87 protein-coding genes, 3 tRNA genes and 1 pseudogene (2 of these 91 running past the window's edge) are annotated in these 115,343 nt (G+C 34.5%); 56 read left to right on the top strand and 35 right to left on the bottom strand.

Going from position 1 to position 115,343, the window contains the following annotated elements; translation table 11 throughout:
• Together AAYQ19_RS11665 and fsa are read left to right on the top strand one after the other, a co-directional pair.
• Window positions 1–1,337: the 3' portion of a transketolase family protein gene (locus AAYQ19_RS11665; protein ID WP_343536454.1), read on the top strand. 718 nt of this gene lie to the left of the window's left edge; 1,337 of the gene's 2,055 nt are visible here — the last part of the coding sequence; its start codon lies beyond the left edge, outside the window; the stop codon is at window positions 1,335–1,337.
• A gap of 8 nt (window positions 1,338–1,345) precedes the next feature.
• Window positions 1,346–2,002 (top strand): fructose-6-phosphate aldolase, encoded by a 657-nt coding sequence (fsa, locus tag AAYQ19_RS11660; protein WP_343536453.1) that lies wholly within the window; start codon window positions 1,346–1,348, stop codon window positions 2,000–2,002.
• Between the two features lie 536 nt (window positions 2,003–2,538).
• On the opposite strand, the gene AAYQ19_RS11655 is transcribed toward fsa, so the two are convergent.
• Entirely contained in the window at window positions 2,539–3,228 is a 690-nt protein-coding gene (locus AAYQ19_RS11655; protein WP_343536452.1) for an NUDIX hydrolase, read from the bottom strand.
• A 559-nt stretch (window positions 3,229–3,787) separates the two neighbouring features.
• Here AAYQ19_RS11655 and AAYQ19_RS11650 point away from each other — a divergent pair.
• From AAYQ19_RS11650 to AAYQ19_RS11580, 15 genes are all read left to right on the top strand, one after another.
• A complete protein-coding gene (locus AAYQ19_RS11650) occupies window positions 3,788–6,832 on the top strand; it encodes a SusC/RagA family TonB-linked outer membrane protein (RefSeq protein WP_343536451.1) in 3,045 nt (1,014 codons plus the stop codon).
• Window positions 6,833–6,862: 30 nt separating this feature from the next.
• On the top strand, window positions 6,863–8,425 hold the full coding sequence (locus AAYQ19_RS11645) for a RagB/SusD family nutrient uptake outer membrane protein (RefSeq protein WP_343536449.1): 1,563 nt from the start codon (window positions 6,863–6,865) through the stop codon (window positions 8,423–8,425).
• Between the two features lie 134 nt (window positions 8,426–8,559).
• Window positions 8,560–9,570: an arabinan endo-1,5-alpha-L-arabinosidase gene (locus tag AAYQ19_RS11640; protein ID WP_343536448.1), complete on the top strand. Its 1,011-nt coding sequence runs from the start codon at window positions 8,560–8,562 to the stop codon at window positions 9,568–9,570.
• A gap of 57 nt (window positions 9,571–9,627) precedes the next feature.
• Window positions 9,628–11,175, top strand: coding sequence for an alpha-N-arabinofuranosidase (locus tag AAYQ19_RS11635; RefSeq protein WP_343536447.1), 1,548 nt, complete (start codon window positions 9,628–9,630; stop codon window positions 11,173–11,175).
• A gap of 11 nt (window positions 11,176–11,186) precedes the next feature.
• Window positions 11,187–12,809 carry an arabinan endo-1,5-alpha-L-arabinosidase gene (locus AAYQ19_RS11630; RefSeq protein WP_343536446.1) on the top strand — a complete coding sequence of 541 codons (1,623 nt, stop codon included), beginning with the start codon at window positions 11,187–11,189 and terminating at the stop codon, window positions 12,807–12,809.
• 53 nt (window positions 12,810–12,862) lie between these two features.
• Entirely contained in the window at window positions 12,863–13,822 is a 960-nt protein-coding gene (locus AAYQ19_RS11625; protein ID WP_343536445.1) for a glycoside hydrolase family 43 protein, read from the top strand.
• A gap of 171 nt (window positions 13,823–13,993) precedes the next feature.
• Window positions 13,994–14,914 carry an arabinan endo-1,5-alpha-L-arabinosidase gene (locus AAYQ19_RS11620; protein WP_343536444.1) on the top strand — a complete coding sequence of 307 codons (921 nt, stop codon included), beginning with the start codon at window positions 13,994–13,996 and terminating at the stop codon, window positions 14,912–14,914.
• A 14-nt stretch (window positions 14,915–14,928) separates the two neighbouring features.
• Window positions 14,929–16,911 carry a glycoside hydrolase family 127 protein gene (locus AAYQ19_RS11615; protein WP_343536442.1) on the top strand — a complete coding sequence of 661 codons (1,983 nt, stop codon included), beginning with the start codon at window positions 14,929–14,931 and terminating at the stop codon, window positions 16,909–16,911.
• A gap of 273 nt (window positions 16,912–17,184) precedes the next feature.
• Window positions 17,185–19,170: an alpha-L-arabinofuranosidase family protein gene (locus AAYQ19_RS11610; protein WP_343536440.1), complete on the top strand. Its 1,986-nt coding sequence runs from the start codon at window positions 17,185–17,187 to the stop codon at window positions 19,168–19,170.
• Between the two features lie 167 nt (window positions 19,171–19,337).
• Window positions 19,338–21,029 (top strand): ribulokinase, encoded by a 1,692-nt coding sequence (locus AAYQ19_RS11605; RefSeq protein WP_343536438.1) that lies wholly within the window; start codon window positions 19,338–19,340, stop codon window positions 21,027–21,029.
• Window positions 21,013–21,714, top strand: a complete 702-nt coding sequence (locus AAYQ19_RS11600) for an L-ribulose-5-phosphate 4-epimerase (RefSeq protein WP_213258554.1) — start codon at window positions 21,013–21,015, stop codon at window positions 21,712–21,714. Before AAYQ19_RS11605 ends, AAYQ19_RS11600 begins: the two co-directional genes overlap by 17 nt.
• A gap of 180 nt (window positions 21,715–21,894) precedes the next feature.
• Entirely contained in the window at window positions 21,895–23,403 is a 1,509-nt protein-coding gene (gene araA / locus AAYQ19_RS11595) for an L-arabinose isomerase (protein ID WP_343536437.1), read from the top strand.
• Between the two features lie 139 nt (window positions 23,404–23,542).
• Window positions 23,543–24,727 carry an aldose epimerase family protein gene (locus tag AAYQ19_RS11590; protein ID WP_343536436.1) on the top strand — a complete coding sequence of 395 codons (1,185 nt, stop codon included), beginning with the start codon at window positions 23,543–23,545 and terminating at the stop codon, window positions 24,725–24,727.
• A gap of 166 nt (window positions 24,728–24,893) precedes the next feature.
• Window positions 24,894–25,517 carry a hypothetical protein gene (locus AAYQ19_RS11585; protein WP_343536434.1) on the top strand — a complete coding sequence of 208 codons (624 nt, stop codon included), beginning with the start codon at window positions 24,894–24,896 and terminating at the stop codon, window positions 25,515–25,517.
• Window positions 25,518–25,528: 11 nt separating this feature from the next.
• The gene (locus AAYQ19_RS11580; protein ID WP_343536432.1) at window positions 25,529–26,005 is read left to right on the top strand and encodes an OsmC family protein; all 477 of its coding nucleotides are present in this window, start codon (window positions 25,529–25,531) and stop codon (window positions 26,003–26,005) included.
• Window positions 26,006–26,114: 109 nt separating this feature from the next.
• Here AAYQ19_RS11580 and AAYQ19_RS11575 read toward each other — a convergent pair.
• A tRNA-Leu gene (locus tag AAYQ19_RS11575) sits at window positions 26,115–26,194 on the bottom strand.
• 287 nt (window positions 26,195–26,481) lie between these two features.
• Between AAYQ19_RS11575 and AAYQ19_RS11570 the strand changes: the two genes are divergently transcribed.
• The 4 genes from AAYQ19_RS11570 to AAYQ19_RS11555 all read left to right on the top strand — a co-directional run bounded on the left by AAYQ19_RS11570 (window position 26,482) and on the right by AAYQ19_RS11555 (window position 29,831).
• Complete coding sequence (locus AAYQ19_RS11570; protein WP_343536430.1) at window positions 26,482–27,423, top strand: ribose-phosphate pyrophosphokinase; 942 nt, start codon at window positions 26,482–26,484, stop codon at window positions 27,421–27,423.
• 126 nt (window positions 27,424–27,549) lie between these two features.
• Window positions 27,550–28,161: a 50S ribosomal protein L25/general stress protein Ctc gene (locus AAYQ19_RS11565; protein ID WP_343536429.1), complete on the top strand. Its 612-nt coding sequence runs from the start codon at window positions 27,550–27,552 to the stop codon at window positions 28,159–28,161.
• A gap of 289 nt (window positions 28,162–28,450) precedes the next feature.
• Window positions 28,451–29,080, top strand: coding sequence for an aminoacyl-tRNA hydrolase (pth, locus tag AAYQ19_RS11560; protein ID WP_343536428.1), 630 nt, complete (start codon window positions 28,451–28,453; stop codon window positions 29,078–29,080).
• 139 nt (window positions 29,081–29,219) lie between these two features.
• A complete protein-coding gene (locus AAYQ19_RS11555) occupies window positions 29,220–29,831 on the top strand; it encodes a superoxide dismutase (protein ID WP_343536426.1) in 612 nt (203 codons plus the stop codon).
• A gap of 787 nt (window positions 29,832–30,618) precedes the next feature.
• Here AAYQ19_RS11555 and AAYQ19_RS11550 read toward each other — a convergent pair.
• Window positions 30,619–32,517, bottom strand: a complete 1,899-nt coding sequence (locus AAYQ19_RS11550; protein WP_343536425.1) for an amidophosphoribosyltransferase — start codon at window positions 32,515–32,517, stop codon at window positions 30,619–30,621.
• 80 nt (window positions 32,518–32,597) lie between these two features.
• Entirely contained in the window at window positions 32,598–33,521 is a 924-nt protein-coding gene (locus AAYQ19_RS11545) for a PfkB family carbohydrate kinase (protein WP_035646428.1), read from the bottom strand.
• A gap of 235 nt (window positions 33,522–33,756) precedes the next feature.
• Between AAYQ19_RS11545 and AAYQ19_RS11540 the strand changes: the two genes are divergently transcribed.
• A complete protein-coding gene (locus AAYQ19_RS11540) occupies window positions 33,757–34,326 on the top strand; it encodes a hypothetical protein (RefSeq protein WP_343536424.1) in 570 nt (189 codons plus the stop codon).
• A gap of 2 nt (window positions 34,327–34,328) precedes the next feature.
• Here the strand turns inward: AAYQ19_RS11540 and AAYQ19_RS11535 are convergent, their stop codons facing one another.
• Both AAYQ19_RS11535 and AAYQ19_RS11530 read right to left on the bottom strand, forming a co-directional pair.
• Window positions 34,329–34,724 (bottom strand): hypothetical protein, encoded by a 396-nt coding sequence (locus AAYQ19_RS11535; RefSeq protein ID WP_343536423.1) that lies wholly within the window; start codon window positions 34,722–34,724, stop codon window positions 34,329–34,331.
• The gene (locus AAYQ19_RS11530; RefSeq protein ID WP_343536421.1) at window positions 34,708–35,295 is read right to left on the bottom strand and encodes an RNA polymerase sigma factor; all 588 of its coding nucleotides are present in this window, start codon (window positions 35,293–35,295) and stop codon (window positions 34,708–34,710) included. Before AAYQ19_RS11530 ends, AAYQ19_RS11535 begins: the two co-directional genes overlap by 17 nt.
• Window positions 35,296–35,588: 293 nt before the next feature.
• Between AAYQ19_RS11530 and AAYQ19_RS11525 the strand changes: the two genes are divergently transcribed.
• The gene (locus AAYQ19_RS11525) at window positions 35,589–35,948 is read left to right on the top strand and encodes a DUF6249 domain-containing protein (protein ID WP_343536420.1); all 360 of its coding nucleotides are present in this window, start codon (window positions 35,589–35,591) and stop codon (window positions 35,946–35,948) included.
• A 54-nt stretch (window positions 35,949–36,002) separates the two neighbouring features.
• On the opposite strand, the gene rnhA is transcribed toward AAYQ19_RS11525, so the two are convergent.
• Complete coding sequence (gene rnhA / locus AAYQ19_RS11520) at window positions 36,003–36,482, bottom strand: ribonuclease HI (RefSeq protein WP_343536419.1); 480 nt, start codon at window positions 36,480–36,482, stop codon at window positions 36,003–36,005.
• A gap of 131 nt (window positions 36,483–36,613) precedes the next feature.
• Window positions 36,614–37,192: a phosphoribosylglycinamide formyltransferase gene (gene purN, locus AAYQ19_RS11515; protein WP_343536418.1), complete on the bottom strand. Its 579-nt coding sequence runs from the start codon at window positions 37,190–37,192 to the stop codon at window positions 36,614–36,616.
• 175 nt (window positions 37,193–37,367) lie between these two features.
• Here purN and AAYQ19_RS11510 point away from each other — a divergent pair, with 175 nt between their 5' ends.
• The 14 genes from AAYQ19_RS11510 to AAYQ19_RS11445 all read left to right on the top strand — a co-directional run bounded on the left by AAYQ19_RS11510 (window position 37,368) and on the right by AAYQ19_RS11445 (window position 53,355).
• Window positions 37,368–37,604 (top strand): acyl carrier protein, encoded by a 237-nt coding sequence (locus tag AAYQ19_RS11510; protein WP_007137004.1) that lies wholly within the window; start codon window positions 37,368–37,370, stop codon window positions 37,602–37,604.
• A gap of 236 nt (window positions 37,605–37,840) precedes the next feature.
• Window positions 37,841–39,094, top strand: a complete 1,254-nt coding sequence (fabF, locus tag AAYQ19_RS11505; protein ID WP_343536417.1) for a beta-ketoacyl-ACP synthase II — start codon at window positions 37,841–37,843, stop codon at window positions 39,092–39,094.
• A gap of 9 nt (window positions 39,095–39,103) precedes the next feature.
• Window positions 39,104–39,844 (top strand): ribonuclease III, encoded by a 741-nt coding sequence (gene rnc / locus AAYQ19_RS11500; protein WP_343536416.1) that lies wholly within the window; start codon window positions 39,104–39,106, stop codon window positions 39,842–39,844.
• Window positions 39,845–39,969: 125 nt separating this feature from the next.
• Window positions 39,970–40,458 carry an IPExxxVDY family protein gene (locus tag AAYQ19_RS11495; RefSeq protein ID WP_155101651.1) on the top strand — a complete coding sequence of 163 codons (489 nt, stop codon included), beginning with the start codon at window positions 39,970–39,972 and terminating at the stop codon, window positions 40,456–40,458.
• A 5-nt stretch (window positions 40,459–40,463) separates the two neighbouring features.
• On the top strand, window positions 40,464–41,897 hold the full coding sequence (gene pyk, locus AAYQ19_RS11490) for a pyruvate kinase (protein WP_343536412.1): 1,434 nt from the start codon (window positions 40,464–40,466) through the stop codon (window positions 41,895–41,897).
• A gap of 452 nt (window positions 41,898–42,349) precedes the next feature.
• Window positions 42,350–44,023, top strand: coding sequence for an arylsulfatase (locus AAYQ19_RS11485; RefSeq protein WP_343536411.1), 1,674 nt, complete (start codon window positions 42,350–42,352; stop codon window positions 44,021–44,023).
• Between the two features lie 60 nt (window positions 44,024–44,083).
• Entirely contained in the window at window positions 44,084–45,097 is a 1,014-nt protein-coding gene (locus AAYQ19_RS11480) for an HAD family hydrolase (RefSeq protein WP_343536410.1), read from the top strand.
• A 90-nt stretch (window positions 45,098–45,187) separates the two neighbouring features.
• Window positions 45,188–46,009, top strand: coding sequence for a hypothetical protein (locus AAYQ19_RS11475; protein ID WP_343536408.1), 822 nt, complete (start codon window positions 45,188–45,190; stop codon window positions 46,007–46,009).
• Window positions 46,010–46,033: 24 nt separating this feature from the next.
• Window positions 46,034–47,503 carry a DUF1254 domain-containing protein gene (locus AAYQ19_RS11470; RefSeq protein WP_343536406.1) on the top strand — a complete coding sequence of 490 codons (1,470 nt, stop codon included), beginning with the start codon at window positions 46,034–46,036 and terminating at the stop codon, window positions 47,501–47,503.
• Window positions 47,504–47,521: 18 nt separating this feature from the next.
• Window positions 47,522–48,922 carry a DUF2252 domain-containing protein gene (locus AAYQ19_RS11465; RefSeq protein ID WP_343536405.1) on the top strand — a complete coding sequence of 467 codons (1,401 nt, stop codon included), beginning with the start codon at window positions 47,522–47,524 and terminating at the stop codon, window positions 48,920–48,922.
• Window positions 48,923–49,163: 241 nt separating this feature from the next.
• The gene (locus AAYQ19_RS11460; RefSeq protein WP_343536403.1) at window positions 49,164–49,745 is read left to right on the top strand and encodes a DUF4136 domain-containing protein; all 582 of its coding nucleotides are present in this window, start codon (window positions 49,164–49,166) and stop codon (window positions 49,743–49,745) included.
• Between the two features lie 144 nt (window positions 49,746–49,889).
• Entirely contained in the window at window positions 49,890–51,074 is a 1,185-nt protein-coding gene (locus AAYQ19_RS11455) for a helix-turn-helix domain-containing protein (protein WP_343536402.1), read from the top strand.
• A 73-nt stretch (window positions 51,075–51,147) separates the two neighbouring features.
• Window positions 51,148–52,122: a SphA family protein gene (locus AAYQ19_RS11450; protein WP_343536401.1), complete on the top strand. Its 975-nt coding sequence runs from the start codon at window positions 51,148–51,150 to the stop codon at window positions 52,120–52,122.
• 72 nt (window positions 52,123–52,194) lie between these two features.
• A complete protein-coding gene (locus tag AAYQ19_RS11445; RefSeq protein ID WP_343536399.1) occupies window positions 52,195–53,355 on the top strand; it encodes a BamA/TamA family outer membrane protein in 1,161 nt (386 codons plus the stop codon).
• An 84-nt stretch (window positions 53,356–53,439) separates the two neighbouring features.
• Here the strand turns inward: AAYQ19_RS11445 and AAYQ19_RS11440 are convergent, their stop codons facing one another.
• Complete coding sequence (locus AAYQ19_RS11440) at window positions 53,440–54,300, bottom strand: CPBP family intramembrane glutamic endopeptidase (RefSeq protein ID WP_343536397.1); 861 nt, start codon at window positions 54,298–54,300, stop codon at window positions 53,440–53,442.
• Window positions 54,301–54,377: 77 nt separating this feature from the next.
• Window positions 54,378–55,175, bottom strand: a complete 798-nt coding sequence (locus AAYQ19_RS11435; protein ID WP_343536396.1) for an AraC family transcriptional regulator — start codon at window positions 55,173–55,175, stop codon at window positions 54,378–54,380.
• Between the two features lie 238 nt (window positions 55,176–55,413).
• Between AAYQ19_RS11435 and AAYQ19_RS11430 the strand changes: the two genes are divergently transcribed.
• The 3 genes from AAYQ19_RS11430 to AAYQ19_RS11420 all read left to right on the top strand — a co-directional run bounded on the left by AAYQ19_RS11430 (window position 55,414) and on the right by AAYQ19_RS11420 (window position 58,486).
• Window positions 55,414–56,610 (top strand): C1 family peptidase, encoded by a 1,197-nt coding sequence (locus AAYQ19_RS11430; RefSeq protein WP_343536395.1) that lies wholly within the window; start codon window positions 55,414–55,416, stop codon window positions 56,608–56,610.
• A gap of 197 nt (window positions 56,611–56,807) precedes the next feature.
• Window positions 56,808–57,644 (top strand): DNA damage-inducible protein D, encoded by an 837-nt coding sequence (gene dinD / locus AAYQ19_RS11425; protein ID WP_343536394.1) that lies wholly within the window; start codon window positions 56,808–56,810, stop codon window positions 57,642–57,644.
• A 146-nt stretch (window positions 57,645–57,790) separates the two neighbouring features.
• Window positions 57,791–58,486 (top strand): hypothetical protein, encoded by a 696-nt coding sequence (locus AAYQ19_RS11420; RefSeq protein WP_343536393.1) that lies wholly within the window; start codon window positions 57,791–57,793, stop codon window positions 58,484–58,486.
• A gap of 177 nt (window positions 58,487–58,663) precedes the next feature.
• On the opposite strand, the pseudogene AAYQ19_RS22055 reads toward AAYQ19_RS11420, so the two are convergent.
• The 4 genes and pseudogenes from AAYQ19_RS22055 to rseP all read right to left on the bottom strand — a co-directional run bounded on the left by AAYQ19_RS22055 (window position 58,664) and on the right by rseP (window position 60,605).
• Window positions 58,664–58,899 (bottom strand): annotated as a pseudogene (locus AAYQ19_RS22055) (TfoX/Sxy family protein).
• Window positions 58,900–58,995: 96 nt separating this feature from the next.
• Window positions 58,996–59,069 (bottom strand) — tRNA-Asn (locus tag AAYQ19_RS11410).
• A 38-nt stretch (window positions 59,070–59,107) separates the two neighbouring features.
• A tRNA-Asn gene (locus AAYQ19_RS11405) sits at window positions 59,108–59,181 on the bottom strand.
• Between the two features lie 86 nt (window positions 59,182–59,267).
• On the bottom strand, window positions 59,268–60,605 hold the full coding sequence (gene rseP, locus AAYQ19_RS11400; protein ID WP_343536390.1) for an RIP metalloprotease RseP: 1,338 nt from the start codon (window positions 60,603–60,605) through the stop codon (window positions 59,268–59,270).
• Window positions 60,606–60,805: 200 nt separating this feature from the next.
• Here rseP and AAYQ19_RS11395 point away from each other — a divergent pair, with 200 nt between their 5' ends.
• The 7 genes from AAYQ19_RS11395 (at window position 60,806) to hflX (ending at window position 71,280) form a co-directional block, all read left to right on the top strand.
• On the top strand, window positions 60,806–61,876 hold the full coding sequence (locus AAYQ19_RS11395) for an NADH:flavin oxidoreductase/NADH oxidase (protein ID WP_343536389.1): 1,071 nt from the start codon (window positions 60,806–60,808) through the stop codon (window positions 61,874–61,876).
• Window positions 61,877–62,012: 136 nt separating this feature from the next.
• Window positions 62,013–63,053 (top strand): Gfo/Idh/MocA family oxidoreductase, encoded by a 1,041-nt coding sequence (locus tag AAYQ19_RS11390; protein ID WP_343536388.1) that lies wholly within the window; start codon window positions 62,013–62,015, stop codon window positions 63,051–63,053.
• A gap of 274 nt (window positions 63,054–63,327) precedes the next feature.
• The gene (locus AAYQ19_RS11385; protein WP_343536387.1) at window positions 63,328–64,545 is read left to right on the top strand and encodes an MFS transporter; all 1,218 of its coding nucleotides are present in this window, start codon (window positions 63,328–63,330) and stop codon (window positions 64,543–64,545) included.
• 198 nt (window positions 64,546–64,743) lie between these two features.
• Window positions 64,744–67,560 (top strand): TonB-dependent receptor, encoded by a 2,817-nt coding sequence (locus AAYQ19_RS11380; protein ID WP_343536386.1) that lies wholly within the window; start codon window positions 64,744–64,746, stop codon window positions 67,558–67,560.
• A gap of 17 nt (window positions 67,561–67,577) precedes the next feature.
• Entirely contained in the window at window positions 67,578–68,918 is a 1,341-nt protein-coding gene (locus tag AAYQ19_RS11375) for a DUF5689 domain-containing protein (RefSeq protein WP_343536384.1), read from the top strand.
• 118 nt (window positions 68,919–69,036) lie between these two features.
• Entirely contained in the window at window positions 69,037–69,903 is an 867-nt protein-coding gene (locus AAYQ19_RS11370; RefSeq protein ID WP_343536382.1) for a hypothetical protein, read from the top strand.
• A 147-nt stretch (window positions 69,904–70,050) separates the two neighbouring features.
• Window positions 70,051–71,280 carry a GTPase HflX gene (gene hflX, locus AAYQ19_RS11365; protein WP_343536381.1) on the top strand — a complete coding sequence of 410 codons (1,230 nt, stop codon included), beginning with the start codon at window positions 70,051–70,053 and terminating at the stop codon, window positions 71,278–71,280.
• Window positions 71,281–71,482: 202 nt separating this feature from the next.
• Here hflX and AAYQ19_RS11360 read toward each other — a convergent pair whose 3' ends face one another.
• The 6 genes from AAYQ19_RS11360 to AAYQ19_RS11335 all read right to left on the bottom strand — a co-directional run bounded on the left by AAYQ19_RS11360 (window position 71,483) and on the right by AAYQ19_RS11335 (window position 75,590).
• Complete coding sequence (locus tag AAYQ19_RS11360; RefSeq protein ID WP_343536379.1) at window positions 71,483–72,433, bottom strand: DUF3078 domain-containing protein; 951 nt, start codon at window positions 72,431–72,433, stop codon at window positions 71,483–71,485.
• A 77-nt stretch (window positions 72,434–72,510) separates the two neighbouring features.
• Complete coding sequence (locus AAYQ19_RS11355) at window positions 72,511–73,020, bottom strand: DUF2480 family protein (protein WP_343536377.1); 510 nt, start codon at window positions 73,018–73,020, stop codon at window positions 72,511–72,513.
• Between the two features lie 81 nt (window positions 73,021–73,101).
• Window positions 73,102–73,425, bottom strand: a complete 324-nt coding sequence (locus tag AAYQ19_RS11350; protein ID WP_320569482.1) for an SUF system Fe-S cluster assembly protein — start codon at window positions 73,423–73,425, stop codon at window positions 73,102–73,104.
• An 86-nt stretch (window positions 73,426–73,511) separates the two neighbouring features.
• Entirely contained in the window at window positions 73,512–73,937 is a 426-nt protein-coding gene (locus tag AAYQ19_RS11345) for a SufE family protein (RefSeq protein WP_343536376.1), read from the bottom strand.
• A 2-nt stretch (window positions 73,938–73,939) separates the two neighbouring features.
• Window positions 73,940–74,365, bottom strand: coding sequence for a hypothetical protein (locus AAYQ19_RS11340; RefSeq protein ID WP_343536375.1), 426 nt, complete (start codon window positions 74,363–74,365; stop codon window positions 73,940–73,942).
• Window positions 74,366–74,375: 10 nt separating this feature from the next.
• Entirely contained in the window at window positions 74,376–75,590 is a 1,215-nt protein-coding gene (locus AAYQ19_RS11335) for an aminotransferase class V-fold PLP-dependent enzyme (protein WP_343536374.1), read from the bottom strand.
• A gap of 219 nt (window positions 75,591–75,809) precedes the next feature.
• On the opposite strand from AAYQ19_RS11335, the gene AAYQ19_RS11330 reads away from it, so the two are divergent.
• Entirely contained in the window at window positions 75,810–77,159 is a 1,350-nt protein-coding gene (locus AAYQ19_RS11330) for a serine hydrolase domain-containing protein (protein ID WP_343536373.1), read from the top strand.
• A gap of 109 nt (window positions 77,160–77,268) precedes the next feature.
• Here AAYQ19_RS11330 and sufD read toward each other — a convergent pair whose 3' ends face one another.
• From sufD to AAYQ19_RS11305, 5 genes are all read right to left on the bottom strand, one after another.
• Window positions 77,269–78,585, bottom strand: coding sequence for a Fe-S cluster assembly protein SufD (gene sufD, locus AAYQ19_RS11325; RefSeq protein ID WP_343536372.1), 1,317 nt, complete (start codon window positions 78,583–78,585; stop codon window positions 77,269–77,271).
• 65 nt (window positions 78,586–78,650) lie between these two features.
• A complete protein-coding gene (gene sufC / locus AAYQ19_RS11320) occupies window positions 78,651–79,397 on the bottom strand; it encodes a Fe-S cluster assembly ATPase SufC (RefSeq protein WP_057121683.1) in 747 nt (248 codons plus the stop codon).
• A gap of 11 nt (window positions 79,398–79,408) precedes the next feature.
• Window positions 79,409–79,897, bottom strand: a complete 489-nt coding sequence (locus AAYQ19_RS11315; RefSeq protein ID WP_343536371.1) for a flavodoxin family protein — start codon at window positions 79,895–79,897, stop codon at window positions 79,409–79,411.
• Window positions 79,898–79,904: 7 nt separating this feature from the next.
• Window positions 79,905–81,353, bottom strand: a complete 1,449-nt coding sequence (gene sufB / locus AAYQ19_RS11310; RefSeq protein WP_343536370.1) for a Fe-S cluster assembly protein SufB — start codon at window positions 81,351–81,353, stop codon at window positions 79,905–79,907.
• An 89-nt stretch (window positions 81,354–81,442) separates the two neighbouring features.
• Window positions 81,443–81,772, bottom strand: coding sequence for a HesB/IscA family protein (locus tag AAYQ19_RS11305; protein ID WP_026727150.1), 330 nt, complete (start codon window positions 81,770–81,772; stop codon window positions 81,443–81,445).
• A 366-nt stretch (window positions 81,773–82,138) separates the two neighbouring features.
• Here AAYQ19_RS11305 and AAYQ19_RS11300 point away from each other — a divergent pair, with 366 nt between their 5' ends.
• The 4 genes from AAYQ19_RS11300 to AAYQ19_RS11285 all read left to right on the top strand — a co-directional run bounded on the left by AAYQ19_RS11300 (window position 82,139) and on the right by AAYQ19_RS11285 (window position 87,061).
• Complete coding sequence (locus AAYQ19_RS11300) at window positions 82,139–83,059, top strand: DUF8428 domain-containing protein (protein WP_343536369.1); 921 nt, start codon at window positions 82,139–82,141, stop codon at window positions 83,057–83,059.
• Window positions 83,060–83,139: 80 nt separating this feature from the next.
• Entirely contained in the window at window positions 83,140–83,997 is an 858-nt protein-coding gene (locus AAYQ19_RS11295; RefSeq protein ID WP_343536368.1) for an MBL fold metallo-hydrolase, read from the top strand.
• A 274-nt stretch (window positions 83,998–84,271) separates the two neighbouring features.
• On the top strand, window positions 84,272–85,414 hold the full coding sequence (locus tag AAYQ19_RS11290) for a hypothetical protein (protein WP_343536367.1): 1,143 nt from the start codon (window positions 84,272–84,274) through the stop codon (window positions 85,412–85,414).
• A gap of 6 nt (window positions 85,415–85,420) precedes the next feature.
• Entirely contained in the window at window positions 85,421–87,061 is a 1,641-nt protein-coding gene (locus AAYQ19_RS11285) for a hypothetical protein (protein WP_343536366.1), read from the top strand.
• A gap of 61 nt (window positions 87,062–87,122) precedes the next feature.
• Here the strand turns inward: AAYQ19_RS11285 and AAYQ19_RS11280 are convergent, their stop codons facing one another.
• The 4 genes from AAYQ19_RS11280 to AAYQ19_RS11265 form a co-directional block, all read right to left on the bottom strand.
• On the bottom strand, window positions 87,123–88,142 hold the full coding sequence (locus AAYQ19_RS11280) for a DUF481 domain-containing protein (protein WP_343536365.1): 1,020 nt from the start codon (window positions 88,140–88,142) through the stop codon (window positions 87,123–87,125).
• A 133-nt stretch (window positions 88,143–88,275) separates the two neighbouring features.
• On the bottom strand, window positions 88,276–88,965 hold the full coding sequence (locus tag AAYQ19_RS11275; protein ID WP_343536364.1) for a fibronectin type III domain-containing protein: 690 nt from the start codon (window positions 88,963–88,965) through the stop codon (window positions 88,276–88,278).
• A 2-nt stretch (window positions 88,966–88,967) separates the two neighbouring features.
• On the bottom strand, window positions 88,968–92,465 hold the full coding sequence (locus tag AAYQ19_RS11270) for a leucine-rich repeat domain-containing protein (protein WP_343536363.1): 3,498 nt from the start codon (window positions 92,463–92,465) through the stop codon (window positions 88,968–88,970).
• 175 nt (window positions 92,466–92,640) lie between these two features.
• Window positions 92,641–97,950 carry a leucine-rich repeat domain-containing protein gene (locus AAYQ19_RS11265; RefSeq protein ID WP_343536362.1) on the bottom strand — a complete coding sequence of 1,770 codons (5,310 nt, stop codon included), beginning with the start codon at window positions 97,948–97,950 and terminating at the stop codon, window positions 92,641–92,643.
• Window positions 97,951–98,229: 279 nt separating this feature from the next.
• On the opposite strand from AAYQ19_RS11265, the gene AAYQ19_RS11260 reads away from it, so the two are divergent.
• Both AAYQ19_RS11260 and AAYQ19_RS11255 read left to right on the top strand, forming a co-directional pair.
• Window positions 98,230–99,864 carry a S8 family peptidase gene (locus AAYQ19_RS11260; RefSeq protein ID WP_343536361.1) on the top strand — a complete coding sequence of 545 codons (1,635 nt, stop codon included), beginning with the start codon at window positions 98,230–98,232 and terminating at the stop codon, window positions 99,862–99,864.
• 62 nt (window positions 99,865–99,926) lie between these two features.
• A complete protein-coding gene (locus AAYQ19_RS11255) occupies window positions 99,927–101,807 on the top strand; it encodes a M1 family metallopeptidase (protein WP_343536360.1) in 1,881 nt (626 codons plus the stop codon).
• 412 nt (window positions 101,808–102,219) lie between these two features.
• Here the strand turns inward: AAYQ19_RS11255 and AAYQ19_RS11250 are convergent, their stop codons facing one another.
• The gene (locus AAYQ19_RS11250) at window positions 102,220–103,158 is read right to left on the bottom strand and encodes an L-threonine 3-dehydrogenase (protein WP_343536359.1); all 939 of its coding nucleotides are present in this window, start codon (window positions 103,156–103,158) and stop codon (window positions 102,220–102,222) included.
• A 308-nt stretch (window positions 103,159–103,466) separates the two neighbouring features.
• Between AAYQ19_RS11250 and AAYQ19_RS11245 the strand changes: the two genes are divergently transcribed.
• Window positions 103,467–104,075, top strand: coding sequence for a hypothetical protein (locus tag AAYQ19_RS11245; protein ID WP_343536357.1), 609 nt, complete (start codon window positions 103,467–103,469; stop codon window positions 104,073–104,075).
• Window positions 104,068–107,433, top strand: coding sequence for a transcription-repair coupling factor (gene mfd, locus AAYQ19_RS11240; RefSeq protein WP_343536355.1), 3,366 nt, complete (start codon window positions 104,068–104,070; stop codon window positions 107,431–107,433). Before AAYQ19_RS11245 ends, mfd begins: the two co-directional genes overlap by 8 nt.
• Before the next feature lie 170 nt (window positions 107,434–107,603).
• Here the strand turns inward: mfd and AAYQ19_RS11235 are convergent, their stop codons facing one another.
• From AAYQ19_RS11235 to AAYQ19_RS11215, 5 genes are all read right to left on the bottom strand, one after another.
• Window positions 107,604–109,784, bottom strand: a complete 2,181-nt coding sequence (locus tag AAYQ19_RS11235; protein ID WP_343536353.1) for a glycoside hydrolase family 97 protein — start codon at window positions 109,782–109,784, stop codon at window positions 107,604–107,606.
• Between the two features lie 48 nt (window positions 109,785–109,832).
• On the bottom strand, window positions 109,833–111,215 hold the full coding sequence (locus AAYQ19_RS11230) for an alpha-amylase family glycosyl hydrolase (RefSeq protein WP_343536351.1): 1,383 nt from the start codon (window positions 111,213–111,215) through the stop codon (window positions 109,833–109,835).
• 108 nt (window positions 111,216–111,323) lie between these two features.
• On the bottom strand, window positions 111,324–112,403 hold the full coding sequence (locus AAYQ19_RS11225) for a SusE domain-containing protein (protein ID WP_343536350.1): 1,080 nt from the start codon (window positions 112,401–112,403) through the stop codon (window positions 111,324–111,326).
• Between the two features lie 14 nt (window positions 112,404–112,417).
• The gene (locus tag AAYQ19_RS11220; RefSeq protein ID WP_343536349.1) at window positions 112,418–113,926 is read right to left on the bottom strand and encodes a RagB/SusD family nutrient uptake outer membrane protein; all 1,509 of its coding nucleotides are present in this window, start codon (window positions 113,924–113,926) and stop codon (window positions 112,418–112,420) included.
• Window positions 113,927–113,934: 8 nt separating this feature from the next.
• Window positions 113,935–115,343 carry the final stretch of a SusC/RagA family TonB-linked outer membrane protein gene (locus AAYQ19_RS11215; protein WP_343536347.1) on the bottom strand. It continues 1,804 nt past the right edge of the window, so only the last 1,409 of its 3,213 coding nucleotides appear in the window; its start codon lies beyond the right edge, outside the window — the gene reads right to left on this strand; it ends in the stop codon at window positions 113,935–113,937.

Here is a 115,343-nt window from a genome sequence, read left to right as displayed (position 1 = left end):
GAACAATAATGGGCAAAGGTTGTGTTACGGTTGATGGAGCAATGTATGAAGGACAATGTGAATTGCATGGAAAACCAATCAGTGGCACAAAAGCAAATTTTGAAAAAACACTTTTAAATTTAGGCGCAAATCCAGAAGATGCTTTTGCGGTTTACAAAGATGTTGCTGATTTCTACAAAAATGTTTTGGCTGACAAAACAGCAAAAGCTGCGGAAAGTAAAGCAAAATTCTCAGCTTGGGAAAATCAAAATCCGGAACTGGCAAAAAAGGTAAAACAGTTTTTTAACGGTGATTTACCAAATTTAGATTTTGGCTCTATTGCTCAAAAAGCGAATGCAGCAACACGCGATGCTTCGGCAGCGGTTTTAGGATATTTGGCTGAAAATGTAGAGAATATGATCGTTTCTTCTGCCGATTTATCAAACAGTGACAAGACAGATGGTTTCTTGAAAAAATCATCAGTTTTACAAAAAGATAATTTCAAAGGAGGCTTTTTACAAGCCGGAGTTGCAGAGTTGACAATGGCTACAATTGCAAACGGAATCGCATTGCATGGTGGTGTTATTCCAGTTGTGGCTACGTTTTTTGTTTTTTCAGATTATATGAAACCTGCAATTCGTTTATCTGCAATTCAGGAACTTCCGGTAAAATATGTTTGGACGCATGATTCTTTCCGCGTAGGTGAAGACGGACCAACGCATCAGCCAATCGAGCAAGAAGCTCAGATTCGATTATTGGAAAAAATCAAAAATCATTCCGGTGATCAAAGTTTTGTTGCACTGCGCCCTGCAGATGCAATTGAAACTTCTGTAGCTTGGCAAATGGCACTTGAAAACAAGAAAACGCCAACCGGACTTATTCTTTCTAGACAAGATATTAAAGATCTTCCAACAAATGGAAATTCAAGATTTGAAGATGCTTTACAAGCTCAAAAAGGAGGTTATTTGGTAAAATCAGTAGCAAATCCGGATATTACTTTAATCGCAAATGGTTCTGAAGTAGCGACACTTATTGAAGCTGCAGGTGAATTGGAACAAACTATCAACATAAAAATTAATGTGGCTTCGATTATTTCTGAAGGGCTTTTCAGATCACAATCAAAACAATATCAAGAAAGTGTAATTCCGAATGACGGATTGGTATTTGGCCTTACAGCGGGACTTCCGGTAAATCTGGAAAATCTTGCTGGAAGAAACGGAAAAGTTTTTGGTTTGGAGCATTTTGGATACTCAGCGCCAGCATCAGTTTTAGATCAAAAATTCGGATTTACCAGCAAAAATGCCTGCGAGGAAATCATCAAATATTTAAAAGAAAATAATTATAACGTAGCAAAATAAAAGTCAAAATGAAATTTTTTATAGACACAGCAAATTTAAAAGATATTAAAGAAGCCAATGATTTAGGGGTTTTAGATGGTGTAACCACAAATCCGTCATTGATGGCAAAAGAAGGAATTACAGGAGCTCAGAATATTTTAGATCATTATGTGAAAATCTGCGAATTGGTAGATGGTGATGTAAGTGCTGAGGTAATTTCGACAGATTTTGAAGGAATGATTGCAGAAGGTGAAAAATTAGCGGCATTGCATCCTCAGATCGTGGTTAAAATTCCGATGATAAAAGATGGTGTAAAAGCAATCAAATATTTTTCGAGTAAAGGAATTAGAACCAATTGTACTTTGGTGTTTTCATCTGGTCAAGCTTTATTGGCGGCAAAAGCTGGAGCAACTTATGTTTCTCCGTTTATCGGGCGTTTGGATGACGTTTCGACTGACGGAATGAATCTTATTGAAGAAATCAGATTGATTTATGACAACTTCGGATTTGAAACTCAGATTCTTGCAGCTTCAGTTCGAAATGTAATGCACATTATCAATTGTGCAAAAATCGGATCTGATGTTATTACGGGACCATTAAGCGCGATTGAAGGTTTGTTGAAACATCCGTTGACTGATATTGGTTTAGCACAATTTTTAGCAGATTACCAAAAAGGGAATAGCTAAATTTTTTGCCCACAGATTTTACTGATAAAACGGATTCACACCGATGATTTGTTTTGTAAAAAAAAGCTCCCGCAGATTCGGCAGATTTTGCAGAAAAAAATCCCTTGAATCTGCTAAATCTGCGAGAGACTTAACTTATATCACGAGTTGTTTTTAATATAAAAAACCAGTGAAAACCTGTTTCATCCGTATAATCCGTGGGCCATTTAAAAAGAAAAATTTGTTTAGTTTTTTAATAGTAGTTTTATTGAAGTAAAAACCCTGAAAGTTTGTGGCTTTCAGGGTTTTGTTTTTTTTTAAGGCACGCTGATGACGCGGATCAAACGGATTGCTACAGATTGATTTGTTTAGCGGATTTAGCAGAAAAAAAATCCCTTAAATCTGCTGGATCTGCGAGAGATTTTTGAAGTTTTATCAAATAAAAAACCCTGAAAATAATTTTTTCAAGGCTTTGTTTTTTATAGCGATTTACAGATTTGGATTTAAAAATAATCAGTGTAAATCCGTTTTTATCCGCAAAATCCGTGGGCCAATCATTAAAGATTCAGAACAAAATCGTTGAGTAATTTTTCTTCATATTTCTCTTTGTTGAAAGTATACAGATAAGAACCTTTTCGAGAAGATCCCATATCTTTTTCGTCCAGTTTGTTCAAGATTTCCAACGAATTGATTTTGCTGATAAAATTTCTCTTGTCCAATTCTTTGCTCAAAATGGCTTCATACAATTCTAATAATTGACGCATAGTGAATTTTTCAGGAAGCAATTCGAATCCGATTGGTTTAATCGAAGTTCTGTAGCGCAACCTTCTGATGGCGTGTTCTACCATTTCATTGTGGTCAAAAATCAAATTTGGAGCGTCGGTTACGCTAAACCACTGTGCGTGGTAATTTTTGATCAGTTCTGCATTATGGTTTTCGATGTTAATCAAAGCATAATAAGAAACTGAAATCGTTCTTTCGACAGGGTCACGATCAATTTCAGAGTAGGCATAAAGCTGCTCCATGTAAATGTCGTTTAAACCTGTATATGTATTTAAAATTCTAATCGCGGCATTGTCCAGTACTTCGTCACGTTTTAAAAATCCTCCAATCAACGACCATTTGCCTTTTTCTGGCTCAAAGTCCCTTTTGATTAAAAGTATTTTCAATCCTTCATTGTCGAAACCAAAAATGATACAATCTACTGCTAATAATACTTTATCGGCAGAGCTATAACTGTTTAGCATAAAATCAATATTTTGATGGTAAATATATAAACTTCCTAATACGTTTCATAATTTATTAATGTAGATTTTACACTTAAAGCAAAAAATTATCAAAAAAAGAAGTTAAAAAAATGGAGGCGAATCTTAAATCTGACGATTGTTTTGTCATTTTCAAACGTTTTCGAAAAAAAATAAACTCTTTTTTTTGAAATAAAGGCAATTTCATATAAAAAAAGCGATCTCATAAACAAGATTTTATTTACAAATTAAATTTTTCTTAACCTTCAAATTATTCTAAAACAGCCTATTTATAAATTTTTTTCAAAAGCCATTTTTTTGCTTAAAAAGAAGCTTTTTGATAAAAAGTGTATATTTTACACAAATAACTTTCAAAAAAGACCTTTTTTTTGAAAAAAACACTGATTTATTAATGTATATTTTACACTTAATTTATGATATATATTTTTTTTCAGCGTTTTTTTTATGATATTAATTTGTTTTTGAGGTTTTTTTTTAGTTAAATTTACAAATGTAAAATTAACACTTATAATTATTACACTAACCAACTTAATTAAACAATATGATAACAAACCAACGATTATTTTTTTATTGCAACTTTTTGTTGCCAAAAAAAGAATGGATTTTAGCATTAGTAATGCTGCTTTTCTCTGTTAATCAAATGTCGGCTCAAGGCAAAACGATTAGCGGAGTTGTTACCTCGGCTCAGGACAAACTGCCTTTGCCGGGTGTTAATATTATGATAAAAGGAACCAAGACTGTTACCACCACCGGTTTTGATGGAGAGTATTCAATTAAAGCATCTCCAAATGATGTTTTAGTTTTTTCATTTATAGGATTTCAGAATAAAGAAATCACAATAGGAAATCAATCAAAAATTGACCTTGAATTAGGAGAGGATACAAATAAACTTAATGAAGTAGTTGTTGTAGGATACGGTACACAAAAGAAAGGAGATCTTACTGGTTCTATTGGTGTAGTTGATATGGAAGCTGCTAAGAAAACAGTAACTTACGATCCAGCTAAAATGCTTCAAGGACAAGTTGCGGGTGTAACTGTACAATCATCTGGAGAGCCAGGAGGATTTGTAAATGTGAAAATTAGAGGGATCAACTCGTTCACAAACAACAACCCTCTTTTTGTTATCGACGGTATGATTGTGGCTAGCCCTAATGATTTTGCTCCAGGAGATATTGAGTCGATGCAGGTTTTAAAAGATGCATCTGCAGCGGCTATTTATGGAGTTCAAGGAGCAAACGGGGTTGTAATTATTACAACTAAAAAAGGAAAAAGCGGCAAACTGGACATTAAATACAAGTCACTTGTAGGTTTTCAAAATGTAGCTAAAACTTGGGATGTAACAGATCGTGTGGGTTATCAAAAAATCACATCGGCGGCGGAATTAAATGCTGGATTAGGAATTGCGCCTGGAAATGATCCAAACAGCCCTTCTTACATTAAAAATGTAGATACAAATTGGCAAAAAGAAGCTTTTAAGACAGGTCTTGTTCAAAATCACTCGCTTACTTTTAGTGGAGGAGCTGAAACTTTAGGCTATAACTTAAATACTGATTATTTCAAGAATACAAGTTATTTGAATTCGCCTCAAGATTATGAAAGATATTCTATGAACTTGAATTTATATGGTAAAAAAGGAAAATTCAAATACGGTTCAAAAATTGGATATACAAAATCTGGTAAAGAAAACTTTAATGAATATAATGGAGGAGAATCTGCAATTGTGGATTTATTAGGAGCTGTTCCAACAATGCCGGTTTATGATCCAAACAGACTTGGAGGATACGGTGGAACTGACAACTTAACTCAGAGAGCGATTTCGATGAACGTAATCGGGTACAATAACTTGATTACAAATAATGGACAAAGAAGCCGTTTCATTGGAGACATTTGGGGAGAACTTGAAATTATCAAAGGCTTGAAATATAAATTAGATTTAAGCTACGATAGATTAGATTTTCAAAACAGAAAATTCATTCCGCCAAGTGATTTAGGATGGTACTATATTACTACAAATGATGAGGCTTCTTTAGATGTTGACAACGGAAACCAACAAAGAACATTCGTAAACAACTTATTGACTTACGAAATTACTTTGAACAAACACAAAATCGACGCTTTAGCTGGATGGATCCAAGAAAGAAATGATTATTATAGACATTGGTCAAGAGGTGTTGGATATACTCCAGGTGAAATCAGCCAAATTCAATATGCTGATGCTACAAGCGCTGGTGAATACAAAAACACGCTTACAAATATTTCATACTTAAGCCGTTTGAACTATTCTTATGATGATCGTTATTTTGTTACAGGAAACTTCAGACAAGATAAAACATCACTTTTCAGTGAAGATAACAATACAGCAAATTTCTATTCTTTCTCAGGAGCTTGGAAATTAAGCAACGAAAAATTCATCCACCTACCAGATTGGTTTAACACAATCAAATTAAGAGGAGGTTATGGAGAATTAGGAAACAATACACTTGGAGTTTATGCTTATTCACCAACGATCAATGCTTTTGCTGGATATGATTTCAATAATGCTTTAGCTCCTGGAACAACAGTAGTTAGTGCTATTGACCCGAATGTTCACTGGGAAAAAACAGCTACATCTAACGTTGCAGTTGAGCTTGGATTCTTAGATAATGATTTGCAAATTACTGCTGAGTACTATCAAAAAAAATCAACAGATTTATTGATTGGAGTTCCATTGCCATATTCAACTGGAGCATTCCCAGCAAGTATTACAACAAATGCAGGTGCTGTTAAAAATAGCGGTTTCGAATTTACAGCAACGTACAACAACAATCACCACGAATTTAAATACAATATTTCGGCAAACTTAGGAACCTTGAAAAATAAGGTTTTACAAATTGGTCTTGACGGAAATCCAATTTACGGAGCTGCTTCAAAAACAGAAGTGGGAAGATCTATCGGAGAACTTTATACATATCAAGTTGCTGGAATTTTCCAAAATGCAGCAGATTTAGCTTCATCACCAACTCAAACAAATGCAGGTGTTGGAGATCTTAAATTCGCTGATTTAAATGGTGACGGCCAGATAACAGATGCGGATAGAAAGTTTATGGGAGTTTCAATTCCAAAATACAGCTACGGAATCAATTTTGGTGCAAATTATAAAAATTGGGATTTCTCTATGTTCTGGCAAGGTTCAGGAGGAAACAAAGTATTCAACGGATTGTATCGTAATTTAATGACAGAGCAATATGGAAATCATAGTGTTGATGCATTAAACTACTGGACTCCAACAAATACAAATACAAACGTTCCTCGTCCAATTATTGGAGATCCAAACGGAAACGCAAGAGATTCTGACAGATTTATCGAAAGCGGTGATTATATCAAATTGCAGACATTGGAAATTGGATATTCAATTCCAATGCCAAAGGATTTGTTTATTCAAAGAGCGAAAGTATATGTAAATGGTCAAAACTTATGGATCATCAGCAAATACAGAGGTTACGATCCAGATTTTAATTACAATGACGGATTATTTTCTAGAGGATATGATGCTGGATCATTCCCAAACCCAAGAACAATTTCTATGGGTGTTGAAGTAACTTTTTAATCTATCCTAACCAATTAAAAACGAATTAAAATGAAATATAAAGTATTTAATTATATAACAGTTTTCTTTTCATTAGCGCTTGTAACTACAAGCTGCGTTGATAATGAAGACTTGAACCAAGTGGATCCTAACGTTGAAACTGCAGGTTCATTTTGGAAAACAGATCAAGATGCAATCGAAGGAGTAAATGCCGCTTATGGAAGTTTGCTTACAGATGGAACTTATATGAGAAGCACGCCACTGCTTTTGGATTTAAAAGGTGACGATACTCGCAGTAACAGCCCTTGGGGAGCGATGTACAATGTAGGTCGTTTCAACTCAAACCCAACAGATCCTGCAATTTATGGCTGGGCTTTTGAAACCTATTATCAAGGAATTTATCGTGCAAACCAAGTTTTGACAAATGTTCCAGAAATACAATTTGAGGATGCGGAACTTAAAAAAAGAATTTTAGGTCAGGCTTATTTTTTAAGAGGTTTATATTTCTTCCACGCGGTAAACATGTTTAAAAATGTTCCGTTGCCAACAGAAATTAAACTTTACACGCCACAAAAAACTCAGGAAGAAGGATGGGCGCAAGTTATCGCTGACTTTAAAGCGGCTGCTGAATTATTGCCAACTAGTTATGATGCTGTAACAGGTTTAGATAAAGGTCAAAAAGGGCGTGCTACAAAAGGTGCAGCTCTTGGATACTTAGGAAAAGCATATTTGTTTACTAAAGATTTTGCCAATGCAAAAACAACGTTCAAGCAAGTAATTGACTTAGGAGTTTACTCTTTAGTTTCAAACTATCGCGACAACTTTACAACAGCAAATGAAAACAATTCTGAGTCTCTTTTTGAAGTACAATTCAGTAGAGATGCTGGTGGAGTAGATTTAGGATGGGGCGGTGCACCAGCTTCAGGTTGGGGGAAAACATCGGCACGTGCTATTACATATGCACCAAGAGCATTTGGATGGACAGACGTTCAACCTTCATGGGCATTATTTAATGAATATCAACAAGAAAAAACAAAAACAGGAGCTGTTGATCCTCGTTTAGATGCGACGATTTTTTACAACAAACCAGGCGGAATGCAATTATACGGTAAAGATTTTGCCACTTTTTATGCAACAAGCCCAGCAGATTTAAATGATATTTTCTGCAGAAAATACCAAAATTCAGATGGCCAGTTTGCTGATGAATACGATTGGAGATCAGGAATCAATGAGCGTTTATTAAGATATGCAGATATTCTTTTAATGTATGCAGAATGTTTAAACGAAACAGGAGATACTCCAGGAGCTTACACTTATATTCAAATGGTAAGAAACAGAGTGAATTTGCCTGATTTAGCAACTGCAAAACCAGGATTGACTCAAGCACAAATGAGAGATCAGATTGGTCACGAAAGATTCTTAGAATTCCCTCTTGAAGGACACCGTTTTGACGACATTCGCCGTTGGGGATGGTTGCAAGACGCTACTAAATTGGCTTGGCTGAAAACAAGAGATGCAGAGTTCAATTCATACGCGGCAGGAAGAGAATATTTCCCAATTCCGCAGTTGGAAATGGATAACAATCCAGGTACAAAACAAAACGACAGTTATTAATATTTATTTTGAATTAGTTAGAATACCTAATATCATATGGCAGGTTGAAAAAAATCTGCCATGTGATATTCTCTTTAAAAGAGAATGAGATTATAGAGAGATTAAATTATTAACATTTACTAAAATTATTACAAATGAAAACAATAGCAAGTTTGGTTTTATTAGCATTATTATTAGGAAGTTGTCAAAATGAAGATACTATAATCCCTTCGAATGATGAGGCATCTGCAACAGTAGAAACTCAAAATTCTCAGGTAAAAAATTTAACAGCAAAAACGGTCAGCGGAAATGTTCCTTCGCATGATCCAAGCACAATAGTAAAAAGCGGTGTGAATTATTATGTTTTCACAACAGGAGATAATATTCCAATGACCTATTCAACAAATTTGACAAGCTGGACTTGGGGAACATCAGTGTTTTCTTCAACGCCAAGTTGGATTGCAGGATATGTACCGGGTTTTACAAAAACATTTTGGGCGCCAGATGTTGCGTGGTTTAACAATCGTTGGAACATGTATTATTCTTGTTCGACTTTTGGATCAGCGACTTCTGCCATTGGATTGGTAACTACACCAGCAATTTCTCAAAGCGCAGGAACAACCTGGACAGATAGAGGAGTTGTAGTTTCTTCTTCAACGGCGTCAGATGTAAATGCAATCGATCCTTCAATTTTAGTTGACGGAAGCAATGTTTACATGGCTTATGGTTCTTGGCATGCTGGTATTGGAGTCATCCAAATTAATCCTTCAACAGGAAAAACAACAGGAAGCAAAACCATTGTTGCAGGAGGAAACAGCGCATCTTGGGAAGCGCCTTGTTTGATAAAAGAAGGAAGTTATTACTATCTATTTGTAAACAGAGGTACTTGCTGTAACGGCGTAAATAGTACTTATTATATTGTTGTAGGTCGTTCAACAAGTCCTTTTGGTCCTTTTGTGGACAAAAACGGGGTATCTTTAAAAAGCGGTGGCGGTACAACGGTTTTGGCAACTCAAGGAAATTATATTGGTCCAGGACATTTATCAAGAATTACCGGAACCCAAAAAGGGTCTGTTCATTATTATGACGGAGCCGATAGCGGAAATCCAAAACTAGAAATTGTATATTTTACATGGTCATCAGGATGGCCTACACTTTCTTATTAATTTTAATATTTAGAGGAAAGCCTCAAAACTTTCCTCTTTATAAACTTATAAAACATTATGAAAAAAGCACTTTTAATCACATTTCTTATTACCCTTTGTAATCAGGTTAGTTTTGCCCAAAATCAAACCACAGTTGTAACCATAAAAAATAATGCTGATGCTCCAGTGATCAACAAAAACATTTACGGACATTTTGCTGAACACTTAGGACGCTGTATCTACGGCGGATTTTTTGTTGGAGATACTTCAAAAATACCAAACACAAACGGAGTTAGAAACGACATTATTACTGCTTTAAAAGATTTAAAAATTCCGAATTTAAGATGGCCGGGAGGTTGTTTTGCCGATACGTACCATTGGAAAGACGGAATTGGACCAAAAGAACAAAGACCAACAATTGTAAACAAATGGTGGGGTGGCGTTACAGAAGATAACAGTTTTGGAACACACGATTTCCTGAATATGTGTGAGCTTCTTGGGGCTGAACCGTATTTGTCTGGAAATGTTGGAAGCGGAACAGTTCAGGAATTAGCTGACTGGGTTCAGTACACCAATTTTGGAGGCAAAAGTCCAATGAGCGACTTGCGTCAAAAAAATGGAAGAAAAGAACCTTGGAAAGTTAAATTCTGGGGAATTGGAAATGAAGCTTGGGGTTGTGGAGGAAATATGACTGCTGAATACTACGCAGGTGAATACCGCAAATTTGCAACGTTCATGTCAGACTGGGAAAATACAGGCGGACTTACTCGTATTGCATCTGGTTCAAACAGCGCTGATTACAATTGGACAGAAGTCTTAATGAAAAACATTCCAATCAATATGTTGGGCGGTCTTGGAGTTCATCATTACGCTGTAATTGAATGGGCTAAAAAAGGCGATGACAGAGATTTTACTGAAGAAGGTTATTTCAAAACGATGAAATCGGCTTTGAAAATGGAAGAATTGGTTACAAAACATGCTGCTATTATGGATAAATATGATCCACAGAAAAAAGTAGCCATGATTGTTGATGAATGGGGTGGATGGTATGAAGTTGAAAAAGGAACAAATCCAGGATTTTTATATCAGCAAAATACAATGAGAGACGCAGTTTTGGCTGGAGCAACGCTGAATATTTTCAACAACCATGCAGACCGTGTTCGTATGGCAAACTTAGCACAATGTGTAAATGTTTTGCAAGCAGTTATTTTAACAGACAAAGCAAAAATGATTACAACGCCGACGTATCATGTAATGAAAATGTACAGCGTACACCAAGATGCAAAATTATTGCCTGTAAGTTTCCAATCGCCATTATACACATTTAATGGAGAAACGCTTCCTGCTGTATCAGTTTCAGCTTCAAAAGATAAAAGCGGTGCAGTCCATATTTCTTTAGTAAATGTTGATGCTAAAAACAAAAACAAAATTGAAATTGATGTAAACGATCTTGGAGTTAAAAATTTCACAGGAACAGTTATCACATCAGCTAAATTACAAGATTACAATTCATTCGATACGCCAAACAAAATTGTTCCAACAGTTTTTAAAGGTTTCGAAAACAAAAAAGGAAAACTTGAAATCACAATTCCTCCTTTCTCAGTTGTTGTTTTAGAAGGAAAATAAAAAGATAAAACATGAAAAAATCGAATTCCATTCTAAAAATGGGTTCTTTTATAGGAGCATTTTTAGGAGCGTTATTGGTGATTGGCTGTTCAAGCGATAGTCCAGATGCCCCTGTAACTCCTGATCCAGACCCGGTACCGCCCGTTGTGACAACACCTGCTTTTCCGGGGCCAACATACGCAGATAATTACACTTCGATCTCATCTTGGGGAAACAGAACACAATGGAATTTGGCTAACGTTCACGACCCAACTGTTGAAAAATCGGGAGAATATTATTATATGTACCAAACCGATGCTTCATATGGAAATGCGCACGATGGAAACGGGCATTTCTTTTACAGAAGATCAAAAGATTTAATCAATTGGGAATTCATGGGATCATCTATGACTACAGCTCCGGCTTGGGTTAAGGATTCTTTGAACAATAAAAGAGCAAGAATGAATCCGGCTCTTCCTCCAATTACAAATCCGAGTTACGGTTATTGGGCGCCTTGCGTTCGTAAAGTTGGAAACAAATTCAGAATGTATTACAGCATTGTGGTTACCAACCCAATTACAGGAACAGACACCAATACTTCTTGGTCAGAACGCGCTTTTATTGGTTTGGCCGAAACAGATGATTTGGCTTCAAATAATTGGGTAGACAAAGGGATGGTAGTTTGTTCTGAACCTGATGGCGTAAAAAGTTATGTTCGAAATGGAGCAAACGATTGGGATGCTTATTTTAAATTCAATGCCATCGATCCGAGTTTTATTCAAACTCCCGAAGGCGATCAATATTTAATTTATGGTTCTTGGCATACCGGAATTGCAGCTTTAAAACTAGATCCTGCAACAGGAAAACCATATCAATTAAAAACCATCGACGATTACGGAACTCGAATTGCAGGTCGCGGAAACATCAGTACAAACCGTTGGCAAGCACTTGAAGGACCAGAAATCATTTACAATCCAGACACACAATATTACTATTTGTTTTTGGCTTATGATGAATTGTCTGTTGCGTACAATACACGTGTCGCACGTTCAAAAAGCATTTTAGGGCCTTATTTAACCATCAGCGGAAGTAGTATTACAAATGGTGCAGAATGTTATCCAATGGTAACGCATCCATATCAATTTAAAAATCATACGGGCTGGGTTGGATTCTCGCATTGCGCTGTTTTCCAAAATCCAGATACAAAACAATGGTACTATGCTTCTCAGGCGCGTTTGCCTGAAGGTGTTGCAGGAATTGCAGTTTCAAATGCGGTTATGATGGGACATGTTCGTGCCATTCAATGGACAGAAGACGGATGGCCAGTTGTTGAGGCTGAGCGCTACGCAGGAGTTCCAGCAACGACAATTACCGAGGCAAGTTTTATTGGAACTTGGGAACAAATCACACTGAATTACCAATACAAAACCATGCAGAAAGCAGGAACAATTTATTTGACTGCCGACAAAAAAGTAAGCGGAGACGCGACAGGAACTTGGTCATACGACAGCACTAAAAAAGTCTTGACAGTTAATGGCGTAAAATGCAATGTTTCTGATGCTTGGGATTGGGAATTATCAACCAGAAAAGTGACCTTGAGTTATTCTGGATATACCGCTTCAGGATTGCCTGTTTGGGGTAAAAAAGTAAATTAAAAAATCAATAAGCCCTTTCTTGTTTAGGAAGGGCTTTTGCCAAATAAAATCTAATGAAAAACATATTTACAAGCCTTTCCATTTTATGCTTAATTCTGTCCTGCAATACGGCAACAAGTCAGACTGCGCCATTAAAATTGAACAATCCAATTATAAAAGATCAATACACAGGCGATCCTGCGGCATTGGTTTATAAGGATAAAGTGTATTTGTATGCAGGTCACGACGAGGCACCAAATGATTTTAATTTTTATAAGATGAACGAATGGGTGGTTTATTCTTCATCGGATATGAAAAAATGGGAATCGCATCCCGTGCCTTTAAAAGTAACCGATTTTAAATGGGCAAAAAGTGATGCTTGGGCTTCGCAGGTAATTGAGAGAAATGGAAAATTTTATTGGTTTGTAACAGTTGAACACGGAACAATTCCTGGAAAAGCAATTGGTGTTGCGGTTTCAGACAGTCCAATCGGGCCTTTTAAAGATGCTTTAGGAAAAGCTTTGATTACAAATGATATGACCAAATTTACCGATATAAGCTGGGATGATATCGATCCAACGGTTTATATCGATAATGACGGACAAGCGTATTTGTTTTGGGGAAATACCTCTTGTCATTATGCCAAACTAAAAGAAAATATGACTGAAATTGATGGAGAAATTCATCATATCGATCTGCCACATTACACCGAAGCACCTTGGATTCACAAACATAAAGATTGGTATTATTTGTCATACGCTTACGAATTTCCAGAGAAAATCGCTTATGCCATGAGCAAGTCAATTACGGGTCCATGGGAATTTAAAGGAATTTTGAACGAATTAGCTGGAAACAGTAACACGAATCACCAAGCAATAATTGATTTTAAAGGACAATCGTATTTCATCTATCACAACGGTGCATCGCAACCACATGGAGGAAGTTTCAGAAGATCGGTTTGCGTGGATAAATTATTTTACAATAAAGATGGAACAATGAAACGCGTCGTAATGACTTCTGAAGGAATACAATAGATATGTCAGTCTGAGCGAAGTCGAAGACACCGAAGTTTTCAACGGTTCTTTATATGATCTTATGAAAGTTTTCAGTTGAGGTCTAAACTTAAATTTACTTATATCACTTATATGATTTACAAAAATATAAAACACATAATTTCAGCCTTCTTGATGCTAACAGCGTCAGTTATGACAGCGCAAGAAATTGTAGTTCACGATCCCGTTGTGATCAAACAAAAAGACACGTATTATTTGTATTGCACTGGAAACGGAATCAGCGTTTTCAGTTCAAAAGATTTGAAAAAATGGGACAAACAACCTCAGGTTTTCGCAGCAAAACCAGTTTGGGCAGATGGCGTTGCGGCCGATTTTAAAAATCATATTTGGGCGCCAGATATTTCATTCCACAACAATGTTTATTATCTGTATTATTCGGTTTCGGCTTTCGCCAAAAACACTTCGGCGATTGGCGTTGCGACTAATACAACATTAGATCCAAATGATAAAAATTACAAATGGGTTGATCAAGGAATTGTCATTCAGTCGCAGCCAAACCGCGATATGTGGAATGCCATTGATCCGAATTTGGTTTTTGATGAAAACAATACGCCTTGGCTGGCTTTTGGTTCTTTTTGGGAAGGACTAAAAATGGTAAAATTAAATCCCGATTTAAAATCGATTGCACAGCCTCAAGAATGGCATACGATTTCTAAACGCAAAAGAAGTTTTGAACTAGCCGATTCTGACCCAGGAGACGCAGCATTGGAAGCTCCTTTTATTTTTAAGAAAAACGGTTATTACTACCAATTTCTTTCTTGGGATTTATGTTGCCGCGGAGAAAAAAGCACCTATAAAGTTGTCGTTGGAAGATCTAAAAATGCAACCGGACCTTATGTCGATAAAGATGGAAAATTGTTAACAGAAGGCGGAGGAAGCATAGTAGTTCAAGGCGACGAGAATTACTTTGGCGTGGGCCATAACAGCGCTTATACGTTTGATGGGAAAGATTATATTTTCTACCACGCTTATGAAAAAAAGACCAACGGAACACCAAGATTAGTAGTTAAAGAAATGCAATGGGATGCCAATTTGTGGCCCATTTTAAAATAGAATATCCAATTAAAATGAAGAAATACAATTTACCAATTTTAACGATTTTCATGTCGCTTTTGATTTTGGCTTCGTGTAAAGAAACCAAAAACAATTCGGTACAGCCAAGTGATAAAACCTCAGTTTTAAAAGCAGGTTATCAAATCGAGCCTGTGAACATTCAAAATGTAAAACTGACAGATTCTTTTTGGTTGCCAATTATCAAAAGAGTACAGGAAATCACTATTCAATATGCCATCCAAAAATGTAGTGAAGAAGGCCGTTTTGAGAATTTCTTGATTGCAGGAAAACAAAAAACTGGAACCGTTAGAGGAGAAATGCCTTTTGATGATACAGACGTTTACAAAATCATTGAAGGCGCTTCGAATACTTTGATCAGTGCTCCAAATCCTAAATTAGAAAAAGTTCTGGATTCACTTATTGCAATCGTAAAAATTGGCCAAGAAGCCGATGGATATTTGACGACTTGGAGAACTATAAATCCGGCAAAACCGCCAGCAACCTGGGTTCCAGTTATCGAAGGAAAGCGTTGGGAATCGCTTCAAATTAGTCATGAATGTTATAACGCAGGACATTTAATCGAAGCCGCTGTGGTACATTACGAAGCAACTGGAAAAAGAAATTTCCTTGACATTGCCATCAAAAATGCCGATTTGTTTGTGAAGACTTTTGGAGATGGTCCGGGTCAGGTAAAAGGAGTTCCGGGGCATCAGATTATTGAAACGGGTTTAATCAAATTGTATCAAATTACAGGAAAAGAAGATTATCTAAAATTGGCTAAATACTTTTTAGACAATCGCGGAAATCCAAACAATCATAAATTATATGGCGAATATGCACAAGATCATATGCCGGTAATTCAGCAAAATGAAGCTGTTGGTCATGCTGTTCGTGCGGTTTACATGTACGCTGGAATGACCGATATTGCTGCGATGACAAAAGATAAATCATATGAAAATGCCGTAAATAATTTGTGGAATAATATGGTGAACAAAAAAATGTACATCACGGGCGGAATTGGTTCAAGACATGACGGAGAAGCTTTTGGAGCCAATTACGAATTGCCAAACTTAACCGCTTACAACGAAACTTGCGCCGCAATTGGTGACGTGTATTGGAACCACAGACTGCATAGTTTATACGGAAAATCGGAATATTTTGATGTGATCGAAAGAACGATGTACAACGGATTAATTTCGGGGATTTCGCTTGACGGAAAACAATTCTTTTATCCAAACGCCTTAGAAGCCGATGGCGTTTATAAATCAAATAGAGGTTCTTGCACGCGCCAGGCTTGGTTTGATTGTTCTTGTTGTCCAACGAATTTGATTCGTTTTATTCCGTCAATTCCAGGATTAATTTATTCCAAAACAAATGATGTTTTATACGTAAATTTATATGCCTCAAATAATTCGGCTTTCAAATTAGGAAAAACAGATTTACAGATTTCGCAACAAACTTCTTATCCTTGGAATGGAAAAGTTGGAATCTCGGTTAATCCTAAAAAAGAAGGCCAATTTACGATCAAACTACGCGTTCCGGGCTGGGCTAGAAATGAAGTTTTGCCAGGGGATTTATACACTTACAAAAAAGCCTCAACTCAAAAAGCCTCAATTACAATAAATGGAGAAGCGGTAGCAATGCAGCAACAAGACGGCTATTTTACCATCAATAGAAATTGGAAAAAAGGCGACAAAATCGCACTTAATTTCCCAATGGAAGTTCAGGAAGTTGAGACGAATTCTAAAGTTGAAACGAATAAAAACAAAGTTTCTCTTGAGTACGGTCCAATCGTTTACGCTGTTGAAGAAATCGACAACAAAACCAATTTTGACAAAATAGATGTTTCGGCTTCAGATACTTTCAAAGTGAAAAAAGAGGCAAATCTTTTGCAAGGCGTTAATGTGATCGAAAATTCAAAATTCAAAGCCATTCCATATTATTCTTGGTCGAATCGTGGCGTAGGAAAAATGAAAGTTTGGTTGGATTATAAATAGAGACAATAGAAAATAGAAGAAAGAAGTAAGAGGCAAGATTTTATATTTTGAATGAAAAAATAAAATAAAATAAATCTGCTCAATCTGCGGAATCTGCGAGAAATAAAATTTGAACACATAGCTATGTGAATTTTAAAAAATGAAATGCCTTTTTTAGACAACGGATACTATGATTCTATGTGTTTAAATTAAAGCCAAAAGTGAAAAACAAAAATTAAAAACCCGTTTTATCCGCGTCATTCGCGTGCCAAAACACATTTAAATAAATAAAAAATGAAGTCCAATTTAATTACAAAAATTACCCTTTGCGGTTTATTGCTGAACGGCATTTATGCATCGGCACAAAAAAATAATCTTCAGGTTGATGTTGCAAAAACAGTAACCAAAATCGAACCTACAATGTACGGAGTGTTTTTTGAAGATATCAATTTTGCAGCCGATGGAGGTTTGTATGCCGAAATGATCAAAAACAGATCTTTCGAATTCCAGTTTCCAATGATGGGATGGAATGAGCCAAACAGCGACCGTCATAAATTAAACACACAATCAGGAATTGCAAATGTGATTCAGTATTCTCAAAAAGGGACAAATCATAATTATTGCAGAGTTACAATTAATGACGCAAACGGTTATGAGTTGATTAATGAAGGCTTTAGAGGAATGGGGCTTAAAAAAGATTTGAAATACAATTTATCTTTGAAAGCATCTAAAATTTCTGGAAATATTTCAAAAATTAAATTCCAATTTATTGATAAAAACAACAAAGTTTTGGGCGAAACTTCAATCGTTCCAACTTCTAAAGATTGGTCAAATTATACGGCTCAATTGACATCTTCTGCAACGGAAGCAAAAGGAAAATTGAAAATTACTTTTGAAGGAAATGGAGTGATCGATTTAGACAATATTTCGCTTTTTCCTGAGGATACTTGGAAAGGAAGAAAGAACGGAATGCGTGCCGATTTAGTACAATTATTATACGATTTAAAACCTGGATTTTTGCGTTTTCCTGGAGGATGCATTGTTGAAGGAAGAACTTTGGCAGAGCGTTACCAATGGAAAAAATCAGTTGGAAATGTTGAAGACAGAGAAACAGCGGTTAACCGTTGGAACATGGAATTCAAACACAGACCAGCACCAGATTATTTCCAGAGTTTTGGTTTAGGATTTTTTGAATATTTCCAGCTTGCTGAAGACATTGGAGCTTCTCCGCTTCCAATTTTAAGCTGTGGAATGGCGTGCCAATTTAACACTGGAGAATTAGTTCCGATGGACCAAATCGATCCGTATGTGCAGGATGCTTTGGATTTGATCGAATTTGCAAATGGCGATGCTACAACAGCTTGGGGTAAATTAAGATCAGATATGGGACATCCAAAACCATTCAATTTAAAACTTATCGGAGTTGGAAATGAGCAATGGGGACCAGATTATATTGAGCGTTTCAAAGTTTTCCAAAAAGCAATTAAAGCAAAATATCCAAACATTACGATTGTTTCTGGAACAGGACCATTCCCTGACGGAGATTATTTTGATTACGGCATGAAAGAACTTAAAAGCCTAAATGCTGAAATCGTTGACGAGCATTATTACAAAGATCCAGCTTGGTTCCGTAAAAATGTAACGCGTTATGACAATTATGACCGTAAAGGACCAAAAATTTTCGCAGGCGAATATGCAGCACAAAGTGTAGCAATTGCAAGTCCGGAGAATAAAAACAACTGGGAATGTGCGTTCTCTGAAGCAGCATTTATGACGGGAATGGAGCGTAATGCTGAGGTGGTGCATTTGACATCTTACGCACCTTTATTAGCGCACGTTGACGGTTGGCAGTGGACGCCAGATATGATTTGGTTCAACAATTTGCAGTCGTACGGAACTCCAAATTATTATGTGCAGAAATTATTCTCAAATAATAAAGGAACCGATTTGATTAACATTACAAAAGATGGAAAAGCAGTAATTGGTCAAAATGATTTGTTTGCATCGGCTGTAAAAGATGTAAATACAAAAGAAGTAATCTTGAAAATTGTAAATACATCGGCTTCATCTCAAAACGTTTCTATCGACTTAAAAGGAGCAAAATTGGAGGCAAAAGGAACGGCAGTTACATTGAAAGGAGATGGCATAAATGATGAGAATTCTTTTGAAGCGCCAACTAAAATTAGCCCAAAAGAAAGCGAATTTAAAGTAAGCGGAAGCAAAGTTCAGTATGATTTTGCGCCTTACTCTGTTACGGTTTTGAAAATTAAGATGAAATAATCGTAAGATAATAAGTGTAAATCACACGTTTATTGATTTTTTGGATTCAAAATACTTGATTTTGATGCATTATTTGTAAAAATCAAGAAGCCAGTTTTTATTAAGTGTTTTTTATACACTTATAAATTAATTATATTTATATTTGTCAACAACAAAACAAATTTAGAATGAAAAATTACGTAATAGGATTGGACTACGGAACAGATTCTGTTCGAGCGGTGCTAATAGACACTGAAAATGGGCAAGAGCTGGCATCGAACGTTTCTCATTATAAAAGATGGAAAAACAAGCAATATTGTGACGCCTCTATAAATCAATTTCGCCAACATCCTTTGGATCATATTGAAGGATTGGAAATCACGATTCAAAATGTTGTAAAAGAAAGTAAAGTGGATCCTTCATTGGTTCGCGGAATTTGTATCGACACAACTGGATCTTCTCCAGTTCCAGTTACAGCAGATGGAACGCCATTAGCATTGACAAAAGGTTTTGAAGAAAACCCAAATGCGATGATGGTTTTATGGAAAGACCACACTTCTATAAATGAAGCAAACGAAATCAACGAACTGGCAGTTAGCTGGGGCGGAGAAGACGTGACAAAATACGTTGGAGGAATTTATTCTTCGGAATGGTTTTGGGCAAAAATTCTTCACATTGCAAGACAAGACGAAGCGGTTAGAAATGCAGCACACACCTGGATGGAGCACTGCGATTTAATGACGTATTTGTTAATTGAAGATAAAGATTTAAAAACATTCAAAAGAAGCCGTTGCGCAGCTGGTCACAAAGCCATGTGGCACGCAGACTGGAACGGATTACCACCAGTTGAATTCTTAGAAAAATTACATCCGTATTTAGCGACTTTACGTGGCAATTTATATGATGAAACTTATACTTCAGATTTAGTTGCTGGAAAATTGAGCAAAGAATGGGCAGATCGTTTAGGACTTTCTACAGAAACTGTTGTAGCTGTTGGAACTTTCGACGCGCATTCTGGTGCAGTTGGAGCTAAAATCGAAGAGAATACTTTAGTTCGTGTTATGGGAACTTCAACTTGCGATATTCTAGTTGGTTCTTATGAAGAAGTGGGAACAAAAACGGTTCGTGGAATCTGCGGTCAAGTTGACGGATCTGTAATTCCAGGATTTATAGGTTTGGAAGCAGGACAATCTGCTTTTGGTGATTTATTGGCTTGGTACAAAGAATTGCTAATGTGGCCGACTGAACATTTATTAGCTTCTTCATCAACTTTAAATGATGCTCAAAAAGAACAATTAAGAGAAGAATTCAGCGATAAATTAATTGTTGAATTAACAAAAGAAGCAGAGAAAATTCCAGTTTCTGAAAGTCTTCCAATTGCTTTAGATTGGATTAACGGAAGAAGAACTCCAGATGCAAATCAAGAAGTGAAAAGCGCGATTTCAAATTTATCTTTAGGAACAAAAGCACCTCATATTTTCAAAGCTTTAGTAAACGCAATCTGTTTTGGAGCGAAGAAAATTGTAGACCGTTTTGAAGAAGAAGGTGTAAAAATCGACAGCGTTATCGGAATCGGTGGTGTTGCTCGTAAATCGCCTTTCATCATGCAGACTTTGGCTAACGTTTTAAACAAGCCAATTAAAGTGGCAGCTTCAGACCAAACTCCTGCTTTAGGTGCGGCAATTTATGCAGCAGTGGCAGCCGGAATTTATCCAAACGTTATTGAAGCAAGCCAAAAAATCGGAAGTGATTTTGACGGAGAATATTTCCCACAATTAGATCAAGTAGCAGCTTATAATAAATTGCTTGTGGGGTACGAACAATTAAGTGCTTTTGCAGATCCAACTATTAAAATTTCTCAAAATGAGTTCTCTTTATAAAGATTTAAAACAAGAATGTTACGAAGCCAACATGCAGTTGAATGCATTGAATTTGGTGGTCTATACTTTCGGAAATGTAAGCGCTGTTGACAGAAAAAATGGTGTTTTTGCCATTAAGCCAAGCGGTGTTCCTTACGAAGATTTAAAACCTGAAGATATCGTTATTGTCGATTTTGACAATAACGTTATTGAAGGGACAATGCGTCCGTCTTCAGACACAAAAACGCATGCATATTTGTATAAAAACTGGCCAAATATAGGCGGAGTGGCTCATACGCACGCAACGTATTCTGTGGCTTGGGCACAAGCGCAGCAAGATATTCCGATTTTCGGAACAACTCATGCAGATCACTTAACGGCTGACATTCCGTGTGCGCCCCCGATGGCAGATTCTTTAATTGAAGGAAACTACGAGCACAATACTGGAATTCAGATTTTGGATTGCTTCAAAGAAAAAAATCTTTCTTATGAAGAAGTAGAAATGATTTTAATTGGAAATCACGGTCCGTTTGCATGGGGAAAAAATGCGGCAAAAGCGGTTTACAACAGTAAAGTTTTAGAAGTGGTGGCAGAAATGGCTTATCTGACTTTACAAATAAACCCAAACGCACCAAGATTAAAAGATTCATTAATAAAGAAACATTACAACCGTAAACACGGAAAAGATTCGTACTACGGACAGTAAAAATTTTTGTTTCAGGTTTAAAGTTTCAAGTTGTTGGAACGTGAAACCTGAAACTTGAAACAAAATAATAAAAACAATATATAACAAAGATTTTCCGCATTTCAAACTTGACTCGAGAGCTCTGCTCGAATAGGCGAAGCAAACCTGAAACAAAGAAAACTTGAAACAAAATAAAAAACAATGATAGACATTTCTCAAAAAGAAGTATGGTTTGTAGTAGGAAGCCAAGAATTATACGGTGAAGAAACACTTAGAAAAGTAGCAGAACATTCTCAAATTATTGCAAAAGGATTAGACGCTTCATCTTCAATTCCGGTAAAAGTGGTTTACAAAGATGTGGTAAAATCGCCTTCACAAATTTTAGATGTATGTTTGGCGGCAAATTCTGAGAAAAACTGTATCGGAATTATTGCTTGGATGCATACTTTCTCACCAGCAAAAATGTGGATTGGTGGATTAAATATCCTTAAAAAACCGTTATGCCACTTACATACGCAATACAACGCTGAAATTCCGTGGGGAAGCATCGATATGGATTTCATGAACTTGAATCAATCGGCTCACGGAGATCGTGAATTTGGTTTCATTATGTCTCGCTTGCGTAAAAAACGTAAAGTAATTGTAGGTCACTGGGAAGACCAAAGAGTTCAAAAACAATTGGGAATCTGGTCAAGAGTTGTCTTAGGATGGGATGAACTTCAAAACTTGAAAGTAGCTCGTATTGGAGATAATATGCGTGAGGTTGCTGTTACAGAAGGTGATAAAGTTGAAGCTCAAATTCGTTTCGGAATGTCTGTAAACGGATACGATTCTTCAGACGTTACAAAACATATAGAAAAAGTAACAGACAAACAATTAGCTGATTTGTTAGCAGTTTATGAGTCTTCTTATAACTTAACGGATTCTTTAAAAGAAGGCGGAGCACAAAGAAGTTCATTAGTTGAAGCAGCAAAAATCGAATTAGGATTAAGAGCTTTCCTTGAAGAAGGAGGATTTGGCGCTTTTACAGATACATTTGAAAACCTTGGAGTTTGGAAACAATTACCAGGAATCGCAACACAAAGATTAATGGCCGATGGTTATGGTTTTGGTGGAGAAGGAGACTGGAAAACCGCTGCAATGGTAAGAGCTTTAAAAGTAATGTGTGTTGGTTTGGAAGGTGGAACTTCTTTCATGGAAGATTATACGTACCACTTCACACCACAAAAATCATATGTTTTAGGTTCTCACATGTTGGAAATTTGTCCATCTATTGCTGACGGGAAACCTTCTTGCGAAGTGCATCCATTAGGAATTGGAGGAAAAGAAGATCCAGCGCGTTTAGTATTCAATTCGCCTGCAGGTGATGCAATCAACGTTTCTTTGGTTGATATGGGAACTCGTTTCCGTTTAATTGTAAACGAAGTTGAAGCAGTTAAACCAATGGCAGAATTACCAAAACTTCCAGTTGCTCGCGTTCTTTGGGATTGTAAACCAAATTTAGAGGTTGCGGCAACAGCTTGGATTTTAGCTGGTGGAGCGCACCACACGGTTTACAGCCAGTCAATCACAACAGAATATATGGAAGATTTCGCAGACATCGCTGGAATCGAATTATTGGTAATTGATGAGAAAACAACTGTAAGAGAGTTTAAAGATAAAATTAATGCCAACGAAGCATATTTTCACTTATTCCAACACGGACTATAAGGCAGTAAAACGTAATTTGTTAGATGTGAAATGTGAAAAAAATTAAAAAGGTGATTTTTACATTTATAAAATGATTAAATTTCACATCTGACATTTTATATCTAACATCTAACTTTTACAAACCAAAAAAATATCATTTATGAATGCATTAAAACGTTGTGTTTTCGGAATCGGCCTTTTAAGTTTGGCTGCAGTTTCAGTTCAGTGTAAAGGCGATAAAAAAGCCGATACAGAAAAAGTTGCCACTGATGAAAAAGCATTAGTTACAATCGATAAATCAGAATACGGAACTACTGCCAAAGGCGAAAAAGTAGAGAGCTATAAACTGAAAAACCAAAATGGGATGGAAGTTGACATCATCACTTTTGGAGGAAGGATTACAGATTTGAAAGTGCCTAATAAAGCAGGTGTTTCTGAAAATGTAGTAATCGGATTCAGTAATTTGGCACAATACGAAAAAGAAAATCCATTTTTTGGAGCTTTAATCGGAAGATACGGAAACCGAATTGCAAAAGGTAAATTTTCGCTTGACGGAAAAGAATATCAATTGGCAATTAACAACGCTCCAAATGCTTTACACGGAGGTCCGCAAGGATATTTCAACGTGGTTTGGAAAGCCGATGAGGTTAAATCTGGTGAAACAGCTTCTTTAAAATTGTCTTACTTAAGTAAAGATATGGAAGAAGGTTATCCAGGAAACTTGAAAGTTATTGTAACGTATACATTGACAAATGACAATCAGTTAGAAGTGCTTTACGAAGCAACTACAGACAAAAAAACGGTTGTTAATTTAACACAGCATTCATACTTCAATTTATCTGGAGATTTTACAAAAACAATCTTAGATCACGAATTGACTTTAAATGCAGACAAATTAGTTCCAGTAGACGCGACCTTAATTCCGACAGGAAAATTAGATGATGTAGCGGGAACTCCTTTCGATTTCAGAACTCCAAAATTAATTGGAAAAGACATTAATGCTAAAAATGAGCAATTAGAAAGAGGAAAAGGTTACGATCACTGCTGGGTGTTGAACAATCCTGAAAAAGGAAAAACAATCATTGCAAAAGTATACCATGCAGCAAGCGGAAGAATTATGGAAATGACATCAGACGAACCTGGAATTCAGTTCTACTCTGGAAATTTCCTTGACGGAACGTTGCCAATGCCAAACGGAGGAACTTACGCGCACAGAACAGGATTGTGTCTAGAAACAGAACATTATCCAGATTCTCCAAACCAGAAAAACTTTCCAACAACGGTTTTAAACCCGGGAGAAAATTATAAAACGAAAACTACTTTTAAATTTTCGGTTCAAAAATAATCTTTAGAATTTGTTTAGTTAGTTCTAATTCTCTGAAAAACCTCGAAAGTGTCGGCTTTCGAGGTTTTTTGTTTTTATAAAGGAATAATTTTTTAATTTATTTCACTACTGTTAAAAGATTAACTTAGCAAGCTTAATTCATCTTAGGAAACTGAAAAATTGCAAAATGAAAAGAAAAATTATTTATATTTTATTCTCCATTTTATTTCTTCACAGCTGTCAAAATAAAGATAAAAGCCAGTCGGAAAACAATTCAATTGATAAATCAGATTCAGACAAAAAATCGGATTTATCGAATGATAGCAAGGAACAAATAGCATTAGTTAAAGACTTTATGAAATGGTATATTAAAAACATGGATATGCTGGGTAAATTTGATGTTATTGGTGGAGGACCAATGGATGAGAAAGAGAATGAGGAGGCAGAAAATTATTATGTAGATTTTAAAGAAGCCGAAAAATATATTTCGGAATTGAAAAAAAGTGGTTTTTTAACTGATAACCTTCTTAAAAATGAAGAAAAATTGTTTTTAGAAGCGGATCAATATTACAAAGAGAACCCAGAAAATGACGGACCTCCTTATGGTTTTGATTATGATCATTTCTTTCTTACTCAAGAAGCATTTGAGGAAGATCTACTGAATATTGATAAAAGTAAATATACTGTAAGTCAAAAGGATGAGTTTAATTCCGAGGTGAAGTTTGTTCTGCCTATATCTGGAGGTTATAAATATTCCTTAAAAAGGATAGGTGGCAAATGGTTTATTGAGAAAATAGAATCAGTACAATAATCAAATAATTTATGGGATTTAAACATCTATTCAAAGTCCAATTAGATTGGATTTTTAAACAAAACTCGGTTCAATCTTCCAAAAGATTCTACAGCAAAACCCATCAAATTCAAATTGAAGGAAAACCCGTTTTGGACATTTCCGCAGCAAAAGCCTTCAAAGGCGATCCAGAATTATACAATCCCGAAGATTTATTGTTAAGCAGTTTAGTTTCCTGCCACATGATGTCCTATTTATACGTCTGTTCTCAAAACGATATAGAAGTCATCAGTTATTCAGACAACGCTGAGGCAACATTAGAAGTAAATCCAGATGGAAGTGGGCGTTTTACAGAAGTTCGATTAAATCCAAAAGTCACGATTACAAATAAAGATAAAGTGGAGTTAGCTTTAGAGTTGCATTACAAAGCGAATCAATTGTGTTTTATTGCCAATTCATGCAATTTTCCAGTTTTGCATAATGCGAGTTGTGAGGTTTTCACCATATAAGTGATATAAGTTCATTTAAATAAAGAGCTTTAAACGCGCAGTTATATTTTCTTATATGGTTCAAAAAAAAACATAAAAAAACCTCTTCCGTTAAGAAGAGGTTTTTAAGTACCCGGAGCCGGAGTCGAACCGGCACGGTTTCCCACAGGTGTTTGAGACCAGCGCGTCTACCAATTCCGCCATCCGGGCTTAGCAGACGAAAAAACAATCAAAATTGATTATTTTAACGCAATAGAATGAAGTCGTAAACGATGTCATTCCTTTAACACGGTGCAAATGTAAAAAATAAAATTAAACATTCTAATAAAAATACTTAATTTTTTTACTTTCAGTGTCAATAAATTTTATAAATTTGCAGCTCGTTAAAACGACGCACACACAACTAACTACAACCGAGGTAAATACATCTAAAAGGCTAAAACAAAAAAAGTTTGGCTTATTTGACGGAAAGCTTCGGAATAAAACAACAAATTATAATGTCGCACCTAGAACCAGAAGCTAAAATTTTTGCTTGTTCACAAAGTGTTTATCTTGCAGAAAAAATTGCAGAGCAGTACGGAATTCCGTTAGGAAAAGTAACGATGTCAACGTATAGCGATGGAGAATTCCAGCCATCTTACGAAGAATCAATTAGAGGTTTACGAGTATTCATCGTATGTTCAACTTTCCCATCGGCAGATAATTTGATGGAATTGTTATTAATGATTGATGCTGCAAAACGCGCATCAGCAAGACATATTACAGCTGTTATGCCTTATTTTGGTTGGGCAAGACAGGATAGAAAAGATAAACCAAGAGTTCCAATTGGAGCTAAATTAGTAGCAAACCTACTAACAGCTGCAGGAGCAACAAGAATCATGACAATGGATCTGCATGCAGACCAAATTCAAGGATTCTTTGAAAAACCAGTAGATCATTTATTTGCATCTACAATCTTTTTGCCTTACGTGCAAAGTTTAAATTTAGAAAACTTAACTATTGCATCTCCAGACATGGGAGGTTCAAAAAGAGCATATGCTTACTCTAAGTTTTTAGAATCAGATGTAGTAATCTGTTACAAACAAAGAAAAGCAGCTAACGTTATCGACACTATGGAATTGATTGGTGAAGTAAAAGGTCGTAACGTAATCTTAGTTGACGACATGATCGATACAGGAGGAACTTTAGCGAAAGCGGCAGACCTTATGATCGAGAAAGGAGCACTAAGCGTTCGAGCAATTTGTACACACGCGATATTATCAGGCGGTGCGTATGAAAAAATCGAAAACTCGAAATTGACAGAATTAATCGTAACCGATTCTATTCCGTTAAAGAGAGAATCAAACAAAATTAGAGTAGTGAGTTGTGCACCTCTATTTGCAGAAGTTATGCACATGGTGCACCACAACAATTCAATTAGTGGAAAATTCATTATGTAAAAGCAATATGCTTTAGGCTTTAGGCCGTAAGCTTATTTGCTTTACATAAAAAAGCCTAAAGCGTATTGCTTAAAGCTTACAGCAAATTAGAATAATTTATTTATTAATAACTATATTTTTTTTACAATGAAATCGATTACAATTAAAGGATCAGAAAGAGAAAGCGTGGGCAAAGTAGCTACTAAAGCCTTACGTAATGCTGGAGCGGTTCCTTGCGTGTTATACGGAGGAAATCAAGCAGTACACTTCTCAGCAGACGCTGCAGCGTTCAAAAACTTGGTTTACACTCCAAACGCACACACAGTTGTGATTGAGCTTGGAAAAGGAAAATCATTCAATGCAATTTTGCAAGATATCCAAGTTCACCCAGTAACTGACAAAATTTTACACATCGACTTCTTCCAATTATTTGATGATAAAGAAATCACAATGGAAGTTCCTGTGAAAATCGTTGGTACATCTAAAGGTGTTCTTGCGGGAGGTGTTTTACGTTTGAACCAACGTAAATTAAAAGTTAAAGCTTTACCAGCAAATCTTCCTGATTTTGTTGAAGCTGACATCACTCCACTTGAAATGGGTAACAAATTATATGTTACTAAAGTTGGAAAACCAGAGTACAAAATTATGCACCCAGACAACACAGTTGTTTGTCAAGTGAGAATCTCTCGTGCTGCTATGAAAGCTGCTCAAGAGGCTGCAAAAGCTGCAAAAGCTCCTGCAAAAGGAAAGAAAAAATAATTTTTTTCACTCTATACAAAAAGCCCCAATCGAAAGATTGGGGCTTTTTTTTTGGAGGTTCTAAGATGCTGAGGTTCTAAGGTTCTAAGATTTTGAATTTCTTGGTAATTATCTTTGCGTAAAACCTTTGCGAACTTTTTTAAGGTTAAGATTTTAAGCGCAAATTTTTTTAATTTCTGTGAGATCTCTGCGTAAAACCTTAGCGTGCTTTGCGGTTAAACCATTACAGACAGGAAATTATCTAATTAACAAAATTGCCAAATTATCTAATTAAGTTTACTTTTGCCAAATGATAAAATGGATAACAAAACTGTTTTCATCAACACCAAAAGAAGAGAACGTAGAAGACATTATGAAAAAATACTTAATCGTAGGTTTAGGAAATATCGGAGCCGAATATGTAAACACAAGACATAATATAGGATTCAAAGTGCTTGACTTTTTAGCAAAAAAAGAAAGCTTGTCTTTTGAAACCGTAAAACTAGGAGCTTTGGCGGAATATAAATTTAAAGGAAGAACCTTTTTTCTTTTAAAGCCAAACACTTACATGAACCTGAGCGGAAAAGCTGTAAAATATTGGATGGATAAGGAAAATATTCCATTGGAGAATGTTTTAGTAATTACGGACGATTTAAATCTGTCATTTGGAACAATCCGAATCAAGCCAAAAGGAAGCGACGGAGGCCACAACGGACTTAAAAACATTAATTTGGTTTTAAATACACAAAATTATACGCGTTTCCGATTCGGAATCAGCGACCAATTCAAAAAAGGCCAGCAAGTCGATTATGTTTTAGGCGAATGGAACGATGAAGAAAATTCAAAATTGCCTGAAAGATTAGAAGTTTCATCTGAAATCATAAAATCTTTTGGAACCGCCGGTTTAGAAAATACAATGACTACTTTTAATGGAAAATAAAGATTTACAGTCGTTTGCATGATAAAAATGCAAATTATCAGTTAATTAAATTCAATTATAACGAAATAGTATTTTCAATTCCAAAGTTAAATGTCTAAATTTGGAATAAATTATTATAAACCATAAAAATTAGAATATCATGGCTTTTGAATTACCACAATTACCTTACGCATACGACGCGTTAGAACCACATATTGATGCACGTACAATGGAAATTCACCATTCAAAACATCATAACGCGTATACAACAAATCTTAATGCTGCTATTGCAGGAACAGATTTAGAAGGAAAAACAATCGAAAATATCTTAATCAACTTAGATAAATCAAACGCAGCTGTTCGTAACAATGGTGGAGGTTTTTACAACCACAATTTATTCTGGACAGTAATGTCTCCAAATGGAGGAGGATTACCAACTGGTGATTTGTTAGCTGCAATTGAATCTTCTTTCGGATCTTTCGAAGAGTTTAAAGCAAAATTTGCTAAAGCTGGAGCAACTCAATTTGGTTCAGGATGGGCTTGGTTAACAGTTCAAAAAGGTGGAAAATTAGAAGTTGTAGGTACTCCAAATCAAGATAATCCATTAATGCCAGAAGTTGCTGGTAACGGTGGAACTCCAATCTTAGGAATGGATGTTTGGGAGCACGCTTACTACTTAAACTACCAAAACAGAAGACCAGATTATATCGAAGCTTTCTTCAATGTAATCAATTGGACTGAAGTAGCAAGAAGATTTGCTTTAGACAAATAATAGTCTAAAAGAGTAAAGAATAAAGAGAAAAGACGGATGATTGAAAGATTGTCCGTCTTTTTTATTTTGTAGTAGTCTTGCTTCTGTTATCTTTCTTCTCGTTTCTAAAAAAATAAAAAAGGCGGAATCTCTTCCGCCTTTTTTGCCCCAAATCTACCATAAACTTAACCTACTAATGTTATGGTTCGGTAAATGTATGGTGGCTATTCGTAGTAAAAAAACTTTTTAGATGAAAGGCAAATATTTTCGATAAAATGAATGGATTTGCAGTTGGAAGGGGTGGAAAGGAGTGATTAGTAACTAGTGAAAAGTAAATTGTGAAAAGTGACTTGGAAAATTTAAAGGGAAAGGAGAAGGTGGAGTTTTTTTCTTTTCTCTTTCTTCTTTTTTCTCTACTCTTTTTCTTGGCTCCATTCTCTAAAAAAAAGAAAATAAAAAAGGCGGAATCTCTTCCGCCTTTTTTGCCCCAAATCTACCATAAACTTAACCTACTAATGTTATGGTTCAGTAAATGTATGGCGACTATATGTAGTAAAAAAATTTTTTAGATGAATGGTCGATATTTTCGACGAAGTGATTCTAATAAGTTGTTTTGTAAATACTTATCTGAATAAAATAAAAAAGGTGGAATTGCTTCCACCCTTTTTGCCCCAAATCTACCATAAACTTAACCTACTAATGTTATGGTTTCCCAAAAGTATTATAGCTTTTCATTTTCACCAAAGAAATAGGATGAACGGCAAAAAAAATCGATGAAATGCACAAATTAACTTTTCATTAATAGTTTTTAGTATGCTCTAGCGTCTTTTCCTTCGTAAAAATTCATGAATGCACGATTCACAACTCGGTTACCTCCAGGAGTTGGATAATCTCCTGTAAAGTACCAATCTCCTAAATTTTTAGGACATGCAACGTGAAGATCATCTACAGTTTGGAAAATAATCTTTACTTCGGCATTAATTTCTGGAGAGCTTAACATTTCGGCTATTTTTTCTGAAATTTCTTCTTGAGTAAATTGGCTGTAAATTTCAGTTACATAATTTACAACATCTTTATCGGCGAAATTTTCTTGTGCTTTACATTTTGCATAAACTTCATCTACAATATGGTAAAGGTTTCTTTCTTTTAATAAAGCAAGTGCTGCTCTAAACGCAACTAAACCTTCTAATTTTGCCATATCAATTCCGTAACAATCAGGATAACGAATTTGCGGTGCAGATGAAACGATAACAATACGTTTTGGTTTCAAGCGATCCATCATTTTGATGATGCTCATTTTTAATGTAGTACCACGAACAATACTGTCGTCAATAATGACTAAGTTGTCTTCTGGTTTGATTACACCATAAGTAACATCGTAAACGTGAGCAACCAAATCATCACGACTGCTGTCTTCAGTAATAAAAGTTCTAAGTTTAGCATCTTTGATTGCCACTTTTTCTGTACGTATTTTTACAGCTAAAAGTTCCTGAAGCGTTTCTGCAGTTAGTGTATTTCTATTTTCTAGAATATAATTGTTTTTTCTCTGATTTAAGAAATCCTGTGCAGCTTCAACTAAACCATAAAATGAAGTTTCAGCAGTATTAGGAATATAAGAGAAAACGGTGTTGTCTGTATCGCTGTCAATAGCTTTAAGAACTGCAGGTAAAATTAATTTACCTAAATCTTTGCGCTCTTGATAGATTTCAGCATCACTTCCTCTTGAGAAATAAATTCTTTCGAATGAACAAGCTTTCTTAACAGTTGGCTCTAAGATTTGTTTCATAGAAACATTTCCATTCTTCTTGATAATCAAAGCATTTCCTGGATCAATTTCCTGAACGCTTTCGAAAGGAACATTGAAAACAGTTTGAATAACTGGTCTTTCAGAAGCTACAACTACTACTTCGTCATCTTGGTAGAAGTAAGCTGGACGAATTCCTGCCGGATCTCTGAAAACAAATGCATCACCATGACCTAATAAACCAGCCATAGCATAACCTCCGTCTAAATTTTTAGCTGAACGAGCTAATATTTTAGCAATATCCAAACGCTCAGCAATTACTGGAGAAGCATCTCTTTTTGAATAGCCTTCAGCTTTACAATCTTGGTACAATTGCATTACTTCTTTATCTAAGAAGTGACCAATTTTTTCCATTACTGTAACCGTATCAGCCATTTCTTTTGGATGCTGACCCAATTCAACTAGATTTTCGAAAAGTTCTTTAACATTTGTCATGTTAAAGTTTCCAGCCAAAATCAAGTTACGGTGCATCCAGTTGCTTTGACGCAAAAATGGGTGAACGCTTTCGATGCTGTTTTTTCCAAAAGTCCCGTAACGAACGTGACCTAAGAACAACTCCCCGATATATGGAATTTTTTCTTTTAATTCTTTAATGTCGCCTCCAAGTTCTGGATGTGCTTTTAATTCTTCGCTAATTCTTTCATTAATCTGTTTGAAAACATCCTGAATTGGCTGTGCGTGATTAGAACGAACTCTACTAATGTAACGTTGTCCTGGATCAACATCTAATTTTATGCTTGCAAAACCAGCTCCGTCTTGACCACGGTTGTGCTGTTTTTCCATCATTAAATACATTTTCTGAATTCCGTAGAATGCCGTTCCGTATTTTTCTTTATAATATTCAAGCGGTTTAAGTAGTCTAACTAAAGCTATCCCACATTCGTGTTTTAAAGCGTCGCTCATTGTTTTTTGTATTTGTGTTGTTGTAAGTTGTGTGTATTAACGTAATAAAAAAAGCCCCGTGTTATCGAGGCTTTTGCGCATTATATTTCTATGTCAAACTGAGTTAACGACTTAAATTGCTGTAATCGAATCGCCACCTCGGCCTTGCTTAATGTTTCCATCCTTTCAGTTCCAAATTTCTCCACACAGAATGAAGCTAAATTTGAACCATAAATAATTGCATTTTTCATGTTGCCAAACGAAATGTTTTCGCTTTGCGCAATAAATCCAGAAAAACCACCTGCAAAAGTGTCTCCTGCTCCTGTTGGATCAAAAACTTCTTCTAATGGTAAAGCTGGTGCAAAGAATACTTCTCTATTGTGGAATAAAAGTGCTCCGTGTTCTCCTTTTTTGATCACCACATATTTTGGTCCCATATCTTGGATTTTCGCAGCCGCTTTTACTAATGAATATTCACCAGAAAGTTGTCTTGCTTCTTCGTCATTGATTGTAATAACATCTACACGTTTGATAACGTCTAGTAATTCTGGAAGAGCGCAGTCCATCCAAAAGTTCATTGTATCTAAAACAACTAATTTTGGTTTTTTCTCCATTTGGTCTAAAACACTGCTTTGTACTAATGGGTGTAAGTTTCCTAACATTACCACATCAGCATCTTTGTAGTTTTGAGGAACTTTTGGCTGAAAATCTGCCAAAACATTCAATTCAGTAACAAGAGTGTCTCTAGAATTTAGGTCGTTGTGGTATAAACCGCTCCAGAAAAAGGTTTTTCCGCCTTTTACAATTTCGATACCAGAAATATCGATATTTTTTGAAGTCAATAAATCTAAATGTTCTTGAGGAAAATCGTCGCCAACTACAGAAACAATGGCTGATTGCAAGTTAAAAAATGACGCTGATAATCCGATGTAGGTTGCAGCACCACCTAATATTTTATCTGTTTTTCCGAAAGGAGTTTCAATCGCGTCGAAAGCAACTGTTCCAACAATCAATAGTTTATTCATTTTATGAATTTCGAATTAGGGTGCAAAGATACTCTATAAGTTACAATATTGCAACGGTTTAGGTTCTCAAAATTTTCTTAAAAAAAAGACATCGATTTCGGAGTAAAATTCCTGTAAATGAGCTTTTTAAAAATGAATTTTGGAAGAGCTTAAAATAGGTTTTCTGGATTTGAAATGCAACTTATAGTTCTAAAAATGTTTTTCATTAGATTTGTTTAAATATGAAATCTCAACTATGAAGAAAATCATTCTTTTATTACTGTTTTGCGTTTTGTTTTCTTGTGAAAGAAAAGAACCTAATTTTTCTAAGGAAATGATTGAGAAATTATCTTATATGCAGGAAGATTCAGAAGGAGGGTTGTTGCCTTCTCAATATCTTAGGTTGGAGTTGTATTTAGTAACAAAGGATGAAAGAATTCTTCGCTGTAATAATCATGATTTATTCTTTTCCTATAAAAAATATTACTCAAATAAATTTGAATCATTCGAAGAGTTTTTAAATGCAGTTCTAAATGAAGATTTCTTTCTGAAGAATAAAAATCTAAAGAATTTTAATTCCTTTTATAGTTTTAAATTAAATCCCAAGTTAAAAAAGGAATATTATGATTTAGGATTTGAAAATTTTTTAAAGAAATATTCTAAAGGCCCAATTAGAAAAGGAGAATTGGAGTTTAATAAATCTGACTTAAAAAATGATGAATATTTTACGATAGCCTATTATCTATATGTAAACCAATATGATATAAGCCAAGATTGTTATCTTGGAAAAGATTACATTTATAAAAGAGAAGACTACTTTAAATAAATCTACAGCTGATACTTCTTATCAAAATAATTTTTCAAAACCCCAATCTGAATTAGCATCATAATAGGAACAATCAAAAAGGCATATAATATGTTTTTTGAAATATGAATTCCTGAAAAGATTGCAGAGATTTTATCAGTATATGATTTGTCGATTTCAAAATTATTTTCTGCCCCCGCAAAAAGAAAATTGTAAACAATCAAAAGAATGACAGCAGCGCCAATAAAAATCCAAGTTGTTGTTGAAATTAAAGGTCTGTAAGGCTTGATTTTTGCTTTTTCGGCAACAAGAATTTGCGACATCAAGTTTGAAGTAAAGTCGGCAGATGGCGATTGCAAAGCGTTTTCGGCCATCATTTTATCAATAAGGTTTTCTAAGTTTTTATCGCTCTCTTTCATAATACTCAACTATTTCGGGTTCTAACTGCGTTTTTAAAATGGTGGCTAATTTTTGTCGGCTTCTAAATAATTTTACTTTGACATTATTAGCATTTATATTCATGATTTTGCCAATTTCTTCTAAACTCTGATCTTCAAAATAAAAGAGCGTAAGCAAAAAATTATCGTCACTTGGTAACAAATTTAAGCATTTTTGAATCGCCTGCTTTCGTTCTGTGTCAACTAAAGCGCTCAACGCATTGTCCATTGTTTTAATTAAATGTGACGAAAATTCATCAATGGAAATATTATTATCTTCTTTTTTGTTTTTCTTTAAACGATCTAAACACGTATTATAGGATATTTTATAAATCCAAGTTGAGAATTTTGAATCGCCTTTAAACTTGCTCAACGAATTAAATGTTTTTATAAAAGTGTCCTGCGCGGCTTCTTCGGCTTCTTCTCTGTTTTTGACCATTTTGAGCGACAATGTAAAGATCATATCCTTATAACGGTCGACCAGCACGGCAAACAAATTGGTTTCGCCCTGCAGGATTCTGTCGATATAATGCTGATCATTTAACGTACTCATATTATATAAGACGATAGGTCTTTTGTTTAGGTTACAACAAAATGAAAAAAAATCAAAATTTAAATTTCAAATTCCAATTGAGATGGAAATTCCAAAAAATAAATTCCAAATTCCAATTGGCGGAATAATATATAGGAGAGCTTTGTCAAAGTTTCTGAGTAATAAAATTAATTGATTATCAGCAGTTTTTGGAATTTGGAATTTAAATTTTGAATTTTTTTAAAAAAACTTGTAACCTCAATTTAAAAGGTGTCGTCCTATGGAGTATCAATCAATTATAAAAACATAAAATCATGGGACCACAAGTATTAGTACCTCTTAGCCTTTTTGCAATGATCTTCGGGATCGTTTATCTAATTTATTCAACAAGAAACAGAGAACGTTTAGCTCTTATAGAAAAAGGTGTTGATGCCAGTATCTTTTTAAAAGGAGAGGGCAAAGGCGTTCCAGCTTGGAAAATATTTGTTATAAATACCGCTTTTCTTTTAATCGGAATTGGACTTGGAATGTTTATAGCTTTATTCATTACAACATATACAGCAATGAATTCTGATGTTGTTTATCCAGCAACTATCATTACAATGTCTGGAATTGGATTGTTGGTAGGATTTGGCGCAGCCAAAGACTTAGACAAAGTACAAGAAGAAAAATAAGACAGAGAAAAAAATGGAATAACGTATCAGATTAGTTCTGATACGTTATTTTTTTTATAGCAATTTAGAATCGGTGTTTTCGTAATACGAATCAATAGAAAGTTTCGGTTGCATTGATGCCATTACGGCCAATTGATCGCAACGCTCGTTTTGCGGATGATTATTGTGGCCTTTGATCCATTTAAAATCAACTTGATGTTTTCGGTATGTAATCAAAAAACGTTTCCACAAATCAGCATTTTTTCTTCCGGCAAAACCTTTTTTCTCCCAACCCAGAACCCATTTTTTTTCAACAGAATCGACAACATATTTAGAATCAGAAACAACCAACACTTTCATGTTTGGCTTTTTCAGTTTTTCTAAACCGACAATTACAGCCAAAAGTTCCATTCTATTATTAGTAGTTAAACGGAAACCTTCGTAGAATTCTTTTTTATGTGGCGTACCAACTAATTCCATTACGACTCCGTAACCGCCATTTCCCGGATTTCCTTTGGCAGCGCCGTCTGTATATATATGTACTTCGTGAGACATTTTTTAATTTTCTTTACCATATAAGTTATATAAGTTCATTTAAATATATTGACTTATATTTCTTAGGCTATTATTTAGATAATAAGTTTTAAAACTCTGGCCTTATAATTATCTTATATGGCTTATATGGTTTAAATTTTATAATTTGAATCTTCTAAGATTTTCTGGATTATTTCAGGAAAATGTTTTTGTTCCAATTCGTGAATCTTTTCTGCAACAGTTTCTGGAGTATCTTCATCGGTTAAGGCAACATTTGCTTGAAAGATAATAGCGCCTTCATCATAGTTTTCATTTACATAATGAATAGAAATTCCGGTTTCTTTTTCCTTATTATTAACGATTGCTCTGTGTATGTGCATTCCGTACATTCCTTTGCCTCCATAATTAGGTAAAAGTGCTGGGTGTATGTTGATTATCTTATTTGGATATTTCTCAATTATGTTTTCTGGAAATTTCAATAAGAAACCAGCTAAGATTATCAAATCTGGGTCGATTTCTTGTACTTTTTGTAATACATTTCTTTCTAAAAGTTCGTTTTTTGAGAAGATTTCGACAGGAATTTGATGATTTTTTGCTCTTTCAATCACTTTTGCTGAAGCATTATTTGTAAAGACCGAAACGACCTTTGCAATTTCGGTGTTCGAAAAATATTTTATAATGTTCTCTGCGTTAGTTCCTGATCCTGAGGCGAAAACGATAATTTTTTTCATAAAGTTGTGTGTTTTGAGAATGCAAAAAACGGAATAAAAATCGAAAATAAATAGCTTTAAAACGGCTTTCTTGAAATTAATTTTATAAATTAGTGTCACATTTATAAACTAAATAGTTGTTTTAAAATAAAGTTTTTTATTTTTGCCAACAAATTAAATTCTAAAATTAAAGATTATGTCAGACATTGCATCAAGAGTAAAAGCGATTATCGTAGACAAATTAGGTGTTGACGAAAACGAAGTTGTAACAGAAGCAAGCTTCACTAATGATTTAGGAGCTGACTCATTAGACACTGTTGAGCTTATTATGGAATTCGAAAAAGAATTTGATATTCAAATTCCAGACGATCAAGCAGAAAACATTGCTACTGTAGGTCAAGCTATTTCTTATATCGAGGAAGCAAAAAAATAATAATACCACACCCGATTTCTAAAAATCCCAATTTTTGAAATTCCAAATTCCAGTTGGAATTTGATTTTTGATTTTTGAAATTTTTAAGAGTCGGGTGTTATTATTTTTTTTAAAATTAAAATTCGATTGATTTTCAATCAATAAGATATATTTATATTGTAATGCCCATGGCTCTTAAGTAACATTATGTTAAGAAAGCGTGGGTTTTATTTGTTTAAAGTACAAAATACATATTTATGGCATTAAGGCGAGTTGTTGTAACAGGATTAGGTGCACTTACTCCTATTGGGAATAATATCCAGGAATATTGGAATGCACTTGTGAATGGAGTAAGCGGAGCCGCTCCTATCACATATTATGATACAGAGAAGCATAAAACGAAATTTGCCTGCGAAGTGAAAAACTTCAATATTGAAGATTACATGGATCGCAAGGAATCTCGTAGACTAGATAAATTTGCTCAATATGCAATTGCTGCCAGTGATGAAGCTATTAAAGATGCTGGAATCACAAATGATAACGTAAACAAACAAAGAGTTGGTGTTATCTGGGGAGCTGGTATTGGCGGTTTAGAAACTTTTCAAGAAGAAGTAATGTACTATGCGAAAGGCGATGGAACTCCAAAATTCAATCCGTTTTTTATTCCAAAAATGATTGCTGATATTGCTCCTGCACATATTTCTATGCGTAATGGCTATATGGGACCAAATTATACTACAGTTTCTGCATGTGCATCATCTGCAAATGCATTAATTGATGCTTTCAACTACATTCGTTTAGGAATGTGTGATGTTATCGTATCTGGAGGATCTGAAGCAGCTGTTACCATTGCAGGTATGGGAGGTTTTAGTTCAATGCACGCTTTGTCTACAAGAAATGAAAGTCCAGAAACAGCTTCAAGACCTTTTGATGCAACCAGAGATGGTTTTGTTTTAGGTGAAGGAGCAGGAGCTTTGGTTCTTGAAGATTATGAGCATGCAAAAGCAAGAGGTGCAAAAATCTATTGCGAAATTGGTGGTGGCGGAATGTCATCTGATGCTTACCACTTAACAGCGCCGCATCCAGAAGGAATTGGAGTTATTGCCGTAATGGAAAATACTTTAAGAGATGCTGGAATGACGCCTGATCAAGTGGATCACATCAACACTCACGGAACTTCGACGCCTCTTGGAGATGTTGCTGAGTTAAAAGCAATTAGTGCAGTTTTTGGTGATCATGCTAAAAATATCAATATCAATTCAACAAAATCAATGACAGGACACTTGCTTGGTGCTGCTGGAGCTATTGAGGCAATTGCTTCAATCTTGGCTATGCAACACGGAATTGTTCCTCCAACGATTAATCATAGTGTTGTGGACGAAAAAATTGATCCATCTTTGAATCTAACCTTAAACAAACCTCAAAAAAGAGAGGTAAATGTTGCAATGAGCAATACTTTTGGTTTTGGTGGACACAATGCTTGTGTATTGTTTAAAAAATTCGTTGACTAATTTTCGTATATGAATATTATCAAAAAAATATTTTCGAAATCCCGTTCTCTTGAAGACGGGATTTTTTTTGACACTATTCAGAAAATTCTTGGTTTTTCGCCTGTCAATATTGAATTTTATAGAAAAGCATTTACACATCGATCATCAAACAAGTTGGATGAACACGGTCAGCCAATAAATTACGAGCGATTGGAATTTTTGGGTGATGCCATGTTAAGTGCTGTAATTGCTGCACATTTATTTAATAAAGCGCCAAACGGAGACGAAGGATATTTGACAAAAATGCGTTCTAAAATCGTGAGTCGCGAACATTTGAATGAGCTCGGAAAAGATTTGAATTTGGTTCGCTTTGTAGAAAGCAAAGTGCCAATTCAGCATTTTGGAGAAAACATTCATGGCAATATTTTCGAATCATTAGTTGGTGCGATTTATTTGGACAAAGGATATTCTTTCTGCGAGCGTTTTATTCAAAAAAGAGTAATTACGCCTTATGTTGATATTGCTCGACTTGAAGGAAAAGTAATTAGTTATAAAAGTTTGGTTATCGAATGGTGTCAGAAAGAAAAGAGAGTCTTTCATTATGACATTTTTGAGGATAACGGTATTGATGGTCAACGCTTATTTGGTGTAAAACTAAGTATAGACAATAAAGTAATCGCAAGAGCGCGAGCAACTTCAAAAAAGAAGGCAGAAGAGAAAGCATCGCAAAGAGCTTATTTTGCATTTCAGGAGAAAATAGACAAGAAATAGCTACAAATTTGCTGTAACTATCTTAAAGCTATAACGTTTTCGTTTATAAATTAACAAAAACAACCACGTCATAACTATTGATGCTCCGTTAGAAATAGTATATTTACAACTTGATTTTTCATGACATGGCTATTCATAGATTGGATTTAGACGAATTTGACGAAATTGATTATTATTTAATGGCAATTCATACTTCATTAGAAGATTATAGATTGGCCTATTTCATCAATAAGATCCTTCCGATAAACTTAAGTAAGAGCAAAAACGAGATTCATGCTCAGACTAAAGAAGGAGAGGCAAATTTTTCTAGGTTTTATTATTATGATTCCGAAAAAGCAGTTTCATGGAATTTAATTCAGAATAAAAATGAAATCATTTCAGTGAGTACAGATGATTTCCAGAATTTGTTTTCTAATGAAACAAGTGAGGTTTCAACAACAATTCATTTACTTCCTGAATTCAAAAAAGTAGATTTTTTCCTGAAAATAGAGAATAGCGAGGAAACTCTAAATTTTTCAGAAATTCAACAACAATTAAATACCATAGAGAGTGTTGCGGCTATTTATGCTGTCGATACAAATAAAATAAAATCAAAAAACAATCTAATTTTTTAAAAAAAATGTTAACAAACAAGAAAACCAAAATTGTTGCTACACTTGGTCCCGCATGTAGTACAAGAGAGATTATCAAGGATATGATCGAGGCAGGGGTTAATGTGTTTAGAATCAATTTTTCGCATGCAGATTACGAAGGAGTAAAAGAAAAAATCGATATCATTAGAGGATTAAACGAAGAGTTTGGTTATACAACAGCAATCCTTGGAGATTTGCAAGGACCAAAACTTAGAGTTGGTGTAATGGAAGAAGGAACAGTAGTTCACGACGGAGATGAAATCACTTTTACTACAGCTGAGGATATCATTGGAACATCAAAAAGAGTGTTCATGAAATATCAAAATTTCCCAAATGATGTTAATCCAGGAGAGCGTATTTTGCTTGATGACGGTAAACTTATTTTTGAAATTGTTTCTACAGATAAAAAAACAGAGGTTGTTGCTAGAGTTATTCAAGGTGGAGAATTAAAATCTAAAAAAGGAGTTAATCTTCCAAACACTAAAATTTCTTTACCAGCTTTAACTGAAAAAGATATTGCTGATGCGATTTTCGCGATTGAGCAAAAAGTAGACTGGATTGCACTTTCATTTGTGAAAACACCTCGTGATTTACAGGATTTACAAGAATTAATCGCTAAGCATTCTGAATACAAAATTCCAATCGTTGCTAAAATTGAAATGCCAGAAGCTCTTGAGAACATGGATAAAATTGTAGCATATTGCGACGGTTTAATGGTTGCGCGTGGAGATCTTGGTGTTGAGCTTCCTGCTCACGAAGTGCCATTGGTGCAAAAAGATTTGATCAGAAGAGCAAAAACGGCTAGAATTCCGGTTATCGTTGCTACACAAATGATGGAGACAATGATTACAAGTTTGACTCCAACAAGAGCTGAAGTAAACGACGTTGCAAACTCTGTAATGGACGGTGCTGATGCTGTAATGTTGTCTGGAGAAACTGCAACAGGGAACTACCCAGTGCAAGTAATTCAAAAAATGGCGCAAATTTGCGAAGCTGTAGAAAACTCTCCGCTTATTCAAGTGCCTCAAAATACACCACAAATCAAAACAAAACGTTTTGTTACTAAAACAGTTTGTCACCAAGCAGCTTTATTAGCAAATGAAATTAGTGCAAAAGCAATTTGTACTTTAACAAACAGTGGTTATACAGCTTTCCAAATTTCAGCTTGGAGACCATCTTCTGCTCATATTTTAGTATTTACTTCAAACAGAAGAATCTTAACACAATTGAATTTGTTATGGGGAGTTAAATCTTTCTTTTATGATAATGAAGAAAGTACAGATGATACTGTAACTGATGTAAACAAAATTGCAGTTGATAAAGGATATGCAACAAAAGGTGATTATTTAATCAATCTTGCTGCAATGCCTATTAAAGACAAAGGAATGGTTAACACCATGAGAGTTTCTGAAATAGAATAATTCTTTTAAAATATAATTACTAAAAGCCATTCGAAAGAGTGGCTTTTTTTATGCTTTTATTTTTTACCCCTTTTTCAATATTTATATATAGTAAAAGAGAAATTTCCTCAATTAAAAAATAGTCCAAGAATAAATCATAATCGATAGTCTTTGTTTAATGCTTTTTCTTAAATGCTAAAACAAAGGGTTAAAATGTTCATTTTTTAACGTTTCATTTTATAAAATGAAACAAGCTCACGCGGTAAAAACGCAAATGAGCCGTTTTTTATTAGTTAATTTTGAGTTGCTTAAGAAAAAATTAAGAAAATTCTTGTTTGAGATTCCTGTGCAATTCTAGTAGAATGTGAAATAAGATTTTTATAATTTTTTGTTTAAGTAAATCAGTTACCAAAGTCATCGACTTTTTAAGCATACCATTTTAATAAAACTAATTATTAACGAATTTTATTACCATGAAACATTTTAAGTTTTACTACAAGATTAATAATGCGATGATACTATTTGCATTACTATGTTCGACTTTATCACTTTCAGCGCAGAGTAAAAAACCAAATATTTTAGTTCTTTGGGGCGATGATATTGGAATCACTAATATTAGTGCTTATAGTGATGGACTTATGGGATATACTACTCCTAACATTGATCGCTTGGCTAATGAAGGAATGCGTTTCTTGCACTATTATGGAGAACAAAGCTGTACCGCAGGGCGCGCTGCCTTTTTAACAGGTCAGCACGGTATTCGTACTGGACTTACTAAGGTAGGTTTTCCTGGAGCACCAATGGGAATGAGTCAATTAGACCCTTCAATTGGAGGAATCATGAAAAGCCTTGGTTATGCAACAGGGCAATTTGGTAAAAACCACGTTGGAGATCGTAATGAAAGTTTGCCAACAGTAAATGGTTTTGATGAATTTTATGGAAACCTTTATCACTTAAATGCTGAAGAGGAACCAGAATTGCCAGATTATCCAAAAGATCCAGAATATTTGAAAAAATTCGGACCAAGAGGGGTTTTAAAATGTACAGCAACAAATGTTGATGACCCAACAACTGATCCTCGTTTTGGAAGAGTAGGGAAACAAAAAATTGAAGATACAGGAGCGCTTACTAAAAAAAGAATGGAAACTGTAGATGATGAAACTTCAGCAGCAGCAATCGATTTTATTAAAAGACAAAATGCAGCTGGAAAACCATTTTTCTGCTGGTTCAATGCAACTCGTATGCACCTTCGTACACACGTTAGAAAAGAACATAGAGGAAGATATACTCATGGAGACAGCGAATATATTGATGGTATGATTGAGCACGATGAAACAATCGGAAGTATTTTAAAAGCTCTTGATGATTTAGGAATTGCAGACAATACTATCGTAGTTTATTCTACAGATAATGGTCCTCATATGAATACTTGGCCTGATGCCGCTATGACATCATTCCGTTCAGAAAAAAATACAAACTGGGAAGGAGCTTTCCGCGTGCCTTGTATCGTGAGATGGCCAGGTCATATCAAACCAGGTACTATTACAACGGAATTAATGAGCCACAATGACTGGATTCCAACTTTTGCTTCTATTGCAGGAGAACCAGATATAGTTAATAAACTTTTGAAAGGTTACAATGCAAACGGCAAAAGCTACAAAGTGCATTTAGATGGTTTTGATCAAACGGATTTGCTAAAAGGAGGAAAAAGCCATAGAGATAAATTTTTCTATTCTGATGATGATGGATTATTAGTAGGTCTTCGTGAAGGAGATTATAAATATGTTTTTGCAGAACAGCGTTTAGCAGGAACGATGGGAGTTTGGGCAGAGCCTTTTACAGAACTTCGTATGCAAAAAGTTTTCAATCTTTTCCAGGATCCATATGAGAGAGCTGATTTTACTTCAAATACCTATTGGGATTGGTTAGTAAACCACGTGGGTGCAATTTATGGTGCAATGAATGATGTATTTGTCTTTGCAGAAACATTTAGAGAATATCCTCCTCGTTCATTCCCACCAAGTTTTAATCCGACTACAATTCTTAAACAAACACTGCAAAGTATTAAAACGGAGCAGTATGTTGAAAAGAATATCTTGCCTAAAGTAAAAGAAGAAGAGGCGGCAGCTTCAAAAAAGAAAAAATAAATCATAAATAAAGAGATTCAGATTGAAGAGTCTGGATCTCTTTTTTAAAATGCAGAAACCATGAGAAAAAATATATACTTTTTGTCTCTAGTAGTTTTGTTTTTCCTTTCCTGTAAAAAATCTGATACGTTAACTTCTCCAACAACAGATAATAAAACAACAGAAACTACTGCAGGCGGCGATCCTTTGCCGAGCTGGAATGACGGCGCTTTAAAGAGCGATATAATTGCCTACGTAGAAAAGGTGACCAAAGAAGGAAGTCCAGATTTTATTCCGCAACAAGATCGAATTGCAACATTTGACAATGACGGAACTTTATGGGCCGAAAAACCTTATGTACAAGAGCTTTTTGCTTTTTATAAAGTTCAAAAAATGGTCGAAGCAAATCCTGAACTGGCTAAAAAACAACCTTTTAAAGCTGTAGTAGAAAAAGACAAAACTTTCTTTGAAAAAGGCGGAGACAAAGCACTTATAGAATTAGTTGCAGCTACTCACACTGGAATGACTGAAGACGAATTTGAAGCTTCGGTGGCAGATTTTTTTAAAGATGCGAAATATCCTGGAAAGAATGTTCCAGTAAAACAAATTCGTTATCAGCCTCAATTAGAGTTGCTGGATTATCTTCGTGCAAACGGATTTAAAACGTATATCGTTACAGGCGGCACTATAGAAGTTGTGCGAAGCATATCTCAAGACTTTTATGGAATTCCAAAAGATCAAGTAGTTGGGACTTCTTTCAAATATAAATATGATGGAGCCAAAAATGTAGTACAACGTGAAGCAGCTCTAGATCATTTTAATGACAAAGAGGGAAAACCTGTCGGGATTCAATTGCATATTGGGCAACGCCCTGTTTTTGCATGCGGAAACGAAGGCGGAGCTGGAGATATTGCCATGCTGACGTATTCGCAAGGAAATAAATATCCATCATTTCAATTGCTAGTCAATCATAACGATTCTATAAGGGAATATAGTTATCAAGAAAAAGATAATGCGTCATTGAATGCTGCCGCAAAAAATAAGTGGCACGTTATCAGCATGAAAGATGATTGGAAAAAAATTTTTCCAAATTAGTAGCAAAAAAATATAAGACAAATTAAAACATTGTAGTATTTTTGCTACAAATTATAAAAATAAAGTCGATTAACAGCAAACAAAAATGTAATGAAATATTTAAAATTTTATATAAAATGTTGGTTGCTTATCCCCTTTCTTCTTATAAATTTTACGCTTTTTGCCCAAGAAGAAACGGCAAAGCCAGGAGCTAGCCCACAAGAACTTGCAGATAAGTTGGCAAATCCAGTTGCAAACCTAATTAGCGTGCCACTTCAGAATAATTTAAATTATGGAATTGGGCCATATAATGGTGTAAAATATACCATCAACGTACAGCCTGTTATTCCTTTTAAATTGAGTGATAATCTAAATTTAATTAGCCGATGGATTGTTCCCATTGTTGATCAAAGAAATATTACAGGACTTAATACGCACGAGTTTGGTTTAAGCGATGCTACGGTAACCGCTTTTTTTGCTCCTAAAAGCGAAAAATTAATTTACGGAATTGGTCCCGCTTTTTTAGTGCCAATTGCAACAGAAACCTATTTAGGAACAGAAAAATTTGGAATAGGGCCAAGTGTCTTGCTGATGCATCAAGGAAAAGGTCTTTCGGTTGGTTTTATAGCCAATCAAATTTGGTCAGTGGCTGGAAATAGTGATCGTTCAGATGTTAATCAGTTTTATACTCAAATATTTCTTTCGCATAGTTACAAAAGTGGAGCATCTTGGGGTGTAAATGCCGAGATTACTCAAAATTGGGAAGGCAATACGACTTTGATTTCTTTGAATCCTACTATGGGCGGAATTACAAAATTTGGAAAACAAGTGGTTCAATTTTCTGTACAGCCATTGATTCCTGTTGTGGGACATCAATCTATAAGACCAGATTGGGGATTGAGAGCTGTAATTGCTTTTGTGTTTCCAGAATAATTTCCTCTCAAATAAAAATAAAATATGAAAAAAGTAATTCTAGTATTGTTGATTATTACATTCATTTCATGTAATTCAAATAAAAAAGATGATGTCGTTTCGGCTAATGAATCGGTAAAAGATACAACAAAATCTGTTGTTTCCGGACCAGTTCCGAATGTTATAATGACTAAAGAATATGTCTATCAGATGGGGAAACAGATGTATTTCTGGGGCTGGCCATTGGTCAATATGCATAATCGAGTATTGGTAATGCGTAAAGTTCCTGAACCAGGTTTAAATGGAGGAGCTGTTCCCGTTGCGCCAGTAAATCATTTGTGTATGACTTCTGATTACATTACTCCTGCGGAACGTTATGTTGCTTGTCCAAATCAAGATGTAGTTTACGGATTTGGAATTATGCAGCTTAATGAAAGCCCTGTCGTGGTTCAAGTTCCTGATTTTGGAGACCGCTTTTGGGTGGTTCAATTAGGAAACCAAAGAACAGACGGAATTGCAAAACTTGGTGCAATGTATGGCAGCAAAAAAGGATTTTATTTAATTGTAGGGCCAGGCTGGAACGGAAAAGTTCCTGACGGAATTACAGAAGTTTTTCATAGTGATACTAATCTTGCATTTGTAATTCCGAGAGCTTTTTTAAACAATACTCCAGAAGATAGAAAAGCGATTCAGCCCGTTATTAATCAGTTGATGGCGTATCCGTTAAACGAATATGATGGAAAAGTAAAAACAAAAGAATGGGCAAAAATACCTTCTTTCCCTGATCCAAATAAAAGTGAAGGAGGAAAAGAAGTTGCGTTTGTTATTCCTGAAAAGTTCTTTGCAGAATTGCCAAGTATTTTACAAGAAGTTCCTGCCTTTAAAGGAGAAGAAAGTATGTACGCATCGTTTAATTCAGTTTTAGATGCTGTAAAAAAAGACAGCACTTTAATGCCTGTTTTGACCAAAGCAGCAATTGATGCCGAAAAAGAATTGATTGAACCTTTTCGTCAATTTAAAAATGTTGGAGTTCCTGTTGGAAATTATTGGAACACAACCAAAAATGGAGCCGCTTTTGGAACGGATTATTTAAGCAGAACAAGTGCAGCAAGAGCAAATATATTTGTGAATCAACCACAGGAAACGATTTATTATAATCAAGATTTAGATGGCAAAGGTGCTGAATTGAACGGTAAATCAAATTACACTATTACTTTTCCAAAAGATTTAATTCCAAAAGTAAAAGGTTTTTGGTCGCTTACGGTCTATGATCATAATCATTTCTTTTTTATAAATGATGCTAAAATATATTCCCTTGGAACAAAAAATAAAAATTTGAAATACAATCAAGATGGATCGCTTACGCTGTATTTTCAAAATGAAAAACCTTCAGGCGATAAAGCCAATAATTGGCTTCCTGTTCCAAAAGATAAATTTGGATTGCTTTTAAGATCGTACTGGCCAGAAGAAAGCATGCTTAAAGGTTACACACCACCACCTTTGGTAAAAGGATAAACTTTAAGAATAAGGGTTATGAGCGGGGAATCTAAACATACAGATGAAAGTCATTTCGATCCGAAAGCTTCGAAAGCTGAACGATATACAAGAGGTACAATGATCAGAAAAAAAACGCCTCTTGCATCGCATCAAGAATGGAAGTCTTTTAGTAATAGAAAAAATCCTGTCGATATTCTGATTCAAACCAGTGTAGGGAGAGTCGAAAGTCTGCTTCCAATTCGATATCGTCGTATGATGGAATCTCCTTTTTCATTTTATCGAGGCGCAGCAGCAATTATGGCGGCTGATTTAGCGCATACCCCGATTTCAGGAATTAATCTGCAGCTTTGCGGCGATTGCCATTTGATGAATTTTGGTGGATTTGCAACGCCTGAACGCAAATTGGTCTTTGATATTAATGATTTTGATGAGACTTTTCCTGGGCCATGGGAATGGGATATCAAAAGACTGGCAACAAGTTTTGTCATTGCTGGAAGATGGAGAAAATTTTCGAATAAAAATAGCAAAGAATTTGCTTGGCATGTTGCCGATAGTTATAAACGACATATGCTCGAGTACAGCAAATTATCTGCATTGCAAATTTGGTACGCCGATCTTGATTTTGCAGAATTAGTTGAAATGGGACATGACAAAGAGCTGAAAGAGTTTCATCAAAAACGAATTAAAAAAGCATCTGAATATACGGCACACGAAAAAGAGTTTGCAAAAATGACTTATCTGGACGGAAATAGAGCTCGTATTAAAGATGATCCGCCTTTGGTTTTTCATCCAACAGGAGAATTAGAAAAATTGATTTTTAAAGAAGGGAAAGCTATTCACAATCGATATATCGAATCACTTTCAGAAGAAAAACAAGTTTTGCTAAGCAGATACGCTTTGCATGATGTAGCAATAAAGGTGGTAGGTGTGGGAAGTGTCGGAACGCTTTGTGGGATCAGTTTGCTGATGTCGGCTACTGGAGAGCCAATTTTTTTGCAATTTAAAGAAGCAAGAAAAAGTGTTTTAGAGCCTTTTGTAAAAGTAAAAGGAAAATACAGTCATCAAGGAGAACGTATAGTTATTGGACAAAAACTGATGCAATCTGCTTCTGATATGTTTCTAGGATGGACAAATGACGAGAACAATAAGTTCTTTTATATCCGCCAGCTTCGCGACGCAAAAATAAAGCCGATTTTAGAAGTTATGAAGCCTAAAAATATGGACGAATATGCAAAAGCATGTGGATGGGCACTCGCACGAGCACATGCACGTTCAGGAGATCCGTCGATTTTATCGGGCTATATTGGCGATACAGATGATTTTGCCGATGCAATTTCTGAGTTTTCAGTTTTATATGCAGACCAAAATGAGTCAGATTATAATGCGATGTTGGAAGCCATTAAACATGGAAAATTACCTATTTCAGAAGAAATATAATTTTCTATAGCAGAAGAAAAGGCAGTCGAAGGTAAAGGAAAATAAAAAAGTAAGATTTTTTGCAATAATGAATGTTAATTAAAGAAAATAATATATCTTTAGAGTATGCTAAGGTCTTGTTTAATAGTTGTTTGTATTAATTTAACAATTATTTTACATTGCTTTCTCGCCCCAAAGATTTTACATCATTTTAATACATTCGAGTTAAACTAATTTAATTATTAATTTAAATATCAGAACAATGAATATTAAAAGAACAAATCTTCGTATAATTCCGTTAGTTTTATTGGGATTATTTTACAGCTGTTCACCTACTGTAAAAGTCACCACCGATTATGATCATGCTGCAAATTTCAGTGAATACAAAACCTTTACAGTATATGATCTGAGAGCTCAAGAAGGTCAAGTAAATCAATTAAATGTAGATCGTGTTGCAAAGGCTATTCGTGCTGAAATGACTGCCAAAGGATTTGTAGAATCTACAAATAATCCGGATTTAAAAGTAAATGCGGTTTCCATACTAAAAAACAAAACTCAAGTTACTGCCGATACTAATTTTTATGGTTACGGAGGTATGTATCGCCCATACGGATATTGGGGCGGTGGCGCTATGATGGGCGGTGGTACCACAACATTTAATACGTACGATTATGTTGATGGCTCGCTTGTAATTGATATTGTTTCTACTAAAACGCAAAAATTAGTTTGGCAAGGAATTGGAAATGCTCAAATTGACAGCAAACCAGACAATCCAGAAGAATTTATTGCAGGTGCAATTAAGAAAATCTTAGAAGGCTTTCCCCCAGGTCTCGCTAAAAAATAACTTATAAATTTATCGCTATAAAGAGCCACAATACTTATCTGGAAACAACCAGATAAGTATAGCTTTATCTGTTATGGTACATTACTTTCTTTTAAAATTTATTTTTTAAGAGAAAGGGCAATTATTAATTTAAACAAATAATATATGCTGGATATAGTACTCTCTCTTTTCTTTTTTATGGCTACAATGGTAGGTTTTGCAACATCATTTATGGTGCTGTTTTCTAAAAAAAACTACTCTAAGAGTTTCTTTTTAGGACTGTTTTTGTTTAGCCTAGCTGTTGTCAGTGTATATAATTTTTATTTGTCGGCAAATGTGCTTAATTTTTTTCCTGATTTCTTCATGATCGCGAAATCTTTTATGTTTTTGGTGGCGCCTTGTGCTTTTCTGTATATTCGAAATTTATTGTTTACAGACCGTGTTTTTCAAAAATACGATTGGCTGCATTTTATGCCTTTCCTTGTTTATTTTGGTTTGACTTTTTGTGTTTGGATTGGGAATTTTGCTCATTTTCCGTTAGCACAAAGTATTTCGGATAAAATTAAAAGTCCATTTTCAATGTTGAGTTTGTCCATTTGGCTTGGTTATGCATTTTGCCAAACCATGATGGTTTTGAATTACGATTTAGAAAAATTTCAAAAAAATCATTTTAACAGAATAAAAATTATAAACTGGATACGCGTTTATAATTTGTTGATATTGTTTATGTTTTCAGCGCTTTTTGTGCATTATTTTTTAGTTAGCAGTGTTTACACTATTGATTTGTCTTGTTATGTTTTGATTTCATTTGTGCTGATTTTTACAGTGGGTTGGCTTTATTTTAAACCTCATATTTTTTATGACTCAAGCACAAGTGAGATGAACGATAATTTTCAAATTGTTGAAGACAAACTCTTGCTAATACAAGAAAATGAAACAAAAAATGTGTTGCCAATTGTAAAAGATCTGACAGCCGAAAAGAAACAACAATATGTGCAACAATTGGAAGAAATTTTTGCTTCAAAAGAACTTTTTCTCAAAAAAGATTTGGTCATCAGAGATATTGCCGATGAAACAGGAATATCGGTGCATCATCTTTCCAATTTAATTAATTCTGAATTTGGACTTCATTTTCAAGATTATGTGAACTTGAAAAGAATCGAATATTTCAAAGAAAAAATTAACGACCCAGAGTGGAAAGATCTTTCTCTTGAAGGAATGGCTTGGGGTTCTGGTTTTAAATCTAGAACAACTTGCTTTAGAGCTTTTATCAAACATACAGGAAAATCGCCTTCAGAATATTTTAAAGTGATCAGAATGAATCCTGAAAAACGCGTTCAAATTATCTGAAACCACATTCAAACTGATAAAATTAGTTTATAGACATGATTGTCAAGCCTCATTAATTTAAATTATTAAAACAATGAAAATCGAATCAAATCAATATAGACAAATCAAGCAATCAGTTATCGTATTTTCTCTCATAATGATGTGTTTTTCAGTAAATGCACAGCTTAAAGGAGGTCATATTCTTGGCGCTATGGGATTACAGTCTGGAACTCAAGCGCCAGAAAATACACTAAGCGTTTATGTGCCAAATTACATTTATACTGCCTCAACGTTGCGTGATGCAAATGGTGATAAAGCGCTTACCAATCCTGATTTAACCATGTATTTGGTTGGTGCAGGAGGATCATATGTAAGTGACTTTAAAATTTTAGGAGCCAATTATGGCGCCGCGATTTTGCTTGCTTTTGCATCAAATACAATTCAAGGAAACAATGCCAATGTTAATAATTCACTGGCATTTACTGATATGTATATTGTTCCCGTACAATTAGGCTGGCATAATAAAAGAGCCGATTTTGTTTTTAGCTATCAATTATATCTTCCAACAGGAAAATTCACTGCTGGTGCACCAGACAATAGTGGTTTAGGAATGTTCATGAACGAGTTTTCAGCAGGAACAACGTTGTACTTTAATGATAAAAAAACGTTCCATTTCTCCACTTTGGCTTCTTATGAAATTAATGGAAAAAAGAAAGATACAGATATTAAAACCGGAGATATTTTAAGTTTTGAAGGAGGTTTAGGAAGAACATTTTATCAAATGAATGCTGAAAAAACTGCACCTATCGGAATTTTTAATGCGGGTTTGATTTACTATCTGCAATATAAAGTAAGCCATGATAAAATTCCTGTTCCAGTTATTGGAGTTGTTGAGGGTGAAAAAGATAGTGTTGGAGGTATTGGAGCCGAAGTCAACTATTTGCATCTTGGTTGTAAAACCGAGGTTGGATTTCGTTGGATTGCGGAGGTAGATGCCATAAACAGATTTCAAGGAAATACTTTTTTTATAACTCTTGCGCATGTATTTAGCTTTGAGAAGAAGAAATAATCCTGAAAACATAGCCGTATTTCTGATTCTTAGATAAAACTTGATTTTAAGTAAAACAGAAAAAATCTTTATATGAAAAACAAAAAAACACCACGAAAAATAATTCTGTTTTCACTTTGCTTTTTACTATCATTTAATATTTTAAGTGCGCAGAAACACCAAGTAGTTTTTAAAGATTCTCTAGATGGCGCTTTCGATTTAAGCGATTTTCTGATTTACGCCAACGGTTTCTTAGTAGTGCCCACCATTGTCACAGAACCTGCCCTAGGCGGATTTGGAGGGGCTGTTGCACCAATTTTCCTTAAAAAACGTGCACCTGTTATTGAAGAAGATGGAACTAAACGTCTTGTAAATCCAGATATAACAGGAGGATTAGGAATGTACACGGCAAATAAAAGCTGGATGGCAGGTGCTTTTCGTTCGGCAACACTTGTAAAACCTAAGATATTATATCGTGTATTTGCAGCTTATGGCGACATGAACTTATCATTTTACGCTAATAATAGACCAAATCTAGACGATCAGGAATTTAAGCTCAATTTTAAATCGACGATATTTTATACACAATGGCTCAAACAGTTTAAAAATGCAAAATGGAGCGCAGGACCGCAATATCTGTTTTTAAATTCCGAAATAAACCTGCCTGATCTTGATCTTCCGCCACCATTTGTAGATCCAAAAGATGTTAAAAGTACCATAAGCCAGTTGGGAGCAGCGCTACAATTTGACGGACGCGATAATATTTTCACGCCCGACAAAGGAGTAAGGGTTCAGTCTGATTTTTTCTGGTCAGATAAAATGCTTGGAAGCGATTACCAAGCTTGGCGAATAAATTTATCGGCAATTGGATATTATCCGTTGGCGAAAACTTTAATAGGTGGGCTCAGGATTGAAGGGGAGCAGGCGTTGGGGAGTCCGCCTTTTTATTTAAAGCCAGGAATCAATATGCGCGGAATTCCGGCAGCACGATATATGGGAAACACCAGTATTGTTAGCGAGTTAGAATTTCGATGGGACCTTTACAGGCGATGGAGCTTGATGGGTTATGGAGGTCTCGCAAGTGCTTTTGACGATTGGGATCAAGCTTTTGCAAAACCAGTTGTATATAGTTATGGTACAGGTTTTAGATACTTAATTGCTAGAAAATTCAAGCTCCGCATGGGAATTGATGTTGCCAAAGGGCCTGAAGAATGGGCTTATTATATTGTTTTTGGAAGCAATTGGTTGAGATGATTTTATAGTCTCAGTTTTCGATCTCAGTTTTCAGTCTTGATGAGAACTTTGTCAAAGTTTCAAACTTTGACAAAGTTGTATTTATTATTTTTTCCAATAAGGTTTTACGATTTTATTTTGTCTCGCATTTAAAACAAAAAGAATAATGGTTGCAATCAAACAAATTAGAATGGCTTGAATACTGCCTTCAGGACCAAATTCACCTCCTGTAATAAATGTTGGGCCTTGTATTTTAGCTTCTAATAAACTGTTTGTTTTTTCGTTACCAGAGGTAATAGCACCAAAAATTCCGGATTGAGTAAAATTCCATGCAAAATGTAAAGCGATTGGTAGCCATAAATTACGATTGTAAATAAAAATAGCACCAAATAAAAATCCTGCTGTAGTTATGCATAAGCTGGAAAGAATCGTACTATGTGCATTCCCAAGATGCAAAATTCCAAACAACAACGATGAAATAGTAAGTGCAATATAGCTTCCCAGCTTTTCTTCGATAATTCTGAATATAATGCCACGTACTAATATCTCCTCGATAATGGCCACGGTAAACATAATGGCAAACGGAATTAGAATAGATGAAATTGGGTTAACTGCAACAATACTATAAGCTCCGCTGAGGTAAATTACTAAAATGGTTAATGATTGTAATATAAAACCAAGTAAGGCACCAAATGCAATATTTTTTAGTATTCCTTTTGAAGCAAATTCTGTAATGCTTCGATTTTCAATTTTTTTAAAGAAAACAATATAACTCAAAATGCAAGATGAAGAAACCAAAAGTCCTTTAAGCAGATTTCTGAAATTTTTATCAAGAGGAGTTATTGCTAGTAATTTTGACGCAATTTGCTGACCTATTATTACAACAGCCATAAAAACTACTAAAGCCAAAATAGCTTTGAGTATTGAAGAGTTTGATATTTTTTGTTTTACGGTAAGAGTTTCCATTTGAATTTGCTTTTAGTATTAATTTGAAGCAAATGTAAACCGACATAAAAACAAAAAATAGAATGAAATTTGCCTCTTTATAATTTTTGAAACTGCTTAGGCAAAAAACCGGTTTGGTTTTTAAAAGTTCGGATGAAATGGCTCTGATCGGCAAAACCACATTGAAGACTAATTTCCGTGAGATTGCTTTCGTGCGATTGTATCAGCGAAAGCGAACGGTTAATTTTGATTCGGCGCATATATTCGCCCAAAGTACATCCAAAGTATTTCGGAAAATGTTTTGAAATGGTAATAGGGTTGAGATTTAAAACCTGAGCAAGATCCGACAAATTCGGATTTTCATTCCAGCAATCATTCAATAATTCATTGAGGCTTTTTACCCAAAACGGACTTTTTTCAAATCGTTCTAAATGTTCATTGGTATTCGATAATTGAGAAAAGAGCATTTTCACATTGTCATTCGTAAAAACATCTGCAGTTTGTGTTTCTTTAAAAATTTTCAGAATCAAAAATTTGGCAAGCGAACTGTTTTGGACTGCTTTTTCGATCGCCGCTTCATTCAGCTGAAGTTCTTTTAATAGAGTAGCATCAATTTCAATATTGATATTTCGGGAAGGAAAAAGAGTGTTTTGATTTAAATGCAGTTCGTCGCTGTGATAAAACAATAAAGAACCAGGGCCAACTGTTTCGCTGAAATTTTTTCTTTTTTCTGTTGTCCCGCCTTTTAGGAAAAGCGTAATATGAGCATTGTTGTGCGAATGCCAGCCTTCATAAACCTTATTTTGGTATTCAGTTTCTACAACTGCAATTCCCTGCTGGGTATTGAAGATGTTTTTTGTATTGCCTAAATATGTTTCTTTTTCCAGTTCGTACATTTGCTGTTATAGTGGCATTTTGCAGAACTAAAATACTATTTATTTGTGTACTAAAAACTTAAAAAAATAGAATTTCAGAAAAAATGTCTATTGCATAATTTGTAAGGTTTTGATGCTTAATAAAAACATTGTATAAAAATTAACGGAAAAATAATAGTTTTTTTAACTGATATTTAATTGATTTGTAACAAAAATAAAATTAGACGACTCATAAGTCAACTTATTTAAATCTTTGATTATGTATAAAAATACAATGAAATCAGTGTTTGCGGCGTCAGTATTTTTGGCTGGAACAGCAGGCTGTTTTGCGCAGGATATTTTAGTAAATTCACTAAAATTAAACGCTAGCGACAAAAGTAAAGAGAACTTCAAATTTACAGAAGTAATTAATTTAGGAACAACATCAGTAAAAGCTCAGGGATCTTCTGGAACTTGCTGGAGCTACTCAACAAACTCATTTTTAGAGTCAGAAATGATTCGTTTAGGAAAACAGCCGGTAGAATTGTCTCAAATTTATTCTGCGCGAAATGTATATGTTGAAAAAGGAATCAACTATGTTCGTATGCATGGTGCAATTACGCTTGGCGATGGTGGAGCTTTGCATGATGTAATTAATATGTATAAAAAATACGGAACTGTTCCAAGAGAAGTTTATACAGGATTAAACTATGGAACAGACAAAAATAAATTTGCTGAAATGGCAGCGCTAATCGAAGGAGTGCTTTCGGCAGTGGTTAAAAACCCAAATGGTGAATTGACGCCAAACTGGCAAAAAGCTTATGCAGCGGTTATTGATTCGTATTTAGGAAAAGTGCCAGAAAATTTTACATACAAAGGAAAAAGCTATACACCACAATCTTTTGCTAAAGAAGTAGTGGGAATTAATCCAGATGATTATGTAGAAATGTCATCTTTCACCAATACGCCTTACTACCAAAAAACAACTATGATGGTGCCAGACAACTGGTCATTAGATCAAGTTTACAACGTAAAATTGAACGATATGACAGATGTTATTGACAATGCTTTGAAAAAAGGATATACAGTAGCTTGGGCAACAGATGTTAGCGAGAAAAGCTTTAGCTGGAAAAATGGTGTAGCTTATGTTCCAACAAAAAAATTCGACGACATGACAGCTGAAGAAAAAGCAGACATGTTCAACGGACCAAAAGCAGAAGCAGAAATTACTCCAGAAATGCGTCAAGCGGCGTTTGATAACTACACTACAACAGACGACCACGGAATGCACATTATTGGTTTAGCAAAAGACCAAACTGGTAAAGAATATTATATCGTAAAAAATTCTTGGGGAGAAACAAATGACTACAAAGGTTTCTTGTTTGTAACCAAGAATTTCGTAAAATATAAAACTACTGCATTGCTAGTAAACAAAGGTGGAATTCCTGCTGAAATTGCTAAGAAGTTAGGGGTTTAATTTGATTCCGATTTAAAATAGAAAAAGCGCTGCAAGTAATTGTGGCGCTTTTTTTTTTGAGCAAATTTTTCAATATTTTAGAGGGTTAATTATGTATATGACGTATATTTGGGGTTATTTAAAATAAGATTTTTCCTTAATTTTTGTTTGCGAAATTTAAAGAAAATACAAGTTTGATAAATTATAAAATAACAAGTATGAAAAGTCAAGAAATTATAGATCTTTTTATTCAATTTGAAGAAGTAGCCTCAAATGTAGAGGGAGTTGAATGCTGGAGCGCTAGAGAATTACAAAGATTGTTAGGATATAGCAAATGGGAAAATTTTGAAAAGGTAATAAGAAAAGCAAAAGATGCTTGTGTAAATGCAGGAGAGGATGCGGAGGATCACTTTCCTGAAGTCGGGAAGGTGATAGAGGCCGGAAAAGGAGCTCAACATTTCATTGATGACATAGCACTTACTCGCTATGCATGTTATTTAATTGCTCAAAATGGAGATAGTCGTAAGGAGAAAATTGCTTTTGCTCAAAATTATTTTGCGGTTCAAACTCGAAGAGCTGAAGTGGTTGAACAGCGTTTACTTGAATATGAGAGAGTAAAAGCAAGGGAAAAACTTACACAAACTGAAAAACAGCTTTCGGGAATATTGTTTGAACGTGGAGTAGATAACAAAGGTTTTGGACTTATACGTTCAAAAGGAGACCAAGCATTGTTTCGGTTGTCGACGTCACAACTTAAGAAAAAAATGAGAATTCCGGATAATAGGCCGGTTGCTGATTTTTTACCCACGATAAGTATCAAAGCTAAAGACTTAGCCGCAGAAATGACAGGTTTAAATGTTCAAAGTAAAGATTTAACAGGGCAAAATAAGATTGAAAATGAGCATATTGAAAATAATAAAGCCGTAAGAAATATGCTTACACAAAGAGGGATTATACCTGAAAATCTTTCTCCGGCTGAAGATGTTAAAAAAATACAGCGCAAGTTAGAGAGCGATGACAAAAAAATATTAAAAGATGCTAAAAAGAGAAAGTAGATTTTAAGTTTTTGCGGATACAAAAACTCAAAAACCGTATTTAAACGGCTTTTACGGTTGTTTGTGGGTTAAATAAACATAAAAAGATAACTATAACTACCTTTATACTAGATTTTTATAATTGACAGCAACTTAATCCAATTATCATGAAAAATTATGCAGAAATTTTTGTGACGATTATTTGTGTTGTTCCCTTTAGCTGTTTTGCGCAGCTTGCAGCCTCAAAAACTCCTGTCATTGCGGCGGCCGGAAAAACACAAATACAAACAGACAAGAAAGCAGCAGATGACGGTCTTGTTATAGAAGCTTACTACGTTGAAGAAACGATTAATATGACTTTTGGCAGAAGAGTAACAAAATATGAAGTTTCAAAACTAGATATGGTTAATACATACGATTTGGGGCCAAATAACACTAGAACTGTAACTCCAATTTACAGAAAACCTAAATTAAAACAAGCGGAAGTACCCTTAATGGCAAAAGTGGTAATCGATATTCCTGACGAAAAAGTAGAGCCGGTAAAAGTAGCAGTAGCCCGCCCAGCAGAAACTGCAAAATACATTGACATTGATATTTCGAAAACGTATACCAAAGTGGTCGATAAAGGTTATAAAGACATTGATATGCTTAAAAAAGTAGCCGACAAATCTTATTTTGAAGACGACATGGAAGCAGCGGCGAAATATTATGCTGAATTGATTGAAGTAGGCAAAAATCTAGATTCAATCTATTATTATCGCTACGCCGAATCATTAAAAGCCATCAACCAAACTGAAAAAGCTAATGAAATGATGCTTTTATTTGAAAGCAAAAATCCAACAACTCGTGTAGCAAAAAAATAAAAAAGAGAATGAAAGGATGAACTTTACATTTATTATATAAACAAAAAAAAGAGATATGATATTAAGCTTTATATAGACAAAGCTTTGTGAACTCATGCGCAACTATTAAGTCTCATATACTCTTAGCGACCTCTGCGTAAATCTTTGCGCTTAAAGAATCGTCTTTAATGTTGAATTTTATCTAAGTCTTTGTTCGAAAATTTTCAATTCTTCTTTTCTGACCTTGTCAATGTCATGCCACCTAATATCTTGAATTGCCCCTTCTAATGCGCAGAGCATATTAATGCATGCGCTAGGATCAATTGTTTTTAATTTAAGAAAAGCTTTTCAGCGCCTATACTTTTGAGTTCTTCAGGGGTCTTAATGTCAGCTTCAATCAATTTATCTCCTAATGCTTTTCCGATATTAATCATTTGAGACAATTTGCTCTCCATAATTATCAAGTTTCTAATATTAAGTTTTGTGCAAAAAAAAATACCACTTACAATTTGTAAGTGGTATTTGTTAAGCTCCCCCTCTTGGGCTCGAACCAAGGACCCTCTGATTAACAGTCAGATGCTCTAACCAACTGAGCTAAGGAGGAATCACCTTAAAGGTAAATATGTTTGCTAAAAAAAGTTGCTCCCCCTCTTGGGCTCGAACCAAGGACCCTCTGATTAACAGTCAGATGCTCTAACCAACTGAGCTAAGGAGGAAAGTGTTGCTCTTTTTAGCGAGTGCAAATATAATTCATTTTTTAGTTTCTCAAAAATATTTTCACTCTTTTTATTAAATTTTTTTTCTACTTCGTAATTGCCTTATAAATATCGTTTCCGTTTGCGAACAAAAGTAATGTTATAAGTAGTACGAAGCCAACCATTTGGGCGTTTTCAAGGAATTTATCGCTAGGTTTTTTGCCACTAATAATTTCGTATAATAAAAACATTACGTGACCACCATCAAGCGCCGGAATTGGCAATAAATTCATAACTCCAAGCATAATTGACAAAATAGCGGTAATATTCCAGAAAACTTCCCAGCTCCAATGAGGTGGAAAAATCTTGTAAATCGCACCAAAACCACCTACTTGTTTGTAAGCTTTTGTTTGTGGATTAAAAATCATTTTTAACTGTTTTCCGTAACCTACTAATCTATCTTTTCCTTTTTCAAGTCCAGCAGGAATTGATTCAAAGAAATTATATTTTTTTTCGGTAATCTTATAATATCCTAAGTCAGCTAGTAATTCATCATCTAATTGTCCTACAGCAATTCCTAGTTTCCCTTCTTTTGTAACAGTAAGATTGATTTGCATTTCTTTTTTCTTTCTGATAATAACAGCAGGAACCGTTTTTCCTTTGTTGTTTTCAAGAACTACTTTTGCCTGATCATAATATCTTGTTTCTTGATTGTTAAGCGAAAGAAGGATATCGCCTGACTTTAAGTTTTTATTTGGAGACTTAGCATCGACAGCATCAATGTAAAACGGAATTCTCATTGACGCAGGAAGCTCTTTTTCTTCTTTTCTTTGATCAGCAAAATCAATAGGCATATTTATACTCTGTTGAATACCATTTCTTGATATCACAACTTTTTTTGCCATAATAAGTTCTAAAGGCAAATTAGCATCTATTTTTTCCAAAGGCTCACCATCAATTGAGATGATCTTGTCTCCTGTTTTAAAACCTGCGTTAAGCATTGCTTTACTTTCAAACCAAAGACCGTCTTTTAAATCCTTATTTGCTATATAAGTATCACCATAAACAAAAGCCATTCCTATATATATAATAAAAGCCAATATAAAGTTTACTGTAACCCCACCAAGCATAATGATCAAACGCTGCCAAGCTGGTTTAGAGCGAAACTCCCACGGTTGAGGTGGCAAAGCCATTTGCTCTTTATCCATACTTTCGTCGATCATTCCAGAGATCTTCACATAACCTCCAAGCGGCAACCATCCGATTCCGTATTCTGTTTCGCCAATTTTCTTTTTAAATAGAGAATATTTAACATCAAAAAATAAATAGAATTTTTCGACTCTTGTTTTGAATAGTTTAGCAGGGATAAAATGCCCTAATTCGTGAAGAATAATAAGTAAAGATAAACTCAATAGAAATTGAGAGAGTTTGATAACTATATCCATTTTAAAATTTTAGTTCGTATTTAACGCACAAAAGTAACGTTTTCTTATTTAATATATGACCGCAATATAATACTTAAGCTTTTAAATGTTTGTTAATTAATAAACATTTAGATTTCTCCTTTTATAAGGAAGCCGTAACTTTACTTTTTGAACGGCTGCTGTCTTTAATAGGTAGCCTAAATCCATTAAAAGTTACAATTATGGCTTCACAATTATTTTCTCCATTACCATTAAAAAACATCACTTTAAAAAATAGAATCGTCATTTCGCCTATGTGCCAATATTCGGCTGAGGACGGATTTGCAAATGATTGGCATCTCGTTCATTTAGGAAGTAGAGCAAGCGGAGGCGCGGGATTAATCATTCAGGAAGCAACCGCTGTTTCTCCAGAAGCTCGAATTTCGCCTGCTGATCTTGGAATTTGGAAAGATGAACATATTGAAAAACTGAAACAAATCAACCAATTTATTGTTTCTCAAAATTCAATTCCGGGAATTCAATTGGCGCACGCAGGAAGAAAAGCGTCGGTTTCGGCTCCTTGGCTTGGAAATAAAAAATTAGATTTCGCTCAAGGCGGATGGCAGACTGTTGCGCCAAGTGCAATCGCATATCATGATACAGAACCGTTTCTTCCCGAAGCTTTAGATAAAAACGCAATACAAAAAGTAATTTCCGATTTTAAATCGGCTACAAAAAGAGTGGTTGAAGCCGGATATCAAGTTCTGGAAATTCACGCGGCACACGGTTATTTATTGCATCAATTCTTATCGCCTTTGACAAATGTTAGAACTGATGAATATGGAGGAAGTTTTGAAAACAGAATCCGATTTACATTAGAAATTGTTGACGCCGTTCAAGCAGAATGGCCAGAAAACCTTCCATTATTTGTTCGAATTTCAGCAACAGATTGGGCAGAAAACGGATGGAATCCAGAAGAATCTGTACAGCTTTCAAAAATTTTAAAAGAAAAAGGTGTAGATTTAATCGATGTTTCTTCAGGCGGATTGGTTTCGCATCAAAACATAAAAATCGGACCGGGTTATCAAGTTGCTTTTGCAGAAAAAGTAAAGCAGGAAGCCCATATTTTAACTGGTGCAGTTGGTTTAATTACGGATGCAAAACAGGCCGAAGAAATTTTGGAAAAAGGTCAAGCCGACTTAATTTTGTTCGCCAGAGAGTCATTAAGAAACCCAAATTTGCCTTTGGATTTCGCCAAAGATTTAAACGACGATATTCATTGGCCAAAACAATACGAAAGAGCTAAACTATAAATTTATTGGCCACGGATTTTACAGATTTTACGGATTTTTTTTGGGCGCTACAAATTGCACAAATTAGCACAAATCAGTGTGTGTAAAATTTTTAATTCGTGAAAATTCGTGAAATTCGTGGCAAAAGAACATAACAATGAAAAAAATAAAAACAGCATTATTATCATACGGAATGTCGGGGAAAGTTTTTCACGCTCCGTTTTTGGATATTCATCCAGGATTTGAATTATTAGGATCTTGGGAACGAAGCAAAAAACTCATTCAGGAAGATTATCCAGAAGTGAAAAGCTATGCTTCAATAGATGATTTATTGGCTGATGATGTCGATTTGGTGATCGTAAACACGCCAGTTGGAACGCACTATGAATATGCGAAAAAAGTACTTTTGGCAGGAAAACATGCTGTGGTCGAAAAAGCTTTTACCACAACAGTTGCTGAAGCCGAAGAGTTGACACAAATTGCAAAAGACAAAGGGTTGAAATTAGCCGTTTTTCAAAACAGAAGATGGGACAGCGATTTTAAAACGATTCAAAAAGTAATCAATGATGGTGTTTTGGGCGAATTGGTCGAAGCCGAATTCCATTTTGACCGATATAATCCCGTTTTGAGTCCGAAAGCACATAAAGAAACTGTCAATGATGGTGCGGGAATCCTGAAAGATTTGGGTCCGCATTTAATTGATCAGGCAGTTTGTTTGTTTGGTTCGCCAAAATCGGTTTTTGCAGATATTCGATATACTAGAGAAAACTCATTGGTAGATGATTGGATCGATTTATTATTGATTTATGAAGTTTTCAGAGTGCGATTGAAAGCCGGATTTTTTGTTAGAGAAGCTAATCCCGCATTTACCATTCATGGTAAAAAAGGCTCGTTCTTAAAACCTCGTGGCGATGTTCAAGAAGACGAATTGAAACTCGGAAAAAAGCCAAATTTAGAATCTTGGGGAACAGAACCTGAAAACCTGCAAGGCCTTTTACATACCGAAATTGACGGAAAAGTAATTCGTGAAAAAGTGCCAACATTGCAAGGAAATTATTTTTCGTTTTTTGATGGCGTTTACAATTCCATTACAAACAACACAACCGAACCTGTTACAGGACAAGACGGCGTAAAAGTGATGCAGGTTATTGAAGCCGCAATTGCAAGTAATGCGCAACGAACGGTAATTAATTTGTAGCGAAAACTGGCCCACCGATTTCACCGATTAAAACGGGTTTGCACTGGTTTTTTAAAAATAAAATCAAAGGAAATATAGTAGAGACGCACCGCAGTGCGTCTTTTTTTTACGCCCAAAATAAAAAAACAATTAATCAGTGAAAATCCGCATAATCCGTGGGCAAAAAGAACCTTTTTATAAACAATAACGTTGTAAATAAAGCAACATTTTTGATCTTAAAAGAAATCCGCTGTTTTTTTGTACTTTTATGTGATAATCCCAAAATGCATCGATTTTGATAAATTTCAATCCACTAGAACTATTCCAGACAAAAGGAAAAATCAAGAAAGTTTTTAGAGAAGCAAAAGCTTCTTATTTGAACCGAATTCGTTTTGCCGTTGGAATGTTTTATTTCGGAATGGGATTAAGTTTTGCCACTTGGGCAAGCCGAATTCCGGATATCAAAACCGCGCTACATTTAACCGAAGGCGATTTAGGATCCATACTTTTTGCACTTCCAATGGGGCAATTGATCATCATGCCATTTTCGGGCAAAATGGTAACCAAGTTTGGAAGTCACCGCATTTTGATTTTCTCCTTAATTATGTACGTTTTATGTCTCGTTAATTTGGGGCTAGCAACTACTGCATTGCAATTGTCGTTAGGATTGTTTTTATTTGGCTTGTTTGGAAATTTAGCCAATATTGCCGTAAACACACAAGGCGTTTATACCGAGGTTCTTTTTAGAAAAACCATTATGTCATCGTTTCACGGAATGTGGAGCTTTGCAGGTTTTACTGGAGCTTTGGTGGGTTTAGGAATGCTGGCTTTAAACCTATCTCCATTGCATCATTTTTTAATAGTAGCGGGAGTAGTGTTGCTTATGATTGTTTTTAATTTTAAATTTTTGGTCAAAGCCAAAGAAAAAATCAAAAACAAAGGCGAGAAGAAAAAACTATTTACAAAACCAGACAGTGCCTTGATTTGGCTTGGCGTTATTGGATTTTGCAGTATGGCCAGCGAAGGAGTTATGTTTGACTGGAGTGGGGTTTATTTTAAAGATATTGTAAAAGCTCCTGGACCATTAGTTGTTTTAGGATATACTTCATTTATGATTATGATGGCCAGCGGAAGATTTCTTGGCGACGGCCTTATCAATAAATTCGGACGTGAACGTGTCATGCAGATTAGCGGTATCATGATTTCTGGCGGACTTTTCACTGCCGTTTTTCTGCCTTATTTAATTCCGTGTACCATTGCTTTTATGGCGGTGGGTCTTGGCGTTGCAACAATTGTTCCTACTGTTTACAGTTTGGCAGGAAAAAACCCGACTGTACCACCAGGAGAGGCCTTAACGATTGTTTCGAGTGTTAGTTTTCTTGGCTTTTTAATGGGACCTCCTGTTATTGGACATATTGCCCAAAATTTCGGACTTCAATTCTCTTTTGCCTTTATCGGAATATTTGGCGTGCTGATTGCTTTTATGGTTTCTAAAATTAGAACTTCGGATTAAGTTTCTCTAAAAGTTTAATAAGCAAAGTAAATTTTTAGCGGATTTTTTATTTTCTATTTAAAATTTGCAAGAATTTTTTTCTACTTTTGTTTTTTGAAACCCCTGCAAATAGGGCTAGATTCTCTTTTCCAAAAACCAATTTTATCTTTTGAATAAGGATTTCAATCCTGAAATTATTTCAAAGTAAATTGGATTTTAATGATTAAAAAATACGTAGCAGTTTTTATTTTATTGGTTTTTAACAGTGCTTTTGCTCAGGAAACAGTTTTTCGTGGAATTGTTGTAGATGCCAAAACGCAAAACCCACTTTCGAATGTTGTCGTTAGCATTCAAAATACAGCAATAACGAAACTTAGTTCAAGAACAGGGCAATTTGAACTGCATTCACCCACCGAAGGAGAACAATTGCTTTTGATTCGCAATCAAGGATGCAAAGATTTATTGCTAAAAATTCACTCAAAATTTGGGCAGATTGTTTATCTCGGAACGCTTCAATTAGAAGATTTGTATTCTGATGAAACACCTGCTGCATTAATTACACTTTTAGATACAGATTTGTCTGATGACAGTGGTTCTTCAGATATGACTTCAGGACTTTTACAATCGGCTAAAGATGCTTTTATGCAAGCCTCGGCTTTTAATTGGGGACAAGCCCGATTCAAAGTTCGAGGATTAGACAGTGAAAACGGAACCATGATGCTTAACGGCATGATGATGAATAAAATTTACGATGGAAGGCCACAGTGGAATAATTGGGGCGGACTTAATAATGTACTCCGAAATCAAGAATTTTCAGTCGGAGCGGCAATTTCCAATTATACTTTTGGAGGTGTTTTGGGAACACAGCAAATCGCAACACGAGCTTCATTGTTTCGAAAAGGAACACAACTCGCTTTTTCAGGAAGCAATACAACTTATATAGGACGCGCAATTGGCACCTGTGCTTCGGGAATGGATATATCGGGTTGGGCTTTTGTAGTTTCTGCTGGAAAACGTTGGGCAAACGAAGGTTATTTTGATGGTACTAATTTCAATGCAGACTCTTTTTTTATGAGTGTTGAAAAGAAATTAAGTAATAAACATTCACTCAATTTTACCGGATTTTACACGCCAAATTCAAGAGGGAAAAATTCGCCAAATACAAATGAAGCAACCATTTTAATGGGCGAAAAATACAATTCGTATTGGGGGTTTCAGAATGGCGAAAAGCGAAACGCGAGAGTGAAAAACATCGAAGAACCATTGTTGATGCTTAACCATTATTTTAAAATTGATGAAAAAACCAATCTGAATTCTGGTATAATGTATCAATTTGGAAAAATTGGAAACAGCAATATTGATTATCAAAATGCGAATAGTTCGGATCCAGTTTATTATCGAAAAATGCCGAGTTATTTTAGCTCGCTTTATGCAAAAGATCATGGAGAATTTTCAGGATCTTTTACTCCCGATTATGAAAATGCTGAAAAAAGCAAAGAGATATTTCTGGCGAGTCCGCAAATTGACTGGAGTGCAATGTATTTGGCAAATCAGAAACCGACTGAAAATGGTTATGAACCTGCCCAAAGCCATTATGCTCTTTATGAAGACCGAACTGACGATAAAACATTTGCCTTAAATTCTACTTTAAATACTCAGATCAACTTAAACATTTCCTTTGATGGAGGATTTGTTTATAGAAATTTAAAATCGCATAATTTTCAGTACTTATTAGATCTTTTGGGAGGAAATTATTTTTTGGATATTGATCCTTTTTATAAGGGAAATTTATCACAATCCGATTTATTGCATCCCAATCGGTTAGTTGAAAAAGGAGATATTTATGGTTACAATTATAATTTTTTAGCCAATACTTTTGATGTTTTTACGCAGTTTAAATTTACTTACAACAAGACTGAATTCTTTTTTGGACAATCGTATTCCATGTCAAATTATCAAAGAGAAGGGTTGTATCAAAACGGACTTTATCCAACAAATTCATTAGGAAAAAGCGAGAACGTGATTTTCGAAAATTTTGGATTTAAAGGCGGATTCACCTATAAAATTTCAGGAAAACAATGGTTGTTTTTTAATGGATCGCATCTTACTCGGGCGCCCTCGCTTCGAAATACTTTTTCAAATTCAAGATTAAATAATTCTGTTGTTGATGGGGTTGAGAGCGAGAATGTTAGTAGTGCCGAGGCAAATTATGTATATCGTTCGCCTAAACTTAAAATGCGCTTGACGGCATATTACACTTCAATAAAAAACACCTCAAAAACTTCTTTTTTCTATGCCGAAGGAATTTTTGATAAAGGAGCAGGATATGATCCTACTGATGCATTTGTGAGTCAAACTTTGACAAAATTAGACAAGAAAAATAAAGGCGCAGAAATAAGTTGTGAATATCAAATATCAGCAACTCTAAAAACAGTTTTTGCTGCTTCTTACGGAAATTTTGTTTACACAAGTAATCCTGATGTAACAATTACTAACGATGCAAATCTTGCCAAGGAAGGTTCTCAAACAACTTTCGATTTTGGAAAAGCTTATCTTAAAAATTATAAACAAGCTGGAACGCCTCAGCAAGCATATTCACTGGGATTAGAATATCGAGATCCTAAGTTTTGGTGGTTGAGTACCAACATTAATTATTTGACAGACAATTATATTGACGTTTCTCCAATTTCAAGAACATCACAGTTTTATATTAATCCGGTAAATGGATTTCCTTTTCCTGAAGCAACATCTGAACGCGGAAATGAATTGCTGAAACAAGAAAAATTCAGTCCAATTACATTGCTAAATATCAGCGGAGGGAAGTCTTGGCGCATTTATAAAAAATATATTGGACTTTTTGCCAGTGTCAATAATGTATTGAATTTAATGTATAAAACGGGTGGTTTTGAACAAGCTCGAAATGCTAATTTTCGAGCTTTAAATCAAGATGTTTCAAGCGGAACGCCATCATTTGGATCCAAATATTATTACGGTTATGGCCGAACTTATTTCTTAAATCTAACAATCGGATTTTAAATTGAAATTTATTTCTTATGAAAAAAACAATTCTATTTTCAACTTTATCATTGGTTTTTTTCAGTTGCAGCACTGAAGTCGAAATGCCAAAATTAGAATGCACACAACCTGATTTTATAGTAAATAAAACAGTAGAGAAAGTATATGAACTTTCAAACCCAACAGCGAAAGAATATGCATATGATGATATTATAGAAGCTTATGTTGTTTCAAGTGATGAAGAAGGGAATTTTTTTAAAACCATTTCTTTTCAAACAAAGTCTAACGAGAAAAGCCCCGCAATAGGATTTAGTGTTCCGCTCGATGCTTCAAATTCATATATAGATTACCGAGTAGGAAATAAAGTTTATGTGAAACTTAAAAACCAGTTTACAGATTTATATAATGGTGGATTACGAATTGGGAGCTTATATGTGAGCGGTTCAGGTGATCCTACTATTGGTAGAATTTCACAAAATGAATTTCGAAACGTATTAAATGCATCGTGCACAATAATTGATGAAAATCAGTTGCTTCAATCGCTTTCTATTGAAAATGTTTTAGATGATTCGAAATTAAATACTTTGATTGAGCTTACTGATGTTGAATTTACTGAAGATGCTTTAGGCCGTCATTATTTTGAAGAAAGTAATAATGTGGGAGGCTCTACAAATTGGAATTTAAGAGACAAAACAGGAAATCAAATCATTTTCAGAACTAGTAGTTATGCCAAATTTGCAGATCATTTTGTGCCAGAAGGAAATGGAAAAGTCCGCGGAATTTTAACCAAATTTGGATCAGATTATCAATTTATGGTTCGGTTGGAAAGCGATATTGAAATGAATGGAAAAAGAAATACTCCATTTTTTGCTGAAGATTTCCAGTCGGTTAAAAATAACGTCAATTTTACGCTTCCAGGTTGGAGCAATATTGTTGAAAAGGCTACAAAACTTTGGAAAAGTATGGTGTATTCAGGAAATGGATATGCAGAATTTAATACTACAAGCACAACCGCTACCGAAAATATTGCTTGGTTGATTTCACCAAAAATTAATTTAACAGGATATAAAAATGCTGTTCTTTCATTTAGAAGCGCACAGCATGATTTAAAACTGGACTCGCCTTTAAATACTTTAGAAGTTTATGTTTCAACCAATTTTGATGGTACAAGCGTGACCAAAGCAAAATGGACAAAATTAGACGCAAAAATTCCTTCGCTTGCCACTCCAGCTCGTCAATTTATAAGTTCGGGAGGAATTAATTTATCTGGATATTCAGGAAATATCAATATTGCTTTTAAATATATCGGTTCGGGAAAAGATAAGACTTTGAACGGGGCTTTTATGGTTGATGATGTGAAGTTGTTTGGTGAAAAATAAGAGGTTTTCTTTTGGGTTTTGGGAAGAAAAACTAGTGGCGACTGTTTTTTGAGATTTTAGCTATTAGAATTTGTCAGAATTTTGTATTTTGGTCATCCCAAATTGAAACAAGAACAAAATGAAAACCTACTTTATCGCCATCTTGATGATGGTATTTCCATGCTTGATCCACAGCCAAGATCAGGCCGATGCTGTTAAATTAAAGCAAATCAACATTGTGAAAACAAATTACCAGAACTCAAAAGATGGTGAAATTGTAAACAAAACAATGGTTTTTAAAGACGGTAAACTTCAAACTATCACTACTTCAGATGTTATTCAGCACTTTTTTTACAACAAAAACGGTTTGTTGGATATGACGGTAAAAGACAAAGTAGGAAGCGACTGGAAAGAAGTTATAAACTACACTTATGATGCCAATAATAACATCACGAAATTTGTAAAAAAATATCAAGAAGGGCCTGATTACATTACAAAAGTGGTCACTTTTTTCTATGAAGGTTCAAGGATAAAAGTAACAACTAAAAAGAGTACAAATCACCAAAATTTAGTTGACGATATCGAATATATTGTAGAAAACGGAATTATTGTAAGACGTACTTCGCGCGATAGAAATAAACAAATCATTGGTAAAATTGAATACGTTTATGTAAACGATAACGTATCAAAACATAAGGGTTTGGTTGGAGATAAAATCTCAAAATCATTTACGTATGATGATAAAAAATCAGCGGACCAATTGATTGTTCAAAGCCTTTTTGGAGATAACTACAAGGTAATTGTTCCAATGATTTCGTATCATGAAGAAGAATTTGCTTTTGAATCGATTTCATATAATAATGAAATGAATTTCAGTCCATCTTCTACAGTTTTGGTTGCTGTGAGCAGAAAATATAAATACAACAAATTGAATTTCCCGATTTCGTGCTCTCAGATTGAAGAAAACGGAATTGTAAAAACAGAAAAGACATTTATTTACGAATAAATCATTTTTGATAAATCTTGGAGCCATTTATAAATTAGGTTTATTGCCTGATTTATAAATGGTTTATTTTTTGAATTGAATTTAAAATTGAAATTCTATAATTGCAGGTAGCTTACAAATGATTAAATTTGTGGCTTATTTTAAGATATGTTAGAGAAAGAAGTTATAAATTTTGAGAAAACGGCCATTGTGGGTATTGTGACTCAAAATCAAAGTGAGGAAAAACTTAACGAATATTTGGACGAATTAGAGTTTTTGACTTTTACCGCTGGTGGTGAAGTTATAAAACGCTTTTCGCAAAAAATGGAACGCCCGAATCCGAAGACTTTTGTGGGAACGGGGAAAATTGACGAAATCAATCTTTTCGTAAAAGAAAACGCAATATCGACTGTTATTTTTGATGACGAATTAACACCTTCGCAACAAAAAAATATTTCACGAATTATTGACTGCAAAATTCTGGACAGAACCAATTTGATTCTGGATATTTTTGCACAAAGAGCTGAAACTTCATACGCAAGAACGCAGGTAGAATTGGCGCAATGTCAATATTTATTGCCAAGACTTTCTGGTTTATGGACGCACCTTGAGCGTCAAAAAGGGGGTATTGGTATGCGTGGTCCTGGTGAAACCGAGATTGAAACCGATAGACGTATTGTTCGTGACCGAATTTCGTTATTGAAAGAGAAAATCAAAACGATCGACAAACAAATGAGTATTCAAAGAAGCAATCGTGGCGCTATGGTGCGCGTGGCTTTAGTTGGATATACAAACGTTGGGAAATCGACTTTAATGAATGCGATTGGTAAAAGTGATGTTTTTGTTGAGAATAAATTATTTGCAACTTTAGATACAACGGTTCGAAAAGTGGTGATTAAAAACTTGCCATTTTTGCTTTCAGATACGGTTGGGTTTATTCGAAAATTGCCTACTCAATTGGTTGATTCATTTAAAAGTACGCTTGATGAGGTTCGTGAAGCCGATTTGCTTTTGCATGTTGTAGATATTTCGCATCCTGATTTTGAAGATCATATTGAATCTGTAAATCAGACTTTGCAGGAAATTAAAAGTAATGATAAGCCAACGATTATGGTTTTTAATAAAATCGATGCTTATAAACACTTGACAATTGACGAAGATGATTTAATTACCGAAAGAACAAGAAAACACTGGACGCTTGATGAATGGAAACAAACATGGATGAGCAATGTGGGTCAGGATAAAGCTTTGTTTATTTCGGCAACTAGAAAAGAAAATTTTGAGGAATTTAGAGAAATGGTTTACGAAGCGGTTCGTCAGATTCATATCACGAGATTTCCGTACAATAAATTTTTGTATCCAGATTATAAGGATGCAATTGAAAAGGAAGAAGAATAAAACAGAAAGCGCTCCAATTGGAGCGCTTTCTGTTTTATTTTGGACTATTGGTCTATTCCTCGCAATGACTAAAAGAAGCCTATTGTTTGAATTTAGCCCCGATGGAGGCGGTATCCTTGCTGGCCCGAGAGGGCAACAGCGAGATATAGCCGAGAGCGGGAAACCATGCTTGCTAAAATGCCTTTTGTGTTGCTTCTGATGATTAGAATCCGAAGTTAATTCCTAAACCAAATACTTCTCTGGTTTGAAATCCTTGAAAAGCATTGTCATCATAAATTGTTTGGAAGGAGAAATTTGCCGATAGAAATTTATTGACTTTCATCACGATGTTTAACGAATAATTGATATCGACGTTTTGTGGATCTTCTAAATAATTTGAATACAAATTAAGCGTGTTTTCGGCAGTTACATTGGTCATGATGGCCAGTTTGTAATATACCGAAGCATAAAAACCGAGTTCGTAACGCATGCTTTTGCCGGAGTCGACACCAAAATAATAGCCGTCAGGATAAGGCAAGCCAGTTGCCGGATCGATGGCTGTGGTGTAAGCACTGTCTACAAATGTGAATTTTGAGGTTAATGGTGCAAAATTTATTTTGAGATTTTCATCTTTTGACCAATAAATACCTGGACCGGTTGTTAAATATCCCGGAGACATGAATTTAGTGTTTTCGGTTCTGATTTCTTTTCCGTTTGCATCTTGTCCGTAAATGTATCCGGTTGTGAATTGTGTCCTAAAGTTTAGGAAATAAGAGTAATACCATTCTCCAAATGCTCTTTTCCCGACAACAGAATTGAATTCGAAACGGTCATCGGTTTTCTTTTCGAAATCGGCATTTTTGGTTTGCAGTAAGCCGTAATAAGCTAGAACTTTATTATCCCAAGTTATGTCGTCTTTTTTGTAATTGAAATCATAATTGATTCCGAGTGTTCCTGAGAAGCTGTCTTCACCTCCAGCAATCCAGTTATTGAAACTTGATTGGTTTAATAAAAGTGATACGGTTCCTTTTGCTTTCCAGCCTTCTTTTTCAATTGTATCATTGATTTTTTTGACGGCTTTTTCGGTATTTTGCGCTAGTTCTTTTTCTGTATTTTGGGCTTGTACAAAAGTAAGATTCGCTAAAACGAAGAGTAATAATAGGATCTTTCTCATGGTGTTTAGTTTAAGTGTATAGCCAAATATACTAAAAACCAATGAGATGTGAAGGTGCGACCGTCTGTTATTGAAGGTTATTTCTTAGATTCTTTGTATAAAGGTACTGCAGAACATGCTTCGCCATACATAATGCTTCGTGCAAAGGGCTGTAAATATGTTGTAGCTAAAATATACGCACGCATTGGCACTGGTTTTTTAGAACAGCCTTTTACAATTACGGGTTTACTTTTGTAAACAGAATAATCTAATTTGCTTAGAATTTCTTCGTACAAACTTGCATCCAGATCTTCGATAGTTCCGTTGACCACTTTTTTTGCAAAAGGAGCCAAATGTACGCTTACTAAAATTAATGCCCAAGCAGGAATAATAGCGTCTGTACTGCAATGTACCGCAACATATTGATCTTGGTATTGCGACCAATCGTGATTTTTAAGATGCTCTCTAAAGTCTTTTTCTTTCAATAAAAATCCTTCCAAAAGCCATTGCGAAATGTCAATTTGAGTTCGCATTCCTTTTGGATAATAATCCTCAAGATCAAAAACTTCTAAAGCACTATTGGCAACTTTATTGATGATTTCTTCCATGTGAAAAGTGGTTTCAAGTTTCAGGTTTCAGGTTTCAAGTTGTTTAACCTGAAACCTGAAACTTTAAACCTGAAACAAATATTAAAGCATTCCTAATTCTAACTTTGCTTCTTCGCTCATTAAATCTTTGCTCCAAGGCGGATCGAAAGTAATTTCAACGTCTACATCTTTGATGTTTTCAATTGATTTTACTTTTTCTTCTACTTCTCTTGGCAAACTTTCTGCAACCGGGCAGTTTGGAGAAGTAAGGGTCATTAAGATTTTTACTTCGTAATCTGTGTTTACCATTACATCGTAAATTAATCCTAATTCGTAAATATCTACAGGAATCTCAGGGTCGTAAATACCTTTTAAAACTCTTACGATTGATTCTCCTAATTCGTTTGTGTCAATTTCTTGTTCCATTTTTATTTGTTGTTTTTGCCACGAATTTCACAAATTTCCCGAATTAAAAATTAGTGCTAATTCGTGTAATTTGTGGCAGAGAAAATTTAATTTTTGTTTTTTGCATCAAAAGCCAAAGCATACATTTTGATGTTTTTGATCATCGAAACTAAACCATTGGCGCGTGTTGCTGATAAATGTTCTTTTAAACCGATTTCGTCAATAAATTGTGTGTCAGCGTTTATAATATCTGATGCTTTTTGATTCGAGAAAGCACGAATTAAAATCGCGATTATTCCTTTTGTCAAAATCGCATCGCTATCTGCTGTGAAAACAATTTTATCATCTTGTTGTTCACCTTGCAACCAAACTTTTGACTGACAGCCTTTGATCAAATTATCGTCGGTTTTGTATTCTTCTTTGATTAACGGAAGACTTTTTCCTAGTTCGATGATGTATTCATAACGTTGCATCCAATCATCAAACATTGAAAATTCGTCAATTATTTCGTCTTGAATTTCTTTTATAGTCATAATTATTCTTTAGCAAAATCAGTAAGCAAATTGACTAATTTTTCAATTTCCTTTGGCGGGAAACCATTGTCGAAACCTTTTGTTTCGTAGGTTTTCTGATTTTGAGTTATTTTTAAATTTCCAATTGCGGCACCGTCATAAAAACGTTTTTCTGTTGGTGCTTTCAAATTCGGAATATTTTCTAGTTTTATTTTTGAAAACTCAGCTACAATTTGTTTCCATTTTGCATCGTCGATTTTCTTTTCAACAGCTTCTGCATTTCTGCCATTAGTCACTGAAACAGTTTTATTCTCAACAATTATCTTTTTAAAAACTCCTCTCGAAACTGCAGAATATTCCATTTTTGTCGTGGTCATATCAGCTAATTTTTGACTTGAACAGCTCGTTGCGATGAAGATGGTAAAGAATAAAAAAGATAAAAGTCTCATAAAAGTGTTTTTAGCTTAACATGGTTTGTGCTTTTTTCACAGCATCAACCATGGCGTCAATTTCCTCTTTTGTATTGTAGAAAGAAAATGAAGCACGAATTGTTCCCGGAATACAGAAGAAATTCATAATTGGCTGAGCGCAATGATGTCCTGTTCTAACTGCAATTCCTAATTTATCGATGATAGAACCAACATCATATGGATGGATTCCATCAATATTAAACGAAACTACAGAAGCTTTATTTTTTCCAGTTCCGTAGATTCTGATGCCTTCAATTTCAGATAAACGTTTTGTAGCGTGCTCTAAAAGTTCGTGCTCGTATGCTTGAATATTTTCAAAACCAATTTCGTTTAAATAATCAATTGCAGTTCCTAGTACGATTCCGCCTGCGATATTTGGAGTTCCAGCCTCAAATTTATGAGGAAGATCAGCGTAGGTTGTTTTCTCGAAAGTAACTTCTTTGATCATTTCTCCACCACCTTGATACGGAGGAAGTTTGTTCAACCAAGCTTCTTTTCCGTACAAAATTCCAGTTCCAGTTGGACCGCACATTTTATGTCCTGAGAAAGCGTAAAAATCACAATCTAATTCCTGAACATCTGGTTTTAAATGCGGAACCGCCTGCGCACCATCAATTAAAACGGCAGAACCTACAGCGTGAGCTTTGTCAATAATATATTTGATTGGGTTAATGATTCCCAACGCATTTGAAATATGATTTACAGTAACGATTTTCGTTTTGTCTGAAAGCAATTTGTCAAATTCTTCCATGATCAATTCTCCATTATCATTGATCGGAATAACTTTTAAAATCGCTCCCGTTTTCTCGCATAACATTTGCCAAGGCACAATGTTACTGTGGTGTTCTAAAGAAGAAACAACTACTTCATCGCCGGGTTTTAAAATTGAAGCAAATCCGTTTGCAACTAAATTAATTCCGTGTGTAGTTCCTGAAGTAAAAAGTACTTCGTGAGCATGTTTTGCATTGATATGCTCTTTTACTTTTCCACGCGCAACCTCGTAAGCGTCAGTTGCTAACTGGCTCAAAGTGTGAACGCCACGGTGAATGTTAGCGTTGATTTCGTTATAATATTTTACTTCAGCATCAATTACAACTTGTGGTTTTTGCGAAGTAGCTCCGTTGTCGAAATATACTAATGGCTTTCCGTTTACAGTTTGAGAAAGTATCGGGAAATCAGCTCTTATTTTTTGAATATCTAGCATGTCTTATTTAGAAAAAATCTATTTACAAAAGTACTAAAACTAAATTTGTTTATACAGAAATTCTATAATTTCCTTTTATGATGCCATTGATTGAAGGCGTAAATGCTGATTCCGTAAAAATCAATTCGGTTTTCTGAATTATCTGAAACAGTTTTCTAATTTGACACTTAAAATCGTGAACATAAATTATTTATATTGCAGTAAAAATATCTAATCATTATGAAAAAATTTCTAAAAGTATTCCTTCTTGTATTGGTTCTTGCTTTTTTGTACTTCGGATTTACGACGTATCCGAAACTTGATTTGATTTCTGGTTTTTCTGCCAAAAGTGTTGCTTCGGGGCATTTTTTGGATAATCGTCCGTTGGATTTAATTCAGAAAACCGACAATGATATCGACATGATTGATTTGGCTAAAAATTCAATTGATGATGCCGGAAAGTTTGCAGTTGCTTCAGTTTATGGATTGAAAGAAAGAAAAGCGATTTACCGTGAAGGTTTAGGAGCCACTTTGATTGATGATAATTTTGATGTTTCAAAACCATATTTGCTTCCAAAAAGAACGAAATTAGAAAATAATCTTCCTTTTCCATATGGGAATAATGAGCCAAAAGACACGGCTTTCTCAAATGTTGATTATTCAAAATTGAAATCGGCTGTTGAAAATGCGTTTGATAAAAATGGAGGAAAAAAGAAAAGAACTCGTGCAGTTGTCGTTTTATATAAAGACAAACTGATTTTTGAGAAATACGATACAGGATTCAATAAAGACAGTAAAATTTTAGGCTGGTCAATGACGAAAAGTATTACAAGTTCGGCTTTTGGAGTTTTGGCAAAACAAGGAAAAATTGATATTTACAAACCCGCTCCAGTTGCAGAATGGAAAAACGATGAACGCAAAAATATTACGCTAAACGATTTGCTTCATATGAATTCAGGTTTAGAATGGGAAGAGAATTACAGTACAATTTGTGATGCTACAAAAATGCTTTTTCAGGCAGAAGATATGGGGAAAGTACAATTGGAAAAACCAGCGCAATTCAAACCAAACACACATTGGAATTATTCTTCCGGAACAACCAATTTATTATCTCTAATTCTTAGAAGACAATTTAAAACACAACAAGAATATCTTGATTTTTGGTATAGCGCTGTAATCGACAAAATCGGAATGAACTCGATGATTGTAGAACAAGATATGAGTGGCACTTTTGTTGGTTCGTCTTACGGATGGGCAACACCGCGCGACTGGTCAAAATTCGGATTATTGTATCTTCATAAAGGAAATTGGAATGGCGAACAAATCCTTGACGAAAGCTGGGTAAAATACACGGCAACTCCAACCAATACTTCTGAAGGAAAATACGGCGCTCAGTTTTGGTTAAACGCAGGCGGAAAATTCCCAGATGTTCCTCGTGATATGTTTTATTGCAGTGGTTACCAAGGTCAAATGGTGGCGATTATTCCATCAAAAGATATGGTGATTGTGAGAATGGGAGTGAGGGAAGAAGAACCTGGATTTGATTTTAATGGGTTTTTGAAAGAGGTTATTGCTTCTGTTGGGAAATAAAATTATTTAACCGCAAAGAGCGCAAGGTATAAAAGCGCAAAGTTCGCAAAGTTTAAAACTAAACCTTGCGAACTTTGCGTAACCTTTGTGTCTTTGCGGTAAAACCCGACTACAAATCAAACCCTAAATTCACTCCTAATTTATTAGCAATAATTTTAGTAATTCTTTGTTTTAATTCTGGTATTTTAATGCTTTCGATAACGGCATTTGAGAATGCGTACATCAATAAAGCTTTAGCTTCTTTTTTCGGGATTCCGCGAGACTGCATGTAGAACATTGCTGTTTCATCAAGCTGTCCAACAGTACATCCGTGAGAACATTTTACATCATCAGCAAAAATTTCTAATTGTGGTTTTGCGTTGATTGTAGCTTTGTCGCTTAATAAAATGTTGTTGCTTTTTTGGAAAGCATTTGTTTTCTGAGCTTCTTTTTCAACTAAAACTTTTCCGTTGAAAACTCCTGCTGAACGATCAGAGAAAATTCCTTTATAATCTTGGAAACTTTCGCAGTTTGGTTGCGCATGGTTTACCAAAGTATAATGGTCAACGTGTTGTTTGTCATTCAAGATAGAAATTCCATTAAGCGTACTTGTCAGTCTTTCTCCGAAGTGGTAAAAGTTTAAGTTGTTGCGCGTAAGGTTTCCTCCAAATGAAAATGTGTGAACATAAGCGTGACTCTCTTGTTGTTGAGAAACGTAAGTGTTGTCAATTAAGTTTGCCTCGCTGTTGTCGTTTTGAATTTTGTAATAATCAACAATCGCACGTTTTTGAGCGAAAATCTCCGTAACAGAATTTGTTAAAACTGGATTTTCATTCAAACTTTGGTGACGCTCGATAATTTGAACATGTGAATTTTCACCCACAATAACCAAATTTCTTGGTTGAACCATTAAAGCAGCTTCATTTCCAGTTGAGAAATACATAATTTCAATTGGTTTATCAGCAACTTTTTTCTTCGGAATATTGATAAACGCACCTTCCATTGCAAAAGCAGTATTCAATGAAGTCAAACTATCATCTTTACTTGCTATTTGATTAAAGTAGGTATCAATAACCATTTTATATTTTGGTTTGGTCAATGCTGAAGACATCAAGCAAACATCGATTCCGTCGTGCGTCGTAGAAGACAAATGCGAACTGAAAACACCATCAATAAAAACTAATTTATAAGTGTCAATTTCGTGTAAAAAGTATTTTTTTACCTGATTGAATTCGATTGCACTTTCCTGCTTTGGAAAAACCGTAAAGTCATTTTTTAAGATGGCATTTAACGATGTGTATTTCCAAGCTTCTTCCTTTTTGGTTGGGAAACCTTTATTTTCGAAGTTTTTTATAGCATTTGTACGGATGTCATGCAAATCTGAATGCACATCAACACGCTCTTCAAAAGCCATAAAAGACGATACTAATTTTTCTTTTAAATCCATTTCTTTAGTTATAAGTTATGAGTTATAAGTTATGAGTTTGGTAAACTGTAAACTGTAACTGTAAACTAGTTTTCTGCCTTGATCCAGTCGTATCCTTTTTCTTCTAATTCGTAAGCCAATTCTTTTCCTCCTGATTTTACAATTCTACCGTTGTAAAGAACGTGAACGAAATCTGGAACGATATAATCTAACAAACGTTGGTAGTGCGTAATAACGATAATGGCGTTTTTCTCGCTTTTTAATTTGTTTACACCATTAGCCACAATTCTTAAAGCATCGATATCAAGTCCAGAATCGGTTTCGTCTAGGATTGCTAATTTTGGCTCTAACATTGCCATTTGGAAAATCTCGTTTCTTTTTTTCTCTCCTCCAGAAAAACCTTCATTTAAAGAACGAGATAAAAATTTACGATCGATTTCTAACAATTCAGATTTCTCACGAATCACTTTTAGCATTTCGTTTGCAGGCATTTCTTCCTGACCGTTTGCTTTACGAGTTTCGTTGATAGCAGTTTTCATAAAGTTAGTTACACTAACTCCAGGAATTTCTACTGGGTATTGAAAAGAAAGGAAAACACCTTTGTGTGCTCTTTCTTCTGGAGCTAAATCAGCAAGATCTTCTCCGTCAAGAATTACCTCTCCGTCTGTAACTTCATAATTTTCGTTTCCTGCAATAACAGCAGAAAGTGTACTTTTTCCAGAACCGTTTGGTCCCATTATCGCGTGAACTTCTCCAGCTTTAACTTCTATATTAATTCCCTTAAGGATTTCTTTATCACCAATCGCGGCGTGAAGGTTTTTTATTGATAACATTGTTTTTTATTTTATATAAATGTCAATTCTATTTTTGTTTGTTGGTTTAAGATGTCTGCATTATAATGCGCGTGTCCTAAATATTCCATGCCTAAATAATCGGCTGATTTTTGGAACGGAATGTAAAAACTCTCTTCGATTTCATTATCGTGTGAATTTGTAATTACTCCGATTTTCTTTCCTCTTAGTTTTCTTCCGGTTTCTTTCTCAATTCGGATTAAATCTGAAATCCTGTCAAAAAAGACCTTCATAATGCCGCTCATATTATACCAATAAACGGGCGTTGCAAAAATTAAAGTGTCGTACTTTTCGATAATTCCTCTTATCAAGGGCAAAAAATCATCGCCTATATTTTTGCTTTCGTAATCATAATAGGAAATAGTGTAATCACTTAAATTAATTACATCTATGTTGTGTTCTTTCGAAATTTCATCCACAATTTTTGTTGTGTTTCCGTTTTTTCTGGAAGAACCTAAAATGATGACTTTTTTGTTTTCCATCTTTAAATTATCCTACAGAACCTTCTAAAGAAATCTCTAATAATTTTTGAGCTTCAACAGCAAATTCCATTGGAAGTTTGTTCAATACATCTTTACTGAAACCGTTTACAATTAAGGCAATCGCTTTTTCAGTCGGGATACCTCTTTGGTTGCAGTAGAAAACCTGATCTTCTCCAATTTTACTTGTAGTTGCTTCGTGCTCGATTTTTGCTGATGGATTTTTACTTTCGATATAAGGGAAAGTATGCGCACCACAATTGTTACCCATTAATAACGAGTCACATTGCGAAAAGTTTCTTGCATTCTCTGCTCTTGGAGAGATTTGCACTAAACCACGGTAGCTATTTTGTGATTTTCCAGCCGAGATACCTTTAGAAATAATAGTCGATTTAGTGTTTTTACCTAAATGGATCATTTTTGTTCCAGTATCTGCTTGTTGGAAATTATTGGTAACAGCAATAGAATAAAATTCTCCTACTGAATTATCTCCTTTAAGTACACAAGAAGGATATTTCCAAGTTACAGCAGAACCTGTTTCAACTTGTGTCCAAGAAATTTTAGCGTTAGTTTCGCATAAACCTCTTTTCGTTACAAAGTTGTAAACTCCACCTTTTCCTTCTTTGTTTCCAGGGAACCAGTTTTGAACTGTAGAATATTTAATTTCAGCATCGTCCAAAGCGATTAACTCAACTACAGCAGCGTGTAATTGGTTTTCGTCACGGCTTGGCGCTGTACATCCTTCAAGGTAAGAAACGTAGCTTCCTTCGTCAGCAATAACTAAAGTTCTTTCGAATTGTCCAGTTCCTGCTTGGTTGATTCTGAAATACGTTGAAAGTTCCATTGGGCATTTTACGCCTTTTGGAATATAACAGAAACTTCCGTCAGAGAAAACAGCTGAATTTAATGCAGCATAAAAGTTATCTTTCTGAGGAACAACAGTACCTAAATATTTTTTTACTAATTCTGGATGCTCTTTAATTGCTTCAGAAATCGGACAGAAAATAATTCCTTTTTCTGCCAAAGTCTTTTTGAAAGTCGTAGCAACAGAAACAGAATCGACTACAATATCCATAGCGATATTGTTCATCTTTTTTTGTTCATCTACAGAGATTCCTAGCTTTTTGTACATCTCTAATAATTCTGGATCTACATCATCCAAAGTTTTATTAGGATCTACAGTTTTTGGAGCTGAATAATATGAAATCGCCTGAAAGTCTGGTTTTTCATAATGAACGTTTGCCCATTCTGGCTCGATCATTTCTTTCCAAGCACGGAAAGCCTCGATGCGCCATTCGGTCATCCATTCAGGTTCTTCTTTTTTAAGCGAAATAGCTCTTACAATCTCTTCGTTTAAGCCAATAGGAAAAGTCTCAGATTCTATATTGGTATAAAATCCGTACTCATATTCTTTAGTTTCCAGTTCGATTTTTAAATCGTCTTCGGTGTATTTGCTCATTATATATTTAATGTTGTCTTAAAATTGTAAAGTCCAAAGTTGGAAAGTCATCAAGAAGTCTTTAAGACTTTATGACTTTCGGCTTTTGACTAAAGCGAAAATGATTCTCCGCATCCACAAGTTCTGCTTGCGTTTGGATTATTGAAAACAAATCCTTTTCCGTTCAATCCGCCAGAGAATTCTAAAATTGTTCCGGCTAAATAAAGGAATGATTTTTTTTCAACCGCAATTTGTATATCGTTATCTACGAATATTTTATCGTCATCTCCTTTGGTTTTGTCAAATTTTAAATCATAAGACAAACCAGAGCATCCACCGCTTTTCACTCCAACACGTACGTAGTCGTGAGCGGCATCAAAACCATCATCAGTCATCAGGTCGATGATTTTCTTTTTGGCTGTATCAGAAACTTTTATCATTGTTTTTATGGTATTTATCTTTTTCAACATTCCTTTAATATTCATTAAAAAGTAATTAAATTATTACATTTTAAAGTGCTGTCTGTCAATGTTGAAATGAAATTGTCCGCAAAGATACGACTTAAAAACCTTTTTCCATAACGGTTCACATTATTATAACAAATGTTAAAATAGATAGAAGTTATTTTGATGTTTAAAATTGTCGGAAAGTCCCGCTATTTGTTGAGAAATAAAAAGAAACTTACAAAATCGGTATTTGTTTTGCTGCCAAATTATTAAGAGTTCCCAAAAAGCGTTAAAATACCGTATTTTTACCTATTTGTAATTTTAAATTTATGGTACTTTTGCAATAAATTATGATAAATCATGAAAAAAAATTACAAAGATAGCTGGATCAAAGCACTTTTTGCAATTATTTTTATTTTTGGCATTGGAGCCACATATTTGATTTTTAGTAGCGAGACAAATGCGATTGAAGAGAAGCCTAAAAGCAGTAGGCTTGAAATAATCGAGCCGGTTTCAGAATCTATGGATCAGGAGAATATATTGGACTCTTTGAATAATTTGAAGCTGGCTTATGATGTTGCCATTTATGAAAAAACTGCACTTTCTGAGGAGTTGGAACTTGAAAAGAAGAACATTGAAAATTTGATGGAAATCATCAAGGCATCAAAAAATCCTTCGGCAGAACAAATTAAAATTTACCGCAAACAGCTTTCGGATCTAAAAATATCATTGGACGCGAAAGTAAAAGAGGTTAAAAAACTGAAATCTCAGAATAAAAACTTGCTTACCGAAATCGAAAGCCAGAATGTTGTCATGTATAAGCAAAAAGCTGAAAATGACACCCTGATTTCGAAACAGAAAAAATTGGAATCGACTTTGAAAGATGCTGCGAAACTTTCGTTAAGCAATTTTAAAGTAACGGCCATTAATGAAAAGAGTTCGGGCAAAGAACAGGAGACAACCAAAGCAAAAAACACCAAAAAACTAAAAATAAGCTTTTCTGTAAACGGAAGTTCTGCTTCAAAAAATGGAAAGAAAGTGTATTATATCCAGGTTTTAGATCAAAAAAACACTGTCTTGGGTGAAAATAAATTGATCGAATTTGGTAATGATAAAGCTTTAGTTTACAGTTTTTTGGTTGCATGCGATTATCAAGGGAAAACAGCCAATGTTTATGGCGTTTTAAATGATGATCTGAATACATTTAAGAAAGGAACTTATTTTGTCAATTTCTTTGATAAGCAAGAAATCATGGGCAGTTCTTCTATTACTTTAGAATAAAGTTTCAAAAGTTTTGTACTGAATTTTTAGTTTAAAGAGCAGGATTTCCTAGCTTTGTTTCTTTACTAGAAATTATTTTTATGAAACTTTATCCAATAGAATCTGGAAATTTTAAGTTAGATGGTGGTGCTATGTTTGGCGTTGTTCCTAAAACGATCTGGAGCAAAACGAATCCCGCAGATGCTAATAATTTGATTGATATTGCGGCGCGCTGTTTATTGATTGAAGATGGAAACCGTCTTATTTTAATCGATACCGGAATGGGCGATAAACAGTCAGAAAAGTTTTTTGGCTATTACTCGCTTTGGGGTTCGCATTCTATAGATAAATCGCTGGCAAAATATGGTTTTCACCGAGATGATATTACGGATGTTTTTATGACGCATTTGCATTTTGATCATTGTGGAGGAAGCGTGCAATGGAATGCTGATAAAACAGGATATGAGCCTGCTTTCAAAAATGCCAAATTCTGGACGAATGAAAATCATTGGGAATGGGCAACAAAACCAAATCCGCGTGAGAAAGCTTCTTTTCTTTCTGAAAATATTCTGCCAATGCAAGAGAGCGGCCAATTAAATTTTGTTGATCGGCCTGAAAGTGATTTTGGTTTTTCTAGAGAATTAGGTTTCGATATTTATTATGTCGATGGGCATACCGAAAAACAAATGATTCCGCATATAAAATATCAAGATAAAACTATTGTATTTTGCGCTGATTTATTGGCTACAGCCGGACATATTCCGCTTCCCTATGTAATGGGTTATGATACAAGACCTTTGTTGACCATGCCTGAAAAATCAAAAATGCTAAATGCCGCCGCCGATCAAAATTATTATTTATTCTTAGAGCACGATGCTCACAATCAAATCATCACAGTTGAACATACTGAAAAAGGTGTTCGCTTGAAAGAGGTTTTTACTTGTGAAGATATTTTTTAAAATTGTAAAATGATAAATTATAAACCTGCTTTTTTATTAAAAAAAGGCAGGTTTTTTTATGCTATGTTTTTAAGAAAAAACTGCATTTTTAGTGTTTTAAAGTAGGTTTTTTATCGTTAATAATTGAATAGGAAAATTCTTCTATCTTCTACTGTGCCAATGTATTAGAATGTGTGAAATTTAACACAATCTTCTTGTGTTGATAGTCATATAAAGTTGCTTTTTAGAAATATTATAAATAGGTTTGTGCTTCAAAATTATTAATAATTAACCTATGAAAAAATTTATTGTTTTTGTTTTATTAATGTCTGTTTTCAGCTCCAAAGCACAAAAAGTAGACCTTGACCGTTTTTACTTCGGTGTAAATTATCAAATACTTCCAAAAGAATATGTTCCATTTGAAAAGAGAACATTTTCATCAAGAGTAAAATTAGGTTCAGCATTATATAGTTATGTAAATCCAGAAACTGCAAATGAAAAAGTTTATATAACAGGCTGGAAAAAAGTTGAATCAAACGGTACTGTTGATATCGAACTTAACCTAGAAGATTTTGTTGAGAGAGGTGTTTCGCCTAAATCAAGAGTTGAAGAGGAGAAAAGAGATAAAGATGGTAAAGTTACATCACCTCGAAAAGTTTTTTATTGGGTAGAGGCAACTTATGCTACAAGAGGATATGCTAAAGTAAAAGGTCCTGTTACTGCAGCACCAGTTTCAGATAAACAAATCGAAGCAGAAAAAGCAAAACAGGCCGCTGCTGCAAGCAACAGGTTTTTGAAAAATGCAGTTGTGAAAAAAGATTCTACTGTTTCAAACGAAGGTTTTAATGTTAATTTCAATGGAGAATTAAAATATACTTCAAAGGAAACTATGGATCCATCAGCATCTATGAAGGAGTTTAACATAAACAGAACTGCTATTAAAGAACAAACATTAAGAGATTTTGCTAATAATTCATTGAATACTTTCGGTAATAATATTGATAGAGTTTACGGTTTCAAACCTAAAAGTGATAACGAAATTCTATGGATTTTGGATGCGAAAAGCGACGAAGGAAAAACTCAAATTGAGGCAATTCAAGCAGTTAAGTCGTTATTTGCAACTATGAAAGCTGACGAGCCAATTGATGATTTGAAATCTAATATGCAACCTCTTATTGAGTATTTTGATTCATTGAAAACAAAATATACTGAAGACAACAAAGCTTCGCGCAAAATGAGATATTCAGCTTATTATAATTTAGCTGTTATTTATCTGATGTTAGACCAGCCAGAAAAAACTATTGCTGAATCTGAAAAATTGATCGCTAACGATTATGATAAGAGTGACGGAAAAGCATTAATCGAAAGAGCAAATAATTTAATTGCAAGCTTTAAGGCATCAAAATTAAATACAACACATAACCCAGCCCTAAAATAGAAATCCATGAAAAAAATTACAAAAATTATTTTATTTGTTGTACTGGCAGGAATTAATCAAACTGTTAGTGCTCAGTCTACAGGTTGGTTTGGTAAAGCAACGATATCAAACCCGCTTAACTTGCGTGGTCCTGTACCACCAATAAATTTGGATTACGGAAAATACAAATCATACGAGATGATTCTGGACCTTGCTCCGGGATTAGAAAGCAGTATGAACAATAGAAAGATTCCTTATTCAGCAGAAAAATATTATGAGGCTTTCGCAATTTCTGGTTTGAAAAAACAAAAAGAAGGTGATTTTAAAGTAAAATATAATCTGACTCGTTTTGAACTTGTAAATGACGAGGATTATGTTCAAAATACGTATCAAAAAGCTCCAGCATATTACATTGGTTTGGAGTCTAATTTAGAAATTACAGACAAAACTGGAAAAGTGATTTACAAAAGATACACTACTCCTAAAGTTTGTATGTATGTTATCAATCCGTCAGAAACTTATGATAATTTGACTTATAAAATATTGACTGACAATTTCTACAGCATGATTGAAGAATTTGAAGGTTTCTATTTATATGGACCAAAAATTACAAAGATGAGATATTCTGATCTTGAGAAAAAGAAAAAATCAAAATCTACTTTCAATATTGATGAGTATAACCAATCACTTCAAGTTATGCCAACTTTGGTTGATGTAGATAGAGAAAACTGGGGAGATTTATTTGGTGAAGCACAAAAATTCTGGAAAGAGCTTGTGAACTTTCAAGATAAAAATGATGAAGATTTAGCAAAACAAATCAGATTCAGTGCAAACTATAACTTAGTTGCAACTAACATCCTTTTAGGAAATGTAGAAGAAGCTTCTAAATACTTGCCTGGAGTAAAAGAAAATGAAAAAAGCTTTTTGGGTATGAGAAATGACTACCCTTATTTGGCAGGCGTAGTTGAAGATATTGAAAAATACAAAAAACTGACTGAAAAAGCATTTACTATTGAGGCAATACCTCAAGAACCAGTTTTGCCTTCATACAAAAAAGCAGCTACAGCGTTTAGATATGCAGAATTTCCGGGTGAAGTTTTAGATACAGATTCTAAAGTTTGGAAAGGTAAAGTTAGAGTAATCAGTGATTATCCTGAATTGGTAGATTTAAGAACTGAGCAAACAGTATCTGGTTTAAGATCTATGATGGATGGAATTGGTTCTGAAAAAAGCAGTGTTTACATTTATGTTGAAGGTCAGAAAAAACCAGAAAGAACTAACTTGAAAAAAGTAGTTAATATTAAAGATGAAGAAGGAAGAATGTACATTGTAGGTAAAACAGGAAGAGGAGTTTCTGCAATTTCATTTGGTGATAAGCCAGAAACTAGTTCAAAAAGATACTCAATGTTCGAAGAAGTTAAAAAAGGCGGAAAAGTTTCTCTATACCATGAGTTCTTCCCACAAGATGCTTATACTTTGAAAAAATCAGTAGAAGATGAGTTTTTCTGTCCTCCAATTTTCTTAGGAAGAAGAAAAGCATTGAAAGAGTACTTCTCTGACTGTCCAAAAATGATCGAGAACATCGAAAAAGGAGCTTACGATCACGAAAACAAAGAGACTTACATCAAAATGTTTGACGATTATACTGCATTATGCGGTAACTCATAACACTTTTTTAAATTACAATTTGAAGAAAGAGCTGTCATTTTTGACGGCTCTTTTTTTTGATTTAATCTAGCTTCCATCCAAAGGTGGTTTGGAAAACATAATCATCTTTTGAAGCTCCTGGTTTTGGTTTGTTGTCGTAGTTGTAAACAAACGAAAGCTTGATGAAAAAGTCTAAAGGCAGATCGTATTTTGTGTCCAAAGAAAAGTCGGTACGAACCCTTTTGCTTTCTGTTATACTCGGGAAAACCGTTACTTTAGATTGAATGCTGAAATCTCCGATATCGTATAAATTTAAATCGGTTCCAATAAAAAGCTCCAAACTTTTATTGGGCTCGCTAGTGTCCGTGTAACGTTCGTGGTTGAATGATAACCCAGATGCAACTCCCCAATATTTTTTATTGCTGTGCATAAGATATTTTCCGTAACCCGCTTTTGAGATGACACGAAGATCAATATCTTGTTCGGTATTAGATAAAGTGGTTACTGATAATGGAATAAAATAATCTTTTGGAAGCAAATGAACATAACTTAATTCAGAATCAATCCTGCGAATAGGGTCACTATCATCTTGGATAGATTGCAGATGTTTGTACATCGCGGTTCCATACCATCTTTTGCCAGTGTAGCCCAAGTTTACGTTTGCCGTTATTTGTTGCAGATTCTGCGCTTTGGCCAATTTTATTCCAACATCAAAACTAGCATCAAGTCTGTCCCAAAAACTTTCGTTGACAGGCTTTATATAGACAATATCAGAAAGATCAATTATGGATTTAGTCTGTGTTTCGACATCTGTAATTTCGCATTTATTTGGCGCTTTCAATTTTGAAATTTTTCCGTTCAATAAAACGCCGTTCGTCAAATTGATAATGTGAATTCTGTCTGAACCAATACTTTTTACATATTTCCATTCCAGTTTAAAATCGTCTTTGCTATAATCTGTTTCGATTTGGACGATCCCTTTATTCATTATTTTTATTTCGCCTACAAGAATATCATTGTTTTTAAGCACTAATGTATCTGAGGTTTGTGAACTGGCTTTGAAGAAAAATAAAAGAAAAAATAAAAGTATGATTTTCTTCATATAGTGTTTTATTTCTTTGGTTGTCAGCTTGTAAGACTAAAGTTAGAAATAAAAATGCAATGAAAAACAGAAATATAAAAAAATCCCATTTTCAGTATATCGAAAATGGGATTTTTAAGGTTGGTTAATCTATTTAGTTGGTTTTGAATTTCCATATTTGACCAACAGTTTCTCCGCCTTTGTTGTCTTTTACGACAACTTTCCAGTAATACTGTTTTGCAGACTCTACTGTAACATCAAAAGAGTTAGTTCCTTTATTTTCGCTTACTTTGGCAGTAGGCGGATTAGCAGTTCCAAAATAAACATCATAAGTCAGAGCATCTGCAGTATCAACATCAGAAGCTGTCCATTTTAGTGAAACTGTTCCTGCATTTAAAGCAGAATTTAAAACGGGAGCGACTAATTCAGGAGCAAATGGCAAATGATTAACAACAGCTTCACTAGCTGTGTAGAATTTAAAAACAGATGAATAAGCACTCGTAAGGCCTTTGCTGTCTATCGCTCTTACTCTCCAATAAAAAGCCGTGTTTTTATCTAATACAAAAGAAGCTGCATTTTCTGCTCCGTCAAATGTTGTAGTGATTTGCGTAAAAGCATTGTCTTTTGAAATCTGAATTTGATATTTTATAGGATCATTATTTTCGTCAGTAGATTTATTCCATGCGAAAGAAACCGTATTGTCTACACATAATTTATTATCTGCTGGAGAAGTCAATACAGGCACAGTTGGTACTACATTTACAGCTGGTTTATCTGGATCATCTGAACCTCCACAAGAAATAAACAAAAGACCGATTATTGATAGATATATGAATTTTTTCATTTTTATTTTTTTATAATTTTTACGAATTCTGGAGTTTCAAGATAAATTTTGGCAGCATAAATTCCAGATGGAAGGTTGGCAAGATTTAAATAAGCTCTTCCATTTTCAGTGTTATAAGTTGCTTTAGAAACTACTTGTCCTCCAAAGTTGTAAATTTCGATTGTAACTTCAGATTTAGCATTTGGGATTTCAATTTCAACAGTGCCAGAAGTTGGGTTTGGATAGGCAGAAAGCAAAGTTCCCAATTCTGAAGAAGAAACTTTTTTAGCAAAAATACCTTCACAGGCTTTTGAAGTTGCTACTTCAACTAATGCCGCTTTATCTAATTCTAAACTGAAACTTGCGTCAGAAGTCTGAAATTGCGCTTCACCGTCAACAAATACAGTATATGGTGCAGTTCCCTGAGTAATTTCAACATCTACTTTTTTAGAAGCAATAGTTGATTTTCCTGCCACAGTTGCTCCTTTTGGAATTACAATAGTAAAAGTCTGCTCATAAGTTTCTCCTGTAACTGCAATAACAACAGTATAAGTTCCAGGAGCAAGGTTTGTGACTTGTAAACTGTTATTTGTAAATGATTTTGCAGTTCCGTTTACAGTTGCAGTGTATGCTAATTGAGCCGTTGCTGTAATCGTAATTTGTCCGTTATTTTCTCCAGTACAAGTTTCTCCTTTTGATTCAACAGCGAAGTTTTTTGATCCTAAGCTAAATTCACATTCTGTACTATTATAATTTGTAGCTTGATCTTTAAAACTAGACCAGTTTGTATTAGAATAGGCAACATCATCGACTAATATACAAGTCAAATTAGGATTGCTTCCAAATGAACTGTAACTCTGATTTGTCATTTTTGTGTTTCCACCATTTTTTAAATTTAACTTCATCATATTGTTGTTGCTACACATAACCTGAAGCAAATTAGGATTGTTAGATAAATCTAATGTAGTAATCTTATTGTAAGGGCAATAAATACGCTCTAACGCAGTGTTTTTAGAAACATCTAAAGAAGTTAGTTGATTTGACCAAACATTTAAATATTTCAAATTTGTTTTTTGAGATACGTCAATAGTTTTGATTTGATTATAAGAACAGTCTAATGTCGTCAAAGCCGGGTATTTAGAAAGGTCCAAACTAGTTAGCTTATTTGTGTTGCAATACAGACTTTCTAAAAGTGTATTAGAAGAGAAATCTACTGTAGTTAAGCCATTTCCATTTACCGAAATATGTTTTAATTTTATGTTTTTAGAAACATCAAGGTTGATTATTTTTTCATTCGCGGCCAAGCTCAGTCTTTCTAATTCTAGATTTTTAGAAAGATCTATAGTTGTCAGCAAACCTTGTTGTGATGCATAAGAGCCTTCTTTGTTTGATCCTTCAGCATATAATTCTGTAAGAGCTAGATTTTTTGATACATCTAATGCCGTTAATCTATTAAGAGAGCATGTAAGGCTTTTTAATTCTAGATTTTTTGATACATCTAATGTCGTTAAATTATTGTAATAAACATTTAAGTTTGTTAAAGCTAGATTTTTAGAAACATCTAAAGTGGCAAGTTTGTTACTACTACAATCTAATTTTTTTAATTTTAAATTTTTGGAAACATCAATGCTAGTTAAGATACCGTTTCCGTTATTCGGTAATGTTAATTCTTCAAGAGCAGCAAAATCCTGAAGTCCTGTTAAATCCTCAATTTTTAAATTAGTATAGTAATCACTTAGATTCAAAACTGTAATTGAAGCGATTTTTTTAGTCAATACTTGACCATCTTCAACACCGTCAATTCCTTTTTTGATTAAAGTTCTTTCAAAGTTTACATCAGGAATACGAGTGTAAGCAGGAGCTTCACATTCTGTAGCAGAAAAATCAGTATCTGAGTCTTTACTTGTTGCCCAATTCGTATTTGAATAAGAAACATCGTCAACAATTATACATGTTAAAGAAGGATTCGAATTAAGAATTAAGTCACTTGCTTTAATAAGAGAATTTTTTCCGTTTTTTAGATTTACCTGCGATAAAGTTAAATTAGCACCAGCGTTTAATTTTGTTAAAGCTGGATTTTTAGACACATCCAAATTACTTAGACTATTGTAATGAGTTTCTAATATGATGAGTGCTTTATTATTAGATACATCTAAATTTGTTAATTTGTTTGAAAAACATCTTAGATTAGTAAGTTTGGTATTTTTAGAAAGATCAAGACTTGTGATTTGATTTTGAAAGCATTCAAAAGTTTGTAATTCCGGATTGTTTGAAGTATCAACAGTTTGAAGTTTATTGGTTACACAAGATAAACTTTGTAAACTTATGTTTTTTGAGATATCCAATGCAGAGATTTGATTGCTAAAACATTGTAAAATCTTCAGCTTAACGTTTTTGGTAATATCTAAAGAAGTTAATTTATTTGAATAACAGCTTAACTCGGTTAAGAGTAAATTGTTTGAAACATCAAGTGCAGTTATTGAATTCCATCCGCAGTTTAATTTGGTTAAAGCTGTGTTCTTAGAAATATCCAAAGCGGTTAATTGATTCGAAGTACCACTAAAAGAAGTCAATGCTGTGTTTTGAGAAATATCTATTGCTTTTATAAGATTACCGTCAAAACTAAGAAAAGTCAATGCTTTATTGTTGCTTAAGTTTAAGGCTGTTAATTTACAATTACCAACTGTCAATGTAGTTAAATTTGTATTTGTTGAAACATCAATAGCAGTCAGTTGCAAATTACTACCACAATCTAAAGTTTGCAAGGCTGTATTTTTCGTAACATCTACACTCTTCAATTGATTTCCGTAAACAGATAAATAAGTTAAAGCTTTAAAATCTTCAATACCTGTCAGATCAGTAATCGAACTATTGCTAATTGATAATGTTGTTAATTTCTCAATTTTGCTCGTTAATACTTGTCCGTCTGGAGTTCCTGAATCAATATTTAATGCAATTAACTTTTTCTCAAAATTAGCATCAGGAATCTTTGTGTATTTTAAAGGAACTTCATTAACATCAACCATAGAAACATTGTCTACTAATATCTCAGAATTAAGAGTTCCAGTAGTCCAGATGTCAACTTCAACATTTTCAGAAACAGTTGGAGTATAATCAAATTCAATTTTTCTCCATTCTGTAGTAGAAAAAGTGACATCTGATTTTTTGATTATTTCTTCTTTGAAAGTACCAGGTTTATGATACAAACTGAAATCAATAGATGAAAAAGTTCCTTTAGCAAGTTTATGATATAAGGTCACTTTGTAGGTTTTGCCGGCTACTACAGGGAAGTATTCACTGTTTATGTAGTTAAATGTTCCGCTAGCCACCATCATATTGGTGCTTGATGAACCATTTTGCGTAACCGAACTTTGAGAAACAAATCCGCTAAAATAACGATACCAATTGTCTGGCTGTGACGATGAAGTCCAGGTTTCAAAATTTCCGTTTGGAACTAAATTGGTTTGTGCATAAATAGAAAAATTTGCTAAAAACAGCAACAAGAGTAGTTTTGTTTTCATAGAATAAATTTAAAATTGGGTCGCCGCAATGATAGATGATTTAAAGCGAAATTCCTTACGGGAAACCGTAACTACCCTTGATTTTACTAAAAGATGGCTAATAATTAATATTTAAATAAAAAGCTCCATTTTCAACTAATTGAAAATGGAGCTTTTACTTGTTTTGACTTTTTTATTATTCGACTACAATTTTTTTAACTGAAGCCGTATCTTGATTAATTAAGTACAAATAATAAACACCTCTTGGCAATCCAGACAAATCAACTTTATTAGTAGATTCATTTGAATTTAATTGGAATGATTTTACCAATTTGCCAGTTGTGTCATAAACAGTAACTTTTTCAACAGAAACATTTTGGATATTAACTTCGCCTTTTGTAGGGTTTGGATAAACTGTTGCCTTATCAAAAACAGAGTCTTCAATTCCTAGTGTACAAGTTTCAGAATAATTTGTTGTTGTTTCTTTTATCTTAGACCAGTTTTCATTAGAATAAGCAACATTGTCAACTTTGATACAGTTAAGTTTCAAGTTGTTCAAGAAACTTGTTGTTGTTCCTGCCACTGCCTTTTTGCCGGTTTGTGATGGAAGAATAAAGTTTTTGTTATTACCGTTTTTAACATTCAATGATGTTAGTGGGTTAAACTCAACAAAAATAAGCTCTAAAAGCGGATTTTGAGAAATATCCAAAGTTGTTAATTGATTGTTGCTAACATTTAACCTTTTTAATAATGGGTTTTTGCTTAAATCTAATGTTGTCAATTTTGCATTGTTGAAATAAAGATTTTCTAGCTTTGGATTTGACGTTACGTCAAGTTGTGAAATATCAGTATAAATACAATTCAAATCTTTTAAATTTGGAAGACTAGACACATTTAATGAAGTTAAATTGTTTTCGCCACAATAAATAGTTTCTATTTCTGGGTTTGAAGAAAAATCAATACTTGTCAATAAGTTTCGGTCAGCAATTACATAGTGAACCTTTTTGTTTTGTGACAAATCAATAGATGAAATTTGATTTATGCTAAATGCCAGGTTAAATAATTCCGTATTTGCAGTAACATCTAAGCTGGTAAGCTTATTGTTGTTTAATGAAAGTTTTGTTAGCAAGGTATTTTTACTGACATCAATAGTGCTCAAATTGTTATTATCACAATCCAAATAAGTTAAAGATGTAAAAGCTTCTAAACCGGATAAATCCGTAATATTAGAGTTTGATAAATCTAAAGATGTAACCAAACTAATATCTGTAGTTTTGATTTTTCCATTTTTCCCATCTTTATCAATTCCCAAATCGATTAATTTCTGTTCAAAATTTGAATCTGCTAGTACAGTATAAACATTGCAATCGTTGCTATAACTCGCTGTATTGTCTTTAAGTGCTGCCCATTTATCAGATGAGAAAGTTTCGTTATCAACCTGAATACAAGTTAATTTTGGATTTGAAGTTAAATTAGAATTTAAATCAAGATTTGTATTGTTTCCATTTTTCAAATCTAAACTAGTTAACGAGGCATTTTTACTGCAGTCTAAAAGCGTTACTATTTTGTTTTTAGAAAGATCTAAAGTGGTAAGTAAATTTCCAGAACAATTCAATGAAGTTAAACTTTTGAAGCCATTAATTCCTGTAAGATCTTTAATTGAGCTTGAAGAAACATTTAAAGAGGTTATTCCGGTAATATTACTATTTAAAACGGTTCCGTTTTTACCATCCGTATCGATGCCTAATGCCATTAATTTTTCTTCAAATGCTGGGTCGGGTATTGCGGTAACTTGAGAGCAATCAAATGTCGAGTAAGACGCAGTATTGTCTTTAAATGCAGACCATTTTTCATTTGAATAAATCGCATTGTCAACTATGATACAAGTTAATAATGGGTTTTTGGTAAAATTAATAACATACGGTGCTAATTGCATACTGCCATTATTTCCGTTTTTTAAATTTACATTAGTTAACAACGGATTTTCAGAACAATCGATATTAGTAAGAGAGATATTTTTAGAAACGTCAAGACTTGTTATTTGGTTTACATTGCAATTAAGTAGAATCAGCGATTTGTTTTTTGAAACATCTAAATTTGTTAATTGATTTGTTGAACAAGAAAAATATTTCAAATTAAGATTGCTTGAAACATCAACATCTTTTAGGCTATTGTTAGATAGGGTAAGATTTTCAAGAGCAAGATTTTTTGAAAGATCGATTGTCGTTAAGTTGTTATAACTAGCAAGAAGATAGTTTAACGATGAATTTTGTGAAACATCAAGAGAAGTCAATTTGTTTGACATGACATTTAGCGTTTCTAATGATTTGAAATCCTGTATACCCGTCAAGTCCGAAATGTTACTAAAATAAAGATCCAATTCTTTAACATTAACGACATTCGATTTCAAGACCTTTCCATCTGGATTTCCGGAATCAATGCCTAAATCAATTAATTTTTGTTCAAAATTTGCATCAGCGATTGTGGTATATAAAATTGGACAATCTGTATTGTAGTTTGCCGTGTTGTCTTTGTAATTAGCCCAGTTTGTATTCGAATAATCAGCATCATCAACTTGAATACATTCCAAAAGAGGATTATTAGATAATATAAGATTAAAAGAATGGAAATTCGTATTGTTTCCATTTTTTAAATCTAGTCTTACAAGTTTGTTTGATGTACAATTCAGATCAGTCAACTTGCTGTTTTTACTTAAATCTAATGTCGTTAGTTCATTATTGGCACAAAATAATTGAGTTAGGTTTTTTTGTGCTGAAATGTCTAAATGGCTTATTTTATTTCCACTGAAATCTAAAAGATCAAGAGTTGTAATGTTGTCTATGTTTAAATCTGATATTTGATTGTTTTCAGAAGTTAACGCGACTAGTTTATTGCTTTTTCCAGCATTTAAAGTTGTAATTTTATTATTACTTGAATCTAATAGAGTTAACTCTGTGTTTTGGCTAAAATCCAGATTTGTAATCTGATTATTTTTGCAACTTACAAAAGATAGTTTTGTGTTTTTATTTGTATCGAGAGTTGATAATTGATTTGAATCACAACTTAAATTAGTCAAGTTTGTATTTTTCTCTATGTTTAAGACTTTAAATTGATTTGCACCTACCTCTAAACGAGTAAGCGCTGTATTATTATCCAAATTTAGATCTGTTAATTGGTTTGAAGAGGCTAACAATTCGGTTAATGAAGTGCAATTGTCGATTTCTAATTTTGGTAATTGATTTCCGCTACAATTTAGGTAGGTTAAAGTACTACATTTGCTAATATCAAGAGTTGTTAATTGATTGGCATAGCAATTCAAAGTAGTCAAAGCTGTATTTTTAGTAAGATCTAAAGTAGTTAATTGGTTTCCACTACAGTCTAAAGATGATAAAGTGATGTTTTTGCTTAAATCTAAAGAGGTTAATTTATTAGCGCCACACTGAAGATTTTCTAAAGCAGAAAATCCTTCGATTCCTTTTAAATTAGAAATATTTGCACTTGATACATTTAACGATGTTACTTTGTTAATACTTGAAATTAAAACTTTGCCATCTGCAGGATTAGTATCAATTCCTAATTCGATTAATTTTTTCTCAAAATTAAAATCAGGAATGTAAGTATAAAGATCAGCCGTTGCGCAATCTGTATTATAATTTGCAATATCATCTTTAAGAGAACTCCAATTTGCATTTGAATAAATGGCATCATCAACTTGTATACAAGTCAAATTTGGATTGTTGTTCAGTTTTGTTGAAGCGGTTTTTAACTTTGTATTATTTCCGTTTTTAAGATTTAGAATGGAAAGATTATTGTCATTACAAGTTAAATCAGTCAGAACAGTGTTTTTAGAAAAATCTAAATTTGTAATTTTATTTTTTCCACAATAGACAGCATCTAGTAAAGTGTTTTTTGAAACATCAAGATTAAGTAGCTGATTTTGTTCACAATTTAAAGAAATTAAAGCTGTATTCTTGCTGACATCGAGAGTTGTAAGGGAATTTGTATAACATTCAAGATAGTACAAAAGTGTGTTTTTAGAAAGATCTAAAGAGGTTAGTTTGTTTTGGCCACATTCTAATCCACGCAATTGTAAATTTTTAGAAACATCCAAAGTAGAAATTTGGTTATTATAACAATAAAATTGTTCTAAAGCTGTATTTTGAGAAACATTTAAAGCAGTCAATTGATTGCCCATGCAATATAATTCCTTTAATTGAATATTATTTGAAACGTCTAGCTCTGTTAGTTTATTGGCGTCAACATTAATCTGTTGTAATTGATAGTTTTGAGAAACATTTAAAGTTGTCAATTTATTATACGGTGCATGTAAAAATTTTAAAGCAATAAAATCCTGAATTCCGGTTAAGTCAGTAATGTTTTTTGAAGCAATACTTAAGGATGTTAGCGTATTGATATTTGATGTTAATACTTTTCCGTCGGGAACACCAGAGTCATAACCTTTTGCAATCAGGGCGTTTTCAAAATTAATATCGGGGATTAGCGTATAATCAAGCCCACAACTAACATCATTGTAAACCGCAGTTTCGTCTTTTTTAGTCGCCCAATTTGTATTTGAGTATGTTATGTCATCAACCAGAATACAGGATAAATTTGGGTTCTTTATAGCATTAAAATCAGTGGTAATTAAAGTGTTTTTCCCGTTTTTTACATTCAAAGAAATTAAATTATTCTCACTGCAATCTAAAAAGGTTAATGCTTTATTATTGGCAAGATTTAATCTCGAAACTTTATTCTTGCTAATAGATAAAATTTCTAAAGCAGTGTTTTTAGAAACATCAAGATTTGTTAGCAAGTTATCTGCGCCATATAAAAATTTTAATTGAGGACTTTTAGTCAGGTCTAAAAATGGGACTTTGTTTTGCTCAAAAGAAAAAGAAAACAATGCTGTATTTTTTGTAATGTCGATGAAAGTAATAAGATTACGACGACAACTCATAATAGTCAGGGAAGTGTTCTTGCTTAAATCGAGTGACGTTAATTTATTCTGGATGCAAAAAAAAGTTTCAAGTAGAGTATTTTTTGTAATATCCAATTCGCTTAAGTTGTTTTGGGAACAACCAACTGAAATTAGAGAAATGTTCTTAGTAAGATCTAAATGATCTAATTTATTAGCATTGCAGTTTAAGAGTTTTAAACCAGTATTTTTTGTGATATCTAAACTTGGCAGTAAATTATTTTGACAAGATAAATCCGTTAGATTTAGATTAAAACTTACATCTAAAGAAGTTAATTGATTGTATGAACAATCCAATTTTCTTAAAGAAACAAAATCTTTTATTCCGGTCAAGTCAGCAATATTACTTGCAGTAAGATTCAATGTAGTTACGTTTGTAACGTTTGTTTTTAATACTTGCCCATCAGGAGCTCCAGAATCAATTCCAAGAGCAATTAATTTATTTTCGAAGTTAAGATCGGGGATAGCGACATACTGCGCATAAATTGAAAAATTTGCCAATAAAAGAAACAAAAGTAGTTTTGTTTTCATAGAATGAATTTAGGGATAAGGCCACAAGTGTAATTAATTCTATGATAAATTCCTTACGGAAAACCGTAAGAAGCCACTTTTCAGAAAACTCAAAAAATAAAACCACATAAAATTTTTATAAGATTAGTTTTAAGTATTTGATATAAAGTATTTTTTGTTAGCTTTCTGTTTCCTTAAAGTAAATTTAAATAATCATAAGACAGTGTTAATCGTTAGTTTTTTGTAACAAAAAGTCCTAATTTAGGCCCATCTTTTAACTTTAACGATACATTTAATTACATGAGTCACATAAAACCATTAAAATTATCTGCTTTTGCTTTATTGGTTTTAGCAGGATGCGGGACTACTTTACAAGCGCAATCTACTGCTTCTAAAGAATTTATTAAGGCACCTTTAGCTGTTGTCAAAAAGGCTCCAGTAACTGAAAATGAACTGAAAAGATGGAGTCATCTGGATTTGGTAAAAGATTCTATCCCAGGAATGAGTGTTGATAGGGCTTACGCCGAATTATTACAAGGAAAAACAGGGCAGAAAGTAATCGTCGGGATTGTAGATTCAGGTATTGATATCGAGCACGAAGATTTGCAAGGAATGATCTGGACAAATCCAAAAGAAATTCCAGGAAACGGAATCGATGATGACAAAAACGGATTTATAGATGACGTTCACGGATGGAATTTCCTTGGCAATGCTGTTCACGAAAATCTTGAATTGACGCGTATCGTTAAAAAAGGCGATGACGGTTCAGCACAATACAAAGCGGCCTTGGCACAATATAATGATAAGTATGATGAAGCCTTAAAAAACAAACAACAAGTTGATTTCTTGCTTGATGTTCATAATACAATCAAAAAAGAACTAGGCAAAACAACGTATAAATTGGAAGATTTAAATACGTTGACATCTACAGATCCAAAAGTAGCAAGATCTAAAATGGTCATGACTCAGATTTTTACAAATGCTGGTCCAACTTTTGATCCTGAAGCTGATTTTGAAGAGTATAGAGAACAAGTTTACGACGAGTTAAACTACAATTTAAATAAAGAATACGACGGAAGAAAAATCGTAGGCGATAATCCAGATGATATCAAAAACAATCATTATGGAAATAATATTGTTTTTGGTCCAGACAAAGAAAAAGCATTGCACGGAACACACGTTGCTGGAATTATCGGACAAGTTCGCAGCAATAATTTAGGTGGTGACGGAATTACAAACAACGTTGAAATCTTGACCGTAAGAGCAGTGCCAGACGGAGACGAATATGATAAAGATATTGCACTTGCTATTCGTTATGCAGTTGACAACGGAGCAAAAGTAATCAACGGAAGTTTCGGAAAAAGCTATTCTCCACACAAAGACTGGGTTTACGATGCATTAAAATATGCTGCCAAAAAAGATGTTTTGATCGTCCACGCAGCAGGAAATGATGGGTACAACATTGATGAAACAAAAAACATCAATTACCCAAATGATTCTAAAGACAATGTAACAGAGTTTACAAACAATGTAATCACGGTTGGAGCTATCAACAAACAATATGGTGAAAATGTGGTGGCAAGTTTTTCAAATTTTGGAAAAATAAATGTTGACGTTTTTGCTCCAGGAGAAGAAATCTACGCAACGGTTCCAAACAATAAATACAAATATTTACAAGGAACTTCAATGGCATCGCCAAATGTTGCTGGTGTTGCCGCATTGATTCGTTCATATTATCCAAAACTGAAAGCAGTTCAAGTGAAACAAATTCTGATGGATTCTGGAGTGGCACTTCCTGCAAAAGTAGTTTTGGGCGAAAACGAAGAAACAGGTGAAAAACCTGCGGCAGTTTCATCAACAGAATCTTCAAAAACAGCTAAAATGGTAAATGCTTACAATGCATTGCTTATGGCCGAAAAAATGTCTAAAAAATAATCAAAAAGAATATATTAATCCGATGGAAGGGCGGCAGCTCTTCCATTTTCATTAAAATAACCATGCGAAAAATTGTACTATTATCCTTTCTGAGTTTGGGTTTAAACTCTGCTTTTGCCCAAAGTGCTCCTTATTGGCAACAACATGTTGATTATAAAATGGAAGTATCGATGGATGTAAAAACCTATCAATACAAAGGAAAACAGGAATTAGTTTATACTAATAATTCTCCTGATACTTTAAGAAAAGTTTTTTATCATTTATACCCAAATGCATTTCAGCCAGGAAGTGAAATGGATGCGCGTTTGCACACTATAAAAGATCCAGACGCAAGAATGGTTAACAAAGTAAAAGATGCTGAAGGAAAAGAAATCAAACAAAGCCGAATTGAAACTTTGAAACCAAATGAAATTGGATTTCTAAAAATCAGCAATCTTAAACAAGATGGAGTTGTGGCTCAAACGCGACTTTCATCTACAATTTTAGAAGTGACTTTGCCTAAGCCAATTTTGCCAGGTGCAAAAACTACTTTTACATTAGATTTTGACGGTCAAGTTCCAGTTCAAATTCGTCGTTCTGGACGTAATAATAAAGAAGGAGTTGAACTTTCAATGTCACAATGGTATCCAAAATTAGCCGAATTTGATTTTGAAGGATGGCACGCAGATCCTTATATCGCAAGAGAATTTCACGGTGTTTGGGGAGATTTTGATGTAAAAATTACAATAGACAAAGATTACACAATCGGAGGTTCTGGATATTTACAAGATAAAAATTCAATTGGACACGGTTATGAAGATGCAGGCGTAACAGTTACGTATCCTAAAAAAACAAAAACGTTGACTTGGCATTTTATTGCGCCAAATGTTCATGATTTCACTTGGGCAGCTGATAAAGCATATACGCACGATATTGTAAAAGGACCAAACGATGTTGATTTGCATTTCTTCTACAAAAATGACGAAAAAACAACTGGTAACTGGAAACAGCTTGAGCCTTTAATGGTAAAAGTTATGGATTATTACAACCACAGAGTTGGAGCTTATCCATACAAACAATATTCATTTATTCAAGGTGGAGACGGCGGAATGGAATATGCAATGTGTACTTTAATGCTTGGAAGCGGCACTCTTGAAGGAATTCTTGGAACTGCAACGCATGAATTAGGACACTCTTGGTTCCAACATATTTTGGCTTCAAACGAATCAAAACACCCTTGGATGGACGAAGGTTTCACAACATATATCGAAGACAGTGCTTTGAATGAATTAAAAGGAGACAAAAAAGAAGCAAATCCGTTTAAAGGAAATTATACAGCTTATTATAATTTAGTTAATTCAGGAAAAGAACAACCACAAACGACTCATGGTGATCGTTATGACGAAAACCGTCCGTACAGCATTTCATCTTATGTAAAAGGAAGTATTTTCCTTTCACAATTGGAATATGTAATCGGAAAAGAAAACGTTGACAAAACTTTAAAAAGATATTTCAACGATTTTAAATTCAAACATCCAACTCCAAACGATATTAAAAGATCAGCTGAAAGAGTTTCTGGCGCTGAATTAGATTGGTATTTAGTGGATTGGGCAGAAACAGCAAATACAATTGATTATGGAATTAAAGACGTTGCCGACAATTCTGGAAAAACAACGGTTACTTTAGAACGAATTGGAAGAATGCCAATGCCTATCGATTTAAAAGTAGATTATACTGACGGAACTTCTGAAACATTCTACATTCCATTACGAATGATGAATTTCATTAAACCAAATCCAAATCCAAACGAAAAAAGAACTGTTCTTGATGACTGGGCTTGGGCGCAATCAAACTACAGTTTTACAATCGATAAAAACAAAACTGCAATTAAAAAAATCACTATCGATCCAAGCGGATTAATGGCTGATATTAAACAAACAAACAATGTTTTTGAAGTGAAATAAGCTTTAAATTAAAACATAAAAAAGTCCCGTTTAGAATTTCTAAGCGGGATTTTTTGTTTTAATGATCAGAAGCATCACAAAGGGCATTTTAATAAACAGGGGTTCCCGCTCTCGGCTATATCTCGCTGTTGCCCGAGCCCGGGCCAGCAAGGATACCGCCTCCATCGGGGCTAGATACAAACAGTAGGCTTCTTTTAAAAAATTTGTAATAGTACTATTTATTTTATTAGCAGAAAGTTTCAATTGCCCCCAACTTTAGCTGGAGGAATGAAAATGACAACAAAAAGGGCTTTAGCCAAACTGTCCGAGTTTGGCTAAAGCTTTTATCTTTAAACAAAAAACCTCCAGCTTTAGCTGGAGGCAATTGAGATTTTTACTTTGTAATGATTAAACAAATTGTGCTAAAAATAATTTAACTCAAATGTTCAATCATATCTTTTGTCATAGTTTCCAAATCAAATTTATGATTCCAGTTCCAATCTTCTCTTGCAGAACTGTCATCAATACTTGCTGGCCAGCTGTCCGCAATTTTCTGACGGAAATCTGGATTATAAGTAATTTCAAATTCTGGAATATGTTTTTTGATTTCAGCAGCAATCTCAGTTGGAGTAAAACTCATTGCAGCTAAATTGTATGAAGAATGAATTTTGATTTCTTCTTCTGGCGCTTTCATGATATTGATTGTCGCATCAATTGCATCGTCCATATACATCATCGGCATTTTTGTTTCAGATGATAGGAAGCATTCGTATTTTTTATCGGCAATTGCTTTATAGAAAATATCAACAGCATAATCTGTAGTTCCACCGCCCGGAGGAGTCGACCAGCTGATTAAGCCAGGATAACGAATACTGCGAACATCAACACCATAAATATTATGGTAGTATTCGCACCATCTTTCGCCTGCTTGTTTACTAATTCCGTAAACTGTTGAAGGTTCCATTACAGTATATTGTGGTGTATTTTCTTTTGGAGTTGTTGGACCAAAAACAGCAATACTTGAAGGCCAGAAAATCTTTTTGATTTTTTTTGCTTTTGCTAAATTCAAAACATGAAAAAGTGAATTCATGTTCAAATCCCAAGCAAAAGCCGGATTTTTTTCTGCAGTTGCAGACAAAAGCGCCGCCATTAAATAAACATCTGTAATTTGATGTACTTCAACCAAATGTTCAATTTGATTAAAATCTAAAGCATTGACCACTTCAAAAGGCCCTGAGTTAACAACGTCAGTATTTAATTTTCGGATATCAGAAGCAATTACATTTTCTGTTCCGTATAGCTTGCGTAGTTTTTGGGTCAGTTCCGTCCCAATTTGACCGCATGCGCCAATGATCAATATTTTCGGATTCATCTTTGTGAGTTTTAGAGAGACAAATATAACGTTTTCGCAATTACATCTGTTTTTTAGAATCATAAATTATTAATTCGTTAATAAAAAAGTTTCTTTGTTGGATTATTCTCTTTTGCAGGGGTGTGTCTTTGTGCCTTTTTATTTTTGCTATTAAAAGGCCTTGTAATGAAAAGTAAAACAAAAAAAAGCTGCTTTTTTGAACTTGTTGACGAGAAAAATAATAACCTTGATTTATAGAATCTTTAGCAAAAAACAGCCTTCATAATTGTAAATTTACTTCGTAACTTTGTCGCTTAATGTTTTTTCAGATGAAATATAAAATAGCTTTCTTTTTACTTTTGATTTTTCTGTTGCAATCTTGTCAGGACGAAAATGCAAAACGCCTTGCCGAAAATCAAAAAGTAGCCAAAAAGAACGAGAAAATTTTCAATAATATTAATAAAGCGTGGACTTTTATAGATGAGCCAATCAATGAAGCTTCAGAAAAAAATGCAAGCACATGGAACGAATGGCGCGAGTTTTTAAAAGAGCTTGGAGAAAAACCACGAAGAACAATAGGAGCCTTTCAAAAAAAATCCAAAGCGATTTCAAAAAAGGCGATGGCTTTGAACAATAATATTCCGGCAGAATTAAACCAGCCAGCCATAAAAAGCAGAATTTCTATTTTGATCACCAAAGTCAAAATGATGGACTTATATATCAATCTGAGTACTATTCCAGACGATAAAGTGACTTTTTTAATTGGAGAAATCAACAAAGAAATCATTTCATTGGAAAGACAAATGGATAAGATTGTCGAAAAAGCCAAAATTCCAAAAGAGCAAGGAGAAGAAGATTTCCTGAGAATGTTAGATACAACACGCGCGATTCCGAATTCGGCGACGCCAATAGATCCAAATATACCAAAAGTTGAGTAAAAACGCCTTATATACAACCTACGATAATCTGCCAAAAGCGCAGCAGATTGCGACGAGTTTACTGGAAGGAAATCAAGTAAAAATGAATATCAGCGGATTGTTAGGATCTGCTGTTTCATTTATTATACGTTCCGTTTTCAAGAAAACCGAACTGCCTTTTTTGATTGTTTTAGACAACAAAGAAGAGGCCGCATATTATCTAAATGATTTGGAGCAAATGATTGGCGAGCAGGATGTATTGTTTTATCCCGCTTCATTTCGTCGCCCATACCAGATTGATGAAACCGATAATGCGAATGTTTTGCTTCGTGCTGAGGTTTTAAATAGAATCAATTCTCGTAAAAAACCAGCTGTAATTGTTACGTATCCTGAAGCGCTTTTCGAGAAAGTAGTTACAAGAAGAGAACTGGATAAAAACACTTTAAAAGTAGCTTTAAACGATAAAATTTCAATTGATTTTATCAACGAAGTTTTGTTTGAATACGAATTCAAAAGAGTAGATTTCATTACAGAACCAGGAGAATTTTCGGTTCGTGGAGGAATTGTCGATGTATTCTCTTTTTCGAACGATCATCCCTATAGAATTGAGTTTTTCGGAAACGAAGTAGATAGCATCAGAACTTTCGATGTTGAAACACAATTATCGGTAGAAACGCATAAAAAAATCACTATTATTCCGAATGTTGAAAACAAACTTTTTCAGGAAAACCGTGAGAGTTTCTTAGATTATATTGCCGAAAAAACAGTTCTTTTTATCCAAAATACAGAAGGACTTTTTAGTCAGTTGGACAAGCAATTTGCAAGAGCGGAAGAAGCTTTTGAGAAATTGTCGAAAGAAATAAAACACGCTACGCCAGAACAATTGTTTTTAAACCAAGCGTCCTTTATAAAAAGATCTTTGGACTTTTCAGTTGTAGAATTGGCATCAAGACCCGTTTATAAAACAACTAAAAAATTCGAATTCCACATTCAGCCTCAGCCATCTTTCAACAAACAATTTGATTTATTGCTGAATAATTTGAGCGATAATCATTTTAACGGATATGTGAATTATCTGTTTTGTTCGAATGATACGCAGGCAAAACGTTTCCATGATATTTTTGAAAGCTTAGACGAAGCCAATTCAGAAAACATCAGAAAACAATATCATACTATTGTATTGACTTTATATCAAGGTTTTATTGATGAAGAAAATCAAATAACAGCTTATACAGATCACCAGATTTTTGAGCGTTATCATAAATTCAACATCAAAAACGGCTATTCTAAAAAGCAGAATATCACTTTAAAAGAATTAACCGCACTTTCTGTAGGAGATTATGTAACGCACATCGATCACGGAATCGGGAAGTTTGGCGGATTGCAGAAAATTCAAGTTGAAGGAAAAACGCAGGAAGCCATAAAATTGGTTTATGCCGATAATGATATTGTATATGTAAGCATTCACTCGCTTCATAAAATCTCAAAATACAACGGAAAAGACGGAACGCCTCCAAAAATCTATAAATTAGGTTCAAACGCTTGGAAGGTTTTAAAACAGAAAACCAAAGCACGCGTAAAACATATTGCATTCAACTTGATTCAGCTGTATGCGAAGCGTCGTTTAGAAAAAGGTTTTCAGTTTGCGCCTGACAGTTATCTTCAAAACGAATTAGAAAGTTCGTTTATTTATGAAGATACACCAGACCAAATGAAATCGACGGCAGAAGTAAAAGCCGACATGGAAAGTGATCGTCCAATGGATCGTTTGGTTTGTGGTGACGTTGGTTTCGGAAAAACAGAGGTTGCAATTCGTGCAGCTTTTAAAGCCGTTGACAATAGCAAACAAGTAGCGGTTTTGGTGCCGACGACTATTTTAGCATATCAGCATTATAGAACTTTTTCTGAACGTTTAAAAGATATGCCGGTTTCTATTGGTTACTTAAACCGATTTAGAACGGCGAAACAAAAAACACAAACGCTAAAAGATTTAGCCGAAGGAAAACTCGATATTGTTATTGGAACACATCAATTGGTAAACAAAAATGTGGTTTTTAAAGATCTTGGTTTATTGATTGTTGATGAGGAACAAAAGTTTGGAGTAAACGTAAAAGATAAACTGAAAACCATTGCTGCAAATGTTGATACGTTGACGTTGACGGCAACGCCAATTCCGAGAACTTTACAGTTTTCGTTAATGGCGGCACGAGATTTATCGGTAATTACAACGCCTCCGCCAAATCGTTATCCGATTGAAACGAATGTGGTTACTTTTAATGAAGAAATTATTCGTGATGCAATTTCGTATGAAATTCAGAGAAACGGACAGGTTTTCTTTATCAATAACCGAATTGAAAATATAAAAGAAGTGGCAGGAATGATTCAGCGTTTGGTTCCAAATGCAAGAGTCGGAATCGGCCACGGACAAATGGACGGTGCGAAACTCGAAGAATTGATGTTAGGTTTCATGAACGGAGATTTTGATGTTTTGGTCGCAACCACAATCATCGAAAGCGGATTGGATGTTCCAAATGCTAACACAATTTTTATCAATAATGCTAATAATTTCGGATTATCAGATTTGCATCAAATGCGTGGTCGAGTAGGGCGAAGCAACAAAAAAGCATTCTGTTATTTCATCTGTCCGCCATATTCATCCATGACTGAAGATGCGAGAAAACGTATTCAGGCGCTGGAACAATTTAGCGAATTAGGAAGCGGTTTCAATATTGCGATGAAAGATTTGGAGATTCGTGGAGCAGGAGATTTATTAGGTGGAGAGCAAAGCGGTTTTATTAACGAAATTGGTTTTGATACGTACCAAAAAATCATGAATGAAGCGATCGAAGAATTGAAAGAAAACGAATTCAAAGATTTGTATCCTGAAGAAAACGACATCGACACAAAAGAATACGTAAAAGACATTCAAATCGATGCCGATTTCGAGTTATTATTCCCAGATGAATATATCAACAACGTTTCAGAACGTTTGGTTTTATACAACGAATTGGGCGCGATAAAAGACGAAGCCGGTTTACAGGAATTCGAGAAAAAACTAATCGACCGTTTCGGGCCATTGCCAAAACCTGCAGTTGCTTTACTAAACAGCATCAGAATCAAATGGATTGCAACGAAAGTGGGAATTGAGAAATTAGTGTTGAAACAAGGCAAAATGATTGGTTATTTCGTCTCAGACCAACAATCTGATTATTACCAATCGGTGAAATTCAGAAACGTTTTAAACTTCGTTCAAAAACACAGTTCACTCTGCAAAATGAAAGAAAAACAAACCGTAAACGGATTACGCTTGTTATTGACTTTTGAAAATGTGAAGTCGATAAAACGTGCGCTGGAATTGATGGAATTGTTTGAGGAGTAAAAAAAATAGCCACGAATTCACGAATTTATTTTAAGCAGATTTTCAAAAATAATTCGTGAATTGCTTCGCCTATTAGCTGTCGCTCGGGTCGTGGCGAAAAAAAAGTAAAAAAAATGGCGTAAAGAAATTCTCTACGCCATTTTTACTACTAATTAACCGACCAAAGTTTTTTATATTTTTTTCAATCCTTTTAATTCTGAAGCATTTCCTTCTTTGATGCTGATGGCAACACCACCACCAGAAGCCAAATACTGTTTTAATTTCGTTTTTGAGTTTACGATAACTTTAGTAACTGTATATTTCTGCGGATTTTGATTCCAGCTTGCTTCTTTCGCGTCAGCATAAATGGTTGCAATGTAGTTTTTTCCAGCAGGCAAATAGTCAAATGAAATGTTTGCAGTTCTTGCATTTTCATCAGTGATTCCACCAATGAACCATTCGTTTTTGCCTTTTGCTTTTCGGGCAATTGTAATATAATCTCCCGGTTCAGCTTCGAGAATATAACTGTTATCCCAATCTACAGCCACATCCTTGATGAATTGAAATGCATCTGGAAAACGCTCATAGTTTCCTGGAATATCAGCTGCCATTTGCAACGGACTGTACATCGTTACATAATAAGCCAATTGTTTTACCAAAGTAGTGTTTACACGTTGCGTGCTCCCAGTGCCGTAATACGAAAGATCAGTTTGGAAAATCCCAGGCGTATAATCCATTGGGCCTCCCATTAATCTTGTAAAAGGCAAAATGGTAGTATGATCTGGAGCTAGACCTCCCATTGATTCGAATTCAGTTCCACGAGCAGATTCTTGCGCAATCCAGTTTGGGAAAGTTCGATTCAAACCAGTTGGGCGAACGGCTTCGTGACTATCAATCATGATCTTATAATCGGCAGCGCGTTTGGCAACATTGATGTAATGATTTACCATCCATTGCCCGTCATGATGTTCGCCTCGCGGAATAATTTTCCCTACATAACCTGTTTTTACTGCATCGTAACCGTTGTCATTCATATATTGAAAAGCACGATCCAAACGACGTTCGTAATTCGTAGCCGATCCAGAAGTTTCATGATGCATGATAATTTTTACGCCTTTTGAAGCCGCATATTCATGAACTGCTTTTACATCAAAATCTGGATAAGGCGTTACATAATCAAAAACTTCTTCTTTCCAGTTTCCAATCCAATCTTCCCAGCCAATGTTCCAACCTTCGATCAGAATCGCATCAAAACCATTTTTAGAAGCAAAATCAATGTATTCTTTTGCACGTTCTGTTGTGGCGCCATGTTTCCCGTTTGGAGTCAATTTTGTAAAATCATCAGTTAATTTTACATTGTTTTCTTTTCCAAAAGCCCATGTGCTTCTTCCAGCCACAAAATATTCCCACCAAATTCCGATAAATTTCACCGGTTTGATCCAAGAAACATCTTTGTAACTTGTAGGTTCATTAAGATTCAGAATTAATTTCGAAGCCAAAATATCAGTCGCTTTATCGCTTACCACAATAGTTCTCCAAGGCGATTGTGCATCGGTTTGCATATAACCTTTCGCGCCAAGAGCATCTGGTGCCAAATGACTTTTCATTTTGTTGTTTTGAGCATCAACTTCCAGATACATTGCTGGATAATTGATTAATCCTGCCTCATGAATATTGATGTATAAACCATCATCAGATTTCATCATCGATGGTGTTTGTACAGACAATTCTTTGATTGGGCATTGGGCATTAATCTCGATTGTTGCTTTTTTCATCAAAGAAGGAATTTCTGAAATCTTTGATGTCGTGTACGCATATTCATTGGTGTCATAATCTCCCGGAATCCAGAAAATTTTATGATTTCCAGCCAGATTAAATTCAGAACGTTCTTCTTTAATTACAAAATAACTTAAATCGTTTTGCTTTGGAAATTCATATCTGAAACCTAATCCGTCGTTGAATAATCGAAAACGGATTCTGATAAAACGATTATTGTTTTTTGGCTGTGCCAAAGTGACAACCAATTCGTTATAATGATTGCGAATTGTTTTTTCTTCACCTAGAACAGGATTCCAACTTTCATCAACAGAAGTTTGTGCGGTATTTGTAATTGCAAAACCATCCATAAACGAAGCATTATTTTGAAGTTCTAAACCTAAGGAACTCGGCTTAATAACAGCTTTCTGCTTGTATGATAATTGATAAGACGGAATTCCGCCTTCTTTTAATTCAAACTTTAAAGAAAGATTTTTGTCTGGCGAAGTTATTTCTTGAGCTTGAAGCCAAAATGAATTGGCGAATGCAAAAAATAAAAGCGCTGTTTTTTTGCCCAAACGAATTTGAAGCAACATTTTTTGGGATTGAAAATTCATGTTATTTGGTTTTGTGCAAATTTAATTTTATTTAAAATTGCCTTGGAATTAATTTTTCAATACTAAATATTGAAAAGGCTGAAGCGTTATTTCTGAACCAACAGTAATAGCAGTTCCTGTAAAAGCATCTTTCCAGTTTCCTTTTAAAGTTGATGGAACAAGATGTTTAACAGTTGAACTGGTCAAATTAGAAAGAACAAAAACTTTTTCGGCTTCTTTTGTCATTGTAAAAGCGCAAACGGCATCACTACTGTAACCATTAAATTCTCCTGTTTTAATAGCATTGCTTGTGTTTCTGAAAGCGATGATTTTTTTGTATTCGGCAAGCATTGAAGCATCTGCAGTTGACCAATCAATTGGCGTTTTTGCAAAATAATTTAGCCTTTTGTCATAACCAATTTCCTGTCCGTTGTAAATCATTGGAACCGATTTTAAATAGGCAGCAACAACAAATGTTGCGATAGATCCTTTTTTGCCTCCAAAAAGCTCTAACGGCGTTCCTTCTGCAAGATTTACATCATGATTACTGGTGTATCTTACAATTCTGTTTTCTGGGTTATAATTTGTTGCATATTCTGTCGCATTTGATTGCTGAATCGTAAGTGCAGATTTATTTTCTTTAAAAAGCTTTTCTAAAGTTGAGAAAAAATTAAATCCGAATGTGTAATCGAAACCAGCCACAAAATGATTCACTTTTGAACCTTCGGCAAGCATCAAAATATTTTGATTTTTTTTGATTTTTCTCAATTTTGTTATCGCATCAGACCAGAAATTTTGAGGCACTAAATCGGCATAATCACATCTGAAACCGTCAATATTTGCATTGTAAATCCAATATGACATGGCATCGATCATTGCATCTTTCATTTCAGTATTATTGAAATCTAGTTGTGCAACATCATTGTAGTTTGTTCCTGGAGGAATAATAATGTTTCCGCTTGCGTCTTGTTGATACCAATTTTTATGCTCTGTAATCCAAGCATTGTCCCAAGAAGTATGATTGGCAACCCAGTCCAAAATAACGGCCATGTTTTTTTTATGTGCTTCTTCCACTAAAGTTTGAAGATCCTGTAAAGTTCCAAAATCAGGATTTACGGCTTTATAATCTTTTACAGCATAAGGTGAACCAAGTTCTCCCGAAGCTTTTACTTTTCCAACAGGATAAACAGGCATTAAATAAATCACATTTACTCCCAATTCTTGAATTTGAGTCAATCTGTCTTGAACTCCTTTTAATGTTCCTGCTTGACTAAAAGCACGAATGTTTACTTGATAAATAATGGCGTCTTCCTTTTTTGGCATTTTTTCGAAAGAAGCTCCATATTGCGTATAAGGAGAAACTGGAGTCGCTTCATTATCATCAGACGAACTGCATGATAGGAATGCCAAAGCCAGCAGAAATGTATAAATAGGTTTTATATTGAATTTCATATTTTTTCGATTTAGTTTATAATAAATGCCGAGTTGAAAGATAGCCTGCCTTTCGCTCAAAAAAGGCAGGTATCACTCAAACTAATCTAGCTTTATTACAATGTTAGATTATTTTTTAACGATCGTACAAGTTGCTGTTTTTGGATAGCCATTGCTTGTTGGATCTACTTCATTAATCTTGAACGTTACTTCATAAAGTCCTGCTTCAGGAATGTCGTAAGCATTTCCGTTATCTAAATTAATTGTATTCGTTGAAGGATCTGCTGGGCCATAATTGATAGTCCAACTATTGTTTAGTCTAAACTTTAGTGCTCCTGTTACCAAATTGGTCGTAATTTTCCAAGTTTTTGTTTGGTGGTCATAACTCATAGGCGTACTATTGTCCCATCCTCCCGGCTGAGAAGTTCCAACAATTCCCCAAGAATAAGGCGTTGCGCTCCATTTCAGCGTATTTAAATTTGCTTTTATTTGGTATGAACCTGCAGCAGGAAGTGTAAAATCAGTATCACTCATATTTTTCATATCGGCATTTGTATCGCCTGCACCATAGAATTGAGCCCAGTTTCTTGCTTTGTTTAATTTAAATCCAGGACCTGCACCTTCAGGTAAAGTCATATAACCTTGATAAACTCCTATTTGAATTTCTGTTAAAGCAGCAGCCGTTTCTACAGCCCACCCTTGATAACTTCCCGGCATATAAATTTCGCCTATAACAACAGTTTTCAAGTAAGGAGTAACTTGTATTGTAATAGGATTTGAATAAACTCGGTGATCCATATTAGCTTCTACTCGAATTACTAATTCTGCAGCAACATTAGGTTTCATGCCTAAATCTGTGGCAATTTTATTCAATTCAGCTCCAGTAAGAGATTTGCTTAAAACATCTTCTCCAGCTTCAACTCTTATGGCTTTTCCCCATGCTTCATTTCCTTTAATATCTGTAGGCAAATCAAATTGTATAGCATAGCTCACAGGAGCTGCAATCGGATACGTTACTTTTGGCCAAGAAATAAGTAAAGCTGGCTGATCTGAAACATCTTCTTTAAGCACTATTTTACTTGACGAAGCTTCAATTGCAGAAGGAAAAGTTACCGTTGCTAAGGTTGTTAATTGTCCTTCGGTTTCGCAAGAAGCAGCTATAAAAAGCAAACTGCCAAGTACGAATAATTTATTGATATATTTTTTCATGATAGTTTTCGTTTTTAATAACCTGGATTTTGTTTAAGTCCGTGATTCGCATCTAAAGCAGATGTTGGAATTGGGAACAATTTTCTGTAAGCAGGAGAAGCTGGTCTGAATTGATTTGCTAATAAAAATTTATCAAAACGAATCATGTCTTGTCTTCGGTGGCCTTCCCAGTTTAATTCGAATCCTCTTTCATTATAAATATCATCAAGAGTTGGGTTTGCAGCCAAAGGATCTAAACCAGCACGTTGTCTAATTTGATCTACAAATGGTTTTGCAGCAGCAGCATTTCCTAAACGCGCGTTGCATTCTGCCATCATTAAGATAACATCGGCATATCTGTAAATAGGAAAGTCATTTGAAGCTCCACCGCCTGTTTGTGCACCTGCAGGATAAAATTTGACATTGCGAACTCCAGCTTGAGGCGCAGCTCCAGGATTGTCTAACGAAGCAACTTCAAGTGTATAATTGAATCCGCCTGGTTGTTCTCCAAATAAAAATTGTTTTCTTCGGATATCATTTGTAGCATATTTCAAGAAGAAATCAGTAGGAACTATAGTTCCATTCCAGCCTGCAAGTCCAAACATTTTTGTACCCTGCGGTCCATATACACTTCGAACGGCATATACATTTCGAGAAACAACATCAAGTGTTGCGAAAATTGACAAAATAGTTTCATCCTCTGGGAGTACATCTCCAAATAATTCATAATATTTATTTCCTAATGGGCTAGACGCATTTTCTGCACCAGAATGAAGTGTAAAACCGCCTTCGCTTACTTTGTTGCAAGCGGCTAAACATTCAGCCCATTTTGCTTCTCCAGTATACACTTGAGCATTCAAATATACTTTCGCTAATAACGTATAACCTGCCCATTTGTTGAATCTTCCGTAATAATTTCCTCCTTTTGTAACAGAAAGCAATTCTACATTTTCAGTTAATTCTTTTACAATAAAATCATAAACCGTTTTACGGCTTGCTTGCGGAATTTTATCAACAGTAATGTTGTTTTCTGTGTAAAAAGGCACATCGCCAAAATCGTCAATCAATAAGTAATAAAAGAAAGCACGTAACACTTTTGCTTCAGCAATTTTTGATGGATCAGCATTTGATTTTTCTAGTAATTCAACAGCTAAATTGGCATTGAAAATACCTTTGTAAAGCCAGTTCCAAGTATTATTGATGATGTACTCAGAAGGAAGCCATTCGTGTTTGTGCAAACGAGCAAAATCCTGTTGCCAGTTACCGTCATTTCTGTGTGGAATTACTTGTTCGTCTGATGACATACAGTTCATGTCGTACCAGCCGTTATCTGCCCCTGCATAACCTACGCCAGGAACGCCTTTACGTTCAAAGTCACCTGGAATTTCTGCATAAACACTCGCCAGAGCAATGTTTGCTCCTTCAGGAGTTCCGTAAAAGCTGTCCGGTTGATATTTGTCGTATATATTTTCATTAAGATCTGTACAGCTAAAAAGGGTAGCGAAACATACGCTTCCTGCTATTACTATATTTTTAATTTTCATTTCTTCTACTATTTAAATTTTACAGTCAAACCAAATGCAACACTTCTGGTACGAGGATAAATTCCTTTATCACCACCAAAATTATCATTAGGATCACCACTTCCGCTTACGTTCAATTCAGGATCAACACCTGTGTAATTTGTAAGCAGTAGTAAATTGTTTCCGGTAAGAGAAAGTCGAATAGAGTCTACATATTTATCAGTAAAACGGAAACTATATCCAGCAGTAACATTTTCTAAACGGACAAACGAACCATCTTCTAACCATAAATCAGATGCGTAAGGAGAAGAAAAGATTCCTTTATCAACAGCACTTTGTAAAACGTTTGAACTACCTGTGTTCTCCAACATACTAAGCCTTTGATTAAGGTTATTGTAGATTTTATTTCCTCCAGAACCTCTCCATAACATAGAAACGTCAAAGTTTTTGTATCTATAAGATGGGTTGAATGCAAAAGTGTAAGTTGGTAATGCTGAACCTGCATAATAACGATCTGCGCTTGTAGCACCTTGATCAATTTTACCATCTCCGTCTATATCTTTTACAGTTTCTACACCATTACCATTTGTACCTGTACTTTCTAAAATATAAAATGAACCGATTGGTTTTCCTTGTACCAGTAATGAGTTTGGTGCTCCCCAGTTTACAAAGTTTGTGTTTAAAGGAATGCCATTAATGCTGCCACTTAAATTAAGTACTTCGTTTTTCATTAAAGATACGTTTCCAGCTAGTGTTAGTGTACTGTTTTCATTTCTGATAACATCATAAGCAAGAGCAACTTCAAGACCTTTGTTTGAAATACTTCCTACGTTTGCTTTGATTTTATTATAAGGATACGGAGGTTGAGGTACTGTATAATCAAACAAAAGATTATCTGTAGTAGAATCGTAAACATCAAAACCACCTCTTAATCGATTGTCAAAAAGACCAAAATCAAGTCCAATGTTGGTTTGTTTTTTAGTTTCCCATTTCAAATCAGCATTTGCATTTTGAGCAATGGTGAAATTGGTGATGATAGAGCCTCCAAAATAAATATTTCCTGCACTGTCAACTAATGGAAGTGAAGTCTGCGGATAAAGCCCTTGCTGGTTACCCGTTACACCATACCCAACACGCAATTTTAATTCGTTAAACAAATTTTGATTCAACATGAACGACTCTTTGTTGATTTGCCATGCAACAGATGCTGACGGGAAATTTCCCCATTTGTTGTTTGCACCAAATACAGATGAACCATCTCGTCTGATACTTGCTGTCAATAAATAACGGTCTAATAAAGAGTAGTTTAGTCTTCCTAAATAAGAAACTAATGATCTATCATTTTTATAAGATCTGATATCTCCAGCTCTTACTTTTGATAAATCGCCAAATTGTAGCGCATTGTAAGTTGCTTCATCACTAATAAAACCTCTTGCTT

Source organism: Flavobacterium mesophilum (genome assembly GCF_039581405.1).
Lineage (GTDB): Bacteria > Bacteroidota > Bacteroidia > Flavobacteriales > Flavobacteriaceae > Flavobacterium.
Note: the sequence above shows the minus strand (reverse complement) of the source record. Positions and strands in the feature narration are given on the sequence as shown.

Coding starts and splice junctions, on each gene's coding strand:
- fsa (WP_343536453.1), top strand. CDS start 1,346: ATGAAATTTTTTATAGACACAGCAAATTTAAAAGATATTAAAGAAGCC.
- AAYQ19_RS11655 (WP_343536452.1), bottom strand. CDS start 3,228: ATGCTAAACAGTTATAGCTCTGCCGATAAAGTATTATTAGCAGTAGAT.
- AAYQ19_RS11650 (WP_343536451.1), top strand. CDS start 3,788: ATGATAACAAACCAACGATTATTTTTTTATTGCAACTTTTTGTTGCCA.
- AAYQ19_RS11645 (WP_343536449.1), top strand. CDS start 6,863: ATGAAATATAAAGTATTTAATTATATAACAGTTTTCTTTTCATTAGCG.
- AAYQ19_RS11640 (WP_343536448.1), top strand. CDS start 8,560: ATGAAAACAATAGCAAGTTTGGTTTTATTAGCATTATTATTAGGAAGT.
- AAYQ19_RS11635 (WP_343536447.1), top strand. CDS start 9,628: ATGAAAAAAGCACTTTTAATCACATTTCTTATTACCCTTTGTAATCAG.
- AAYQ19_RS11630 (WP_343536446.1), top strand. CDS start 11,187: ATGAAAAAATCGAATTCCATTCTAAAAATGGGTTCTTTTATAGGAGCA.
- AAYQ19_RS11625 (WP_343536445.1), top strand. CDS start 12,863: ATGAAAAACATATTTACAAGCCTTTCCATTTTATGCTTAATTCTGTCC.
- AAYQ19_RS11620 (WP_343536444.1), top strand. CDS start 13,994: ATGACAGCGCAAGAAATTGTAGTTCACGATCCCGTTGTGATCAAACAA.
- AAYQ19_RS11615 (WP_343536442.1), top strand. CDS start 14,929: ATGAAGAAATACAATTTACCAATTTTAACGATTTTCATGTCGCTTTTG.
- AAYQ19_RS11610 (WP_343536440.1), top strand. CDS start 17,185: ATGAAGTCCAATTTAATTACAAAAATTACCCTTTGCGGTTTATTGCTG.
- AAYQ19_RS11605 (WP_343536438.1), top strand. CDS start 19,338: ATGAAAAATTACGTAATAGGATTGGACTACGGAACAGATTCTGTTCGA.
- AAYQ19_RS11600 (WP_213258554.1), top strand. CDS start 21,013: ATGAGTTCTCTTTATAAAGATTTAAAACAAGAATGTTACGAAGCCAAC.
- araA (WP_343536437.1), top strand. CDS start 21,895: ATGATAGACATTTCTCAAAAAGAAGTATGGTTTGTAGTAGGAAGCCAA.
- AAYQ19_RS11590 (WP_343536436.1), top strand. CDS start 23,543: ATGAATGCATTAAAACGTTGTGTTTTCGGAATCGGCCTTTTAAGTTTG.
- AAYQ19_RS11585 (WP_343536434.1), top strand. CDS start 24,894: ATGAAAAGAAAAATTATTTATATTTTATTCTCCATTTTATTTCTTCAC.
- AAYQ19_RS11580 (WP_343536432.1), top strand. CDS start 25,529: ATGGGATTTAAACATCTATTCAAAGTCCAATTAGATTGGATTTTTAAA.
- AAYQ19_RS11570 (WP_343536430.1), top strand. CDS start 26,482: ATGTCGCACCTAGAACCAGAAGCTAAAATTTTTGCTTGTTCACAAAGT.
- AAYQ19_RS11565 (WP_343536429.1), top strand. CDS start 27,550: ATGAAATCGATTACAATTAAAGGATCAGAAAGAGAAAGCGTGGGCAAA.
- pth (WP_343536428.1), top strand. CDS start 28,451: ATGATAAAATGGATAACAAAACTGTTTTCATCAACACCAAAAGAAGAG.
- AAYQ19_RS11555 (WP_343536426.1), top strand. CDS start 29,220: ATGGCTTTTGAATTACCACAATTACCTTACGCATACGACGCGTTAGAA.
- AAYQ19_RS11550 (WP_343536425.1), bottom strand. CDS start 32,517: ATGAGCGACGCTTTAAAACACGAATGTGGGATAGCTTTAGTTAGACTA.
- AAYQ19_RS11545 (WP_035646428.1), bottom strand. CDS start 33,521: ATGAATAAACTATTGATTGTTGGAACAGTTGCTTTCGACGCGATTGAA.
- AAYQ19_RS11540 (WP_343536424.1), top strand. CDS start 33,757: ATGAAGAAAATCATTCTTTTATTACTGTTTTGCGTTTTGTTTTCTTGT.
- AAYQ19_RS11535 (WP_343536423.1), bottom strand. CDS start 34,724: ATGAAAGAGAGCGATAAAAACTTAGAAAACCTTATTGATAAAATGATG.
- AAYQ19_RS11530 (WP_343536421.1), bottom strand. CDS start 35,295: ATGAGTACGTTAAATGATCAGCATTATATCGACAGAATCCTGCAGGGC.
- AAYQ19_RS11525 (WP_343536420.1), top strand. CDS start 35,589: ATGGGACCACAAGTATTAGTACCTCTTAGCCTTTTTGCAATGATCTTC.
- rnhA (WP_343536419.1), bottom strand. CDS start 36,482: ATGTCTCACGAAGTACATATATATACAGACGGCGCTGCCAAAGGAAAT.
- purN (WP_343536418.1), bottom strand. CDS start 37,192: ATGAAAAAAATTATCGTTTTCGCCTCAGGATCAGGAACTAACGCAGAG.
- AAYQ19_RS11510 (WP_007137004.1), top strand. CDS start 37,368: ATGTCAGACATTGCATCAAGAGTAAAAGCGATTATCGTAGACAAATTA.
- fabF (WP_343536417.1), top strand. CDS start 37,841: ATGGCATTAAGGCGAGTTGTTGTAACAGGATTAGGTGCACTTACTCCT.
- rnc (WP_343536416.1), top strand. CDS start 39,104: ATGAATATTATCAAAAAAATATTTTCGAAATCCCGTTCTCTTGAAGAC.
- AAYQ19_RS11495 (WP_155101651.1), top strand. CDS start 39,970: ATGGCTATTCATAGATTGGATTTAGACGAATTTGACGAAATTGATTAT.
- pyk (WP_343536412.1), top strand. CDS start 40,464: ATGTTAACAAACAAGAAAACCAAAATTGTTGCTACACTTGGTCCCGCA.
- AAYQ19_RS11485 (WP_343536411.1), top strand. CDS start 42,350: ATGAAACATTTTAAGTTTTACTACAAGATTAATAATGCGATGATACTA.
- AAYQ19_RS11480 (WP_343536410.1), top strand. CDS start 44,084: ATGAGAAAAAATATATACTTTTTGTCTCTAGTAGTTTTGTTTTTCCTT.
- AAYQ19_RS11475 (WP_343536408.1), top strand. CDS start 45,188: ATGAAATATTTAAAATTTTATATAAAATGTTGGTTGCTTATCCCCTTT.
- AAYQ19_RS11470 (WP_343536406.1), top strand. CDS start 46,034: ATGAAAAAAGTAATTCTAGTATTGTTGATTATTACATTCATTTCATGT.
- AAYQ19_RS11465 (WP_343536405.1), top strand. CDS start 47,522: ATGAGCGGGGAATCTAAACATACAGATGAAAGTCATTTCGATCCGAAA.
- AAYQ19_RS11460 (WP_343536403.1), top strand. CDS start 49,164: ATGAATATTAAAAGAACAAATCTTCGTATAATTCCGTTAGTTTTATTG.
- AAYQ19_RS11455 (WP_343536402.1), top strand. CDS start 49,890: ATGCTGGATATAGTACTCTCTCTTTTCTTTTTTATGGCTACAATGGTA.
- AAYQ19_RS11450 (WP_343536401.1), top strand. CDS start 51,148: ATGAAAATCGAATCAAATCAATATAGACAAATCAAGCAATCAGTTATC.
- AAYQ19_RS11445 (WP_343536399.1), top strand. CDS start 52,195: ATGAAAAACAAAAAAACACCACGAAAAATAATTCTGTTTTCACTTTGC.
- AAYQ19_RS11440 (WP_343536397.1), bottom strand. CDS start 54,300: ATGGAAACTCTTACCGTAAAACAAAAAATATCAAACTCTTCAATACTC.
- AAYQ19_RS11435 (WP_343536396.1), bottom strand. CDS start 55,175: ATGTACGAACTGGAAAAAGAAACATATTTAGGCAATACAAAAAACATC.
- AAYQ19_RS11430 (WP_343536395.1), top strand. CDS start 55,414: ATGTATAAAAATACAATGAAATCAGTGTTTGCGGCGTCAGTATTTTTG.
- dinD (WP_343536394.1), top strand. CDS start 56,808: ATGAAAAGTCAAGAAATTATAGATCTTTTTATTCAATTTGAAGAAGTA.
- AAYQ19_RS11420 (WP_343536393.1), top strand. CDS start 57,791: ATGAAAAATTATGCAGAAATTTTTGTGACGATTATTTGTGTTGTTCCC.
- rseP (WP_343536390.1), bottom strand. CDS start 60,605: ATGGATATAGTTATCAAACTCTCTCAATTTCTATTGAGTTTATCTTTA.
- AAYQ19_RS11395 (WP_343536389.1), top strand. CDS start 60,806: ATGGCTTCACAATTATTTTCTCCATTACCATTAAAAAACATCACTTTA.
- AAYQ19_RS11390 (WP_343536388.1), top strand. CDS start 62,013: ATGAAAAAAATAAAAACAGCATTATTATCATACGGAATGTCGGGGAAA.
- AAYQ19_RS11380 (WP_343536386.1), top strand. CDS start 64,744: ATGATTAAAAAATACGTAGCAGTTTTTATTTTATTGGTTTTTAACAGT.
- AAYQ19_RS11375 (WP_343536384.1), top strand. CDS start 67,578: ATGAAAAAAACAATTCTATTTTCAACTTTATCATTGGTTTTTTTCAGT.
- AAYQ19_RS11370 (WP_343536382.1), top strand. CDS start 69,037: ATGAAAACCTACTTTATCGCCATCTTGATGATGGTATTTCCATGCTTG.
- hflX (WP_343536381.1), top strand. CDS start 70,051: ATGTTAGAGAAAGAAGTTATAAATTTTGAGAAAACGGCCATTGTGGGT.
- AAYQ19_RS11360 (WP_343536379.1), bottom strand. CDS start 72,433: ATGAGAAAGATCCTATTATTACTCTTCGTTTTAGCGAATCTTACTTTT.
- AAYQ19_RS11355 (WP_343536377.1), bottom strand. CDS start 73,020: ATGGAAGAAATCATCAATAAAGTTGCCAATAGTGCTTTAGAAGTTTTT.
- AAYQ19_RS11350 (WP_320569482.1), bottom strand. CDS start 73,425: ATGGAACAAGAAATTGACACAAACGAATTAGGAGAATCAATCGTAAGA.
- AAYQ19_RS11345 (WP_343536376.1), bottom strand. CDS start 73,937: ATGACTATAAAAGAAATTCAAGACGAAATAATTGACGAATTTTCAATG.
- AAYQ19_RS11340 (WP_343536375.1), bottom strand. CDS start 74,365: ATGAGACTTTTATCTTTTTTATTCTTTACCATCTTCATCGCAACGAGC.
- AAYQ19_RS11335 (WP_343536374.1), bottom strand. CDS start 75,590: ATGCTAGATATTCAAAAAATAAGAGCTGATTTCCCGATACTTTCTCAA.
- AAYQ19_RS11330 (WP_343536373.1), top strand. CDS start 75,810: ATGAAAAAATTTCTAAAAGTATTCCTTCTTGTATTGGTTCTTGCTTTT.
- sufD (WP_343536372.1), bottom strand. CDS start 78,585: ATGGATTTAAAAGAAAAATTAGTATCGTCTTTTATGGCTTTTGAAGAG.
- sufC (WP_057121683.1), bottom strand. CDS start 79,397: ATGTTATCAATAAAAAACCTTCACGCCGCGATTGGTGATAAAGAAATC.
- AAYQ19_RS11315 (WP_343536371.1), bottom strand. CDS start 79,897: ATGGAAAACAAAAAAGTCATCATTTTAGGTTCTTCCAGAAAAAACGGA.
- sufB (WP_343536370.1), bottom strand. CDS start 81,353: ATGAGCAAATACACCGAAGACGATTTAAAAATCGAACTGGAAACTAAA.
- AAYQ19_RS11305 (WP_026727150.1), bottom strand. CDS start 81,772: ATGATAAAAGTTTCTGATACAGCCAAAAAGAAAATCATCGACCTGATG.
- AAYQ19_RS11300 (WP_343536369.1), top strand. CDS start 82,139: ATGAAAAAAAATTACAAAGATAGCTGGATCAAAGCACTTTTTGCAATT.
- AAYQ19_RS11295 (WP_343536368.1), top strand. CDS start 83,140: ATGAAACTTTATCCAATAGAATCTGGAAATTTTAAGTTAGATGGTGGT.
- AAYQ19_RS11290 (WP_343536367.1), top strand. CDS start 84,272: ATGAAAAAATTTATTGTTTTTGTTTTATTAATGTCTGTTTTCAGCTCC.
- AAYQ19_RS11285 (WP_343536366.1), top strand. CDS start 85,421: ATGAAAAAAATTACAAAAATTATTTTATTTGTTGTACTGGCAGGAATT.
- AAYQ19_RS11280 (WP_343536365.1), bottom strand. CDS start 88,142: ATGAAGAAAATCATACTTTTATTTTTTCTTTTATTTTTCTTCAAAGCC.
- AAYQ19_RS11275 (WP_343536364.1), bottom strand. CDS start 88,965: ATGAAAAAATTCATATATCTATCAATAATCGGTCTTTTGTTTATTTCT.
- AAYQ19_RS11270 (WP_343536363.1), bottom strand. CDS start 92,465: ATGAAAACAAAACTACTCTTGTTGCTGTTTTTAGCAAATTTTTCTATT.
- AAYQ19_RS11265 (WP_343536362.1), bottom strand. CDS start 97,950: ATGAAAACAAAACTACTTTTGTTTCTTTTATTGGCAAATTTTTCAATT.
- AAYQ19_RS11260 (WP_343536361.1), top strand. CDS start 98,230: ATGAGTCACATAAAACCATTAAAATTATCTGCTTTTGCTTTATTGGTT.
- AAYQ19_RS11255 (WP_343536360.1), top strand. CDS start 99,927: ATGCGAAAAATTGTACTATTATCCTTTCTGAGTTTGGGTTTAAACTCT.
- AAYQ19_RS11250 (WP_343536359.1), bottom strand. CDS start 103,158: ATGAATCCGAAAATATTGATCATTGGCGCATGCGGTCAAATTGGGACG.
- AAYQ19_RS11245 (WP_343536357.1), top strand. CDS start 103,467: ATGAAATATAAAATAGCTTTCTTTTTACTTTTGATTTTTCTGTTGCAA.
- AAYQ19_RS11235 (WP_343536353.1), bottom strand. CDS start 109,784: ATGAATTTTCAATCCCAAAAAATGTTGCTTCAAATTCGTTTGGGCAAA.
- AAYQ19_RS11230 (WP_343536351.1), bottom strand. CDS start 111,215: ATGAAATTCAATATAAAACCTATTTATACATTTCTGCTGGCTTTGGCA.
- AAYQ19_RS11225 (WP_343536350.1), bottom strand. CDS start 112,403: ATGAAAAAATATATCAATAAATTATTCGTACTTGGCAGTTTGCTTTTT.
- AAYQ19_RS11220 (WP_343536349.1), bottom strand. CDS start 113,926: ATGAAAATTAAAAATATAGTAATAGCAGGAAGCGTATGTTTCGCTACC.